The 115,343-nt window shown below is 50.5% G+C and carries 111 protein-coding genes, 3 tRNA genes and 2 pseudogenes (1 of these 116 running past the window's edge); 52 read left to right on the top strand and 64 right to left on the bottom strand.

Going from position 1 to position 115,343, the window contains the following annotated elements:
• A protein-coding gene (gene pepT, locus OGX67_RS20725; RefSeq protein ID WP_003021259.1) for a peptidase T crosses the window boundary here: on the bottom strand, nt 1–246 show its beginning. It extends 1,011 nt beyond the left edge of the window; 246 of the gene's 1,257 nt are visible here — the first part of the coding sequence; its start codon is at nt 244–246; the stop codon falls past the left edge of the window.
• Between the two features lie 1,317 nt (nt 247–1,563).
• Here pepT and OGX67_RS20720 point away from each other — a divergent pair.
• On the top strand, nt 1,564–1,821 hold the full coding sequence (locus OGX67_RS20720) for a YjhX family toxin (protein ID WP_003021255.1): 258 nt from the start codon (nt 1,564–1,566) through the stop codon (nt 1,819–1,821).
• Between the two features lie 10 nt (nt 1,822–1,831).
• Nucleotides 1,832–2,578 (top strand): SAM-dependent methyltransferase, encoded by a 747-nt coding sequence (locus OGX67_RS20715; RefSeq protein WP_257652022.1) that lies wholly within the window; start codon nt 1,832–1,834, stop codon nt 2,576–2,578.
• 56 nt (nt 2,579–2,634) lie between these two features.
• Here OGX67_RS20715 and OGX67_RS20710 read toward each other — a convergent pair whose 3' ends face one another.
• Nucleotides 2,635–3,198 (bottom strand): DJ-1/PfpI family protein, encoded by a 564-nt coding sequence (locus OGX67_RS20710; RefSeq protein WP_257652021.1) that lies wholly within the window; start codon nt 3,196–3,198, stop codon nt 2,635–2,637.
• A 403-nt stretch (nt 3,199–3,601) separates the two neighbouring features.
• On the opposite strand from OGX67_RS20710, the gene OGX67_RS20705 reads away from it, so the two are divergent.
• On the top strand, nt 3,602–4,714 hold the full coding sequence (locus tag OGX67_RS20705) for an agmatine deiminase family protein (protein ID WP_110248956.1): 1,113 nt from the start codon (nt 3,602–3,604) through the stop codon (nt 4,712–4,714).
• Between the two features lie 504 nt (nt 4,715–5,218).
• On the top strand, nt 5,219–7,441 hold the full coding sequence (locus OGX67_RS20700) for an EAL domain-containing protein (protein ID WP_257652020.1): 2,223 nt from the start codon (nt 5,219–5,221) through the stop codon (nt 7,439–7,441).
• Nucleotides 7,442–7,613: 172 nt separating this feature from the next.
• On the opposite strand, the gene OGX67_RS20695 is transcribed toward OGX67_RS20700, so the two are convergent.
• Complete coding sequence (locus tag OGX67_RS20695; protein WP_003838705.1) at nt 7,614–9,002, bottom strand: APC family permease; 1,389 nt, start codon at nt 9,000–9,002, stop codon at nt 7,614–7,616.
• A 343-nt stretch (nt 9,003–9,345) separates the two neighbouring features.
• Nucleotides 9,346–10,764, bottom strand: a complete 1,419-nt coding sequence (locus tag OGX67_RS20690) for a glutamine synthetase family protein (RefSeq protein ID WP_257652019.1) — start codon at nt 10,762–10,764, stop codon at nt 9,346–9,348.
• Nucleotides 10,765–10,976: 212 nt separating this feature from the next.
• On the opposite strand from OGX67_RS20690, the gene puuD reads away from it, so the two are divergent.
• The 13 genes from puuD to cbdX all read left to right on the top strand — a co-directional run bounded on the left by puuD (nt 10,977) and on the right by cbdX (nt 23,840).
• The gene (gene puuD / locus OGX67_RS20685; protein WP_257652018.1) at nt 10,977–11,741 is read left to right on the top strand and encodes a gamma-glutamyl-gamma-aminobutyrate hydrolase; all 765 of its coding nucleotides are present in this window, start codon (nt 10,977–10,979) and stop codon (nt 11,739–11,741) included.
• A 25-nt stretch (nt 11,742–11,766) separates the two neighbouring features.
• Complete coding sequence (gene puuR, locus OGX67_RS20680; RefSeq protein WP_003830877.1) at nt 11,767–12,324, top strand: HTH-type transcriptional regulator PuuR; 558 nt, start codon at nt 11,767–11,769, stop codon at nt 12,322–12,324.
• 138 nt (nt 12,325–12,462) lie between these two features.
• Nucleotides 12,463–13,950 carry an aldehyde dehydrogenase PuuC gene (gene puuC, locus OGX67_RS20675; protein WP_204584031.1) on the top strand — a complete coding sequence of 496 codons (1,488 nt, stop codon included), beginning with the start codon at nt 12,463–12,465 and terminating at the stop codon, nt 13,948–13,950.
• 2 nt (nt 13,951–13,952) lie between these two features.
• Nucleotides 13,953–15,233, top strand: coding sequence for an NAD(P)/FAD-dependent oxidoreductase (locus OGX67_RS20670; protein ID WP_046669776.1), 1,281 nt, complete (start codon nt 13,953–13,955; stop codon nt 15,231–15,233).
• Between the two features lie 210 nt (nt 15,234–15,443).
• Nucleotides 15,444–16,571 carry a hydrogenase 1 small subunit gene (gene hyaA / locus OGX67_RS20665; protein WP_257652017.1) on the top strand — a complete coding sequence of 376 codons (1,128 nt, stop codon included), beginning with the start codon at nt 15,444–15,446 and terminating at the stop codon, nt 16,569–16,571.
• Nucleotides 16,568–18,361, top strand: a complete 1,794-nt coding sequence (gene hyaB, locus OGX67_RS20660) for a Ni/Fe-hydrogenase large subunit (protein ID WP_008321012.1) — start codon at nt 16,568–16,570, stop codon at nt 18,359–18,361. Before hyaA ends, hyaB begins: the two co-directional genes overlap by 4 nt.
• Nucleotides 18,362–18,379: 18 nt before the next feature.
• Nucleotides 18,380–19,114, top strand: coding sequence for a Ni/Fe-hydrogenase b-type cytochrome subunit (gene hyaC / locus OGX67_RS20655; protein WP_003838720.1), 735 nt, complete (start codon nt 18,380–18,382; stop codon nt 19,112–19,114).
• Nucleotides 19,111–19,692 (top strand): hydrogenase 1 maturation protease, encoded by a 582-nt coding sequence (gene hyaD / locus OGX67_RS20650; protein WP_048219577.1) that lies wholly within the window; start codon nt 19,111–19,113, stop codon nt 19,690–19,692. Before hyaC ends, hyaD begins: the two co-directional genes overlap by 4 nt.
• 5 nt (nt 19,693–19,697) lie before the next feature.
• Nucleotides 19,698–20,102 carry a hydrogenase-1 operon protein HyaE gene (hyaE, locus tag OGX67_RS20645; RefSeq protein WP_008321015.1) on the top strand — a complete coding sequence of 135 codons (405 nt, stop codon included), beginning with the start codon at nt 19,698–19,700 and terminating at the stop codon, nt 20,100–20,102.
• Entirely contained in the window at nt 20,099–20,956 is an 858-nt protein-coding gene (locus OGX67_RS20640; protein WP_257652016.1) for a hydrogenase expression/formation protein, read from the top strand. The genes hyaE and OGX67_RS20640 overlap by 4 nt, the downstream gene beginning before the upstream one ends.
• An 88-nt stretch (nt 20,957–21,044) precedes the next feature.
• Complete coding sequence (gene appC, locus OGX67_RS20635; protein ID WP_257652015.1) at nt 21,045–22,589, top strand: cytochrome bd-II oxidase subunit 1; 1,545 nt, start codon at nt 21,045–21,047, stop codon at nt 22,587–22,589.
• Nucleotides 22,590–22,600: 11 nt separating this feature from the next.
• Nucleotides 22,601–23,737 (top strand): cytochrome d ubiquinol oxidase subunit II, encoded by a 1,137-nt coding sequence (gene appB, locus OGX67_RS20630; RefSeq protein ID WP_003838730.1) that lies wholly within the window; start codon nt 22,601–22,603, stop codon nt 23,735–23,737.
• Nucleotides 23,738–23,750: 13 nt separating this feature from the next.
• Complete coding sequence (gene cbdX / locus OGX67_RS20625) at nt 23,751–23,840, top strand: cytochrome bd-II oxidase subunit CbdX (RefSeq protein ID WP_003838732.1); 90 nt, start codon at nt 23,751–23,753, stop codon at nt 23,838–23,840.
• Nucleotides 23,841–23,892: 52 nt separating this feature from the next.
• Here cbdX and OGX67_RS20620 read toward each other — a convergent pair whose 3' ends face one another.
• Together OGX67_RS20620 and pdxR are read right to left on the bottom strand one after the other, a co-directional pair.
• Nucleotides 23,893–24,606: a GNAT family N-acetyltransferase gene (locus OGX67_RS20620; RefSeq protein WP_257652014.1), complete on the bottom strand. Its 714-nt coding sequence runs from the start codon at nt 24,604–24,606 to the stop codon at nt 23,893–23,895.
• Between the two features lie 192 nt (nt 24,607–24,798).
• Entirely contained in the window at nt 24,799–26,268 is a 1,470-nt protein-coding gene (gene pdxR / locus OGX67_RS20615) for a MocR-like pyridoxine biosynthesis transcription factor PdxR (RefSeq protein WP_257652013.1), read from the bottom strand.
• A 123-nt stretch (nt 26,269–26,391) separates the two neighbouring features.
• Here pdxR and OGX67_RS20610 point away from each other — a divergent pair, with 123 nt between their 5' ends.
• The 4 genes from OGX67_RS20610 (at nt 26,392) to OGX67_RS20595 (ending at nt 30,811) form a co-directional block, all read left to right on the top strand.
• Entirely contained in the window at nt 26,392–26,841 is a 450-nt protein-coding gene (locus OGX67_RS20610) for a GNAT family N-acetyltransferase (RefSeq protein ID WP_257652012.1), read from the top strand.
• Nucleotides 26,842–27,007: 166 nt separating this feature from the next.
• Complete coding sequence (locus tag OGX67_RS20605; protein ID WP_003838740.1) at nt 27,008–28,012, top strand: LacI family DNA-binding transcriptional regulator; 1,005 nt, start codon at nt 27,008–27,010, stop codon at nt 28,010–28,012.
• A 153-nt stretch (nt 28,013–28,165) separates the two neighbouring features.
• Nucleotides 28,166–29,617: a Na+/H+ antiporter NhaC gene (nhaC, locus tag OGX67_RS20600; protein WP_204584047.1), complete on the top strand. Its 1,452-nt coding sequence runs from the start codon at nt 28,166–28,168 to the stop codon at nt 29,615–29,617.
• Between the two features lie 12 nt (nt 29,618–29,629).
• Nucleotides 29,630–30,811: a MalY/PatB family protein gene (locus tag OGX67_RS20595; protein WP_032948599.1), complete on the top strand. Its 1,182-nt coding sequence runs from the start codon at nt 29,630–29,632 to the stop codon at nt 30,809–30,811.
• 165 nt (nt 30,812–30,976) lie between these two features.
• On the opposite strand, the gene OGX67_RS20590 is transcribed toward OGX67_RS20595, so the two are convergent.
• From OGX67_RS20590 to proB, 4 genes are all read right to left on the bottom strand, one after another.
• The gene (locus OGX67_RS20590; RefSeq protein ID WP_286527120.1) at nt 30,977–32,455 is read right to left on the bottom strand and encodes a hypothetical protein; all 1,479 of its coding nucleotides are present in this window, start codon (nt 32,453–32,455) and stop codon (nt 30,977–30,979) included.
• Nucleotides 32,456–32,833: 378 nt separating this feature from the next.
• Nucleotides 32,834–32,909 (bottom strand) — tRNA-Thr (locus OGX67_RS20585).
• A 114-nt stretch (nt 32,910–33,023) separates the two neighbouring features.
• On the bottom strand, nt 33,024–34,277 hold the full coding sequence (gene proA, locus OGX67_RS20580) for a glutamate-5-semialdehyde dehydrogenase (protein ID WP_071696411.1): 1,254 nt from the start codon (nt 34,275–34,277) through the stop codon (nt 33,024–33,026).
• An 11-nt stretch (nt 34,278–34,288) separates the two neighbouring features.
• Entirely contained in the window at nt 34,289–35,392 is a 1,104-nt protein-coding gene (proB, locus tag OGX67_RS20575) for a glutamate 5-kinase (RefSeq protein WP_003031373.1), read from the bottom strand.
• 290 nt (nt 35,393–35,682) lie between these two features.
• Here proB and phoE point away from each other — a divergent pair, with 290 nt between their 5' ends.
• Nucleotides 35,683–36,738 (top strand): phosphoporin PhoE, encoded by a 1,056-nt coding sequence (gene phoE, locus OGX67_RS20570; protein WP_003031375.1) that lies wholly within the window; start codon nt 35,683–35,685, stop codon nt 36,736–36,738.
• Between the two features lie 55 nt (nt 36,739–36,793).
• Here phoE and crl read toward each other — a convergent pair whose 3' ends face one another.
• From crl to gpt, 3 genes are all read right to left on the bottom strand, one after another.
• Nucleotides 36,794–37,195: a sigma factor-binding protein Crl gene (gene crl, locus OGX67_RS20565; RefSeq protein WP_003031376.1), complete on the bottom strand. Its 402-nt coding sequence runs from the start codon at nt 37,193–37,195 to the stop codon at nt 36,794–36,796.
• A gap of 57 nt (nt 37,196–37,252) precedes the next feature.
• Nucleotides 37,253–38,497: an esterase FrsA gene (gene frsA, locus OGX67_RS20560; RefSeq protein ID WP_003830828.1), complete on the bottom strand. Its 1,245-nt coding sequence runs from the start codon at nt 38,495–38,497 to the stop codon at nt 37,253–37,255.
• 100 nt (nt 38,498–38,597) lie between these two features.
• On the bottom strand, nt 38,598–39,056 hold the full coding sequence (gene gpt / locus OGX67_RS20555; RefSeq protein ID WP_003031380.1) for a xanthine phosphoribosyltransferase: 459 nt from the start codon (nt 39,054–39,056) through the stop codon (nt 38,598–38,600).
• Nucleotides 39,057–39,317: 261 nt separating this feature from the next.
• On the opposite strand from gpt, the gene pepD reads away from it, so the two are divergent.
• Complete coding sequence (gene pepD / locus OGX67_RS20550; RefSeq protein ID WP_003031381.1) at nt 39,318–40,775, top strand: cytosol nonspecific dipeptidase; 1,458 nt, start codon at nt 39,318–39,320, stop codon at nt 40,773–40,775.
• Nucleotides 40,776–40,875: 100 nt separating this feature from the next.
• Here the strand turns inward: pepD and dinB are convergent, their stop codons facing one another.
• The 11 genes from dinB to lafA all read right to left on the bottom strand — a co-directional run bounded on the left by dinB (nt 40,876) and on the right by lafA (nt 50,138).
• Complete coding sequence (gene dinB, locus OGX67_RS20545; protein WP_257651946.1) at nt 40,876–41,931, bottom strand: DNA polymerase IV; 1,056 nt, start codon at nt 41,929–41,931, stop codon at nt 40,876–40,878.
• A 66-nt stretch (nt 41,932–41,997) separates the two neighbouring features.
• Nucleotides 41,998–42,639, bottom strand: a complete 642-nt coding sequence (locus OGX67_RS20540) for a hypothetical protein (protein ID WP_003838789.1) — start codon at nt 42,637–42,639, stop codon at nt 41,998–42,000.
• Nucleotides 42,640–42,695: 56 nt separating this feature from the next.
• Nucleotides 42,696–43,694 (bottom strand): putative lateral flagellar export/assembly protein LafU, encoded by a 999-nt coding sequence (lafU, locus tag OGX67_RS20535; RefSeq protein ID WP_044714350.1) that lies wholly within the window; start codon nt 43,692–43,694, stop codon nt 42,696–42,698.
• A 2-nt stretch (nt 43,695–43,696) separates the two neighbouring features.
• Nucleotides 43,697–44,560: a flagellar motor stator protein MotA gene (motA, locus tag OGX67_RS20530; RefSeq protein ID WP_257651947.1), complete on the bottom strand. Its 864-nt coding sequence runs from the start codon at nt 44,558–44,560 to the stop codon at nt 43,697–43,699.
• Between the two features lie 29 nt (nt 44,561–44,589).
• Nucleotides 44,590–45,306, bottom strand: a complete 717-nt coding sequence (locus OGX67_RS20525; RefSeq protein ID WP_257651948.1) for a FliA/WhiG family RNA polymerase sigma factor — start codon at nt 45,304–45,306, stop codon at nt 44,590–44,592.
• Nucleotides 45,307–45,326: 20 nt separating this feature from the next.
• Nucleotides 45,327–45,797, bottom strand: a complete 471-nt coding sequence (locus tag OGX67_RS20520; RefSeq protein WP_071696408.1) for a flagellar basal body-associated FliL family protein — start codon at nt 45,795–45,797, stop codon at nt 45,327–45,329.
• Nucleotides 45,798–45,804: 7 nt separating this feature from the next.
• Nucleotides 45,805–46,977 carry a flagellar hook-length control protein FliK gene (locus OGX67_RS20515; RefSeq protein ID WP_257651949.1) on the bottom strand — a complete coding sequence of 391 codons (1,173 nt, stop codon included), beginning with the start codon at nt 46,975–46,977 and terminating at the stop codon, nt 45,805–45,807.
• Nucleotides 46,974–47,291 (bottom strand): flagellar protein FliT, encoded by a 318-nt coding sequence (locus tag OGX67_RS20510; RefSeq protein WP_257651950.1) that lies wholly within the window; start codon nt 47,289–47,291, stop codon nt 46,974–46,976. The genes OGX67_RS20515 and OGX67_RS20510 overlap by 4 nt, the downstream gene beginning before the upstream one ends.
• A gap of 4 nt (nt 47,292–47,295) precedes the next feature.
• The gene (gene fliS, locus OGX67_RS20505; protein ID WP_003843794.1) at nt 47,296–47,688 is read right to left on the bottom strand and encodes a flagellar export chaperone FliS; all 393 of its coding nucleotides are present in this window, start codon (nt 47,686–47,688) and stop codon (nt 47,296–47,298) included.
• Between the two features lie 33 nt (nt 47,689–47,721).
• Nucleotides 47,722–49,023, bottom strand: a complete 1,302-nt coding sequence (gene fliD / locus OGX67_RS20500; protein ID WP_257651951.1) for a flagellar filament capping protein FliD — start codon at nt 49,021–49,023, stop codon at nt 47,722–47,724.
• Between the two features lie 200 nt (nt 49,024–49,223).
• On the bottom strand, nt 49,224–50,138 hold the full coding sequence (gene lafA, locus OGX67_RS20495; protein ID WP_071696404.1) for a lateral flagellin LafA: 915 nt from the start codon (nt 50,136–50,138) through the stop codon (nt 49,224–49,226).
• A gap of 553 nt (nt 50,139–50,691) precedes the next feature.
• Between lafA and OGX67_RS20490 the strand changes: the two genes are divergently transcribed.
• Both OGX67_RS20490 and OGX67_RS20485 read left to right on the top strand, forming a co-directional pair.
• Nucleotides 50,692–51,642, top strand: coding sequence for a transcriptional regulator (locus OGX67_RS20490; protein WP_257651952.1), 951 nt, complete (start codon nt 50,692–50,694; stop codon nt 51,640–51,642).
• Entirely contained in the window at nt 51,620–52,099 is a 480-nt protein-coding gene (locus OGX67_RS20485; RefSeq protein WP_286527114.1) for a hypothetical protein, read from the top strand. Before OGX67_RS20490 ends, OGX67_RS20485 begins: the two co-directional genes overlap by 23 nt.
• Here the strand turns inward: OGX67_RS20485 and OGX67_RS20480 are convergent.
• From OGX67_RS20480 to flgB, 12 genes and pseudogenes are all read right to left on the bottom strand, one after another.
• The gene (locus tag OGX67_RS20480) at nt 52,096–53,097 is read right to left on the bottom strand and encodes a flagellar hook-associated protein (protein ID WP_086503725.1); all 1,002 of its coding nucleotides are present in this window, start codon (nt 53,095–53,097) and stop codon (nt 52,096–52,098) included. The genes OGX67_RS20485 and OGX67_RS20480 overlap by 4 nt on opposite strands.
• A 25-nt stretch (nt 53,098–53,122) precedes the next feature.
• Entirely contained in the window at nt 53,123–54,052 is a 930-nt protein-coding gene (flgL, locus tag OGX67_RS20475) for a flagellar hook-associated protein FlgL (protein WP_061549368.1), read from the bottom strand.
• Between the two features lie 17 nt (nt 54,053–54,069).
• Nucleotides 54,070–55,446: pseudogene (flgK, locus tag OGX67_RS20470) on the bottom strand (flagellar hook-associated protein FlgK).
• Between the two features lie 98 nt (nt 55,447–55,544).
• Nucleotides 55,545–55,847, bottom strand: coding sequence for a rod-binding protein (locus OGX67_RS20465; protein ID WP_029139422.1), 303 nt, complete (start codon nt 55,845–55,847; stop codon nt 55,545–55,547).
• Between the two features lie 8 nt (nt 55,848–55,855).
• The gene (locus tag OGX67_RS20460; RefSeq protein WP_044714336.1) at nt 55,856–56,977 is read right to left on the bottom strand and encodes a flagellar basal body P-ring protein FlgI; all 1,122 of its coding nucleotides are present in this window, start codon (nt 56,975–56,977) and stop codon (nt 55,856–55,858) included.
• Between the two features lie 14 nt (nt 56,978–56,991).
• On the bottom strand, nt 56,992–57,657 hold the full coding sequence (gene flgH, locus OGX67_RS20455) for a flagellar basal body L-ring protein FlgH (protein ID WP_003838808.1): 666 nt from the start codon (nt 57,655–57,657) through the stop codon (nt 56,992–56,994).
• A 56-nt stretch (nt 57,658–57,713) separates the two neighbouring features.
• Nucleotides 57,714–58,499, bottom strand: coding sequence for a flagellar basal-body rod protein FlgG (flgG, locus tag OGX67_RS20450; protein ID WP_003838810.1), 786 nt, complete (start codon nt 58,497–58,499; stop codon nt 57,714–57,716).
• Between the two features lie 30 nt (nt 58,500–58,529).
• Nucleotides 58,530–59,267, bottom strand: a complete 738-nt coding sequence (locus OGX67_RS20445) for a flagellar basal body rod protein FlgF (protein ID WP_003838815.1) — start codon at nt 59,265–59,267, stop codon at nt 58,530–58,532.
• A 9-nt stretch (nt 59,268–59,276) separates the two neighbouring features.
• The gene (flgE, locus tag OGX67_RS20440; protein ID WP_071696398.1) at nt 59,277–60,509 is read right to left on the bottom strand and encodes a flagellar hook protein FlgE; all 1,233 of its coding nucleotides are present in this window, start codon (nt 60,507–60,509) and stop codon (nt 59,277–59,279) included.
• Between the two features lie 26 nt (nt 60,510–60,535).
• Nucleotides 60,536–61,402: a flagellar hook capping FlgD N-terminal domain-containing protein gene (locus tag OGX67_RS20435; protein ID WP_071696397.1), complete on the bottom strand. Its 867-nt coding sequence runs from the start codon at nt 61,400–61,402 to the stop codon at nt 60,536–60,538.
• Nucleotides 61,402–61,833, bottom strand: coding sequence for a flagellar basal body rod protein FlgC (gene flgC, locus OGX67_RS20430; RefSeq protein WP_134216145.1), 432 nt, complete (start codon nt 61,831–61,833; stop codon nt 61,402–61,404). The genes OGX67_RS20435 and flgC overlap by 1 nt, the downstream gene beginning before the upstream one ends.
• 2 nt (nt 61,834–61,835) lie before the next feature.
• Complete coding sequence (flgB, locus tag OGX67_RS20425; protein WP_003838822.1) at nt 61,836–62,183, bottom strand: flagellar basal body rod protein FlgB; 348 nt, start codon at nt 62,181–62,183, stop codon at nt 61,836–61,838.
• A gap of 82 nt (nt 62,184–62,265) precedes the next feature.
• On the opposite strand from flgB, the gene flgA reads away from it, so the two are divergent.
• The 10 genes from flgA to OGX67_RS20375 all read left to right on the top strand — a co-directional run bounded on the left by flgA (nt 62,266) and on the right by OGX67_RS20375 (nt 73,012).
• Nucleotides 62,266–63,033 (top strand): flagellar basal body P-ring formation chaperone FlgA, encoded by a 768-nt coding sequence (gene flgA / locus OGX67_RS20420; RefSeq protein ID WP_081368675.1) that lies wholly within the window; start codon nt 62,266–62,268, stop codon nt 63,031–63,033.
• A 99-nt stretch (nt 63,034–63,132) separates the two neighbouring features.
• Complete coding sequence (gene flgM / locus OGX67_RS20415) at nt 63,133–63,420, top strand: flagellar biosynthesis anti-sigma factor FlgM (RefSeq protein ID WP_213747872.1); 288 nt, start codon at nt 63,133–63,135, stop codon at nt 63,418–63,420.
• Between the two features lie 12 nt (nt 63,421–63,432).
• On the top strand, nt 63,433–63,861 hold the full coding sequence (gene flgN, locus OGX67_RS20410; RefSeq protein WP_071696395.1) for a flagellar protein FlgN: 429 nt from the start codon (nt 63,433–63,435) through the stop codon (nt 63,859–63,861).
• 134 nt (nt 63,862–63,995) lie between these two features.
• A complete protein-coding gene (locus OGX67_RS20405; RefSeq protein ID WP_257651953.1) occupies nt 63,996–64,940 on the top strand; it encodes a lysine-N-methylase in 945 nt (314 codons plus the stop codon).
• Nucleotides 64,941–64,996: 56 nt separating this feature from the next.
• Nucleotides 64,997–67,552, top strand: coding sequence for a glycosyltransferase (locus OGX67_RS20400; RefSeq protein ID WP_257651954.1), 2,556 nt, complete (start codon nt 64,997–64,999; stop codon nt 67,550–67,552).
• Complete coding sequence (locus OGX67_RS20395; protein WP_286527110.1) at nt 67,491–68,660, top strand: glycosyltransferase family 2 protein; 1,170 nt, start codon at nt 67,491–67,493, stop codon at nt 68,658–68,660. Before OGX67_RS20400 ends, OGX67_RS20395 begins: the two co-directional genes overlap by 62 nt.
• A complete protein-coding gene (locus OGX67_RS20390; RefSeq protein WP_257651956.1) occupies nt 68,657–69,772 on the top strand; it encodes a DegT/DnrJ/EryC1/StrS family aminotransferase in 1,116 nt (371 codons plus the stop codon). Before OGX67_RS20395 ends, OGX67_RS20390 begins: the two co-directional genes overlap by 4 nt.
• The gene (locus OGX67_RS20385) at nt 69,769–71,037 is read left to right on the top strand and encodes an ATP-grasp domain-containing protein (RefSeq protein ID WP_257651957.1); all 1,269 of its coding nucleotides are present in this window, start codon (nt 69,769–69,771) and stop codon (nt 71,035–71,037) included. The genes OGX67_RS20390 and OGX67_RS20385 overlap by 4 nt, the downstream gene beginning before the upstream one ends.
• Nucleotide 71,038: 1 nt before the next feature.
• Nucleotides 71,039–72,229, top strand: coding sequence for a sulfatase-like hydrolase/transferase (locus tag OGX67_RS20380; protein WP_257651958.1), 1,191 nt, complete (start codon nt 71,039–71,041; stop codon nt 72,227–72,229).
• A 51-nt stretch (nt 72,230–72,280) separates the two neighbouring features.
• The gene (locus OGX67_RS20375) at nt 72,281–73,012 is read left to right on the top strand and encodes a class I SAM-dependent methyltransferase (RefSeq protein ID WP_257651959.1); all 732 of its coding nucleotides are present in this window, start codon (nt 72,281–72,283) and stop codon (nt 73,010–73,012) included.
• A 57-nt stretch (nt 73,013–73,069) separates the two neighbouring features.
• On the opposite strand, the gene OGX67_RS20370 is transcribed toward OGX67_RS20375, so the two are convergent.
• The 8 genes and pseudogenes from OGX67_RS20370 to OGX67_RS20335 all read right to left on the bottom strand — a co-directional run bounded on the left by OGX67_RS20370 (nt 73,070) and on the right by OGX67_RS20335 (nt 80,028).
• Complete coding sequence (locus tag OGX67_RS20370; RefSeq protein WP_257651960.1) at nt 73,070–73,465, bottom strand: FAD synthase family protein; 396 nt, start codon at nt 73,463–73,465, stop codon at nt 73,070–73,072.
• On the bottom strand, nt 73,462–73,905 hold the full coding sequence (fliJ, locus tag OGX67_RS20365; protein ID WP_257651961.1) for a flagellar export protein FliJ: 444 nt from the start codon (nt 73,903–73,905) through the stop codon (nt 73,462–73,464). The genes OGX67_RS20370 and fliJ overlap by 4 nt, the downstream gene beginning before the upstream one ends.
• A gap of 2 nt (nt 73,906–73,907) precedes the next feature.
• A pseudogene (fliI, locus tag OGX67_RS20360) lies at nt 73,908–75,247 on the bottom strand (flagellar protein export ATPase FliI).
• Nucleotides 75,240–75,950 (bottom strand): flagellar assembly protein FliH, encoded by a 711-nt coding sequence (gene fliH, locus OGX67_RS20355; protein WP_003838845.1) that lies wholly within the window; start codon nt 75,948–75,950, stop codon nt 75,240–75,242. The pseudogene fliI and the gene fliH overlap by 8 nt, the downstream one beginning before the upstream one ends.
• 3 nt (nt 75,951–75,953) lie before the next feature.
• A complete protein-coding gene (locus OGX67_RS20350) occupies nt 75,954–76,970 on the bottom strand; it encodes a flagellar motor switch protein FliG (RefSeq protein WP_006685955.1) in 1,017 nt (338 codons plus the stop codon).
• Complete coding sequence (fliF, locus tag OGX67_RS20345; RefSeq protein ID WP_257651962.1) at nt 76,948–78,627, bottom strand: flagellar basal-body MS-ring/collar protein FliF; 1,680 nt, start codon at nt 78,625–78,627, stop codon at nt 76,948–76,950. Before fliF ends, OGX67_RS20350 begins: the two co-directional genes overlap by 23 nt.
• 4 nt (nt 78,628–78,631) lie before the next feature.
• Entirely contained in the window at nt 78,632–78,994 is a 363-nt protein-coding gene (gene fliE / locus OGX67_RS20340) for a flagellar hook-basal body complex protein FliE (protein WP_016149599.1), read from the bottom strand.
• Nucleotides 78,995–79,041: 47 nt separating this feature from the next.
• Nucleotides 79,042–80,028 (bottom strand): sigma-54 interaction domain-containing protein, encoded by a 987-nt coding sequence (locus OGX67_RS20335; RefSeq protein WP_086503714.1) that lies wholly within the window; start codon nt 80,026–80,028, stop codon nt 79,042–79,044.
• A gap of 594 nt (nt 80,029–80,622) precedes the next feature.
• On the opposite strand from OGX67_RS20335, the gene OGX67_RS20330 reads away from it, so the two are divergent.
• Genes OGX67_RS20330 through flhA form a run of 7 tightly spaced genes read left to right on the top strand, consistent with a single transcriptional unit; the run spans nt 80,623 to nt 86,880 of the window.
• Entirely contained in the window at nt 80,623–81,486 is an 864-nt protein-coding gene (locus OGX67_RS20330; protein WP_086503713.1) for a FliM/FliN family flagellar motor switch protein, read from the top strand.
• On the top strand, nt 81,479–81,850 hold the full coding sequence (locus OGX67_RS20325) for a FliM/FliN family flagellar motor switch protein (RefSeq protein ID WP_038637567.1): 372 nt from the start codon (nt 81,479–81,481) through the stop codon (nt 81,848–81,850). Before OGX67_RS20330 ends, OGX67_RS20325 begins: the two co-directional genes overlap by 8 nt.
• Nucleotides 81,847–82,605: a flagellar type III secretion system pore protein FliP gene (gene fliP / locus OGX67_RS20320; protein ID WP_086529052.1), complete on the top strand. Its 759-nt coding sequence runs from the start codon at nt 81,847–81,849 to the stop codon at nt 82,603–82,605. Before OGX67_RS20325 ends, fliP begins: the two co-directional genes overlap by 4 nt.
• 12 nt (nt 82,606–82,617) lie before the next feature.
• Entirely contained in the window at nt 82,618–82,890 is a 273-nt protein-coding gene (locus tag OGX67_RS20315; RefSeq protein ID WP_003838859.1) for a flagellar biosynthetic protein FliQ, read from the top strand.
• Nucleotide 82,891: 1 nt separating this feature from the next.
• Entirely contained in the window at nt 82,892–83,674 is a 783-nt protein-coding gene (gene fliR / locus OGX67_RS20310; RefSeq protein WP_003838861.1) for a flagellar biosynthetic protein FliR, read from the top strand.
• Entirely contained in the window at nt 83,664–84,803 is a 1,140-nt protein-coding gene (flhB, locus tag OGX67_RS20305) for a flagellar biosynthesis protein FlhB (RefSeq protein WP_071696384.1), read from the top strand. The genes fliR and flhB overlap by 11 nt, the downstream gene beginning before the upstream one ends.
• Complete coding sequence (gene flhA, locus OGX67_RS20300; RefSeq protein ID WP_046669740.1) at nt 84,787–86,880, top strand: flagellar biosynthesis protein FlhA; 2,094 nt, start codon at nt 84,787–84,789, stop codon at nt 86,878–86,880. Before flhB ends, flhA begins: the two co-directional genes overlap by 17 nt.
• A 37-nt stretch (nt 86,881–86,917) precedes the next feature.
• Here the strand turns inward: flhA and OGX67_RS20295 are convergent, their stop codons facing one another.
• Nucleotides 86,918–87,679, bottom strand: coding sequence for a C40 family peptidase (locus tag OGX67_RS20295; protein ID WP_257651963.1), 762 nt, complete (start codon nt 87,677–87,679; stop codon nt 86,918–86,920).
• A gap of 348 nt (nt 87,680–88,027) precedes the next feature.
• Here OGX67_RS20295 and dpaA point away from each other — a divergent pair, with 348 nt between their 5' ends.
• Nucleotides 88,028–88,768 carry a peptidoglycan meso-diaminopimelic acid protein amidase gene (gene dpaA, locus OGX67_RS20290; RefSeq protein WP_003830823.1) on the top strand — a complete coding sequence of 247 codons (741 nt, stop codon included), beginning with the start codon at nt 88,028–88,030 and terminating at the stop codon, nt 88,766–88,768.
• Here dpaA and OGX67_RS20285 read toward each other — a convergent pair.
• Nucleotides 88,739–89,506 carry a class II glutamine amidotransferase gene (locus OGX67_RS20285; RefSeq protein WP_003031388.1) on the bottom strand — a complete coding sequence of 256 codons (768 nt, stop codon included), beginning with the start codon at nt 89,504–89,506 and terminating at the stop codon, nt 88,739–88,741. The genes dpaA and OGX67_RS20285 overlap by 30 nt on opposite strands.
• A 111-nt stretch (nt 89,507–89,617) precedes the next feature.
• Nucleotides 89,618–90,199 carry a D-sedoheptulose 7-phosphate isomerase gene (gene lpcA, locus OGX67_RS20280; RefSeq protein WP_003031390.1) on the bottom strand — a complete coding sequence of 194 codons (582 nt, stop codon included), beginning with the start codon at nt 90,197–90,199 and terminating at the stop codon, nt 89,618–89,620.
• A 239-nt stretch (nt 90,200–90,438) separates the two neighbouring features.
• On the opposite strand from lpcA, the gene fadE reads away from it, so the two are divergent.
• The 3 genes from fadE to OGX67_RS20265 all read left to right on the top strand — a co-directional run bounded on the left by fadE (nt 90,439) and on the right by OGX67_RS20265 (nt 94,351).
• On the top strand, nt 90,439–92,883 hold the full coding sequence (gene fadE / locus OGX67_RS20275; protein ID WP_257651964.1) for an acyl-CoA dehydrogenase FadE: 2,445 nt from the start codon (nt 90,439–90,441) through the stop codon (nt 92,881–92,883).
• A gap of 110 nt (nt 92,884–92,993) precedes the next feature.
• Nucleotides 92,994–93,761, top strand: coding sequence for an amidohydrolase (locus OGX67_RS20270; protein WP_257651965.1), 768 nt, complete (start codon nt 92,994–92,996; stop codon nt 93,759–93,761).
• Between the two features lie 179 nt (nt 93,762–93,940).
• Nucleotides 93,941–94,351 carry a Spy/CpxP family protein refolding chaperone gene (locus tag OGX67_RS20265; protein WP_049016135.1) on the top strand — a complete coding sequence of 137 codons (411 nt, stop codon included), beginning with the start codon at nt 93,941–93,943 and terminating at the stop codon, nt 94,349–94,351.
• A gap of 15 nt (nt 94,352–94,366) precedes the next feature.
• Here the strand turns inward: OGX67_RS20265 and OGX67_RS20260 are convergent, their stop codons facing one another.
• The 9 genes from OGX67_RS20260 to OGX67_RS20220 form a co-directional block, all read right to left on the bottom strand.
• The gene (locus OGX67_RS20260) at nt 94,367–95,086 is read right to left on the bottom strand and encodes an EAL domain-containing protein (RefSeq protein WP_003838873.1); all 720 of its coding nucleotides are present in this window, start codon (nt 95,084–95,086) and stop codon (nt 94,367–94,369) included.
• Nucleotide 95,087: 1 nt separating this feature from the next.
• Nucleotides 95,088–96,755 (bottom strand): O-antigen ligase family protein, encoded by a 1,668-nt coding sequence (locus OGX67_RS20255; RefSeq protein ID WP_110249249.1) that lies wholly within the window; start codon nt 96,753–96,755, stop codon nt 95,088–95,090.
• Nucleotide 96,756: 1 nt separating this feature from the next.
• The gene (locus OGX67_RS20250) at nt 96,757–97,299 is read right to left on the bottom strand and encodes a fimbrial protein (protein WP_032948583.1); all 543 of its coding nucleotides are present in this window, start codon (nt 97,297–97,299) and stop codon (nt 96,757–96,759) included.
• Nucleotides 97,300–97,308: 9 nt separating this feature from the next.
• Nucleotides 97,309–98,373, bottom strand: coding sequence for a fimbrial protein (locus tag OGX67_RS20245; protein ID WP_086503707.1), 1,065 nt, complete (start codon nt 98,371–98,373; stop codon nt 97,309–97,311).
• Nucleotides 98,370–98,975, bottom strand: a complete 606-nt coding sequence (locus tag OGX67_RS20240) for a fimbrial protein (protein WP_032948581.1) — start codon at nt 98,973–98,975, stop codon at nt 98,370–98,372. The genes OGX67_RS20245 and OGX67_RS20240 overlap by 4 nt, the downstream gene beginning before the upstream one ends.
• Nucleotides 98,976–98,987: 12 nt before the next feature.
• Nucleotides 98,988–99,776: a fimbrial biogenesis chaperone gene (locus OGX67_RS20235; protein WP_461782089.1), complete on the bottom strand. Its 789-nt coding sequence runs from the start codon at nt 99,774–99,776 to the stop codon at nt 98,988–98,990.
• A gap of 14 nt (nt 99,777–99,790) precedes the next feature.
• Nucleotides 99,791–102,262: a fimbria/pilus outer membrane usher protein gene (locus OGX67_RS20230; RefSeq protein WP_204584067.1), complete on the bottom strand. Its 2,472-nt coding sequence runs from the start codon at nt 102,260–102,262 to the stop codon at nt 99,791–99,793.
• 41 nt (nt 102,263–102,303) lie between these two features.
• Complete coding sequence (locus tag OGX67_RS20225) at nt 102,304–102,852, bottom strand: fimbrial protein (RefSeq protein WP_003838886.1); 549 nt, start codon at nt 102,850–102,852, stop codon at nt 102,304–102,306.
• 69 nt (nt 102,853–102,921) lie between these two features.
• Complete coding sequence (locus tag OGX67_RS20220) at nt 102,922–103,470, bottom strand: fimbrial protein (protein ID WP_044714304.1); 549 nt, start codon at nt 103,468–103,470, stop codon at nt 102,922–102,924.
• Between the two features lie 749 nt (nt 103,471–104,219).
• Between OGX67_RS20220 and OGX67_RS20215 the strand changes: the two genes are divergently transcribed.
• Together OGX67_RS20215 and OGX67_RS20210 are read left to right on the top strand one after the other, a co-directional pair.
• Complete coding sequence (locus OGX67_RS20215; protein ID WP_226807758.1) at nt 104,220–104,903, top strand: winged helix-turn-helix domain-containing protein; 684 nt, start codon at nt 104,220–104,222, stop codon at nt 104,901–104,903.
• Between the two features lies 1 nt (nt 104,904).
• Nucleotides 104,905–105,423 carry a FidL-like protein gene (locus OGX67_RS20210; RefSeq protein ID WP_003838893.1) on the top strand — a complete coding sequence of 173 codons (519 nt, stop codon included), beginning with the start codon at nt 104,905–104,907 and terminating at the stop codon, nt 105,421–105,423.
• Nucleotides 105,424–105,579: 156 nt separating this feature from the next.
• On the opposite strand, the gene OGX67_RS20205 is transcribed toward OGX67_RS20210, so the two are convergent.
• Both OGX67_RS20205 and dnaQ read right to left on the bottom strand, forming a co-directional pair.
• Nucleotides 105,580–105,656, bottom strand: a tRNA-Asp gene (locus OGX67_RS20205).
• Nucleotides 105,657–105,790: 134 nt separating this feature from the next.
• Nucleotides 105,791–106,519, bottom strand: a complete 729-nt coding sequence (gene dnaQ, locus OGX67_RS20200; RefSeq protein WP_286527095.1) for a DNA polymerase III subunit epsilon — start codon at nt 106,517–106,519, stop codon at nt 105,791–105,793.
• Between the two features lie 64 nt (nt 106,520–106,583).
• On the opposite strand from dnaQ, the gene rnhA reads away from it, so the two are divergent.
• Nucleotides 106,584–107,051 carry a ribonuclease HI gene (rnhA, locus tag OGX67_RS20195; protein ID WP_257651966.1) on the top strand — a complete coding sequence of 156 codons (468 nt, stop codon included), beginning with the start codon at nt 106,584–106,586 and terminating at the stop codon, nt 107,049–107,051.
• Here rnhA and OGX67_RS20190 read toward each other — a convergent pair.
• Nucleotides 107,048–107,770, bottom strand: a complete 723-nt coding sequence (locus OGX67_RS20190) for a class I SAM-dependent methyltransferase (protein WP_003031413.1) — start codon at nt 107,768–107,770, stop codon at nt 107,048–107,050. The genes rnhA and OGX67_RS20190 overlap by 4 nt on opposite strands.
• A 33-nt stretch (nt 107,771–107,803) precedes the next feature.
• Here OGX67_RS20190 and gloB point away from each other — a divergent pair, with 33 nt between their 5' ends.
• Entirely contained in the window at nt 107,804–108,559 is a 756-nt protein-coding gene (gene gloB, locus OGX67_RS20185) for a hydroxyacylglutathione hydrolase (protein WP_003031418.1), read from the top strand.
• Nucleotides 108,560–108,630: 71 nt separating this feature from the next.
• Nucleotides 108,631–109,989, top strand: coding sequence for a murein transglycosylase D (gene mltD / locus OGX67_RS20180; protein WP_003031421.1), 1,359 nt, complete (start codon nt 108,631–108,633; stop codon nt 109,987–109,989).
• Nucleotides 109,990–110,038: 49 nt separating this feature from the next.
• Here the strand turns inward: mltD and OGX67_RS20175 are convergent, their stop codons facing one another.
• The 3 genes from OGX67_RS20175 to OGX67_RS20165 all read right to left on the bottom strand — a co-directional run bounded on the left by OGX67_RS20175 (nt 110,039) and on the right by OGX67_RS20165 (nt 112,993).
• Complete coding sequence (locus OGX67_RS20175) at nt 110,039–110,809, bottom strand: class I SAM-dependent methyltransferase (protein WP_048233096.1); 771 nt, start codon at nt 110,807–110,809, stop codon at nt 110,039–110,041.
• A 76-nt stretch (nt 110,810–110,885) separates the two neighbouring features.
• On the bottom strand, nt 110,886–111,686 hold the full coding sequence (locus OGX67_RS20170; protein ID WP_003031427.1) for an endonuclease/exonuclease/phosphatase family protein: 801 nt from the start codon (nt 111,684–111,686) through the stop codon (nt 110,886–110,888).
• 131 nt (nt 111,687–111,817) lie between these two features.
• Entirely contained in the window at nt 111,818–112,993 is a 1,176-nt protein-coding gene (locus OGX67_RS20165) for an MFS transporter (protein ID WP_003838907.1), read from the bottom strand.
• 104 nt (nt 112,994–113,097) lie between these two features.
• Between OGX67_RS20165 and yafC the strand changes: the two genes are divergently transcribed.
• On the top strand, nt 113,098–114,012 hold the full coding sequence (gene yafC, locus OGX67_RS20160) for a DNA-binding transcriptional regulator YafC (RefSeq protein ID WP_003838909.1): 915 nt from the start codon (nt 113,098–113,100) through the stop codon (nt 114,010–114,012).
• A gap of 21 nt (nt 114,013–114,033) precedes the next feature.
• Here the strand turns inward: yafC and dkgB are convergent, their stop codons facing one another.
• Both dkgB and OGX67_RS20150 read right to left on the bottom strand, forming a co-directional pair.
• The gene (gene dkgB / locus OGX67_RS20155) at nt 114,034–114,837 is read right to left on the bottom strand and encodes a 2,5-didehydrogluconate reductase DkgB (protein WP_032937070.1); all 804 of its coding nucleotides are present in this window, start codon (nt 114,835–114,837) and stop codon (nt 114,034–114,036) included.
• Nucleotides 114,838–115,001: 164 nt separating this feature from the next.
• Nucleotides 115,002–115,078, bottom strand: a tRNA-Asp gene (locus tag OGX67_RS20150).
• Nucleotides 115,079–115,343 lie beyond the last annotated feature (265 nt).

Raw genomic sequence — 115,343 nt, 5'->3', positions numbered from 1 at the left:
ATCGAGATGACCAAAAAAGGAAACGACAGGGATCGCGTCGTCCGTATTTGCAGGCAATGTCGCTGTCACAATAGCGGTATCCCTGACCTCAATGTTTTCCATTCCTAATGCTTCAAGTTCTACTGCCAGCAGTTTTGCCAGTTCCATTTGACCAGGTGAAGAAGGCATTATCCCATTAGCACCATTTTCCCTTGAGGTCGTGGTATTGATTTTCGTGTAGTTAATAAAGCGTTCAACAATATCCATTCCAGGAGATCCTTTAATGTATCATTTACGAGGTACTGCAAGAGAAGACCTGCATACAGCGTGGGTTGAATAATCTGAGAACAAAATAAAATCAGCACTCATCCCAGAATGCTGACTTTATGAGCATTACGACAACGATTTATAAAAAGGAAGATAAAAAGCCAGTAATTATGCCAGTGATTAAAAGCTCCGTTCTGATTGATGAAATCATATTCCCTGTCTGTTTTTACTGCATTTTCCATGGTGTTAAGCTAACAGAAGTCATAAACGGTATTCGTATATCTAAGAGATAATAAAAATCATTTAGATTCTTGCACCCAATACCGACACAAGATATACCATCGCTATATTTTTTAATGAACGAATGCTGTAACAGCAAAATGCAACCGTTTGCACCTCTCTACAAATAGCCACTTAACGCACTAAAATCCGTGAACAAAATCACAATTATTTCAAAAGCGAGAATTAACATAACGCTGAAAAACAGGCAGTTATAAGAAAAATTATATAATACCGCTATAAATAAATATAAAATTACACTATTCACTATAAAATAGATTCATAGCGATACTATTTCAATAGTGACGTATGATTCAGAGAAAAAAATCTGTCGTCATCACTAATGTAATGCAACAAGAACAATAATATTAAATTATCTATTTATGATGACTATCAAAATAATATACAGAAAAAAAACCTCTCCCCTGAGAAGAGATACAGGGCAGAGGTAATACGGGTGTTAAGGACATTTTTATAGTTTTGATGATAACAGAAGAGCTTCTTGCAGGATTGAGTATACACACTTCATGACGTTAAGAAAATTCCTAAATAGAATTAAAAACAAACACCATTAAAAATTCTTTTTATAATAAAGACCTGTTTATCAAATAAAACAAAATTAAGATAAGAAAAGATTAAATATCACTAATCTATAGTGTGACGCAAGTGAGACCAACTACACATCATTACGACCAATACCGCTACTGACGATGTCTGAAAATTCAATAAATTTAATACATTCATACACCACTCAGCTAGCTGAGAGTTAAAAAATCATAAAATAAGCTAAACGCAATTTTTCGTCATAGATCACATTTTCCCGACAGGACGATTCCCCTACTCGTCCAGGCTGGTATGATTCAGCAGGTAAATATCTATCAACTCAACCCGAGGCTTTGATGCTGGAGAATGTAATCATCAGATAATCAGCTTACCGACCTTTTCAGGCCGGACTGGTTATCAATGCGCCGAAATCGAATGCGGACACCACTGTGTGTTTGCACGTTTTGCACATGATGATTAAACAGGTTTTCCAGTATGAATTTATCCCGTCAGGAACAACGTACCTTACACGTACTCGCCAAAGGTGGCCGTATTGCTCACGTCCGTGATGCATCAGGTCGTGTCACTTCCGTCGAATGCTATAGCCGCGAAGGGTTACTGCTCTGCGACTGCACGCTCGATGTATTCAAAAAGCTCAGAACGAAAAAACTGATCAAATCCGTCAATGGTCAGCCCTACCGCATCAATACCACTGGGCTGAACAACGTTCGCGCCCAACTGGATAATCGCTAAGGAGAGAGAGATGGATATCCCGAAGATTTTTACAATCAGCGAAAGCGCACATCGCATTCATAATCCATTCACCGCGCAGAAATATGCAACGTTAGGTCAGGTTTTACGGATGGCCCCAGGAACCCGCATCCTGGATCTCGGCAGCGGCTCTGGCGAGATGTTGTGCACCTGGGCACGCGATCATGGAATTTCCGGCGTTGGTATCGATATGAGCCAGTTATTCAGCGAGCAAGCCACCCTGCGGGCAAGTGAATTGGGTGTCACTGAGCACGTGCGTTTTATTCATGCCGATGCAACAGGTTATATCGCCGAAGAAAAATTCGATATTGCCGCCTGCATTGGTGCAACCTGGATTGCCGGTGGCATTGCCGGAACGGTCAAACAGCTGGAACAAAGTCTCAAATCAGGCGGGATCCTGCTCATCGGCGAACCGTACTGGCACCAGATACCCGCAACGGAGGAGATCGCTAAGTCTTGCGGCGCGACCTCAGTGACTGATTTCCTCTCTCTGCCAGAACGCGTTTCGTCTTTCGACCAGCTCGGTTATGACGTGGTCGAAATGGTACTGGCTGACCAGGAGGGTTGGGACAGATACGAGGCGGCAAAATGGTTGACGATGCGCCGGTGGCTGGAGGCAAATCCGGACGATGAGTTTGCCGTCGAAGTCAGAGAGCAACTGAGCAGTTCACCAGCACGCCACGTTACCTTCACCCGGGAATATATCGGGTGGGGCGTGTTCGCACTCATGCAGAGGTAATATCTCCTGTCGGTATAGCCAGGCTGGTTATACCGACTTTTTCATCTCATCGTCGCTTACTTCATTAATACTTCAACAAATTTAGCTAACCATTGCGGATGCGCGGGCCATGCTGGTGCCGTCACCAGATTGCCATCAACGTGGGCCTGATCAATGCCAATATCGGCATAATGTCCACCGCTCAGACGAACCTCAGGCGCGCAGGCCGGATAAGCGCTACAGGTCCGGTTTTCTAACACTCCCGCCGCCGCTAATAGTTGGGGCCCATGACAAACCGCAGCGATAGGCTTATTGGCAGCGTTGAAATCTTGCACCAGCTTAATGACATCTGGATTCAGTCGAAGATATTCCGGAGCACGACCGCCGGGGATCAACAGTGCGTCGTAATCGGCGGCCCGCGCCTCGGCAAAATTCGCATTCAACGTAAAACGATGTCCTGGCTTTTCACTGTATGTCTGTGCCCCATCAAAATCGTGAATGGCGGTTTGAACGTAGTCACCCTGACTTTTATCCGGACAGACGGCATCCACACGATGCCCAAGCATTTGCAAAGCCTGAAAAGGCACCATCGTTTCATAATCTTCGACATAATCTCCGACCAGCATCAGTATCTTCTTCATTCACATCCCCCACTCATGGTTATTAATGATGAGAAATAACGGCCATCTTTACTATAGTCCACACGGTTCATGGCATTAATAAATACAACAGAACAATCGGCCAGATCACAATCCGCGGCAAGGCCCGTCTGACGAGGCTTCAGAGCCTACGGCGTGACACATGTTCATGCTGATAAATATAAATTATATATAAATATATAGTTGAGAAATTTTAATAGTAGTCAATTTTACTCATAATATAAAACGAAGAGATTGCAACGAATATCTCCTGTGATATATTCCGCATGAAACTTATCCGCAATCAATTCATTTGTTATTCAATATTTAAAATACGCAGAACATTAACTATCTATTATTATTTTATTCATCCAATATCAGATAAATATACGTAAAGGTTAATCCTATGATGACAAGACGTTCGTTCGTCTGGCAAGGTTTGGTGACTTCAACGAGTATGCTACTCGCCGGTATGACAGGCATCAGTTTTAGCCAATTTGCCCGCGCAACAGAGGACCGCCGCTGGCAAATGCCGGATGAAGGCGCACCGCATGCGGCAACCTGGATGGCGTTTGGTGCCAGTGCGGAGATCTGGGAGCCTCATCTGCTACCGGTGGTGCAGGAAAACCTGGCGCTAGTTGCTAAAACCATCGCCGCATTTGAATCCGTAAATATGTTGGTACGCGAAGAAGACAGCGAACTCGCCGCGCGTCTGTGCGGACCGTCGGTCAATCTTCTGGTTCACCCAATAGACGATCTGTGGATCCGCGACACCGGGCCGGTGTTTGTGAAAAGCGCCAGCGGTGCGCTCGGCGGTGTGGGATTTAATTTTAACGGCTGGGGCAATAAGCAAGAGCACGAACGTGATGCCGATGTGGCTGAATTCGTTACTGATTACGTTCATACCGAGTTCATCCGCTCGGCGCTGACTCTGGAAGGTGGCGGTATTGAGGTAGACGGCGAAGGCACGGCGATTATTACCGAGAGCTGCGTGCTTAACTCCAACCGTAATCCCGGCGTCAGCAAAGCCGAATGCGAAGAAGAACTTAAGCGACTGCTAGGTCTGGAGAAAATCATATGGTTGCCGGGTATTGCCGGCAAGGATATTACCGACGGCCATACAGATTTTTATGCCAGGTTCACGCATCCGGGTACGGTGGTGACAGGTCTTGAGCAGGATCCGTCGTCCTTTGATTACGCGATCACCCGACGTCATCTGGACATATTACGAGCCGCCACGGATGCCAAAGGCCGACGGTTGAAGGTAGTCACGCTGGAAGGACCTTCTACCATCCGCCAGACTTATGCGAGTGATGATTTTGCCGCAGGGTATATCAATTTTTATCTGTGTAATGATGCCGTCATTGCACCACAATTTGGCGATAAGCGCACCGATCGTAATACCCATGCTATTTTGCAGGAGCTGTTTATCGATCGTGAAATTATACAACTGAATATTGATGGCATTGCGGCTGGCGGCGGCGGCATTCACTGCGCGACACAGCAGCAACCTCGTTAATGATTAACAATTGAGTGTATTGTGGGAAGGTGGGGAAACTCACTTTCCTGCCAATATCATAATAATTCCTTTAGAAGGATGCCTGCATAGGTTAATTTTTAATAAACAAAGTGCTCAATTAACATTTATGAAATAAACACCATTAAAAAATAACATTTTAATAGCTTTTATCGATCTTTCGTGGTATTTATGATCTGCCAAACCTATCGATAAAATCTATCAAAAGATTTATATTGATCGTTTTTATCGATCATCTATTCTGTCTTAAATAATGGCTACTGACGGAATTTTTATTATCAGCACAGCCATAAAGATTGTTCTTCCCTGCGTTGTGAAACACACGGAAATTATCGAGGGTTACCTTTAAAAAATTTACATAACATATTTTAGAATGGTTTTCAATTAGCGAAAACATCCAAAAATACACATTTCAAACCTCCAGTCTAACCTGTTTTAAGTAGATGACTTAAATCGAGAACGGTGATAACTCACTGAGAATTGCGAATGATGATATTGCTAAGAAAAACTGAAAATATAAATTTTATTAATACATTTAGAGACTATTTTTGTGTAGGCATCGCGTTTTTTGCATTACAGCTGATCGCTGGTCATCTCAGTAAGCAAGAGGATGTTGCGGGTATAACACTGCATTTTTACGATCTCACTTTACCTCTTATTTCTGCACTGCTGGTTTTATACCGGCAAAAGGCGCTGCCAATTTTGGGTGCCTTTTTCTTGTATGCCCTTTACTCTTACTCTTTATCTTCGGTATTCACGCTAACGGCTCAGCTACTGGCTGCTCTCATTAGCCAGACACTCTACTTTTTCTCGACAGGTAAACGAGGCGCGGTTAGCTTTGGTCGTAGCCAGCTTACAACCCTGCGTATTGTCTGGCTCGTGTGTTGCAACGCCTTACTATTCATCTCGATTGATCACTGGCTCCAGTCAAACACTGCCTCAGCACCGATCACAAACCTTTTTACACTACAAACACTAATTAACTTACAGTGGTTGATGAACTCTTGCCTGACTGGCATCCCTTTTTGTTATCTGTTGCTTAGAAGCGTTCAAAACCCTGCATGGTGCATTTTATACATCAGACAAGTGAAGACGCTGATAAAATCCGGCCCTCCTATTCTGTATCAAGTATTATGGCTGGTGCTGTTACTCTGCATTATGTCCGCTTTGATCGTCATCAGAGAAGATATTCTTATATTTACAGACTATTCATTACTGTGGTTACTTCCAGTAATGCTGTGGGGAGTGATCTGCATTGGCCATGCTTTTATATCCCCTGTATGGGTAACAATGCTCATCCTGTTGGGATATTATATAAACAGTTATATTTCACCGGATAACTATAATAATTATTTACATAGTCTCGTGATTTCCTCCACGATAGTGTTTGTCTTTTCTCTTACGATTGTTGTTACCGGTGTACTTGTGGTCCGTAACCGAAAATATCTCCGCCGCCTCAAACAACTTTTTAGATCAGAGCCTAATACCGGACTGCCTAACTTTCAGGCCCTGCAAATGGACATCCGTAAACACGCAACAGAGTGCTTGTGTTACATCCGTTGTACAGAGTTGAATACGCTGGAGCAAACTCATGGAATAGAATTCCGTTTTGAATTTGTAAAAGCGCTAAGCGCATATGTACGTAAATTGATTAAGGATACATGTAACATTTATTACGCACCAGGTCATGGAATAATTCTTCGCCTTGATACTGTCCCTGACATTTCTGCTCTTTACAAAGACCTAAACTCTTTTCGTTTTATCTGGAAGGATTACCAATTGGGACTATCTTGTGGTGTGGCATATACCACCGAGAAAAACCTGATTAAAAATTTATCACAAGCAATTAAACATCTTAATACCCAAAGCTACATCTCGTTAATGCAGGGACAACCGTTGTTACTCAGCCCGCAGGTGCCAGGTGATAAAATTGTCAGTCAGGCTGTCATTCGTCATATGTTGCAAAAAGCAATTGACAGAAAATCGTTTGAGCTTATGGCTCAACCCATCGTATCAACGATGCTGGTTGTTCAGCCTATCGTTTCAACTACGGGACTGACACGTTATCACGAGATACTTATTCGGATAAAAATGGTTGATGGTAAGTTAATCTTTCCAGACACCATCCTACCGGTTGCTCGCGAGGCAGGATTACTTCCTGCACTGGATATCACTGTTATTGAGCAAACATTTCGTTTTATACAGTCACGGCAGAAATCTGACCCGAACAGTCATTTCTCCATTAATCTGACACCTGACTCGCTTAATAAAATTGATTTTCTTGATAATGTTTTCACATTGTTTAGAAAATATTCCATCGCACCTAAACGTATAATTTTTGAAGTCATTGAATCAGATATCATTGACAACGCTAATGTCACTGATGTTCTGAGAGCATTACGTAAAGCCGGTTCTAAAATTGCTATTGATGATTTTGGCACAGGGGCGTCAAGCTATTCACGACTCAGAACATTAGACGCAGATATTCTGAAAATTGATGGCTCCCTCATCCGTAATATACTGACCGATGAATTTAGTCGATGCGCCGTCAGATCCTTCTGCGAAGTAGCAAAACTCAAAAACATGGAAGTAGTAGCTGAGTTTGTTGAAAATGAGGAAATTGAAAAGATGCTAATTACCATGGGTATTGGTTGGTTACAGGGATACCATATAGGGAAACCCGTTCCTATTGAGTTGGCTGAATTATAATAATAATTATATTCCTACATTGTTCCACTTACCGGCTCCCGTGCCGGTTTTTTTATTCCCTAAAGCAAGTGGTACATCATTTAAATCAGGTATGCCGCGACCGTTTGCCGCGACATACCGTATTTCATTTTTAACCCAACTCAACCAAACACGTCGATCGATTCCGTTTCCATCACTCCCAGGCGCGCTCAGATTTCGCGGCGTCAAACTGCGGCGGCGGTTTACGAAAGCGTCCGGTCAGGTACGCGAGATACACCAGCCCGACGCCGGCCCATACCAGTCCCAGCGTCAGCGATGTCACTTCCAGATTCACCCATAGTACGGCTACCGTGGCGGCACCGACCATTGGCAATACCAGATAGTGCAACTTTTCCTGCCAGGTATGCTTACGTCCTTCACGACGCCAGAAGTGGTTAAACACGGACAGATTAACGAAGGTAAAGGCCACCAGCGCGCCAAAGTTAATCAGCGCCGTAGCGGTCACCAGATCAAAAAACAGGGCCGACAGCGCCACAATCCCGACCATGATGACGTTCAACGCGGGAGTACGCCATTTGGGATGGACATAACCAAAGTACTTCTCCGGGAAGACGTTATCGCGGCCCATCACATACAGCAGGCGAGAAACGCTGGCATGCGACGCCAGACCTGACGCCAGCGTATTCACAAAGGTGGTGCACAGAAAAATAGACTGGAACAACTTGCCGCCGACGTACAGCGCAATCTCCGGCAGCGCCGCATCCGGGTCTTTGAATCGGCTAATGTCCGGGAAGAACAGTTGCATAAAGAACGAGGCGGCAATGAAGATCAGTCCACCGTACAGCGCGGTAAGAAAAATGGCTTTTGGAATGGTGCGCGCAGCATCTGGCGTCTCTTCAGAGAGGGTCGTTACCGCGTCAAAGCCGAGAAACGAGAAGCAGACAATGGTCGCCCCGGTGATAATCGGAATCAAATGCGCATTCTGACTAATAAACGGTTGCAACGACCAGACGGTCCCGACCCCTTCGCCTTTGTGCAGCCCCTGCACCACGAGGAAAATAAACACCACGATGATCGCCACCTGCACCAGGACAAACAGGGCATTGAAGTTCGCCACCAGGTTAACGCTTTTCAAATTGGCCGCGGTAAGGATCGCCACGAACAGCACCACCCAAATCCATGGCGCAACCCCCGGGAATAACGCGGAAAGGTAAATTTTCGCCAATAGTACGTTAATCATCGGCAGGAAAAGGTAGTCAAGCAGTGACGACCAGCCGACCATAAACCCCACATGCGGATTAATCGCTTTTTGCGCATAGGTATAGGCCGAACCGGCCTGCGGAAACTGGCGCACCAGCTTTCCGTAACTGATGGCGGTAAACAGTACGCCCGCCAGGGCCAGCAGATAGGAGGCCGGAACATGGCCATTGCTGATACCCGAAACAATGCCAAAGGTGTCAAACACCGTCATCGGCGTGAGATAGGCCAGCCCCATCACCACTACCTGCCACAGCTTGAGAGATTTACGCAGCTGTGCTTTGCCCGGCTGGGCTGCAAGATCCACAGAAGAATTAGTCGACATAGCTTTCCTCCCCGCGACGAGCCCAGATCTGCGTTCGAAATGTGGGAACAGCAGACCTGGGTCGTATCGGGGTAGAAAGCCATAAGAAAGGCGTCAATGTTGCACGGCACAGATGCGGTCCGTACTTACTGCGGGAGCCATGGATGCTCACGCGGGGCTGGTTTTTAAACATTGGCATCATCACATTTCCTCGTCACAAACTCTGTCGGTTATCTGAAGACCCGTTGTCGCCCGCGCTCCATTACGCGACATCCGGGAAATGGCAGGTATTCCTGCAATTTTGACGGGCTGGCTCCGCTCAGCCCGCATGATGCGACTTCTTTTTAAATGACCTGTACGACTGTCAGGCGTTTTTCAACATCCACTCAATTTCAGTGTCGGTGATAAGACGTTCAAACTGGATTAATTCATCGTTTTTACAGGCGTGATACACGTGGCTAAAACGCTCACCCAATAATTCACGCAGACTGTCGTTTTGCATAAACTCCCACAGCGCATCGCTCTGGCGGATAGGAAACGATAGCCCTTCCTGCTCCAGTCCGTTGCCTTCCACTTCTTCCTGCAGCGGCAGATCGTTATCCAGACCGTGAAGGATCCCCGCCAGGATGGTCGACATCACCAGATACGGGTTGGCATCCGCCCCCGCCACGCGATATTCAACCCGATGGTTATCACGATCGCCGCAGGGAATACGCAGCGCCACCGTACGGTTGTTATGCCCCCAGGAAGCCTGAGTCGGCACATACATACCCGGCTGGAAGCGGCGATAAGAGTTCACATTCGGCGCCAGCAGCGCCATTGATGCGGGCATCAGATCAATCATCCCGGCAAGCGCACGCTTAAGTAACATGGAATCATCGCCATTCGCATCGGCCAGCACGTTCTCGCCTTTATTATTCATAATGCTGATGTGGATATGCATCCCGCTACCGGCATGCTCCTCATAAGGCTTTGCCATAAACGTGGCATGCATCTTATGTTTCTCCGCCACCAGCCGTACCAGACGTTTCAACGCCAGCGCGTCATCGCAGGCGTCGAGCACGTTATCGGTATGGTAAAGGTTGATTTCAAACTGCCCAGGTGAGGCTTCAGCCACTGCGCCGTCAGCCGGGATCAGCTGTAAACGGGCCAGTTCATCGATATCGTTTAACACATCAGCAAAATGGTTCAGGTTATCAACCGAGTAAACCTGACTTTGGGTATTGCGATCGTCCGTACCCGGCGCGCACGGCGGCTGCAGATAACCTTCGGGATCGCGCTTACGATCGAGTAAATAGAACTCCAGCTCTACCGCTACGACGGGGAACAGACCGCGCTGGCGAAGTTTCTGCCAGAGTCGGTTCAGTACGTTCCGCGGCTCAACGTCAAAGGGAGCGCCATCTTCATCCAGCATCGTCAGCATCATCTGTGCAATAAATTCAGGATCGGCGGCCGAAGGGGTTAACGTGCCTGCCACCGGTACACAAGTCCGATCCGGTTCGCCAAGCTCCTGGCCTAATCCCGCCTCTTCGACCACATTGCCAAGAATATCCATCGCGAAAACAGATGCCGGGAAATAGCAGCCTTTCTCTAACTTATGCAATCCAGCAACCGGGAGGCGCTTACCGCGAAAACAACCATTAAGGTCGGTTAACAGCACATCCACATACTGCGTATTAGGATAGCGTTCCAGATACTGCTTAACTTCGCGCGCAAACGCGCTACTTCGTCTCTCTTCAGAATGCTGAACAAAATTCTCAACTTCTACGATATTGGTTTCCATGATTCACCGCCGTTGGCCTGGTAAGCTGCTCTGTGATTTGACTGTTAAATATAATGTCCACCATTCGACTCTGGATGCAAACAAATTGTTTGTCAAATGTTAAATTAAGTTTGCTAGAAGGTTATTCCGCTGCTAGATTGAGAAAATAATGAACGGAATTGCACAACAAGGAACCGTTTGGCAATAATTTATTCCAAAACGTGAGGTCGATCATGGGCAATATATTTGACAAGCCAGTTATTGGTGTAGTGATGTGTAGGAACAGGCTTAAGGGTCACCAGACCCAGACTCTGCAAGAAAAGTACCTGAATGCGGTATTAAATGCCGGTGGATTACCGATAGCGCTGCCCCATGCGCTCGCGGAACCCGAATTGCTGAACGCGCTGTTACCGAAACTGGATGGTATCTTCCTGCCAGGAAGCCCAAGCAATGTGCAGCCGCACCTCTATGGTGAAAATGGCGATGAGTCTGACGCCGATCCCGGGCGTGATCTTCTGAGCATGGCGCTAATTACCGCCGGGCTCGAAAGGCGCATTCCCATTTTCGCCATCTGCCGGGGCTTACAGGAATTAGTTGTCGCCACTGGCGGGACTCTGTATCGTCGCCTGTGCGATCACTCACAGTTCCTGGAACATCGTGAAGATGCGGAACTCCCGGTGGAGCAGCAATATGCGCCATCTCATGAAGTCCAGGTTCAACAGGGAGGATTGCTATCTCAGTTAATACCAGGTTGCAGCACGTTTTGGGTTAACTCCTTGCATGGTCAGGGCGCAAAAAACCTTGGCCCGCAGCTGCGCGTGGAAGCACGCTCGCAGGATGGATTAGTGGAAGCTGCCAGCGTCCATGACCATCCTTTCGCGCTCGGCGTGCAGTGGCACCCGGAATGGAACAGTAGCGAATACGCCCTGTCGCGTTTGTTACTTGAAGGTTTTATCACCGCTTGTCAGAACCACCTCGCTGAAAAACAGCGACTCTGACCACTACAGTTAAGGAAATGCAATTATGAGCGATGACGGCCTGGCGCCGGGTAAACGTTTGTCAGAGATCCGCCAGCAATTGGGTCTTTCGCAGCGTCGTGCCGCCGAACTGTCTGGGTTAACGCATAGCGCCATCAGCACCATAGAGCAGGATAAAGTCAGTCCTGCCATCAGTACGCTGCAAAAGCTATTGAAAGTATATGGGCTGTCGCTCTCCGAGTTCTTCGCGGAACCGGAAAAGCCTGACGAACCGCAGGTGGTTATCAATCAGGATGATTTGATTGAGATCGGGAGTCAGGGAGTATCCATGAAGCTGGTACACAACGGAAATCCGAATCGCACGCTGGCAATGATGTTTGAAACCTATCAGCCAGGCACGACAACCGGGGAGAGAATTAAACATCAGGGTGAAGAGATTGGCACAATACTGGAAGGTGAAGTGATACTGACCATCAACGGTCAAACGTATCCTCTTGTTGCAGGGCAAAGCTATGCCATTAACACCGGCATACCACACAGCTTCAGCAACACTTCGGCGGGGATCTGCCGCATCATCAGTGCCCACACTCCCACCACGTTCTAATAAGTAGCGGCCTGAGTTTCTCAGGCCTTCTTAAATAACGCGCATTAACAGGGTACATCCCTGGGGTATCGTGCAGCCTGATTTTGCCTGAAAAAGATCAGCAACGAACTTTATCTTATTGATATAAAAGGAGTAGCTATGAACTTTCAGAATCTTAAATATTGGCGTGAGAAAGCCAGCCATTATTCACCGGAAACCCGTTTATTTATTAACGGCGAATATTGTGCCGCCGCCGATAACGAAACCTTTATTACCCAGGATCCGGCAGGACAACGCCCGCTCGCCAAAGTCGCCCGCGGCAAAAAAGCGGATGTTGACCGCGCGGTCAACGCAGCCCGCACCGTGTTTGAACGCGGGGACTGGTCGCAGGCATCACCCGCAGAGCGCAAAGCGGTGCTGCACAAACTCGCCGATTTAATGGAGCAGCATCACGAGGAGCTGGCGCTACTGGAAACGCTCGACACCGGTAAACCGATTCGCCATAGCCTGCGTGATGATATTCCCGGCGCGGCACGCGCCATCCGTTGGTACGCCGAGGCGATAGATAAAGTCTATGGTGAAGTTGCCACTACCTCGGTGAACGATTTAGCGCTGATTGTCCGCGAACCGGTGGGCGTGATTGCGGCCATCGTGCCGTGGAATTTTCCCCTGCTGCTGGCCTGCTGGAAGCTCGGCCCGGCTCTGGCTGCGGGTAACAGCGTGATCCTCAAGCCTTCCGAAAAATCACCGCTGACCGCGATTCGCCTGGCCGCACTGGCTAAAAAAGCAGGTTTGCCCGATGGCGTGCTCAGCGTTGTGAGCGGGTACGGTCACGAGGCGGGCCAGGCACTGTCGCTGCATCCGGATGTTGATGTGATCACGTTTACCGGCTCGACCCGCACCGGCAAGCAACTGCTCAAAGATGCTGGCGACAGCAACATGAAACGCGTCTGGCTGGAGGCCGGCGGTAAAAGTGCCAACATCGTATTTGCCGACTGCCCGGATCTGCCGAAAGCCGCCGCTAATGCAGCGGCAGGTATTTTCTATAACCAGGGCCAGGTTTGTATCGCCGGTACGCGTCTGCTGCTGGAAGAAAGTATTGCCGACGAGTTTATCGCGCTTTTAAAAGAGCAGGCGAAAAACTGGCAGCCGGGCAACCCGCTGGATCCGGAAACCACGATGGGCACGCTTATCGACAACACGCATGCCGACACCGTTCACAGTTTTATTCGCGACGGTGAAGCGCAAGGCACGCTGGCGCTGGATGGCCGCAGCCACGTACACCCGGCGGCCATCGGCCCGACTATTTTTGTCGACACCGCGCCGCAAGCCCACGTCAGCCGCGATGAAATCTTCGGGCCGGTACTGGTCATCACCCGTTTTAGCAGTGAAGCCGAAGCTCTGGCGCTGGCCAACGACAGCGACTACGGTCTGGGCGCCGCGGTCTGGACCCGTGATTTGTCGCGCGCACACCGCATGAGTCGCCGCCTGAAGGCCGGTTCGGTCTTCGTGAATAACTACAACGACGGTGATATGACCGTGCCATTCGGCGGCTATAAGCAAAGCGGTAACGGACGCGATAAATCCCTGCATGCGCTGGAAAAATTTAGCGAATTAAAAACCATCTGGATCTCCCTGGAGTCTTAATCATGACTGAACATACCAGCAGTTATTACGCCGCAAGTGCCAATCAATACGAACCGTTCCCGACCCTTAGCGAATCGGTAAGCTGTGATGTTTGCGTCGTGGGCGGTGGTTATACCGGACTCTCCTCCGCCCTGCATTTATCAGAGATGGGTTACGACGTGGTGCTACTGGAATCCGCACGAATTGGCTTCGGAGCCAGCGGGCGCAACGGTGGTCAGTTGGTGAACTCCTACAGTCGCGATATCGACGTCATTGAACGCACCTACGGCCCGGACGCCGCTAAAATGCTTGGCAGTATGATGTTTGAAGGCGGCAATATCATTCGCGAACGTATCAAACGTTATCAGATCGACTGCGACTATCGTCCTGGCGGGCTGTTTGTGGCCCTGAACCACAAACAGATGGAAACGCTGGAGGAGCAGAAATCGAACTGGGAACGCTACGGCAATACGCAGCTTGAACTGTTGGATAGCAGCGAAATTCGCCGCGAAGTCAGCAGCGATCGTTATGTCGGCGCGCTACTCGACCACAGCGGTGGTCATATTCATCCGCTAAACCTGGCGATTGGCGAGGCTAACGCCATTCGTCTGAACGGCGGGCGCGTGTTCGAACAGTCGCCAGTCACCCGTATTCAGCACACCAGCCCGGCAGTGGTCAGCACCGAAAAAGGTCAGGTTACGGCACGTTTTGTGATTGTCGCGGGCAACGCCTACCTCGGCGACAAACTGGAACCTGCGCTGGCAAAAAGCAGCATGCCGTGCGGCACGCAGGTGTTAACCACCGAACCGCTGTCGGCGGAGATGGCGCGCTCGCTGATCCCGAAAAACTACTGCGTTGAAGATTGTAACTACCTGCTGGATTACTACCGTCTGACCGGCGATAACCGCCTGCTGTACGGCGGCGGTGTAGTCTACGGCGCTCGCGATCCGGACGATATTGAGCGTCTGGTGATGCCGAAACTGCTGAAGACCTTCCCGCAATTGCAGGGGGTAAAAATTGATTACCGCTGGACCGGTAATTTCCTGTTAACGCTGTCGCGCATGCCGCAGTTCGGCCGTCTTGATACCAACATTTACTATATGCAGGGTTACAGCGGCCACGGCGTGACTTGTACCCACCTGGCAGGACGGCTGATTTCGGAACTGCTGCGCGGGGATGCCGAGCGTTTTGACGCTTTCGCCAAACTGCCGCATTACCCGTTCCCGGGAGGCCGCAGCCTGCGCATTCCGTTTACCGCCATGGGCGCGGCCTATTACAGCTTACGCGATCGCCTTGGGGTTTAAGTTCTTCCGCGATAAACCCGACGCACAGGGCGGTCCCCCCTGTGCGTTTTTTTATTGCCGAATAAGCGAAAAACAGATAACAGGCACGAAAATATCGCAATAGGACATAACCACACACTTTGCATTGTTTCTCCCCGCTAATCGGATAGGCTTTTTTAGATTATCGCTGGCGGCGTGCGCCAGAACTCAACGGGGGAAGAAACGCGTGTTATGAATACGAATAACGAGGAGACCTTTTATCAGGCGATGCGCCGCAAGGGCGTGAGCAGGCGCAGTTTTCTTAAATATTGTAGCCTCGCGGCAACATCGCTAGGGTTGGGAGCCGGAATGACGCCCAGAATCGCCTGGGCGCTGGAAAACAAACCCCGGATCCCGGTCGTCTGGATCCACGGTCTGGAATGCACCTGCTGTACCGAATCATTTATCCGCTCCTCTCACCCACTCGCCAAAGACGTCATCCTCTCTCTGATTTCCCTTGATTACGACGACACACTGATGGCCGCCGCCGGAACACAGGCCGAAGAGGTCTTTGAAGACATTCTAAGCCGCTACCACGGCCAATACATTCTGGCCGTCGAAGGTAATCCTCCGCTGGGAGAGCAAGGGATGTTCTGCATTAGTGGCGGGCGACCGTTTATTGAAAAGCTTAAAAGAGCCGCCGCCGGTGCCAGCGCGATTATCGCCTGGGGCACCTGCGCCTCCTGGGGCTGCGTGCAGGCTGCCCGGCCTAACCCAACTCAGGCAACACCGATCGATAAAGTGATTACCGATAAGCCTATCGTGAAAGTGCCCGGTTGCCCGCCGATTCCAGACGTCATGAGCGCCATCATTACCTACATGGTGACCTTTGGAAGGCTGCCGGAACTCGATCGTCTGGGGCGTCCGCTGATGTTTTATGGTCAGCGTATTCATGACAAATGCTACCGCCGCGCCCACTTTGACGCCGGGGAGTTCGTTGAAAGTTGGGACGATGACGCTGCCCGCAAAGGCTATTGCCTGTACAAAATGGGCTGCAAGGGGCCAACCACCTATAACGCCTGTTCCACCACCCGCTGGAATGGCGGAGTTTCCTTCCCCATCCAGTCCGGCCACGGTTGTCTGGGATGTTCGGAGAACGGCTTCTGGGATCGCGGTTCGTTCTACAGCCGCGTGGTCGATATTCCACAGATGGGAACGCATTCTACCGCTGACACCGTGGGCCTCACCGCGCTTGGCGTAGTGGCGGCTGGTGTCGGCGTCCACGCAGTCGCCAGCGCCGTCAATCAACATAACCGCCACAAACAGCAGTTAACTAAAGCCGAACAACCGCAGCCGGACAAAGAGGATAACCAGGCATGAGCAACTCGTATCAAACCCAGGGATATACGTTAAACAATGCGGGTCGCCGCCTGGTTGTGGACCCCATAACCCGCATTGAAGGCCATATGCGTTGTGAAGTGAACATTGATGAGCAGAATATCATCACCAACGCGGTTTCCTGCGGCACCATGTTCCGCGGACTGGAGATCATTCTGCAGGGGCGCGACCCTCGCGATGCCTGGGCATTTGTCGAACGTATTTGCGGAGTATGCACCGGTGTACATGCCCTGGCATCGGTGTATGCCATTGAAGATGCCATTGGCATCAAGGTGCCCGACAACGCCAACATCATTCGCAATATTATGCTGGCGACGCTGTGGTGCCACGACCATCTGGTGCACTTTTACCAGTTAGCCGGAATGGATTGGATTGACGTGCTGAATGCCCTGAAAGCAGACCCGCGCGCCACATCACAGCTGGCGCAAAGCCTTTCTGCCTGGCCGAAGTCCTCCCCTGGCTACTTTTTTGACGTCCAAAATCGCCTGAAAAAATTTGTCGACGGCGGTCAACTGGGGATTTTCCGCAACGGTTATTGGGGTCATCCGCAGTACAAACTGTCGCCTGAGGCTAACCTGATGGGCTTTGCCCATTATCTGGAAGCACTCGATTTTCAGCGCGAGATCATCAAAATCCATACGGTGTTTGGCGGTAAGAACCCGCACCCTAACTGGATTGTCGGCGGTATGCCGTGCGCGATTAATATCGATCAGCGCGGCGCGGTTGGCGCAGTCGATATGGAACGCCTGAACCTGGTGCAGTCGATCATCACCCGCACCGCTGATTTCATCAACAACGTCATGGTGCCTGACGCGCTGGCTATCGGCCAGTTCAACAAGTCCTGGAGCCAGATTGGCACCGGGCTTTCTGATAAGTGCGTCTTGAGCTACGGCGCGTTCCCGGATATCGCCAATGACTTCAGCGCGAAGAGCCTGTTGATGCCAGGCGGCGCGGTGATTAACGGTGATTTTAAAAACGTGCTGCCAGTGGATCTGGCCGATCAGCAGCAAATTCAGGAGTTTGTCGATCATGCCTGGTACCGTTATCCGGACGATCAATTAGGTCGTCACCCGTTCGAAGGGATTACTGAACCCTGGTATAACCCGGGCGATGTCAAAGGCAGCGATATTGATATCAAACAGCTCAACGAACAGGAACGCTATTCGTGGATTAAAGCCCCGCGCTGGCGCGGACACGCCATGGAAGTTGGACCACTGGCGCGCACGCTGATTGCCTATCACAAAGGGGATGCCGCCACGATTGAATCCGTCGATCGCATGATGTCTGCCCTCAAGCTGCCGCTTTCGGGTATGCAGTCGACGCTGGGGCGTATTCTGTGCCGCGCGCACGAAGCCCAGTGGGCCGTGAGCAAACTGCAATATTTCTTCGACAAGCTAATGACCAACCTGAAAAACGGCAATCTGGCGACCGCAAACACCGAAAAATGGGAGCCTGAAAGCTGGCCGCAGCAGTGCCGCGGGATCGGTTTTACCGAAGCACCGCGCGGCGCGTTAGGTCACTGGGCATCGATTCGCGACGGGAAAATCGATCTCTATCAGTGTGTGGTGCCGACCACCTGGAATGCCAGCCCGCGCGATCCGAAGGGACAAATTGGCGCTTACGAGGCGGCGCTGATGGGCACCCAAATGGCGATACCGGATCAACCACTGGAGATCCTGCGCACCTTGCACAGCTTCGACCCCTGCCTGGCATGTTCAACCCACGTACTCGGCGACGACGGCAGCGAACTTATCGCCGTCCAGGTTCGCTAAGCGTTAAGGAACGGAACGATGACTGGAAAAACATCCCCACGCGTCGGGGAGGCGCGTGATACCGCTATCAGCCACTATGTGTTTGAAGCGCCTGTACGCTTGTGGCACTGGCTGACGGTGGGCTGCATGTTGGTGTTGATGGTGACCGGATACTTCATTGGTCGACCGCTGCCGTCGGTCAGCGGTGAGGCCACTTATCTGTTCTATATGGGCGACATCCGGCTGATACATTTCTCCGCCGCCATGGTATTCACGGTGATCCTGCTGATGCGCATTTACTGGGCCTTTGTCGGTAACCGCTATTCACGCGAGTTGTTTATCGTGCCGGTCTGGCGGCGCAGCTGGTGGCGAGGCGCGTTTTCGGTCGTGCGCTGGTATCTGTTTCTGGAAAAAAAACCGGGAGATGATATCGGTCATAACCCCATCGCGCAGGCGGCAATGTGCGGTTATTTCCTGCTCTCCGTTTTTATGATCCTCACCGGTTTTGCCTTATACAGCGAACATAGCCAGTACGCCATTTTTACCCCTTTCCGCTATGTGACGGAGTTTTTCTACTGGACCGGTGGGAACTCTCTCGATATCCACAGCTGGCATCGGTTGGGGATGTGGTTCATCGCCGCCTTCATCGTAGGCCATGTGTATATGGCGATTCGTGAGGACATCATGTCTGACGATACCGTCATCTCCACCATGGTCAATGGCTACCGTAGCCACAAATTTCCCAAAGGTCAGCACGACAAGGAGGCGTCATGAGCGAACCACACGTCATCGTGATGGGTCTAGGCAACCTGCTGTGGGCAGACGAAGGCTTTGGCATTCGCGTCGCCGAACGCCTGTACGCCCATTATCACTGGCCGGAATACGTTGAGATCGTCGACGGCGGCACGCAGGGGCTGAATCTGCTGGGCTACGTTGAGCAGGCCAGTCATCTGCTGTTGCTGGACGCCATCGACTACGGTCTCGCGCCGGGCACCCTGCAAACCTACGCCGGTGAAAAAGTCCCCAGTTACCTCAGCGCCAAAAAAATGAGTCTGCATCAGAACAGCTTCTCCGAAGTGCTGGCGCTGGCGGACATTCGCGGCCATCTGCCCTCGCACATCGCCCTTGTAGGACTTCAACCGGTACAGCTGGACGACTATGGCGGCAGCCTGACCGACATCGCGCGTGCTCAGCTTCCGGCGGCGGAGCAGGCCGCACTTACGCAACTGGCTGCGTGGGGGATTGTGCCACAGACCAACGATGAAACGCGTTGCCTGAACTATGAATGCCTGTCGATGGAAAACTATGAAGGCGTGCATATTCGCCAGTATCGCGTAACGCTGGAGAGATAAGCAACATGTTGAATGACAACCCTTTTCCTGCTCTATGGCAACGTATGCTGGCACGAGGCTGGCAGCCGCTAACCGCGCCCGAACTGGATGACTGGATAACCCACGTTCGCGACGGTGTGGTGTTACTCAGTAGCGATCCCCGCCGTACACCGGAAGTCAGCGATAATCCGGTGATGATTGCCGAGTTGCTCCGCGAGTTTCCCCAGTTTGACTGGCACATCGCCATGGCGGATCTCGAGCATAGCGAGGCGATTGGCGATCGTTATGGCGTATTCCGCTTCCCGGCCACACTGGTGTTTATCCACGGCGAACTGAGCGGCATTCTCAGCGGCATCCACCCGTGGGCCGATCTGCTCAACCTGATGCGCCCCTTAGTTGAACCACGCACGCCGCCGGAGTCTGAACGATGAGCGACACTTTTTTTCATCTGCTGGGGCCGGGAACGCAGCCGGACGATGACAGCTTCAGCATGAATCCCTTACCCCTCACCTGCCAGGTCAACAGCGACCCCAGCATGGCATCACTGGAAAACTGTCCGCACAGCCCGGCGGTGATGGCATTGTTAGCCGATGTGCGCCAGCAGCTCAGGAGGCGCATTCCCGCCAAACAGGACGTGCAGGGATGGGATTTATCCTCGCTCAACGCAGACGATCTCACGTTTTTGAATACACTGCTCGGCGAAGGCGAAGTTTCAGTGCGCATCCAGCATGCTGACGGCAGAGCATGCGAGATCCAGGAGTCGATTTTCTGCGGTATCTGGCGGGTGCGTTGTCAGAATGACAACGGGCAGTGGGAGGAGCATCTGGAAGCAGGCAGCGCGCCGCGGGCACTGTGGCTGGCGGCAACGTTCAATACACTGCCGGACGACAGCCTGTTGCCCCCGCCGGTGGACGGGCTAATGAATGGCCTGACACTGGCTCAGGAACTGCTGGCGCACGTGCGCGATCCGGCCTTGCAACCCCATAGCATTAACCTCACACAACTTCCAATTAGCGATGCGGATCGCCTGTTTCTTGCTCGGTTATGTGGCGAAGGACACATCCAGATCCGCACTATCGGCTACGGCGAGAGCCAAATCGACGCCACGGCGCTGCGCCATGTCTGGCATGTGCGCTGTCTGGATACCCTGAAAGGGCTTCTGCTCGAAAGTTATGAGATCTGTCCATTACCGGAACTGGTGCAGGCTGCGCCGGAAGATCTTCGCGACTCGCTCCAGCGCCTGGATGAAGTCTGCGGCTGGCTGGCCTCCGGTCCACCGGCCTGACCCCCTCTCCCGGCCCGCATGCTTTTATGCTGCGGGTCTGGCGTTTTCTTCCTTATCTATTCACTCTCTAATGCCTGATGGAGTTCGCATGTGGGACGTCATTGACTTATCGCGTTGGCAGTTTGCGCTGACCGCGCTGTACCATTTTCTGTTTGTTCCCCTGACGCTGGGGCTAATTTTTATGCTGGCCATCATGGAAACCATTTATGTGGTGACCGGCAAAACAGTCTACCGCGACATGACACGTTTCTGGGGCAAGTTATTCGGGATTAACTTTGCGCTCGGCGTGGCAACCGGCCTGACCATGGAGTTTCAGTTCGGTACTAACTGGTCGCTCTATTCTAACTATGTGGGCGATATTTTTGGCGCGCCTCTGGCAATGGAAGCCCTGCTGGCCTTCTTCCTCGAATCCACGTTCGTTGGTCTGTTCTTCTTCGGCTGGCAACGCTTAACCAAATACCAACACCTGATGGTCACCTGGCTGGTCGCGTTTGGTTCCAATATCTCGGCCCTGTGGATCCTCAACGCCAACGGCTGGATGCAATATCCAACCGGCGCTCACTTTAATATTGATACCCTACGTATGGAGATGAGCAGCTTTAGCGAGCTGGTCTTTAACCCCATCAGCCAGGTGAAATTTGTGCATACCGTGATGTCCGGTTATGTCACCGGCGCCATGTTTGTGATGTCCATCAGCGCCTGGTATTTGCTGCGCGGTCGCAATCGCGAGTTCGCCCGGCGTTCCTTCGCGGTGGGTTCCGTTTTTGGCACGCTGGCTATCCTCGGCACTCTACAACTGGGTGATAGCTCAGCCTATGAGGTTGCCCAACGCCAACCGGTAAAACTGGCGGCAATGGAAGGCGAATGGCAAACCGAACCGGCACCCGCGCCCTTTCATGTCATCGCCTGGCCGCAGCAGGAACAAGAACGTAACGCCTTTGCTTTGAAGATACCGGCTCTGCTGGGCATCCTGGCCACGCACTCTTTAGACACGCCGGTTCCGGGGCTGAAAAATCTGATGGAGGATGCTCTCCCCCGCCTGCAACGAGGTCGGGAAGCGTGGCTGCTGATGCAGGAAATCGCCAAAGGTAACCGCACACCTCAGGTACTGAACGCTTTTCACGCTGTGGAGAAAGATCTGGGTTACGGCATCCTGCTGGCGAACTACGCGCCTGATATGAACCATGTCACTCCGGAGCAATATCAGGCCGCACAACGCGGTGCGATCCCGCAAGTAGCACCGGTATTCTGGAGTTTTCGCATCATGATTGCATGCGGTTCACTTCTGCTGCTGGTGATGGCAATTGCCCTGATACAGACCTTACGCTGGCGTATCGACCAGCATCGCTGGGTACTGCACATGACGCTGTGGAGCCTGCCGCTACCGTGGATTGCCATTGAAGCCGGCTGGTTTATGACGGAGTTTGGCCGCCAGCCGTGGGCGATTCAGGATATTTTGCCGACCTGGTACGCCCACTCCGCGTTAAGCGCAGGCCAACTGGCCTTCTCCATGGGGCTAATTCTCACGCTTTACACCTTGTTTTTAATTGCCGAAGTCTACCTGATGCAGAAATACGCGCGCCTTGGCCCGGATGCAATGCATAACCAACAACCAGCGCAACAACAGGGATAAAGGAGATAATCATGTTGGATTATGAAACGTTGCGGCTCATCTGGTGGCTGCTGATTGGCATCATCCTGGTGGCATTTATGGTCACCGACGGGTTTGATATGGGGGTTGGCTGCCTGTTGCCGCTGATCGCGCGTAACGATGATGAGCGTCGGGTACTAATCAATAGCGTCGGAGCGCACTGGGAAGGTAACCAGGTGTGGCTCATTCTGGCGGGCGGTGCATTATTCGCGGCCTGGCCGCGGGTCTATGCCGCGGCATTTTCAGGGTTTTATGTGGCGATGATTCTGGTGTTGTGCGCCCTTTTCTTTCGCCCGTTGGCCTTTGATTATCGTGGAAAAATAGCCAATGCACGCTGGCGCGCCATGTGGGATACCGGGTTGGTGATTGGCAGTCTGGTCCCTCCAGTTATCTTCGGCGTTGCATTCGGTAACTTGTTTTTGGGCGTGCCTTTTATCTTCACACCACAGCTTCATGTGCAATACCTGGGCACCTTCTGGCAGTTACTCTCACCCTTTGCCCTGCTGTGCGGCGCATTAAGCCTGATGCTGGTTATTCTGCAAGGAGGCGTGTGGCTCCAGTTGAAGACCGACGGCATTCTTCACCAACGTGCGCTGTCTGCTACCCGCCGCAGCGCGATGCTGGTCGTGCTCTGCTTTCTGTTAGCCGGTTACTGGCTATGGACGGGGATCGATGGCTATGTGTTGCTAAGCCAGGATCCTAATGGTCCTTCCAATCCGCTATTAAAAGCAGTAACTACCTCGCCGGGCGCGTGGATGGCGCACTTTTATCAGTCACCACTGCTGTTAATTATTCCGCTGCTTGGCATGATTTTCCCGATGCTCGCGATCTATGCCTGCGGACAGCGTCGGGCCGTATGGGGATTTTTGTTTGCTTCACTGGGCCAGGCCTGCGTGATCTTCACCGCTGGAATCACCCTGTTTCCGTTTGTGATGCCTTCAAGCGCGTATCCGCTCTCCAGCCTGACGGTGTGGGACAGCACCTCCAGCCAGATGACTCTCAGTATCATGCTGGTTATTGTGCTGATTTTTCTACCGATCGTTCTGCTTTATACCGTGTGGAGTTATTACAAAATGCTCGGGCGCATCAATGTAGAAACGATCCGCCGCCACAACCACGAACTTTATTAAGGAGGACTGTACGATGTGGTATCTGTTTTGGTTTGTCGGCATTCTGCTGATGTGCGGACTCTCCACGCTGGCGCTGGTCTGGCTTGAGTCGCGGCAGAGATAATTCTACACGGGCGCTACGCTTTCTGGCTCCCCGGTTTATTCGGGGAGCTTTTTTATCCCCTTTCCATCAGCTCGCCAAGACGCCTAATCTGCCGTCCCTGGTTATCGAAATTACGCTCATCGAGCCACATATCGTAGGCTGGTCGAAGTGACGGATACTCACCGTCAATGATTGAGTACCATGCGGTATCTCGATTACGCCCCCGCGTGACGACAGCCTGACGAAATATACCTTCAAAACTGAAGCCAAAGCGCTCCGCCGCCCCACGGGAAGGAGCATTGAGAGCATCGCATTTCCATTCAAAACGGCGATAGCCCAGATCCTCAAAAACATACTTTAAAAGCAATGAGATGACTTCTGTTGAGATTCGCGAACGTTTCATGCGTACGGAGTAGGAAATATGGCCAACCTCGATCACGCCATTTGAGGGATCAATCCGCATCAGTGCAAACGTACCAACATGTTTCATACTGGTTAAATCGATCACCGCAAAATGCATCGGATCGGTCTGTTCTTCCATCTTTTTTACATAATCCTGGAAGGTATCGAAGGTCTCAAAAGGCCCGACCGCCAGATATGTCCAGTCACGACAATCGCTTGCTTCGCTGTACGCTTCATACAACTCTTTTGCATGGCGTTCGGCGTTAATACGTTCAAGCTTACAATAGCGACCTGTAATTTGCTGAGCCTGTGGAAAGGGTGCGCCTTTCCAGTCAGACAAAGTCATACCAACGGGTTGATGAAATTGATTAAAGATGCCCGACATATCCATACCTCTTACAAAACAGGGCTAAACCAGCGCAGAGTATGATCAAACTGGGCAGTCCAAAAGAACCACAATGCGTGTTTTTAACAGATCCACACTATTTAATTGTACAAAAAACAGGCACAATATTTTTACACGTAGCAAAAGAAACGTATTTACTGCATTAATGCTAAGAGCTGAATAAATTATAAGTTAAATAACCTGAGCCAGACGGCGAATCCCATCAACAATTGCCTCTACCGGATGATTTGCAAAACCAATCAAAATCCCCTGTCGTGAGACATCGCTCTGGTAATAACGACTTAGTGATAGTATTCCCATCCCTAGTAATCTGGCTTTCTCTTCAACTTCACTCCCAGCCATCCCATTTTGCAACCAACATACGATATGAACGCCAGAGTCTGAAGGTTGAATAATCATTTTATCTGCAAGATAGTATTGAATAGCATTGACCAACGCAGTTCTTCTTTCATAGCATGCTTTGCGAATTCGACGCACATGACTGGCATAGTGCCCCTCCTCAATAAAATTTGCCATTACTGCTTGTTCAAGATAGCTGGTACCGAGATCGGAATAATATTTGGTCACCATAATCTGTTCTTGTAAACCCGGCGGAACAACTAAAAAACCTAAACGGAATTCCGGGTACATCATTTTAGAAAATGTTCCGGCATAGATTACGCGTTGATTCTGATCTAATCCTTGCAGAGCTTGTAAAGAACGGTCGGCATAACGGAACTCACTATTATAATCATCTTCAAATATCCATGCCTGATTCGACTTCGCCCATTCCAGCAACTCAAAACGCCGGGATAAACTCAACGTTCCACTTAATGGATATTGATCCGACGGGACGACATAGGCCAGCCTGGCGTCAGGAAAATGATCAATACCATAGCGGACGTTCATTCCTTCGCTATCTACCGGTACCGGCCTCACCATAGCACCAACAGACATGAAGGTTCCGCGGGCGCCTTTGTAACCCGGGTCGTCCAGCCAAACGTCATTTCCTGCCGACAGCAATGCTCGTGCAGTAATGTTCAATGCCTGCTGAATACCATTTACGATGATTATTTGATCTTCGTTACAGTTCACTCCACGCGTTGTTTTAATGTAGCGGCAAACCGCTTTTCTCAAAGGAAGGTACCCGCAAGGATGAGTGTGAGCTCCCAGTTGATGCCGGGATTGTCTCCAGACTCGTTGCAGTAGCTTTCCCCATAACCCATGCGGGAAGAGATCCGTACACCCGACACCAACCGCAAATAGACGGTTCATGCAGCGCCCTTCATACTCATTTGACCATAAATCGCGAGCAGGATTATTTCGGCTGTGAACCTGCTCATCAGGCGGTACGACGTCCCCCAACGCCATCTCTGGATAGCTATTGCTGATACTCCGATCCGGAATATGATGTGAGACATATGTTCCAGACCCTTTACGAGTCAGGATATACCCTTCATCTGATAGCCGGTCATAACCGGCGATCGCTGAGTTTCGTGAAATTGACATCATTTCGGACAACGCCCTGGTTGACGGCATTTTTGTTCCTGGCGGCAATCGCCCTTCGAGGATGTGATCGCGGAGGATGTGGTAAACCTGCTCCTTAACCGCACCTTTTCCTAAAACAAATCCTTGAAATAAAGGTGCATTGTTTTTCTTCATTGTATTAACCTTTATACTAAAGTGGATCCTATCAATATATCGAAAGTGTCTCTTTACGAGAGTTTATAAAATTCTTAGTATCATCATACTAACACATTACTCGTATAAAATATCAGGATATATATGATTAACATGAATGCCGTTACTATTGAAAGTGCAGAACAAAAAGACTACGCCAGCTGGCTTCCTTTATGGATAAACTATCAAACATTTTACCGCACTATAATTTCAGATGAAGTAACAAAATTAACGTGGGAGCGTTTCTTTATCCCGAGCGAACCTGTTTATTGTGCTGTTGCAAAATATGATGGGAAAATAGTGGGATTGGTTCATTATCTCTTTCACCGCTCAACCTGGGCAGAATCAAACTATTGCTATCTCGAAGATTTATTTGTTAGCGAAGTTGTACGCGGCCAACACATCGGTAAACAACTTATCGAATATGTCCAACAGCAAGCCAAAAAAAATCACGCGTCAAGATTATACTGGCATACGCATGAAACCAATCTCCGTGGGCAACGTCTGTATGACTGGGTGGCCAAAAAGAGCGGGATGATCGAATATCGCATGTAAGTGTAATAATACTCAGGATAGTATTGAATAATTAAACACAAAAATAAGCCTCTGAGTATATCTACTCAGAGGATGTATCGGTGACAAATCCCCCCAACCTGAATAAGATAAGGAAAAAAACCAGCGATAAGCAAATTCTTAAGAATTAAAAAGGTAAAGAGCCAGCATGGCAACGATAAAGGATGTTGCAGAGTTAGCGGGAGTGTCCACCGCAACAGTTTCACGTGTTATTAATCAAACCGCATGGGTTGAACCCGTGACGCGTGAACGTGTTGAAAAAGCCATGCGCGAACTGAACTATCATCGCAATGCCGCCGCTATTGCATTAGCGAAACGCAGCGGTGACATGCTCGGGTTATTGACCGGCAATCTTGCCGATCCCTTTTTTGCCAGGCTTGCACGAGGCGTGGAAGAAGTATCACGCCAGCAGCAATTTCGGCTGATGGTATGCAGCGGTGGCCACGATGAAGGAATGGAAAAATCAGGACTCGATTTCCTGATAAACCAGGGCTGTGAAGCTATTGTAGTCCATGCCAGTAGACTGTCTGAAAAGGAACTGTTGCGATATGCCGCTCATTTTCCTGCCATGGTGGTCGTAAATCGCTATATTGCAGGGATGGCCAATCGCTGCGTGTGGCTGGAAAATAGTCAAGCAGCTAAAACAGCCACGCTACACCTCCTGGAGCAAGGACACCGTTGTATTGCCTGCGTGACAAGTGACTTACCGATTATCGATCGCCGTGAGCGGCTGGAAGGTTATCGCCAGGCGCTGGCTGAATATGGTATTACGCCAGATAAAAATTGGGTGATTAGCGTGCCCTTTAATGAAGAAGGTGGCGAACGCGCTGCACATCAGCTGCTTAATTGCGGCATTCCTTTCACCGCAGCGGTGACGTTTAATGATGTGATGGCCGCCGGGATTATGCGTATCCTCCATCAGCAGGGAATTACACTTCCGCAACAGCTTTCGATCGTTGGATTTGATGATGTGGTGATGGCCCGCTATCTCTACCCTGCACTCACAACAATGCATTATCCCGTTGAGCGCATGGCTCGCTGCGCTTCGCAGCTGGCGATACAGCTTTTTAAGGGCGCAACTCAGCGTCCCAGCGTGAATAGTTTCACTGCAGAGCTGGTGATCCGCGATTCTGTTCTTCCCCCCTCTCTCTGAAATCAATGCGTAAATCGTCAAGACCCTGAGTTGTGATCGACTTCAAATTTAGCGCCCTCATGTAATCGCTTACATGAGGGCCAATGAACGATCACAGTCAGACAAAAGAGTGTTCTCTACTCTTGAGCGACCTTACAGACTGGAGATTCATGAATGAATGCCTCTCAAAATCAGAAAAAAGCACTCTCATTTGGACTGGCAGTGATCCCTATTTTAGCCATGCTACTGCTGTTAATTATTGGCTACGGCATCATGGGGCTACGTATTGAGCCTTTATTGCTTTGTTCTGCTGCAGTCGCCGCGGGCATGGCCTGGTGGCAAGGGTATTGCTGGGAAGACATCATTAATTCGGTGGTGGATAAACTCGCCAAAGCAATGCCGGTTATCATGATTCTTATCTGTGTTGGCGGCCTGATTGGTACATGGATGTTCAGCGGCACCATCCCTTACATGGTGTACTGGGGACTTAAACTCATCAGCCCCGAATACATTCTCATCGCCGCGTTCTTTTTGACCAGCGTCGTATCGGTGTGTACCGGAACCTCCTGGGGTTCCGCCGGAACGGTTGGCGTAGCGCTGATGGGGGTTGCCGCAGGACTGGATGTCTCATTGGCAGCAGCGGCAGGTGCCGTTGTTTCTGGCGCTTACTTCGGTGACAAGATATCGCCGCTGTCAGACTCCACCAACTTTGCGGCCATTGTCGCAGATACCACCCTTTTCGAGCATATCCAGCACTTATTGTGGACCACTATTCCCAGCTTTCTGCTTGCCGCCGTGGTTTATCTTATTGCGGGCCACAGCAATATGCTCGGCGAGGTCGCCACGCCGCAACGGGTTACCGATATTGTCAACGCTCTGGAGTCGCTATACCACTTCAATATCATTCTGATTTTGCCACCGGTTATTGTGTTGTGGGGCGCGATTCGTAAAAAGCCGGTCATTCCTTTAATGCTGAGCGCATGCGTATTAGCCCTGATTCTGGGCGTTGTCATGCAAGAACTCAGCATCAAGCAGGGGCTGGATGCCTTTATAGATGGGTTCAACATTACTATGTTCCCGCAAGGGAGTGAGGGCATTATTGCTGATGTTCCGCGCCTGCTGAACCGTGGCGGAATGTTCTCAATGATGAGCACTATTCTTCTGGTATTTTGCGCATTTTCTTTTGCCGGTGCCTTAACGTTAACGGGCGCACTCAACATTATCATTAACCGCTTACTGACGGTCATTCACAGCGTCGGTCAGTTAATTGCGGCAACCATTGGTACCACCCTTCTTGTTACCGGAGCGACAAGCGACGGCAAGCTGGCTCTTCTGGTTCCAGCTGAATTATTTAAAGACGCATACCGCCGCATGGGACTGGATACCAAAAATCTGTCCCGCACAATTGAAGACGCTGGCACCGTCATTGAGCCGTTGTTGCCATGGACCGCCGCCGGAGTTTATATGGCCACAACATTAGGAGTGAGCACACTGGATTTATTGCCATGGGCGATTCAGTGCTATGCCGCAATCTTCTTCGCCTTGATTTACGGCTTCACGGGAATCGGTATTGCGAAGGCGCCATCAGTGACAGAAACAGAAAAAAATATTACGGCAACAGAATAGGGAGAGCATGTAATGGATTTTAATAAGATTATCGATCGCCACGATACCGCCTCGCTGAAATGGGACTTTATGGCGCGATATTTCGGCGAGGATACACATCAACTGTTGCCAATGTGGGTGTCTGATTTTGACTTTACTTGCCCACCCGCTGTTCAGGAGGCTTTAACTCACCGCGTCGGGCACGGTATTTTTGGTTACAGCGAACGGCCACAAAGCTACTTTGATTCATTAATCTCATGGCTCTCAACCCGGCATCAGCTGGAAATCAAGCAAGAATGGATCTGCAGTATTGAAGGTGTTGTTCCGGGATTATCGCTACTCGTACAAATGCTGAGCCAACCCGGTGAAGGCGTAGTCGTTCAGGGGCCTTATTATGGCTCATTCGCTAAAATTATCTCTTTGAACGGCAGACAGTTGCTGGAAAATCCGTTGTATGAGGACCCGGCTACCGGTTATCAAATGGATTTTGCTCACCTGGAAATGTTATTCCGGACTGAACGTCCACCGTTGATGATTTTATGTAATCCGCATAACCCAACCGGCCGTTGTTGGTCTGCACAGGAGCTGGAACAGCTACTTACGCTGTGCGAAACCTATGATGTGACGTTGCTGTCTGATGAAATATGGGCAGATTTATTGCTTCCTGGAGAACAATTTACTTCAGTTCTTCATCTGGGAGAACGCTGGCATTCGCGTGTAATTTCAGCCACTTCAGCCAGTAAAACGTTTGGTTTGTCGACATTGCGTATTGCTAATTTTCTGATACCGGCACCGGCATTGCGTGAACACTTTTTACGCCGTCTGGATGCACATGGGCTGGATGTATTCAATGCGCTATCCGTCGAAGCGAGTACGGCAGCATGGCAACATGGTGCACCATGGTTAGACGAGTTACTTGGCTATCTGGCTGAAAATCGACGCTGGTTTATTCAACAAATTGATGAACATCTCCCGTGGGCTCGGGTTGTTCCTTCCCAGGCAACTTATCTACTGTGGATAGATTGCAAAGCGCTTGGACTGGATGATGAGCAGCTCAAATGGGTAATGCTTGATGTTGCCGGTATTGCGCCTTCAATGGGAAATAGCTTTGGTCCTGCTGGAAAAGGTTTTATCCGCCTGAACATGGGATGTCCACGCGCCTACCTCGAAAAAGCGGTAGAGGGGTTGAAGCGTATTGCATTTACATCTTGCTAAATCTGCTCAGTAAACGAATCGGCCCTGGCGCAGGGCCGCTCGATATTATCAGCCATTTTAATGAAAAACCAAGTGATATAGTACCTGTTAGCCACCAACATACAGGGGAGTCTAAGCGCGTTTTTGCTATTACAAGCTAAAACGAGGATTCAGGCACTATTATTTTCATTCACTATCCTCTTGTTTCATTTTCATTAAAAAATGCAACACATTAGGATTATTATCCACGATATTTGTGAATTTCCCAAATAACCTTGAAGCATCTTTTTTTCGATTATGATTAACATACCAGGTATGGCATACACCGTATAACAATGCGCTTTTTAACTCAATGAATTCATCATCCATGCCTGGATGTTGGTAAAGAAAACTATCCGTATAATCTTCTATTTCTTTAATTTCATGAATTTGTTTAACTGGTATATCAAGCAGTGAATTACTGGTTTTGATCATTTCTAACATTGAATAAAAAATCGTAGGCGATTGGTTTTGAAGAAAAACCTGATTTTTAAATTCATCAATGATCTTTTCTTTTTCCTTAGTATCTTCGATAAAATATGTCAACTGCGCAAGGTGGCTCAATACAGTCACATCATTTTCAGCATCATTAGTTAGTTTCCATTTATCATAACTATTTTTGACATAAGCGCGTTGAAAACTCTCCTTATCTGGATAAGGATAATACGGATGAAAGCTGAGTGCCTGCACTAAAAACCCAGCAGCGACGTCATCAGATAGTTCTGCACTATAAACATCTACGAAAGAAGCTGTCAGACCAGCCATCAAAAAGTTGAGCTCATCGTCTATAAAAGGATATCTCCCTTTTAAATCAATGACCTCACTTCTTATCTTAACGACCAGGTTAGCCATACCAATAGCGTCCATTTCATCTTTTCGGGCACTTAGTGTACGGGCATTTATATCAATGAAGAGGATCTTAGCTATTATCTCTCGCTTTTGAGCATCAGTTAACTGTGATTGCGAAATAATTTTATCAAAAATCTGATTAAACCATCTACTCTCTAAATTAATGCTATGCGCATTGGGTGATAACAACTTCCCGTTCAAACTATAGTGGATTTTCTCTATTTTATTATCACGTGTAAACCCTACCAACGTTACAACTGAGCGAGAATTAGCTTCAGCCAAATTAATTATTTGCTGTTTAGAACGATGAGTCAAAAACAATGTCGGAAATTGCCAGTTCTCAACCGCAAACGGGGGCACAAATTGGAATGAAGGATTCTCTTTAGATGTGGCCCTTTTCCATGTCTCCTCCATCTGGTGAGTGATGTCATAAGCATTTTCATCTGTATTACTACTGTTCCACCCCCCATCTTTTTCATTATAGAAGCCAGAAATGCTTATCTGTGCAAATTCAGGATATGGTTGGTAGAAAATCGCACAACCCATTGCAAAAAACAACACAAGCAATGAGAAACAACTCGACTTGTTGGGATAACGTCTTTTTTTTCGATGATAAATTAATGTAGTTATTAGAATGACAACAGAACCACATATGAAAGGAATCTTCCATTCATTCAGAAAAAACAAAAAAGAGGAAAATTTAAAAAAAATCAGTGCTGGCAATCCCAAAAAGGTGAGAATATTTCCGGAAAAAGTAGCAACGTCCTGGAATTTCATGAGGGGCCTATCTTCTGGTAGATATTGAAGATAGATTAAAAAATACAGCGCAAGATGACAAGGATTTCTGCCAATAAGTTTATGTTAGTCGCTTGTTTTTTCTAGGTAAATGTTCTTATTCATGTAAAATCACCCCATCCCTAAGTAAAATTGTGGTTTTCATGTAATTCGGAGCTAAAATCTCCGCTCACAGAATGGCGAGGACCTGCGATTGCACGTCTTACAAAACTCCCACTTTGCATTGTTCAACTCATTGAAACAAATATATTGATCATCAGTTGCTACAATTTCGTCACATCCACAACGCGCAAAATTGCACATTAGTGTTGAACAAAGCAAAACACTGCAATAGTAACTTAATGATTTTACGAAAAAAGATGGTGCCGATAATAGGAGTCGAACCTACGACCTTCGCATTACGAATGCGCTGCTCTACCAACTGAGCTATATCGGCCCTGAAAAGGATATGTCCACGAATGTGAACACGGGGTAGAAGGTTAAAACTAACCGGGCGACGCGTCAATGGCCTTGTGAATCAAACGCCTATTTTTGCATCACCCGGTTTCAATTACGCACGAATCGTGTCGTCACCGAAGCCAACCCATTTGTATGTAGTCAGTGCTTCCAGCCCCATTGGGCCACGCGCGTGCAGTTTTTGCGTACTTACCGCCACTTCCGCACCCAGTCCAAACTGGCCGCCATCGGTAAAACGCGTAGAAGCGTTAACGTACACAGCGGAAGAATCGACTTCATTCACAAAACGATCGGCGTTGCGTAGCGTACGCGTCAGGATCGCATCGGAATGCTGGGTACCATGCTCGCGGATGTGGGCGATGGCATCATCCAAACTGGTGACGATTTTCACGTTCAAATCCAGCGACAGAAACTCGTCGTCATACTCTTCAGCTTTCACCGCAACCACATTAGCAGGTCCTGCCTTCAATGTAGCCAGCGCCATTTCGTCTCCGTGCAGAGTGACGCCGCTTTGTGCCATCTGCTGGCTCAATGCTGGCAGAAAACGCGCGGCGATATCCTGATGCACCAGCAGAGTTTCTACGGTGTTGCAGGTGCTCGGACGCTGGGTTTTGGCGTTGACGATAATCTTCAGGGCCGGGGCGATCTCCGCGCTATCATCAACATAGATATGACATACGCCAATGCCGCCGGTGATGACCGGGATAGTCGACTGCTCACGACACAGCTTGTGCAGGCCCGCGCCACCGCGAGGGATCAGCATATCGATGTACTTATCCATCCGTAGCATCTCAGCGACCAGTGCGCGGTCCGGGTTATCAATCGACTGTACGGCAGCCGCGGGTAAACCGCAGGCTTCCAGCGCCTTTTGGATAACCGCTACGGTGGCGGCGTTCGTCCGGTAGGTCTCTTTCCCACCACGCAGGATCGCGGCATTGCCGGTTTTCAGGCACAGGGAGGCAACGTCAACGGTGACGTTTGGGCGCGCTTCATAAATTACGCCAATCACGCCCAGCGGGACGCGACGACGCTCCAGACGCAGACCGCTGTCCAGCAGCCCACCGTCAATCACCTGCCCGACCGGGTCGGCGAGATTACACACCTGGCGTACATCGTCAGCAATCGCTTTCAGACGCGCTGGCGTCAGAGCGAGGCGGTCGAGCATCGCATCGCTCAGGCCGTTGGCTCGCGCCTGCTCAACATCTTGTACGTTCGCGCTGAGGATGCTTTCGGTTTGCGCTTCCAACTCATCAGCAATGGTTTCCAGTACGCGATTTTTTTCGCGACTGGAGAGCAGCGCCAGCTTATATGACGCGGCTTTGGCAGCAATGCCCATTTTTTCCAGCATATGCCTGTTCCTTAACGGGTGATCATGTCGTCACGATGGACAGCAACCGGGCCGTATTCGTAGCCCAGGATGGTGTCGATCTGTTGTGAGTGATGTCCGGCAATACGGCGCAGCGCATCGCTGTTATAGCGGGTGACGCCGTGGGCAATATCGCGCCCTTCGAGATTGCAGATGCGGATCACTTCACCACGAGAGAAGTTGCCTGTCACGCTTTTAATGCCTTTTGGCAGTAATGAGCTGCCGCGTTCCAGAATCGCTGCGGTAGCGCCCTCATCAACAGTAATTTCTCCGGCAGGCGGCGCGCCGAAGATCCAGCGTTTACGGTTCTCCAGTGGAGATGCCTGTGCATGAAAACGCGTCCCAACGGAAACGCCTTCCATCACGTCGCCAATCACGCCCGGTTTGCTGCCTGCGGCAATTATGGTGTCGATCCCGGCGCGGCACGCGACATCGGCGGCCTGCAGTTTAGTCCCCATGCCGCCGGTTCCCAGACCCGAGACGCTGTCTCCGGCAATGGCGCGCAGCGCATCATCAATACCGTGCACGTCTTTGATCAGCTCCGCCTGCGGATTAGTGCGCGGATCGGCGGTGAACAGCCCCTGCTGATCGGTCAACAGCAGCAGCTTATCGGCTCCAGCCAGAATTGCCGCCAGCGCTGAGAGGTTGTCGTTATCACCCACTTTAATTTCAGCGGTCGCCACCGCATCGTTCTCATTAATGACCGGAACGATGTTGTTATCCAGCAGCGCACGCAACGTATCGCGGGCATTGAGGAAGCGCTCTCTGTCTTCCATATCCGCACGCGTCAGCAGCATCTGCCCGATATGAATACCGTAAATCGAGAAAAGCTGTTCCCATAGTTGAATCAGTCGGCTCTGCCCTACCGCTGCCAACAGCTGTTTCGAGGCTATCGTTGCCGGGAGTTCAGGGTAACCAAGATGCTCACGTCCAGCGGCAATCGCGCCTGAGGTAACAATAACAATACGATGCCCTGCGGCATGGAGCTGCGCGCACTGGCGAACCAGTTCTACGATGTGGGCGCGGTTCAGGCGGCGGGATCCGCCCGTTAACACACTGGTGCCAAGTTTTACCACCAGCGTCTGGCTGTCACTCATGATTCTCTGCCATTCAAAATTGGGGAAAATGATATCAAACGAACGTTTTAGCAGGACTGGCCCCGGTTGCCAACAACCAGCGCACAAAGCATGAAATTTTATTGCGCAGGATCAGCAAGCGTAGCGGCAGATTTTGACGCATTTATTACAGAAACAAAAAAACATCCTTTTTTAAAAATATTCTTACTTTGTCATAAAACGTTCATTGCCAGACGTTAAAAACCCTCCTGTCTTTTAACGGGGGATCACACCCAGTGAATATTAGCGCGTACTTTTAATCAGGAATGAAAATGAAAAAGAGCACTCTGGCATTAGTGGTGATGGGAATTGTTGCGTCGGCATCCGTACAGGCAGCGGAAGTGTATAACAAGAACGGTAATAAGCTGGACTTATACGGCAAAGTAAAAGCCATGCATTACATGACGGATTATGACAGCAAAGATGGTGACCAAAGCTATATCCGTTTAGGTTTTAAAGGCGAAACGCAAATTAACGATCAACTGACCGGTTATGGTCGTTGGGAGGCTGAATTCGCCGGCAATAAAGCTGAAAGCGATTCTAACCAACAAAAAACACGTCTGGCCTTCGCTGGTGTGAAATTAAAAGATTTTGGCTCATTTGATTATGGTCGTAACCTGGGTGCGCTGTATGACGTGGAAGCATGGACCGATATGTTCCCGGAATTCGGCGGCGACTCCTCCGCACAGACCGATAACTTTATGACCAAACGTGCCAGCGGCCTGGCAACTTACCGTAACACCGACTTCTTCGGCGTCGTGGATGGCCTGGATCTGACCCTGCAATATCAGGGTAAAAACCAGGACCGCGATGTGAAAAAACAGAACGGCGACGGTTTTGGTACTTCCGTTACCTATGACTTTGGCGGCAGCGATTTTGCGGTGAGCGGCGCTTATACCAACTCCGATCGTACTAACCAGCAGAATCTGCAAACTCGCGGTACAGGCGATAAAGCAGAAGCCTGGGCAACTGGCTTAAAATATGATGCTAACGATATTTATATTGCAACGTTCTATTCTGAAACGCGCAATATGACGCCAATTTCCGGTGGCTTTGCTAATAAAACACAGAACTTCGAAGCGGTCGTTCAGTACCAGTTTGACTTTGGTCTGCGTCCGTCACTGGGTTATGTGCTGTCTAAAGGGAAAGATATTGAAGGCGTCGGCAATGAAGATCTGGTGAATTATATTGATCTCGGCGCAACGTACTATTTCAACAAAAATATGTCCGCGTTTGTCGATTATAAAATCAACCAGCTCGATAGCGATAATAAGCTGGGTATCAACGATGATAATATCGTTGCCGTCGGTATGGTCTACCAGTTTTGATATAGCATAAAAAAGCCGGATGGGGTTGCGCCGCCATCCGGCTTTTCACTGTTCATTATGCCGTTAACTTAACCGGTTCATCCTTAAAGTCGTCAGCAGGTTCCAGCGCCAGATTCAGCGTCGTTAACAAGCCAAGTAATTTTTCATGGAATTCACGTAAGGTGTATTCCAGTCGCTCTACCACTTCAGTCTCTTTCACCGGCACCGCAGTCCAGTTACCGTCTTTATCAAACAAACCAAACTGATAACTATACGTGAAGCGTTTTTCCTGCGCCTCCAGTTCCATCCACCAGCCCCAGAACTCGCGTTTCTCAGGGGCGGGTTTCACGTTGACGCAAACAGCCAGACAATCGAAAAAAAATCGATTATCTTCGCACTGCCCTTCCCGGATGTACGGGCCAAGCGCGGTGAATTTCTTGATCAATCTACTTTTCGGATGCCCACTCGGTAACGTCATTACGATCTCCTTAGGTGAAGCACCTGTTTTACCAAATCGATAAAATTTAGCAAACTTTTAACACAATCTCTGATTGATCCAACCGGTTATTTCCTGCAACCCTTTGTCAAAATTGCGATACACCGGATTGAAGGGGATCTCCAGTAGCTTACCGTCTGAAGATGAAGATGTGATTAAACGTGACTCTTCTTCCGGGCTAAACGGGTCGTTCTTCCAGAACCCCGAAAGCATTGGCGTCGGGCAGCGTCGCCCCAGCAGGCCCTGCACTTTTAATGAATAGCGATTAAGCTCAACGCGCAGCGCTTCATCGGAGGCGTCATGCATCCCCAGGCGGCTAGCCAGTACATCAAGATACATTTCCGGGACGCTCGCCTGACGCTGCGGGTCACTGAGCAGCGCATGAACCACTGGTCCCAGACAGGCCACCGCCTTCAGACGTGATGATTCCAGATATGCCAGACGTACCGCTACGTTAGCGCCAAAGCGGAAACCGAAGGCCGCCACGCGAGTGTGATCCACCCAGGGAACATTAGGCAGCGCTTTTAATACGTGCTGATGCAGCAGGCTGGAATCCTGAGTCAGTTTCCATTTTGATGAGAACCCAACTGACGGCATATCCAGCGTCAGCATGGCAATGCCACGCGGAGCAAAGTAGCGCTCATACAGACTGTAATAATCCGTTTGCATGGAATCGAGGCCACCGCACATCAGCACCGTCGGGAACGGACCGTCGCCTTTTGGCATATGCAGAAATCCAGTGATTGGCGCGCCGCCGGTAACGGCAAATTCCATCTCGCGCAACGTCCCCGGCAGTCGCTGCGCGGCCTCTTCATAGGCGCGATTGGCCAAAGCCTGTGCCTGTTCTGCCAGCTCATCGCCTTTCAGGTGCGGGTAAGCGGCAATATTGTACAACGTAGACGCATGCAGCCAGTGGCGTCCGCTCACCTGCGGATCCTCTTCCATAGACGCTTTCTGTTGCCAGTCCATCGCCTGCTTCGCCCACTCATAGATCCAGTTCCCACCGCGATAGCCGATAACCGTATCGTAGAGTTCTTTATCCGTACGTTCGGCTTCGCTCATCACGATACGTGCCTGCACCTCAAGGATTTCACGCGGGTCGACGCCACGCCAGATCCACATCAGACGATTCACCATGCGATACCAGTGGGGAATGGTTTTACCATCCAGGGCAGATTGTACGGACGGCTGCGCGCCGTGATTAAAACGACGAACCAGCGTTGACGTTTCAGGGTGTTTGAAGCGGGGTTTAAACAGGACTTCGCTGAGGTTAGCCTGTGACATGATTGCAGCCTCCATGAGTACTCACTAAGGCATAGTGTAACCTGACACTGCACAAAAAGAACAACGCCCGGCAGTTGCCAGGCGTTGAAAACTTTTTAGATTAGCGACCAGAGATCGGCGGGACGAACACCACGCCCATATCCCACGGCTGCTCAATCCAGGTATCCTGAGGGATATCAACAACATAATCATTCACCAGCGGGCGACCTGCCGGCTTAGCGAAGATAGTAACGAAATGCGCTTTAGGATACATTTCGCGGATCGCAACGGCGGTACCACCGGTGTCAACCAGGTCATCGATTACGATGAAACCTTCACCGTCGCCTTCGGCACGTTTCAGCACTTTCAGTTCGCGCTGGTTGTCGTGATCGTAGCTGGAGATGCATACGGTATCGACATGACGAATACCCAATTCACGCGCCAGCAATGCGCCCGGTACCAGACCACCACGGCTAACGGCAATAATGCCTTTCCATTGTTCAGAAGGCATCAGGCGGCTTGCCAGTTTACGTGCATGGATCTGCAACATGTCCCAGGTGACGACGTATTTTTCGCTCATGTGAAGTGTCCCAGCCTGTTTATCTACGGCTTAAAAAGTGTTCGAGGGGGAAATAGGTTGCGCGAGATTATAGAGATCTGACGCACTAAAAACCAGTGTTTCGCGGAATCCGCGCCTCTTTTTGCATGCTTTATGCTAGCCGTCAGCGGAGAAAGTGGTATTCTCAATCGCATCGCGCAAGCCTGACTTGTGATGTTTTTAATTCTGCTAACCCCGTGGCCTGCAAGCAAGTTTTGTAGGACATCGCCAAGGAGACTCAACGTGTCTGAACTGTCTCAATTATCCCCGCAACCGCTATGGGATATTTTTGCCAAAATCTGTTCTATTCCTCATCCGTCCTATCATGAAGAGCAGCTCGCTGAACACATTCTGAGCTGGGCCCAGGAAAAAGGTTTCCACGTCGAGCGCGATCAAGTCGGTAATATCCTGATTCGCAAACCCGCTACCGCAGGCATGGAAAACCGTAAACCGGTCGTTCTGCAGGCGCACCTGGATATGGTCCCGCAGAAAAACAACGACACCGTGCACGACTTCACCAAAGATCCTATCCAACCTTATATTGATGGCGAATGGGTAAAAGCCCGTGGCACCACGCTGGGTGCGGATAACGGTATCGGTATGGCGTCCGCGCTGGCCGTTCTGGCTGATGACAGCGTGGTACATGGTCCTCTGGAAGTGCTGCTGACCATGACCGAAGAAGCAGGTATGGATGGCGCGTTTGGTCTGCAGGCTAACTGGTTGCAGGCAGATATCCTAATCAACACCGACTCAGAAGAAGAAGGTGAGATCTACATGGGTTGCGCAGGCGGTATCGACTTTACCTCTAACCTGCCGCTGTCCCGTGAAGCAATCCCTGCTGGCTTCCAGAGCTTTAAGCTGACGTTAAAAGGCCTGAAAGGCGGCCACTCCGGCGGCGAAATCCACGTTGGTCTCGGTAACGCGAACAAGCTGCTGGTACGCTTCCTGGCGGGCCACGCTGAAGAGCTGGATCTGCGTCTGGTTGATTTCAACGGCGGTACGCTGCGTAACGCAATTCCGCGTGAAGCCTTTGCCACCCTGGCCGTGGCTGCAGATAAAGTTGATGCGTTAAAAGCGCTGGTCAACACCTATCAGGAAATCCTGAAAAACGAACTGGAAGCCAAAGAGAAGAACCTGGCTCTGCTGCTGGATGCCGTTACTCAAGACAAAGCCGCGCTGACCGCTGAGTCTCGCGACAGCTTTGTGCGTCTGCTGAACGCCACCCCGAACGGTGTTATCCGCAACTCCGACGTCGCCAAAGGCGTGGTAGAAACTTCCCTGAACGTCGGCGTTGTAACCATGACTGACGACAACGTTGAAATTCACTGCCTCATCCGTTCTCTGATCGACAGCGGTAAAGACTACGTGGTGAGCATGCTGGATTCACTGGGTAAACTGGCTGGCGCGAAAACCCAGGCAAAAGGCGGATACCCTGGCTGGCAGCCGGATGCCAACTCTCCGGTTATGCACCTGGTTCGTGAAACCTATCAGCGTCTGTTCAACAAAACGCCTAACATCCAAATCATCCACGCCGGTCTGGAATGTGGTCTGTTCAAGAAACCGTATCCAGATATGGACATGGTTTCCATCGGGCCAACCATCACCGGTCCGCACTCCCCGGATGAACAGGTTCATATCGAAAGCGTCGGCCATTACTGGACGCTGCTGACTGAACTGCTGAAGTCTATTCCGGCGAAGTAAGTCTGCGCTAAACGCCGGATGGCGCTGTGCTTATCCGGCCTACATGCTGATTTGTAGGCCGGACATAGTTTTTACGCAGCCATCCGGCAATACATCAACATCACAGCCCCAACAGTAGTTGTTTTTCCAGCTGTGGATCCAGCAGCGTGACGTGTAATCCCACCAGCCTTACGCCCCGCCCTCCCCGACGTTCATTCCAGGTTTTGCGCGCCGTCGCAATTAAGTCATCTTTACTTAAGCGCGGCCAGACGTGCTCCTGCGTGGTTTGCTGAAAATCATTAAACTTGAGTTTTACTCCCTGCCGGGCGATCAACAGATCCGGTTTTACCTTGGCCAGACGTCGTTCCAGTTCGGGATATAGCCGCTCAATAATCTCCTCACATTCAGCCCACTCATGAATATCTTCTGCCAAAGTACGCTCGACGCCGACTGATTTGCGCAGTCTGTCATTGTTGACGTCGCGCTCATCAATGCCCTGGCTGCGTTCCCACAACACGCGACCAAACTTACCAAAACGTTTGAGCAACATGGCCAGATCGTATTTCTGAACATCCTCGCAGGTTCGCAACCCCATCGCTTCCAACTTAGCAGCAGAGACTTTGCCAACGCCGGGAATTTTGCCTAACGGTAATGTTCTGAGAAATTCAGGAACATCGGCAGGGGTAATCACATATTGCCCATTGGGTTTGTTGAGATCGGAGGCTATTTTTGCCAGAAATTTGACCGGCGCAATTCCGGCAGAGGCGGTTAACTGTAGCTCGGCAAAAATTGTCTGGCGGATCTCCTGAGCCATCAGCGTAGCTGAGCCATGGCAGTGAGTGCTGTCAGTCACATCCAGATAGGCTTCATCCAGCGAAAGCGGTTCTATCAGCGAGGTATAGCGGGAGAAAATAGCCTGAATCTGGCGGGAAGCTTCTTTATAGGCCTCGTAACGACCAGGTAATAACGTGAGATGCGGGCACAGTTTTAACGCCATTCCGGTCGGCATTGCGCTACGCACACCAAATTTGCGCGCCGGGTAATTGGCCGTGCTGATGACTCCCCGACGTTCACGACTGCCGCCAATAGCAATGGGAATATCACGCAAGGCGGGGTTGTCGCGCATTTCCACCGCCGCGAAAAAGCAGTCCATATCGACATGTATGATTTTGCGCATCGCTCGCCTCCCACAACACTGTTTAAGTATACAGTATTTTTATGTTGTGAGAAGTCTGTTTATGCCTTAGGCCGGACCATTCATGACGAAGCGTGCATCGCACAGGTAACGCACGATGTCCGTGATCTTATGTTCTGCGGGATTACCCGCCGTACTGACAAAAAGTTTATTCACTTTGCGAATCTTTGCCCGCAGCAATTTTTCGATCGTCATCAGGCGAAATGCATCATTTTCCACGCAGAAAAGCTCATAGTCGCCCAGACGTTCTCCACAAATTTCACAATGATTCATCCAGTAACGTAGCCCGGTAGTTTTACTTTTATCCAGATAGTAATTGCTGGCTTTGATGTTCTTTTGTATCTCTTCAGGCAGAGAATTAATGTGGAACAGAAAGGTATTCCGTCGAATAGATTGCCAGCCTTTGCCATCCTGATCTTTTCTGATAAAGCGGGTAAACATCACCCCGTGAATATGGGTGAGCTGGTGGCAGCTCCAGCAGTGCATCTTCGAGGTAATCACCAGATAGTACGGCGCAACGATGTTAAAACTGTCGGTGTTGTAGACATAGTCACGAAGCCCCTCATTTAACACATGAGGCTCGGTGTACCAGATACCTGAAACCGGGTCGAAATGCGCGCCCTGACAAGCCCCATCAGTGACATTATCAGTATGAATATCCAATGGAATAATATGGGTTACATCTATCACATTACCTTCCTGAGGGATAATTTGCCCCCACGTTGCGTGGGGGGCGGAAAACAGAATTAATGAGTGACGGGAACAGAGGGCTGACGTAAAGAAGTCACCTGCTTTTGTTTGTCCAGCTTATCAACCAGTGGCTGAACCACTTTCTCGCCGTGCTGACCAAAATATTGATACAGCGTATCGGAAGCACTTTGCGTTAACACCATGATCTCAATACGGCGGTTGCCTGCGCTTTCCGGGTTTTTCGCATCCAGCAGCATTTGGTCCGCCATGGCGCTAACCTGCATGACTTTATCCTGCGGCATGCCGGCATCTTCCAGCACGCGTCGTGCTGACAAAGCACGGTCGCCGGAGAGGTTCCAGTTGTTGTAAATGTTGCTCTTATAGCTCATCGCATCCGTATGTCCGGTAATGATGAGCTTGTTGTCCAGCGAGTCAAACACGGGGGTCAGCTCAACCAGCAGCGATTTAAAGAACGGCATAATTTTGGCGCTGCCGCGTTCAAACATATTCCGGTTCTGGTCATCTTTAATCAGTACGCGCAACCCCTGAGGAACAATCTCCATCTCGAGGTTGGTTTCCATATGTGCGTTGCGGGCAATGACGTTAATATCGGTCGCCAGCTCGCCCAATTCACGCGCTGATTTTTGCTTCAGCAACACCGCTTTTTCATTTACATCCAGCGCTTTTTTGGCGTTATCTTCTGTGATCTTCGCCGTCTCTTGCGGGGTAACCGTTTTATCCAGCTTGTTGCGCGTGACGTTTTTCTTCTGCGCACCCGGCGCTATCGGCTGCTTGCCCAGCTTGTTTAAAGGTGCCATACCGCCACCATTAAAGATTGACTGGCCGTGCAGCGCCGCCACAATATTTTCTCGGTCAGCCTTGCTGACGCTGTTCACAATCCACAGCGTCATAAACAGCGCCATCATCGCCAGCGTAAAGTCAGCAAAGGCGACCTTCCACGCCCCGCCATGATGGCCTGCATGATGCTTTTTAATTTGTCGGCGGATAATGGTGGTTTTCGCGCCGCGATCGCGACGATTTGGCCCCTTCCTCATGCTTATTCCTGCTCCAGCATCGCATTAACCCATGCATCCAGATTGGCGAAAGTGGGTTTAGAGGCCAGATGGAGAAGCTTACGGCCAGCATCGACCGCCAGTAGCGTCGGTTTACCGCCCGCTTGCGCCACCAGCACGGTACGTACGTATTCGAGCAGCGAATGCTCTGCCCGCGCCTGCTGTTCCATGGCGTTTGCCAGCGGGTCCATCAGACAATAACAGATGAATACCCCTAAGAATGTCCCCACCAACGCTGCCGCCACTTTCAAACCGATAAGCGCAATGGAGCCATCGATGGACTGCATGGTGATGATAATGCCCAATACCGCAGCACAAATGCCAAATCCAGGCATCGCCTCTGCGGTACGCTGCAAGGAGCGCGAAGGGGTTAACAAAGATTCTTCCGCGGTATCCAGTTCCTGATCGAGGATCCCTTCCAGTTCATGGGCATCGATTTTACCCATCGCCATTAGACGGAAGTTATCGGCGATAAATGTCACCAGTCGCTTCTGAGTCAGCACCAGCGGGTATTTCTGGAAAATGGTGCTTTCTTCCGGCTGCTCGATATGCTGATCCAGCATACGCAGACCGCCGTTTTGCACCATTTCCAGCAACTCATACAGGCACATCAGTAGCTGACGCTGAAACTCCGGCCCCATTTTCTTTTTACTGATTACCCCTTTGATCTGGTGGACGATCTCTTTCAGTACATGTACCGGGTTACCAATAATCATCGCCCCCAGACCAGCACCGACGATAATAATAATTTCTGCTGGCTGCCAAATAGCAATTAACTGCCCACCAGCCTCAAAGTAGCCGCCAAATACGCAGCCCAAAACCACTAATAAACCAAAAATCTTTTGCATTACGTCCTCCGCATGTTGATTCGGAATTGTTAATCTGGATATAAACAATCACGAATCTTGTGCGTGATTTTTTTATTCATTTGACAAATTCGGGCTTCGGTCAGCCCTAATACCAGCGCGATCTCTTTTAAATTCATATCGTGTTGGTAATACATTGAGAGCACGAGGCTCTCTTTTTCGCTGAGCTGGCTCAGGGCGTAACTCAACATTTCCTGGGTGACGAATTGCTCCTCAAGCCCCCGCCCTTCGAGCGGTGCAATCGGCATATCGCCATTCAGCAATTCATCCAGACTGGCCAGCGTTTCGGCGCCTTCCAACTGTTGATATTCCTGATAATCCTCAGACGATAATCCCAGCCGGGACAGCTCCTCCCATGAGGGTTCATGCCCAAGCTGTGTGCGCGCATCACGAATCAAATCTTTAATCTGATGGTATTTTTGCCGTAACTGGCGAGGCCGCCAGTCGAGACTGCGCAGCTCATCCAGAATTGCGCCACGTATGCGGTGAACAGCATAACCGGCAAAACCTTCGTCTGGCTGACCGTAGCGGCGAATCGCGTTCAGCAATCCCATCAGCGCCGTTTGTTCCATATCCTGCCTGTCCATAACGCAGGTACATTGCGGCGCAAGTTGACGCACCACTTTGCGCACCAAAGGTAGATAAGCCTGTAAATAATGGCTCTCTTGCTTTGGCGTGAGCACGGGCGTCGCATTAAATTCTTCTGACTCGTAAGCATCCTGTATCATGTTATTTCCTGGCTTGTCGCTTATTGGAACACGACTTTTTTCACCAATATGTCCTTATAAGGTGTCGCCATTTTACGTTTCGCTAATTCGACTTTCAGATTCTCAAATACTTTCTTTCTGATATCGGAGATCTTCAGCGCCCGAATATCTTCATATTTCATATTCGAAAGCTCATCTACGGTAATACTTTGATAGAGCGGTTCGTCCTTCTTAATTTTTTCAGCATCTTTCTCTGAATCAACGACCATTACCAGCTCAGCGACCATATAGCGATCGCTCCCTTCATCATCATGCAGCGTAACTACCGTTTCCGGCAGGGAGACAAAAATACTGCTGGATTCATCCTGGCTGTCTTCCGCTTCATGGGTAGGGACCCCTGCTGCAGCCGTAGTTCGCTTATTCATAGAATGATAAATGCCCCATCCTGCGCCCCCCGCAATACCCAGAGCCACAACGGAGCTGATCACACACGCGATAACAATTTTCTTCATTTTACTTTTACACTTTGATCAGAACGGATTCATTCCGTTGAAATTGAGGTTCATCATTGAGCACTAATGCCGATGTCACCTCATCCTGTTGATGACCTGACTGCTGTTTTTGCTGCTGCGATTGCCCCTCGGAAGAGACCTGAACATTGACTTCCATGAAGTTCTGCGCCGTCAGGTGCTGGCGTAGGTTCTCGCTAAATTGTTGCAATGAGCGGCAGACATCGCTCTGATTAGCGCCGATATGAACCATCAGCTTGCCTGCATCCAGTTGCACGGCAATTTCAAGTTTGCCCAGCGAAGGGGGATCAAGACGAATGGTCGACACCTGCTGCTGCTGACCAATCTGGAACTGAATTCTGTCTTTAAGCAGCGCGGTGAGTTTCTCCCCGAGCTCCTCCGTTGACATCGTCACTGGCGAGGACGCTTGCGTCGACAGGATGTTATGGTCAATCAGCGGATTCACCGGCTGATTTCCCTGCGCCGCGGTATTGAGCAAACTTTGCGTAGAGAGCGCCGGGTTAACCGTCACGCCAGCGTTTTTTCTCTCCACCATCGGGCGAGGAACGCTATGATCCGCTGACTTCACGCGAGCAGAAATTTGTTGGGTGGTCGAGAGTGACGCAGGCTCCGGCGCAATCGCACGCAGATCCTGGGCGGAAAACGTCGCCAGCTTAGCCTGTTGATCCGGAGTTGCTGGCGGCAAATCCTCGCTGAGTGACGCCAATAACGTTTGCAGCTTAGGCGGCAGTGACGATAAGTCAGTTGTATGCTGCTCAGCAGATGGCGTGGACGTTTTTTCCGGCTGGGCCATGGCGCTCGCCAGTTGGCGCAACAGTGATGACCCAGAATGGGTGGTTTGCACCTGCGCCAGCATTCTCAACATGTCGCCATCAGGCTGCTTTTGTAAATCGGCCGGGGCTGCCTGAGTCGGTTGCGCCAATAGCATCGCCAACAATGCCTGCATGGCTGCCGGATTCGCGTCATCTGGTTTATGTGCAGCCGCCGATGTCTGCTGATGGCTCAGTTTTGCGCCAATCAGCCGCTCAGCCGCGGCGTTAAGCCCCGACTGGGGTAAAGAAAATGTGCAGCTGCTTGCAGGGGCCGCCGACGCCGAAACAGTCGCCTTTTCCGGTGTGGCCTCTGCCGACGCACTGACCGAGGCCAGTAATACAGGATTCATGCCTTCTCCGAAATTAAATTAACCATTGAATACGCCAACATTCCTTCCTGGTTTTGCTGATGTTTATCCATTCGCGCTTTAAGTTCTTCCGCACGCTGAGTTCGCCTCGCAATCAGCGCCTCAAATGCCGAAAGCATGTTGTCTTTAACCTTACGCAACGCGCTGGCATCCGTTTCCCAGGCTTCATATTCATGAAAAACGCGCATTACCTGCTGATGCAGGCTGGGTAGCCGCCGCCAACGCTTTTGATCAAGGGCGTCGTTCATCTCTTTTACCAGGGCATAAAGCTGTTGTTGCTGGCGCTCTCTTTCCATCGCCTTACCCCAGTTTTGCCGACAGACCTTCCCAACCTGTGCGCAGATTCGTCAGGATCAGGATCACTTCATCAATTTTTTCTAAAGACAATTCGCCGCTGGCTTCATACAGGCGATAAACGCAGTGGTCATAAAGCCGGGACAGATTCACCACCAGCTCGCCGCCCGTTTCAAATTCCAGCGAGCTGGTTAAGGCGTTGAGAATATCGATGCATTTATTAATGCTCTGCGCTTTACGCTCATAGCGTTTGTTCTCAATGTGGCTTTTGGCGCGTTCCAGTTCATCCATCAAACCGGAAAACAGCACCAGTACCAGCTCAAGAGGTGATGCTGCTGCCGTACGAGCAGCAAGATCCATCTCTTTGTATTGCGAATAACCATCCTGCGTGTCGTACATATTGACTCTCTATTCTTTTACTAAACCGGTTGCTTACATAAACGCGGCCATACTCACTTTCATGGTGTACGTTTCAATCAGCGTATTGGTGTACTCTTCCAGGTAGCGTTCGTAATTGGTGTTATAGGTTTCAGTAAGCTGATCGCTTTCGTCCTGGATTTTGCTCTGCTGATCCTCAATGTTGTCTTCACGCATAGTGATGATGCCGGTACTGGAGTCCAGATAGCTGTCCATCAGGTCATCCATCTGCGCGACCATGCTGTCATCACCGACAAAAATCGACGTTAGACCATCCGGGTTCGCTTCCATCGCTTCGTTAAACTTATCGGAGTCAATTTCTAAATGACCGTCGGAATCGAGCGAGATGCCATAATCCACAATCGATACGCCGTCGTAGTAAGAGTGGGCGATATCATCAAGTTGGTTGGTTAATGAATTGAGCCCGGCGTCACCTGCGAAAACACCTGGATTAGAACCATCACCGCCATTACTGGTTAATGAATCTACGGTGTCGACAAGGGTGTTATAGGCATCAACAAAGGTCTGTACTTTTGCCTGTGAGGCGCTGGAATCTTCTGCCACGGTAATCGTCGTGACATCGCTGGCATTGTCTGGATCGCTGACCTCCGTAAAGGTCATGGTCACACCGGGAATCACATCATCGAAGGTATTGCTGCTGCTGGTGATGGTCGGCCCATCCTTACCTCCCAGATTAATTACAGCATCTTGTGGAGTCGTCATCGCAGTTTCCGGACTGGCAATGACCGTGCCATTAACTGTCGCCGTGAAACCACTTTGTGCGCCGGTAGTGTCAGACGTCAGCATAATGGTTGTCTGGCCATCTGTTTTCACCAGCGCAGCCGAAACCCCCGGGTTGTCGTCACTACTATTGATAGCATCTACCAGCCCGGTGGCATCGATATAGCCATCACCATCGCTATCGGCCGTAGAAAGATCGATCTCCATGCTGCTGCCATCTTCCATGGTCAGATCAAACGTACCGGTCGCCTCATAAATATTGTCTGTCATCTGGAACGTAGACTGCTGACCCTGTGCCAACTTGCTGACATAAAATGAGTACGTTCCCGCCTGCGCTTCCGAGTTGGCAGAAACCGTCGTAGAGTCGTTATTCGATGTCGCCGAAAAGGTCAGTGGACCGTCTGTATCACTGTTCAAGGCATCAATAGCCGACTGGAAATCGGTTAATGCCGTGCTCAACGAATCCAGCCCGCTGCTTTCAGCATCTAACTCTGCCTGCTGTTGTTGCAGGTTGGCGCTCTGCGTGGCGATATCGGCATAAGCTGCGGCTTTCGCCATAGTTCTTGGGTTGATCATGAATAACTCCGTGCGACGTTATCGTTGCTAAAGCAAAATGTATGCCAGTTTTTAATTTATTTAAAATCAATTAGTTACCAAGCGCATGGAAATCGAATTTCCGTTGGACAGGAAACTTCCTGACTCCCCTTCTGCCGCTGAAAGCACAACACCGCCAGTCGGCGGTGTTGTGAATGGCGCAATTTCACCACAGAACAGAATTACTGCAGCAGGCTGGACACCATGCTGGACATGCTGTTGGACTGCTTCAGCATGGTGATGCCAGTTTGCATCAGCACCTGCTGTTGCGTCATGTTGGAGGCTTCCGTCGCGTAGTCGGTATCCATAATGTTACCGATCGCTACGTTGGTGTTGTCCTGCATGCTGGTCAGGTTAGCAGCGGTGTCGTTCAGACGGTTGATAGACGCGCCCAGTTTGGACTGGATCTTGGACACATCGTCCATTGCGGTCTGGATGGTGGTGATCATCTGGTTTGCAGAGCCGGAGGTGGTCAGCTCAGAACCACCAGAGACACCCGCAGTACCGGTAGTATCCGCCTGGTCAGCTTTGAAAGAGGCGCTAACACTGCTCAAAGCAGTGGTCAGGTCGCCCAGTTGGCTGGAGATATTCACGGTCATGGTGTCGGAAGATTCAGCGCCAACCTGGAAGGTGACTGAGCTCTGGAACAGGCCATCTTTACCGGTGTTGCTGGTACCGGAAACACCGAACAGGTTGGTGCCGCCGTAAGTGGTGTTCTGCAGCATGTCGGACATCTGCTGACCCAGTTCGTCGTATTCGTCCTGCATTGCCTGCATATCTTCGTCGCTGTAGGTTCCGTTCGCTGCCTGCGTGGACAGGTCTTTCATACGGCCCAGTACGTCAGTCATTTCGTCAAACATGCTGTCTGCAGTCTGCAGCATCGCCGTTGCGTCCTGAATGTTGCTCAGCGCAACGCCCATACCGCTGGACTGCGCAGTCAAACGGCTGGCAATCTGTTTGCCCGCAGCATCGTCTGCAGAAGAGTTAATACGGTTACCTGTCGCCAGACGTTCCATAGAAGTAGACAGAGATGCGCTGCTTTTGTTAATGGCGTTTACTGCTGCCATTGAGGCGGTATTAGTATTAATCGATAACATGGTACTGCTCCTTGTGAATAATCGTTTTCGTTTCGATACTCAGTAAAAACGACCACCCGTTCGGAAAACTTAAAGCGCTGCAAAAAAATTTTTATGAGCCCACAACTTCATTAGCTAAAGAGACAAACATCCCGCCCATCTATTTTAGCTTTCCGTGCCTTAGTACCAAAACAGTCACTATACAAGGAAGGACTCAATCAAGATTTAATTAAAAGATTATTAGAAATATCTAATAATGGGTTGATTACTTACGCACCTGCGGGGATAACATCATGATAGCAATAAGATTATACTTAAGCAAAGTAACTTTAAAACGCTCTGTTGATGCCTTATTTTACATTTCGTTGCAAATACCCTGTATTTTTATATTGTGAGTCTCGGGCACTTTCGCTACATTTCCAGTCCTTTTTAGGATAGAGCAAAAAACACCCAATACCAATCAGGCTGCTGTTTCTCAGCCAGAAAGACATCTCAATTTCTCCAGAAATTTAATGCACTGATTTTTAACGGTGTAATACCACGGATATAAAATCTTGCACGGGTAGACAAAACCATGAGTATTGTAGTCAACAACTGGCGGATGGACTCTTCGCTTAATGCGTTAATCCATTGTGAAACAGGTGAAATTCGTCGCCTGGGCGAATATCATTTTATTCTATTAGAGACATTAGCTAAAAATGCCGATGTCGTCTTATCTCGTTCGTTTTTAATGACAGCCGTCTGGAAGAATCGCATCGTTGGCGGAAATAGCTTACCTACAGCCGTTCATGCCCTGCGCGTTGCTATCGATGATGACGGTAAACAGCAAGAAATTATAAAAACCATCCCTAAAAAAGGGTATTTGTTTAATAAAAACTACCTGACGGAAACCATTAACCATAATGAATTTGTGGTTGATAGCAGCACCAGTGAGAAAGCCGAAGAGAGTACCGGGGATGTTGAATTTCTTGTTTCTAATGAAACGTCATCACCGACACCGAATGAAAAAACACCTTTATTTAACATTACGTTATCACCAGAAGACAAGAAAAAATCGACAACCAGACATCCCCCTTACCGGGCCATGCTGATCACCTTGCCCGTTATCGTTATTGCCCTGTCGCTTTTCGCACTGATCTCTTACTTTAAAGCGCCATCAGTCGAGAAACCAACTGAAACACCGCTGCTGGTTAAAGAAAACGTTGAAAATTCCAGCCGTATTGCTGTTTATCAGCTTTACGATCCCGGGGAAAAAACGAAAGAATTACCCGTTGTTTCGCAACATATTCTCCCAGGAATGCAACAAATCGATCAACTTTTGGTTAGGCATAATGCCTCAATGACCATGTATTACCGAGTCGCATTAAACAAACTTACGCTTGATATTGTACTCAGTAATCAATGCAATGATAGCTGGCAGTTAGCGCTGAACTTTGATAACTGGTTAAATAAAGATAATGAAATGAATGGTATTTTAATTAAAGAAGTGGAGGAAATGTTAAATGAAATACCAAAATGCAAATAATTACTTTTTTTGCTCTACGGGCATTTTTTCTTTATTCTTTACCTGCACGGCTCATGCCCATATTGAGAATACGGTTGTTGCCAGTTACGATCTGAACAGCGGGAAGAACGCTCATTACGAACTCATTATGAGTTCGCAGAACAAAAGCACTGCTCTAACGTTCATCCCGTTGGCAAAAAATAACGAAGCGCCGTCGACATTCGAAATCTCAGCATGCATTAATCGTTTTGCAGGAACAACTAAACAAGGCGAATTTCATTTTAGCGATGCTAAAGCGGATAAAAATGACCCCCGCTTATCAAATTTCAGCACCTTTGTTAACGAGCATAACCTGCATACGTGGTGGATTCATTTAAACCCACAGCAAAATTTGCTCTTTACTCAGGATATTGGAGGTCTGTTAGTTACAGACCCCGCTACATTTACTTTTTCAACAAAAGCATGCCATATAAATTAGCTTAATAAGCTCCGGACAGTCTGGCTGGAAAGTCGGGCTTGTCCATTTACCGCCTGCGCTAATACCTGATAATTGTGATTAGCATGATCCAATACTCCCCCCAAAGATTCAGAGGCTTTCACCGCACTTTCTGCCTGTGGAAAACGCGCCATCCCGTCAATCAGCTGTCGGGCCTTCTCCTGCTGGGCAGCCATTTGCGCACGCTGATCGCCAATCGCATCCAGCGCCTGCTGTAAACTATCCTGAGGGCGGTTACTCCCCTGAGATAGCTGTTGCAGCAGCTCTTCTGAACGAGAGGGATCGACGAATATCTTGAGCGGGGTAAACGTTGATGACTTAGCGTCGACATCGCGTACGCTCAGGGTTTGTTGGATCTGCGGCCACTGCTTTTCCAAGGTGGAAAAACTCAGCGTGCCCTGTTGATCGTGCACCTGTACGCCGACACGACGCAGCGCGTTGCTCATCATCATTTTGTACTGACCAGGATCCAGATCCTCACCAACCACCACCGCAGAGTGCTGGGTTTGCCGTCCGTCAGAGACACTAAACATGCGCGAGCTTATGGCATTTTTTTGCAGCATCTGCGCCAGCTCGGGTGAGTGAAAGGTCACTCGCGCTTCACCTTGCAGAACCGGACGCAACTGCCGGTCAACCGCGCCGCCGGATAATGCCGTGCGTTTATCCAGCCACTGGGTAAGCTCAGCACCCTTTTGCTGCTGCGTCTGCCCACCACGGCGCGAGGCATGGCGATAATCCAGCAAATGCTGTTCCAGTTGCCCCAGATAGTGGTCGGCCTGCTGCAGCGTGGTGAGCTGATCGTTGAGCTGCACACTGTAGCGCTGAGGCCGGGTGGTAATAAGCGGCGAGGCCGGGTAATCACTCGCCGTTGCGGGTAACTTTTGACGGACAGGGGCATTCTGCGCAACGCTATGTTGTTGCACAGAAGGATTGAGCGCTCCGCTTCCGGAGAGTGATGTTGTATTTAAACCGACCTGCATACTATTCCTGGGCTACTGCTCGCTGTTAAATCACACTGAAAAGGTTCAACTCACTCACTTTGGAGTAGGTTTTTAAAGTGGCTTCCATCGCCATTTCCAGACCGGTAAAGGTAATAGAGGCCGGGCCGTAATCCAGATCGCTCAGTTGACCAATCAGCTGATCGTTAGAGGTGGCGATATCCGTTTGCGCACCGCTCAGCATACTCATCGTATTTTGCGTTTCACCGATGGTGGCAATAGAAGCATTGAGCGAGTCGGAAGCGTCATCCACCGTATTGATGGCATTTTCAATATCGCTTTGCACCTGCGGATCGGCAGGGTCAACCGACGGATCCTGTAGCTCTTTCGACAGCGACGTCAGGGTGTTCAGCACGTCCAGGCTATCGCCGAAGAAATCACTGACCGCCACGTTAGTATCCACTTCCACACCATTGGATACCGTGGTTTGACGATGGTCGTCATTCCCCTGGTAGGTATAGCTGTCGGTGACGCCATCACCGTCGTCGTCCACGGCGACAATCGGCGGCTGATCGTTGACCGTCCCGCCAAACACATAGTGCCCGTCTTCATCCTGGTAATTTAATGCCGAGACCATCGCTTCGGTCATCGACTGGATATCTTGCCCCAGGCTGGCTAACGAATCGGCGGTATTGGTGCCGTTCGCCGCTTCCAGCAGATCGTCGCGAATCGCCAACAGATCGTTATTCACGCCATCAAGGATCGACTCCTGCTGACTCATGCCCGCCGTCGCGGAGTCAATATTGCTCTGATACTGGTCGAGGGCCGATTGCTGGCGGTTAAGTTGCGTAATACGGGTCGCCGCGATCGGATCGTCAGACGGCAGCAGAATACTTTTCCCGGTCGCCATTTGCTCAACGACATGGGACAGATCGCTGGAGAGATCGTTAAAACTCTGCGTCATGGACACATAAGATTGCTGAGTAGATACACGCATATTCATTCCTCTCCAGGTTAGCTACACATTTCCAGCACAGAATCGAAAATATCTGCGCCCGTTGAGATAACTTTGAGGTTGGCCTCATAAATCTGCTGATAGGTAATGAGGTTCACCGCTTCTTCGTCCATGCTGACCCCGCTGACGCTGCTCTGCTGGGTCTGCGCTTCGGAGTAGACGTTAGCCGCCGCTTCCGCTTCCGTCTGGTTCTGCTGGCTGTAGATACCAATGTTGCTGATGATCGACGATCAGGCTTCGCCCACGGTCACGCTGCCCAGCCCCTCAATATCCAGCGGCTCGGTGGAGATGTTAATCAGCGCCTGCAGGTTATCGCTGTTACCGCTTTCGTCCGGCGAACTGGAAAACGCCAGCTCATCGGCGGTGATATCGGGATTCACTTCCAGCGGGCCATCAGATGAATTTTCATCATAAATAAACAGCGGTTCACCGGGGTTACCGTTCAGATCGTAGCCCTGCGCCAGTTGAGTGTTCACCGCATCGGCAAATTGCTCCGCCATGCTGTTAATCGTTCCCGTCAGCGGCGTCAGCACCTGATTCTGATAATCAAACAGCGCCCCCAGCGAGCCGCCGGTATCGGTGTTCATCGATGACGTAGTTCCGGCAAATGTCAGCGACATGCTCTGTGTGCCGTCGGCGTTGGTATCCAGTTCGATGGTGGAACTCTCCTGCCCGCTGACCAACGGCTGACCGTTTTGCAGCGTAACGTTGTAGTTACCTTCATCATCAATATTGACCTGCACGTCCATGATGCCGCTCAGTTGTTCGACCATCTGATCGCGGGCATCGTACAGCGCCGAGGCGTTATCGCCGTTGGCTTCAGCTTCCGCAATTTGCTGGTTATAACTGGCAATACCGGTAGTCAGGGTGTTCACCTGCGCCACCATCGCCTGCTCCTGGCTGACGATCTCACTGCTTTGCGAGTCGATATAGTCCAGCGTGTTATCCACGCGCAGCGCCAGCGCGCCGGACTCGCTGATCACCTGTTCACGCAGGGCGGAATCATCCGGGCTGGTGGTGGCTTCGTTTAGCGCGGCAAAAAAGTTGTCAAAACCGCCGCTCAGGCTACTGTTATCGTCGCTGAGCACGGTTTCCAGTTGCGTTAAATACTCCTGCTGGGTGTTGTAATAGCCGTAATCACTGGCGGCATACCACACCTGGTTCACCTGATACTGGTTAGAAACGCGGCGAATACTGTCCACCTGCACACCGTTACCCGCACTGTTGGCTGAACCGGAGCTGGCGCCAATGGTACTGGTGATGGCAACTTGCCGGGTATAACCGTCGGTCATGGCGTTAGCCGTGTTTTGCGCGGTTACATTAAGCTCCACCTGCGCCGTCGATGCGCCGCTGTAGCCAATATTAATCATGTCCATCAAAGAGTCCTCGCCGGTCAGTCACCCGGTCTGTCGTTAACAACCTTGCCGATTAAGAGCGGCGAAAAAACCACAGTTCTTAAGCCGCCGCGCAACCTTTATCCTTTGTGATGAGGGGAGAGTTGTTTGACGATCATCGCGGCAATGCCAATGCCGTGCTGTTGGGCAAGACTGTTGCACAGCTGATCGTCATAAAATCCCTGCATCATTCGTACCGAGTCGCTGTTAAACGGGTTGTCTTTTGAGTCGAAGATCTCATTGGTTTTACGCATCTCTTTCAGCATGTTGCGTAAGAAAATGGCTTCAAACTGCTGAGCGGCTTTCTGTAAATCGTTATCTTTAATTTTCGGGCCCATTAACGCATCGCTGCCGTCAATGCCCCCGCTATGATTCACTTTGATGTCGGCCATTAAATCACCTCCAGATCGGCGTCCAGCGCTCCGGCTTCATGCAGAGCCTGCAAAATCGACATAATGTCGTCCGGCGTGGCGCCCAGGCTGTTAAGGGCGTTAACCAACGTTTTCAGACTGCTGGACTCTGGCAGACTGATCATTCCCGGGCGGGCATGATTCACCGAAATATTGCTCTGCGGCGTCACCGCCGTACGGCCACCGGCAAAGGCATTCGGCTGGCTGACGTTGCTGCTTTCATTGATGGACACCGTCAGGCTGCCATGCGACACTGCCGCCGCGTGCAGGGCAATGCCATCCCCCATCACCACTGTGCCGGTACGCGAGTTAAACACCACGCGGGCACGCACTTTTTCCGCCTGAACCTGAACGTCATCCAACTGAGACATAAAGGCGACGCGCGCACCGGGGCTGGTTGGCGCGCGGACGCTGACGTTGGTCGAGCTTTGCGCCGTCGCAATGCCGCCAAACGACGCGTTGATCGCCGCCGCAATATTGTTGGCATCTTTGAAAGAAGGACGTTTCAGATTAAGCGTGATGGTATCGCCCATCTGGAAATCACTGGGAATTTCCCGCTCCACGGATGCCCCATTCGGTATCAGCCCGGCGGTGGGGGTATTCACAGTGACGCTGGAACCGCTGGCCCCGGTGGCGTTCATCCCGCCAACCACCACGCTCCCTTGCGCAAGGGCGTAAACTTCTCCGTCAGCACCGTGTAATTGGGTGAGCAATAATGTACCGCCGCGCAGGCTTTTGGCATCGCCGATTGACGAGACTGTGACGTCAATGGTTTGCCCACGCGAGTACATGGGCGGCAACGTCGCGCTGACCGCCACCGCCGCAACGTTCTTCACCTTCGGATCGATTTTACTCGGCAGCTGTACGCCGAACTGGCGCAGCATGTTAGTAATTGTCTGGTTGGTGAATTTGACCTGGTTTTTATCCCCGGTTCCATCCAGACCGACCACCAGACTGTAGCCGACAAGTTGGTTTTCCCTGACGCCCTGGACGTTGACCAGCGACTCCAGAGATCGCGCCTGCGCCGCGCCAGGCAGCGCCAGACTCAGGGCGATAACGATGCCGTTTAACGCTTTCATCCAGCGCCCGCTTAAGTGTTGCATAGTAAAATCCTGCATTAGATCGGGAAGAGAGGATGGTTAAACAGACGCGTCAGCCAGCCCGCCGCATTGGCATCGCTCAATGCGCCGCGACCCGCATAGGAGATACGCGCATCGGCAATACGCTGCGATGAGACGGAGTTGTCGTTTTGAATATCATCAGCACGCACCAGGCCGCTCAGGCGGATGTACTCATCGCCCTGGTTGAGGGTGAGCCATTTTTCACCGCGAATTTCCAGGATACCGTTCGACTGTACCGAGTGTACCGACACCGTAATTTCGCCGCGCAGACTGTTTTGCTGCTGCGAGGTCGCCGTGCCGTTGAAATCGCGATTGGCGTCCACGGACGCGGAAAGGTTATCTTTGGTATGCCCAAAGAGGGTCGGCGCGCCAATATCCACGGTATTGTTCTTACCGAAATTGGTTTTCGCCTGTTTGCTCGACTGGGTAGATTCCTCCAGCATCACGGTCAGGATATCCCCCACCCGATAGGCGCGGCGATCCGCTGTCAGCGACCACTTGTAACCCGTTTCGAACACCCCTCCCGCGCGGCCATCCGCCGTTGGCGGTGCCTCGGTTTTGGGCGGAGCAAAGAATTCGTCATTTTTTTTGACCAGGAGAGCCTGCGATTCGCACCCGCTTAACAGGGGAAGCAGTACCATCAGCCAGAGATAATTTTTCACGTTCTGCCTATTTCTGCCGGATGGAACTGTACCATCCGGCATTTCACATTCTTGAGTTACAGTGTCTGACTAATAAACTGCAGCATATCGTCTGCCGCAGAGACCATTTTGGCGTTCATCTCATAGGCACGCTGCACGTTGATCATCGCCACCATTTCGTTGACGATATCCACGTTTGAGCCTTCCAGAGCGCTGTCCTGCAAAGTCCCCAGACCATCTTCCCCGGGAATACCTTCCGTCGGTTGACCACTGGCTGCGGTTTCCAGATACAGGTTGTCGCCTTCGGCTGACAGCCCTGCCGGGTTGGCGAAGTTCACCAGCGTCAGTTGCCCCAGTTCGGTAGGGTCACTGTCGCCGGGCAGGATCGCCGTCACGGTGCCATCTTCACCAAATGCCACGTTGGTAGCGCCGGACGGAACGTCGATTTCCGGTTGCAGAGGTAAACCTTCGGAGTTAGTCAGCACGCCGTCGGCGTTAACCTGCATATTGCCGTCACGGGTATACGCAATATCCCCGTTCGCCTTTTGCACCTGCCAAAATCCCTGCCCCATGATGGCCACGTTCATTGTATTGTCGGTGGTTTCTACATTCCCTTCGGTAAAGGTTTTTTGCGTTCCCACAATACGAACACCGCTACCGAACTGCATTCCGGTCGGCATGATGTTGTTTTGATCGAGCATGGCGCCCGGCGCTTCCTGAGTCTGATAAAACAGATCCTGGAACATCACGCGGTCGCGCTTAAAGCCCGTGGTATTGACGTTGGCGATGTTGTTGGCAATCGCACTCATCTCAGCATCCTGCGCCGACAGGCCGGTTTTACTGATCCATAACGCTGCGTTCATAAAACTTTATCCCTGATTAAAGACTACGGCTCAGGAGCCGCGTAGCAGCCTGTTGCCTGAGTCGCTGAGATCTTCAGCCGTTTTCATCATCTTGATTTGCGCTTCGAACTGACGGTTCATCGCAATGGACGACATCATTTCGCTCACCGCAGACACGTTACTGCCTTCCAGAAAGCCGCCGCTCACTTTGATGTTCTCATCGCGTTGTGCCGGTACGCCGTCCGCCGTCACCAGCATCCCCTCGCTATTTTTCGCCAGATTGGCGACCGGAATATCCACCAGCTTCAGGCGATCGATATCCATCGTGGCAGTGACATCGCCATCGTCAGGTGTGACGGAGAGCGTGCCGTCGCTACCGAAAGAGGCAATCGCATTCGGCGGTAAAATAATCGGGCCGTTATCCCCGAGCACAATATTGCCGTCGATGGTCAACTGCCCCTGATCGTCCTGCTGAATATTGCCGTTGCGGGTATAAACTTCGTTTCCGGCTTTATCCTGCACGGCGATATAGCCGGTTCCCTGAATGGCGACATCGAGCGGACGCTCGGTTTTTTCCGCCACGCCGGTGCTGTCATTGACGCCGCTGGGACTCTCTTTCGCCATAAAACGCGTGTCGAAGCCACCGCCTTTGACTTTGTCATTACTCGCCATCGCCATATCCGCACGAAAACCATTGGTGTTGACGTTGGCGAGGTTGTTGGCGCTAATTTGCTGCTCCAGCAGCGTCTGGGTGGCGCCGCTTAGTGCGGTATAAATCAACCGATCCATTTCTTAGCCTTACATCGCCTGGAAGAGTGCCTGGTCCAACTGCGTACTGGTCGAAATCACTTTCGTGTTCGCCTGGTAGTTGCGCTGGGCGGTCATCAGGTTGACCAGTTCGTTGGTGATATCCACGTTGGAGCTTTCGAGCATGCCGGAAGAGAGCGTGCCGCAGGAACCAGAGCCAGGCACGCCAATCAGCGGCGTACCGGATTCGCCGGTCTGTACCCACGCGGTACCGCTCACCGCTTCCAGCCCGTTCTCATCCGGGAAGGTGGCGAGTACAACCTGGCCCTGCAGCATGCGCTCGCCGTTGCTGTAAGTGGCGTAAACTTTACCGTCGTCATCCACCTGCACGCCGTTTTGCGTTGCGGAGGCATAGCCGGTCGCGGAGTTGGTGGTGACCGAGAAGTCGGAGCCGTACTGGGTACAGTCGGAGTAATCGACCGTCATTGAGATCGGCGCAGCTTCGTCGGTAGTGAAGGTGATAGTTTGCGGCGTGGTCGGAGAGGTCAGCTTGCCGGTATTCGGATCGAAGGTCAGCGTAGTTGCAGGTACGCCTGTCTGCGGTTCGCCATCAAAGGTGTATTGCACTTCCCAGGTGTTATCCGCCGTTTTGGTAAAGTACTGGCTAACGGAGTGCTCGTTACCCAACGAGTCATACACGGTGGTGGTGTAGCTGTCGGTGTAGGTGTCGCTATTATTCGGGTCAAATGGCACAGCTGGAACCGCAGGATCAGCCGTAGGGTCACCTGTACGGCTAATAATGTCATCACTGGCATCAAAGTTGGCCGTGAAGGTCATGCTGTCGGTAGCCTGCGCCGGGATGTTGCCGGTTTTAATCTGGATATCGGTCACGGTACCGGTTTGCAGCGTGCCGCTGTCATCCACCGGATAGCCTTGCAGATAATCACCGGAGGCATTAACGATATAGCCGTTTTTGTCAGTCACAAAGGAGCCGGCCCGGGTATAGGAGATGTTCCCTGCGCTGTCGCACATAACGAAAAAGCCATCATCGTTAATGGCTAAATCCAGCGCATTGCCGGTGGAAACCATTGAGCCGCCGGTGGCGATGCTTTGCGCGGAACCCGCCACGCTCACGCCCATCGCCTGCGTCCCGGCGTACATCGCGGAAAACTGAGTGGTCATTGATTTATAACCGACCGTCCCGGAGTTCGCGATGTTGTTACTGATTCCGTCCAGTTGTTCGTTGACGGCGTTTAGCCCCGTCGCTGCAATTTCATAACTCATTGTTTCTTCCTGTAATGTAAACTAAATCAGAGCACTGTATTGCTGTCGGCGTTATCGCTGCCGTCGTCAGTGTCAGGCGGCGTGGTGTCATCGGTGCTGTCCGGTACGCCAAACTGGGTGATCATGGTGAATGGCACTTCGCCAACGCCGTCAACGTTGAGCACCGGCGTGCTGCCATCGAGCGGAATACGCACATCTTCCACCTTGCCCGTCACCTCAATCGGCACTTCTTCTTCCCCGGTATTGGTCACCACAGATACGCTGTAATCGCCCGGCGGGATGCCGTAATCCGCGGGGTTAATATCAAAATCAACCTGGCCTGGCCCAACAGAGGTTTCACCTTCCGGAATAAGCGACACGGTGTAGTCATCACCCGCTTCATCGGTGAAATGCAGATCCACATCGGTACAGCTGTCATCCAGCGTGACGCGTCCCTGAATGTCCTTGCTGTTATCTTCGATATCCAGCGAGGTGGTTTGCACCATGATGTCGTCGCCGACCATATTGCCCAGCGCCATCACCTGAATGTTGCTCATCAGCACGGCGTTGGTATTGGCCTGCACGCTCATCTCTTCCATCATCGCTACCTGCGCCATTGAGGAGAGCTGATCGATATAGGCCGTAGGATCGGTCGGATCGGTGGGGTCCTGGTTTTCAATTTCGGCTACGAACAGCGTCAGAAACGTGTCGACCGCGGACGTTTCCGTGGACGTTGTCGTCGTCGGTGTGCCGCTGGTTCCACTGGTATCGGTGGTTGACGAGGTAGAGGAAGAGCTGCTATCCCCCAGGTTGTTGCTTTGCGCCGTGGCGCTCACAGTATTTTCAGCCACCGCCGTCTTCTCCTGAGAAGAAGCCAGCGCCTGAGATTGGGCATACAGAGCCAGGGTATTCATTACACTTCTCCCAGTTTGAGTAAGCTTTGCTGCATACTTTTGACGTTATTCAGCACATCAACGTCGGTTTCGAAATCACGAGAGGCAGACATCATGTCGGCCATTTGCTCGACCACGTTGACGTCCGGGTACCAGACAAAACCGTTCTGATCCGCCATTGGGTGATGCGGCTCATAACGTTTCACCACCCCGCCGCTTTGCATCACGTCCTGCACTTGCACGCTGGCGCCATCAATGCCGTGACGGTTGTTTGCGCCAATCAGGCTATTGTTGTAAACCGCAGCAAAAACCGGGCTGCGCGCTTTATAGGCCTGCGCCTCGCTGCTGGCAGGAGATTCCGCATTCGCCATGTTGCTGGCGACGGTATTCAGACGGATGGTTTGCGCCGTCATCGCCGAGCCGGAAATCTGGTAAATATCAGTAAACGACATGGTTATTTTCCTTCGATGGCTTCTTTGATTCCGCTAAGTTGCAGATTCAAAAAAGTCAGACTGCTTTGATAATCCATACTATTTTGTGAAAACCGGGCCTGCTCGGTATTCAGTTCTACGGTATTGCCATCCTCTGAGGGCTGCATCGGCACCCGGTATTTCACGTCAGCCTCAGGCAAAACATTTGTGTGACTTGCCCGTTGCATCTCAGCGGCAAAATCAATATCTTTGGCTTTGAAATTTGGTGTATCGACGTTTGCCAGATTCGCAGTCAGTAGCTCGGTCCTCTCAAGACGTAACTTCACTGCCTGCGGATGTACACCCAATGCCTGCTGAAAACTGATTCCCATTTCTTGCATCACTCCTGCGTAGATATCGCTATTACTAGCAATAACCATGCCAACTTTTAAGTGATTGATGAGAAATGACTTTATGAAACTACCCTCCTACGTAAGGAAGCCTTCTTTCCCCTTTGCCGCGGAGATAATGCTGGCTTTATGCTGCGTCTTACCCGTACATGCCGCCGTCCATCCCATTCAGCACAGCGCCCGGGAACAGATCAACGCACTGGTTCTGACTGCCGCCGGTCATGAAATCGACGCACTGGCGCACAAACAGCAGTGGCAGGACTATCGCTACACGTTCAATATCTATATCCCCTCAGCCGTGAGTACCAGCGCGCTATGCGCGTCGGCGCCACAGATCACCTCCAGTACCTCCCCAGAGATGGCCTTGTCACGAATGAACTTTGTGGTGACCTGCCCAGGCAATGCGGGCTGGAAATATAACGTTGCAGTGCGCCCCGACGTGTCGGTGCCGGTAGTGATGCCAAAGTCGTTGATTGCCCGAGATACGGTGATTACCGCCGACGACCTGCAGCTTAAAAAATTCAATATCAGCAACCAGCGGGAAGGGTTGATAACAAATATGGATGAAGCGATTGGTCTCACCAGCAAACGCGCCCTGCAACCGGGTAAACCGATTACGCGTAGCGAACTGGTTCAGCCGATGCTGGTCAAACGCGACCAGCCAGTGATGATCGTCTCCCATATGGCTGGCATTACCGCTTCAATGCCGGGCGTGGCGTTGAAGAATGGTCGTAAAGGGGATGTGATAAAAATTCGCAACAGCAGCAGCCAGCGGATCATTAGCGGTATGGTGGACGATACCGGCGTGGTCACCACGCTGATGGCGGAATAGTGCGGGGATTTTTTGTGATGGGATTAAAGTTTTCCGCTATTGCCGCCGCTTTTAGCCAATAACAGATAACCAACCCAACGGAATATGTACGAGGTTGCTATGAAAATTACCCCAACCCTGCCAGGCAATCGCCCTGCATCGACAACCGAACAGGCTCGAGCAGACAAGAGCAGCGTGCAGACGAGCACGTCCAGTTCCGCATCGCTTTCCGCCGATGATATTACTCAGGCGGGATTGCAAACGGCGCAGCAAACGCTGAACAGTGATACGCAAAGTGACGTTGATTACGACAAAGTGGCGCAAATGCAGGCCATGCTGGCCTCAGGCGATTTGCAGGTTGATACCGATCAACTGGCTGGGGACATGCTCAGCTTTTTCCAGAAATAAGAGGCTACAACAGTGAACACCAGGCTACAGCAGGTGAAAACTCTGCTTCAGGGCATTCGTGAAGACGGAACGCGGTATGACGCGCTCAGACACCAGTTGGAACAACAACGTCTGTGTATGATCCGTCGCGACAGCGACGAGCTGCTGGCCATCAATGAACTTATTCAACAGCATTATGAGCAGTTGCAAAACAGCAGCCAACAGCGCCGTTCGATCCTGCAACTGCTGGGCGTAAGCGTCAATCGTACAGGGATAGAGCAGGTCTTTAGCTGGTTGCCGGGCGTACAGAAAAGTGCCGCAGAGGGCTGGTGGCAAAGCCTTGAGCAAAAAGCGAAACGCTGTAAGGCGTATAACGAAAAAAACGGCGATCTGCTGATCCGCCAGTATGAATTTATTCAGGCCTTTTTAGGCACTGAGCCGGATTTTATTTATCAGCGCTAAACTTCCTTCCCTGACGCGGAAACCCGCTTTCCGCGCCTCGCTTAACCATTTGATATAAATGAAATAAAAATTCAGGCATGGATATTGCAATGTCATAAACAGATTTTGAATATTGGGATTGCTGAGAACAGATTATGAGTATGATTGATTGTTATGAACCTGACTTTGTCCGGTTGTTTTTATCCCGCCATCCGGATTCCGCTTTACGGGTTAACGTGTGCTGGAAAACAGAAGTGCGTCAGAGTCTGGCCTTAACCGACCCGGCCAGCTGTCAGGCTGCATTAGGCGATCCCAATGCCTTTGTCTTGCATCATTCAAAATGTGCGGCCAACCCGGACAGCCCGGCGCTATCCCCACGCGATCAGGTATTGAATCAATCCGCTCTGCATACCATCACGCTTCCAGGTTTATCGCCGGAGCTGCGCCTGTATGCGCTGGGCATCATGCTCTCTTTCAGTGAGAAATGCCCAGGCGATAGTGAAGCGGTGCTGGAGAAGCTGGCCTCGCTGCCGCAGGTTCTGGCTGACCATGCGCAAAGCGGAAAACTGCAGGATCAGTTCGCGCAACTGCCCAGCCTGCCCCAGCTGCAGCGCGAGCTGATCACCCAAATGGGCAGCTGTGAGTTCAACTGGGACCTGTTGCCAGAAAGCACACGTAAGTTGACCTTACCCCTGCAGGTCAGCCTGTTGATGCTGCAAGATGCGAACAGTGAAGCCATGCTTCAGCAGCAGCTGCAGACTCAATGGCTAAACACGTATGAGCGCTACTTTGCTCAAGAGGCATGGATATTCAGCAACTATCTGATTTATCACCTGTACCACGACACTTTCCCGCAGCATGAGAGCGAAAGCACACTGCTGCGTTTCTTCTGGCTGGCGGCTGACGTCTTTATGATTCGCACTCTGTTTTGCCTGTGGACGATGGATGATTCTGCGCTAAACCATGACGAAATTTACGCCCTCTTCGCGCTGTTTGAAGCGTGGCGCAACAGCGAGAGCGCCCACTCGTTGCGCCAGCATATTCTGGACATGCTGCCGGGAGATCCACTGCTCTCGGCGTTCTCCCTGATAACACGTTAGTGCCTGTTGGCCGGGCTGATGCCCGGTCCTTTTTCGAATCGCGAATACACATCACCATGTCTGAATCCCCTAAAGCACGACCCGCCTTGCCCGGTATTGTTAAAACACTCGACACTGGCCGCAAAAAACCGTTTGTCAGCGTTATCACGCCAACGTGGAACCGCGGCGCTTTCTTACCCTATTTGCTGTATATGTTCCGTTATCAGGACTATCCTGCCGACCGGCGGGAGCTGGTGATCCTCGATGATTCCCCGCAAAGTAATCAGTCGATCATTGACCGGTTGACGCAGAACCATCCGGAGAAATTTAATATTCGCTATATCTATCACCCGGAAAAACTCGATCTGGGGAAAAAGCGCAATATGCTCAATGCGCTGGCGGTAGGTGAATATATTCTCTGTATGGATGATGATGACTATTATCCGGCGGATAAGATCTCTTACACCATCGACATGATGCAGCGCCACCGGGCGTTGATTTCGGGTTCCGATCAGATCCCTATCTGGTATAGCCATATCAACCGCCTGTTTAAAAGCCGCAGCTTTGGCCCACAAAACATTCTCAACGGCACCTTTTGCTACCATCGCAATTATTTGAAAAAGCACCGTTACGATGATGAATGTAACTTAGGCGAAGAAAAGGGATTCACTAACCAGTTCACCGCAAACCCGCTGCAATTGCCGGGTGAACGCACCATTATTTGTATCTCACACAGCCAAAATACGTTCGACAAAGACTTTGTGTTGGGCAGCAGCGAGCCACTGGAAACCCCGCTGGCGCAGGCGATTACCGACCCTATGCTGAAAAACTGGTATCAGAGCCTGCATAACGCCACCCATCATCAGCCGATCCAGTGGGATTACATCGATCAGGTGGTGATCGTGAATCTGGACTCACGTCCGGATCGTTTAACGCATATCCAGCAAGAGCTGGCATTTCTCCAGTTCCCAGCCGAAAAAGTCACCCGCCTTGCCGCATCAGTAGCCACTAACGGCCAGATTGGGCGCCGTCAGTCCCATAGCCAGGCGCTGCAACTGGCACAGCTTAAGGGATGGAAAAATTACCTGTTACTCGAAGATGATAGCGTGATCCTGAAGCAGGAAAAGCATATTCGGATACTTAATTCGCTCCTGAGCACGCTGCCTAATTTCCCGTGGGAAGTGATTATTCTCGGCGGAGAAATTAAACAAGGCAGCGAACTTAAAAGCCTCCTGGGCATGATCCACGCCCGCGACTGTAATAAGGTTTGCGCCTATCTGGTCAACAGCAGCTATTACCCGACGCTGGCTCAGCAAATGGAGCATGACCTCTCCGATACCCTCGAAGGACAATGGCAGCCGCTGCTACGTGACGGAAAATGGCTTTCCTGCTATCCGAGCATCTGCTATCAGCGTGCGGGTTATAGCGATATAGAGAAAAAAGAAACCGATAACATCGGCTACTACTTCAATAAAATCAATAAGAAACCCGATACCGTCAACGCGCTGACTGATGCCCCGCTTCCTTCAACTGCCACCCGAACAGATGCTATTGGTTTCTATATGGAAACGTCACTGCACTACGCGGTCTATCGCCCGATCATAACGGCGCTACAGGCGATGGGGCACACCTGCTCTCTATTGGTCAGTGACAAAATACACGCGTCGTTTCTGGACGAAATGACCGAAACAATTAAAACCATTAACGATCCCCTATTGGGCGGAACGCGTCTTTCTGTGGTGATTGAGAAACGTCAGCGTTTCAAATGTCTTGTCAGCCCTTATTACACCCCGTTGCTAAACGGGCTGGCAGATACTCATGTGCGCACGATGTATGGACTGGCGAAAGAAGAGTGGAACCATGCCTGGTGGAACGCCTTTTATCATCGCATTCTCTGCTACAGCCACTATAGTCAGCACGCGCTTGATATCGGCGGCAGCGCAAAAGTGGTGGGCAATCCCCGTTTCGATGAGTGGCACAACCACAGCTACGATAAAACGCTGCCACAAAACCTGAAGCTGAACGCGAAAAAGCAGACCATCCTGTATGCCCCAACCTACGGCACGCTAAATTCGCTCCCTCATTGGGCACAACAGCTCAGTCGATTAAGCCATGAATACAATATCGTTACCAAACTGCATCATGGCACTTTGCACAGGCCGGAAGAAGCTGCCTCGCTGGCACTGGCACAGCGCTATTTAAAGAACAGAATCGACGATCCACAGCATCTGCTGGCGCTTATGGCCCAGGCGGATTACATCCTGACGGACAGCAGCGGCTTTATTTTTGACGCCATTCATATGAATAAACGCGTCATTTTACTGAGCTGGCCAGAGATGACCTCGCTGCTGGATGGCCAACAAAGTTTCTCGACCCCAGACAGCGCCGATCAACGTATCCGCGACGTTCTCCCGGTAGCCCAGGATATACAGGCGTTGCGCAGTGCGCTGTCTGATGCATTTGACTGGACTGCGCTTGAAGCACCGTTAGCCGAAATTCGCCACCATTATTGTGATGCGTTTATGGATGGCCAGGCGGGGAAACGGGCGGCGCAGGAGATTGCGAACCTCATTGAGGTACCGCAGCAAAACAATAGATTGCTACTTAGTCTGCAAGAGAAGTTATTTAGTTGATAACACAATAATTTTAGCCAGAGATTATTCTATGCCAACGCCTTTAGTGAGTATTATCGTTACCAGTTATAACCACGATGCTTTCCTTGCAGAGGCGCTGGAAAGCGTCTTTAGCCAGACGTGGAAAAATATCGAAGTCATTATCGTCGATGATGCTTCTACCGACCGGTCCGTCGATATCATTAAAAAATACCAGCAGAAATATAATTGCAAAACAATACTGCGGGATACCAACTATTATTCTCAGAAGAACAAAACTGGCGACAAACCGATCATTGAAGCCATGAACATGGCCACAGGAAAATATATTGCCGTGGTCGACTCTGATGATCTTATCGCCCCTACCAAAATCTCTCATCAGGTTAATATATTAGAGAAAAATACACACTGCGTAATGTGCTATAGCGCCATTCAGGTCATCATGCCTGACGGTTCGCGTTTTCCCTACAGTGATATATTTCTTGATGGCGATGTTTTCCATCATTTACTTGTCTCAGGGAATCTTAGCCTGTATATCGGATCGTTAATCCGCCGTGAGGCTTACCTGAAGATAGAACGTTCCGATCCAGATCTGGTGCAGGAAGACTGGGATATGTTCCTGAAGCTTTCCCGCCAGGGCCATTTCATTTCATCCCAGCGTTTAGTGGCTTACTACCGTCGACATGACAATAACACCTGGTACAGAAAAGATAACAGCAAATTAATGTATCGAAACAGAATGATGATCCTTAACCAGTGGAAACATGAAGATGCCTGGGTAGAGGCGATGAACAGTCGCTGGAAACAGTATGCCCATCCCGATCATACGCTGATTAAAGAAGATATTGATGAACTGTTATGTGAACGCCCAACCGACCCTTTGTTGCATTTCCAGGGTTTTATCGTTGCCGTTCACAATAAAGATGTCATCAAAGCACAATATCATATTGTGCAAGCCATCATTTATTGTGACATTCGTCTGGAGGTATTACCTCAATTATATTCTGCGGCCTTAAAAAGTATTACTGATAATAAAATAAAAAACACGATACTCACCAGCCTGAAAGCCAGACTGCCCGCTCAATACCAACAAATTTGCGCAAAATTTTATCAGGATCTTCAGCAATGAAACAAGCCGGACAAAACCTTATCACGGTCACCAAACCCTTCCTGCCGCCGCTTGAGGAGTTTATGCCATATCTGCAAGAAATTTGGTCAAGTAAGCAACTAACAAATAATGGCGTCATGCATCAACTGCTAGAGGAAAGTCTGGCCTCTTATTTAAATGTACCGTACATCTCGCTGTTCTGTAACGCCACCATCGCATTAATCGCCGCTATGCAAACGTTGCGAATTAAAGGCGAGGTTATTACCACTCCCTACTCGTTTGTTGCCACCACGCACAGTATTCTCTGGAACCAGTTAACGCCGGTATTTGTTGATATTGATCCACACAGCTTTAACCTCAATCCACATCTGATTGAATCTGCGATTACCCCTAAAACAGGATTGATCATGCCGGTGCATGTCTACGGACAAACCTGCGACACCGCTGAAATTGAGAGAATATCAAACAATTATGGCATTCCGGTTATTTACGATGCAGCACATGCATTTGCAGTAGAAGATTATGGCGGAAGCATTCTGCGCCATGGCGATCTTTCCGTACTGAGCTTCCATGCCACAAAAGTGTTCAACACCTTTGAAGGTGGCGCCATCGTTAGTTACGATAAAAATACCAAACAACGCATCGATTACCTGAAGAACTTCGGTATTGCTGATGAGTTAACCGTTGTCGCGCCTGGCATCAATGGAAAAATGAATGAAGTTCAATCTGCTTTTGGCCTCTTGCAATTAAAGTACGTGGATGAGGCAATAGAAAAACGCCAAAAAATCGATAAGTGTTATCGTGAGCGGTTAGCCGATACGCAAGGAATTTTCATCCCTGCAGGCAATGCAAATCATAAGAGTAACTACAGCTATTTCCCGATCCTCGTGCGTCCTGATTATAAAATGTCACGAGATGCGTTATATGATCATTTAAAAAGTCATAACATCTTAGCGCGTCGTTATTTTTACCCTCTACTGTCTAATCTCAACATGTACAAAAACATGTCTGGCGCCAGTAAAAAGACGCTGCCTGTAGCAAACCAAATCGCCGAACAGGTGCTGTGCCTGCCGATTTATCCAGATATGACTTCCGCTGAACTCAGTACTATTATCGAGCTGATTACCGCATGATCAATGTCCTTATCTTCCCTGCGGGGACCGAGATTGGCCGAGAAATTTACCTGTCTCTGCGTTACGAAAAAAATATTAACCTGGTGTTAGCCGGTGCCGACTACGACAGCTATGCCCGCCATTATGCATGCGGATATCATATCGTGCCTGATGTTACGCATCAGGATGGGCTACCCGCATTGCAGGCATTACTTGTACGAGAAAGTATTGATTATATTTTTCCGGCTCATGATGACGCTCTTCTTTTTCTGTCTGAAAACCGGGAGACATTTTCCGCCACGGTACTCTGCCCGTCGCAGGAAACATGCCGAATCACGCGGTTTAAAAGTAAAACCTACCAGGCGCTTAAGGGTACGGTCCCCCTTCCAGTCGTATTCAATGTCCCAACGGAAATCGCGCACTGGCCCGTATTTGTTAAACCTGACCGCGGACAAGGCGCGCAGGGAGCTTTACGTGTTGATACCCCAGAGAGACTGACATCAATCCAGGCTGAAAGGGATGACCTGATCATATGTGAATATTTAAACGGTGAAGAGTTCACCGTGGACTGTTTTTCCGATCGCGTGCAGGGGTTATTGTTTTGTCAACCACGCGTACGCTCGCGGATACGTGCCGGAATTGCGATGACCTCAACGTTAGTCAGTCTGCCGGAAGTTGAAACTTACGCACGCGCTATTTCACAGCGATTACAGTTATACGGCGCATGGTTTTTTCAGTTGAAGCGTTCCAGTGCGGGTATTTTGACGTTACTGGAAGTCGCTCCACGTATCGCCGGAACGATGGCGCTCAATCGCGTCAATGGTATTAACTTCGCCATGTTGACATTGTACGAAAGTATGCGCGTTAACGTCACATTGCGCCCGTTTGCTGAAAACCTGCAAATTACCCGCAGCTTAACCAATCACTATACGTATGATTTTACCTACCGGCATGTGTACATCGACTACGACGATACGGTGGTGCTAAAAGATAAACTTTGCGTACCCGTTTTTACTTTTCTCTGTCAGTGCCTGAATCGCGGGATAAAGATTCATCTCATCACGCGTCATGCCGGTGATATTTATGCTGAACTGGCGAAACGGCGGATTAACAATTTCTTTGACACCATCACCCACTTAGGTAAACACGATAAGAAAAGTGATTATATTCACGAGGCTGATGCCATATTTATCGATGACAGTTTTCACGAAAGACAGGATATTTACTCTACCACCGCTATCCCTACATTCGACATCAGTATGCTCGAACTATTAATATGTGAATAATATGAAGAAAAATATAATATTTTTACACCTTGAAAGTCTGAATCACACGATTTTCAATCATCGACAGTGGTTTCCTTTTACTAATAAAATCTATAACCAGTCGCTGCGATTCAATAACTTTATATCGAGTGCAACCTCCTCACTGATGGCGCTAAGCGACCTTTTACATGGGGATGACAATACGTTAGAACATAATACCCATCTTGAGGAAAACATCTCCATCCATCGCCAATGCCCCGCACTTTTCGATGTTTTGAAGCAGCACGGGTACACCACAGCCGGAATGGGGTACCCAAAAAATTGGGCAAATGTCGATGCTATCTGGAGTGAAAAGGATACCTTTAACTGGTATGACACCTCGAAAATAATGCTGGCAGAAATGCAGCAAGTCGTTTCCCGGCCAGAACCCTTTGCGCTCTATCTGTGGAATCTCAGTAGCCATCTTTGTTACTACGATGATATCAAAAAAGGAGGCGCTAGCAGCCTCGAACGCTGGCAGCGTGGCTATCAAAGCATGGATTTGATGGTCGGCCAGACAATTAAAATGCTAATGGAGGCAAAAAAACTCGATAATACAATCATCGTTGCTTTTGGCGATCATGGTGATGATTTCTGGGGGCATGGCTTTAACGGTGGCTATGCTCATGGCATAGAGCCTTATACTGCATTAGTTCATACTCCAGCATTTATCTTTTGCCCGGGAATGAAATCTTCAGATATCAACCATATGGTTAGCATGGTTGATATTTATAACACAGTTTTGACATTAGCAAATATACCTTCAATGCGTTGTGATAATAAATTTTTTGCCCTAACCCCGCAACGTAAAGTCTGCTTTAGCCGTAATCTATTTGCACAACAAAAAAGCCAACACCAGGGAAGTCCCTTAAAAAAAGGGTATGCTATTACCAATGAATATTTTCATTTGATGAAAGTAGATAGCAAATTCAAGATGTTTCTGTGGAAAACCGATCCGGCAAACCAGTTAGATATTTTAACGTTATTAAAAGATAGTAAGTCAGGTACTCCATACATCGATCTCAAAAAAGTGGACCGACAACGTATGGGGGGAGCCCACCCTCATATCACGCATTTTTTCTCAGCGGATATGGCACAGATATTAGCGGATAACTTTCATCATCTACAGCAACAGCTAGATTCATGGATCGAGAATAAAAATAGCCGTAAGTGAAGAAAAATCACTTCTTGCCCAAAAGATACATTGAGACTATTAAGAAAATTCATGAAATTACATTCAACATCATCCCCACAATGCAAAATTTGCGATTCATCACCAGAACTCTATGGAGTGACTGACTTTAATACATCTTGCTATGGCAGCAATGTGCATAGATACAACTACCCACTGAGCGGTCATGCTATCTATTATTATAAATGCAACAACTGTGGTTTAATATATACCCACGCTTTTGATAGGTGGTCCGATGATGATTACTCCCAGCATATATACAATGCAGAGTATACTAAACATGATCCCAACTTTATCTCTAAAAGGTCTACTCATAACTTCAATTTGCTGCGCAATGCCTTCAAAAATCTCAAGAGTTTTCGCATGATTGATTTTGGCTGCGGCGACGGACAACTGGTGAAGTTGCTAAAAGAATATGGTGCTGACGCTGTTGGCTGGGATCCATTTAATAATTCAGCACCGATGCCAGAGGAAAGATTCGAGTTTATGACTTCATTTGAAGTAATGGAGCATACGCCTACACCAGTCAAAACAATGGAGATTATAGACTCTCTTCTGGACCAAGAGAATGGAAAATACTTCTTTTCAACTCTTACTAATGACTTACACCAGGCTGAGCTAATGAACTTTTGGTATATAGCCCCACGAAATGGTCATATTACCATTCATTCAAACAAATCTCTTGATATCCTTTTCGCTAAATTTGGAATGAAAATAAAACACATTTCAGAGCTTTATCACCTGGCTTATAAACACAGTGATTAACTGTATCCCCCTTACTTAATAAAAATACAGTCAGGAAAGACTATCGCTTATAATTTTTTATTTAAACTTCTTCACCACCTCGATAATAGAGGTGGTGGATATCGATGGCGTTCTGGGGAAATAGACCACCTCGCACAGGTACGACAAACTATCAAAGCGCCCTGCCCAGTCATCGCCCATCACCAGCGTATCGGCGTTAACCTGGCGAATATAATCCGCTTTCTTCTCCAGCGACTCTTCGAGAAACACGCTGTCCACACATTTAAGTCCGGCAACAATCCCCATACGATCGCTTTGGCTGTAAACCGGCATCCGGCCTTTTTTCTGCATATTTAGCGCATCTGAAGAGATACCGACAATCAGTCGCTCCCCCAACTGCGCGGCGCGTTGCAGAATACGCAGATGCCCGATATGAAAAACGTCAAACGTACCAAACGTAATTATCGTTTTCATACCAGCCCCAATGTCTTCTGTCTTAACCAGCACTGCGCGGCTATCTCATCCACGGCTTTTTGCTCTTTTACCAGCGCCTCGTTGTTCAGTTCATCGCGTTTATCATCGAGCGTCATGGCGACAATTTTCTCTTCGCAGGCCGCCGCGACGAGGTTTTTCTGAATACGCTGCTCTTTAATTTTTGCCAGCGTTTTCTCCTGCTCTTGCCAGGCAATAACCGTGCGTAGCGTACCTTTGTATCCGGTCACGTTTTTGAGCGATTCAACGGAAGGGGCCTCAACGCCGGTGCCGGTTTTTTGAATCAGGTAGCCCAGTGCTTTGATGTTATTATCAAAGCCGGTACAGACCTGCTGCTGTTTTGCCAGTTGGACCGTCATGTCTTTGACTGTTTTATCCCGCAGGCGCTGCAACTGCGCCAGGGTATCGATAATTTGTCGCATGATTATTTACCTTCGGTTTTCTTTGCCTGGGGGAAAAGGGCCTGTAAGCGACTTTGCACCAGCTCAAGTGAGGCGGGTTCACTCACCTCCTGACGCAGGAAACGCTCGATAGCGGGGAACGCTTTGACAGCTTTATCAACGCCGGGATCGGCTCCGACAACATAGCCTCCCAACGGGATCAACGGCTTAATTTCCATGTAGGCGGCGTAGTTTTGTTTCATTAACCGTGCTGACTGCTGATGTTCGTTGGATGTAACCTGCGTCATACATCGACTGATCGACTGCCCAATATCTATCGCCGGATAGTGACCTGCTTCGGCAAGTTTGCGCGTCAGCACAATATGTCCGTCCAATACCGCACGTGCGCAGTCGACGATCGGATCCTGCTGATCGTCCCCCTCCGCCAGCACCGTGTAAATGGCGGTCATTGACCCTTCGCTTACGCTGTTGCCCGCGCTTTCCACAAGCTTGGGGATCATGCCAAACGCCGACGGTGGATAGCCTTTCGTTGCCGGAGGTTCCCCCAATGACAACGCAATCTCGCGCTGCGCCATGGCATAACGGGTTAACGAATCCACCAGCAGTAAAACGTGATGTCCGCGATCGCGAAACCAGGCGGCGATAGAGTGACAAAGTTCGGTGGCTTTCAAACGCATCAACGGCGACTCATCCGCCGGAGCCGCGACGACGATAGATTTTGCCAACCCTTCCGCGCCTAGTGAATGATCGATAAACTCTTTCACCTCGCGGCCACGCTCACCAATTAACCCCACCACCACGATGTCGGCCTTGGTCTGGCGGGTGATCATCCCCAACAGCACACTTTTTCCCACGCCGCTGCCGGCCATCAATCCTACGCGCTGGCCTTTGCCGATTGTTAACAACCCGTTGATTGCTTTTACACCCACATCCAGCGGTTGATTCACCGACCGACGCGTGAGGGGGTTGATAGACGGTGCCTGCGGCGGCAGCACATCATTGCCGGTCAGACGGCCTTTGGCATCCAGCGGTTCGCCCAGGCCATTGACCACCCGCCCCAACCAGCTTTCGCTAATCAGGATCTCCTGAGCTTTTTCTTCGGGGAATACGCGCGCGCCCGCCATCAGTCCGACGGGGTGTTTGAAGGGCATCAGGTAGGTGATATCACGATTAAATCCCACCGCCTGCGCGTCGATCAGCGTATGGTTGGCGCTTTCAACGCGGCACAACTGGCCGGTCACCAGCGGACAGCCCACGCTCTCCAGCAAAATGCCGTTCACGCGCACCAGTCGCCCGGCAACCCGGCTAAAGGGATCGACTCAATGGAACGCAGCGCATGGTCAAAGCTGGAAAAATCACTCACCCGTCGGCTCCGGCAGCAGCGACTCTTTGAGTGCCGACATACATTGCTCGAGTCGATGCTCGCAGCCAATATCCAGCTCGGATTTATCGGTAATCACCCGGCATTCGCCCGCCTGCAGATCGGGAGATGGCGTCAGTCCCCATGCAGCGACCTTCTCAGGAGCGGCATCTTTAATGCGGTTAAATTCTTCGTTACTCAGCAGCACCTGTAGCGACTCAGGCATCGCCGGAAAGGCCGAAATAGCCTCTTCGACCAGCGATAATAGCTGCGTCGGTTGCAGCGCCAGCTCACAACGAATCACCTGGCGGGTAACCTTTTCAACCAGCTGCAACAGGTCTTCCCGCTGTTTGCGCTGAACGTGCGCCAGATAGTCATTCACTTTGCCGGAGATAGCCTCCAGCGGCTGGGCGGCTCGTTCAAACTGCTTGCGCCCTTCCTGCTGCCCGGCCAGGCTGCCTTCAGTGTATCCCTGACGACGGCCTTCATCGTGTCCCTTCTGATGACCTTCCTGAAAGCCCTGCTCCTGGCCTTCTGTCATCCCTTGTTCAAAACCTTTTTGCAGCCCTTCCTGGAAGCCGTCCATCAGTTGGCGCTGATAATCCGCCGGTGTGATCCCCGGCGTAAGCTGTTCAGCCTGGAGATGGCGCTGGCGAGGGGGAAAACGATGCAGCCGGTAACGACCACGAATGGTTTCAATCGCCATGTGTTACTCCGCCGTCTGTTCAGCAAACAGCTGTAGCTGAATTTCACCCGCTTCCTCAAGCTCGCGGGCAATTCCCATGATTTCACGGCGTATCTGTTCAATACGGCTTACCGGAACCGGACCAAGACGTGAGGTTATCGCCTCCAGTTGTTGTACCTGACGCTTAGGCATCACGGCATAAATCGAACGGCGTAACAGCGCTTCGGTACCTTTCAGCGCCACTGCCCAATCTTCCATCGGTACTTCGTCCAGCAGTCGACGACGCACTTCGTCGGTTTGGCGGCTCAGAATAAAGAAGTCGTACATTTCGTCCTGCAACTGTTCGAGTACATCTTCATCGCGTTCGCGCAGCTGATCGAGGATCACCTGTTGGTTCCCCTGGAAGCGGTTAACGATATCCGCGGCCTGCTTGATCCCTTTCACTTTCGAACCATGTTCGGAAAGCACCGACAGCCCACGTTCGATCAAACGATCCAGCTCATCCACCACGTCGCGGTTTACATCGTTGAGTTTGGCAACCCGATAAAGGATCTCGTTTTGCACCGACTCATTCATGTAAGACAGTACCGTGGCCGAGATCTCTGGCGTCAGGAAGGCAAGGAATACGGCCTGTAACTGCAAATGCTCTTCTGAGATCAGTATCGCCAGTTGGCGCGGTTCCACCCACTGTAAACGCGCCATCCGCGAACGGATCTCATCGCCATAAATGCCGTTGATCACGCTACTGGCGATTTCTGTGCCCAGCGCTTTATTGAGGATCCCTTGCAGCATGGAACGCGATGCGCCGTTGATACCACTCTGCTCACGGAATTCATCAAAAAAGTTATTGATCACTTTTTTGGCCATGCTGGTTTTTACCCCAGACAGACGCGCCATATTTTCACTCAGGCGAACCACCTCTTCGCGGCTGAGCTTTTGCATCACCGTGGCTGCCGCCTCCTCGCCCAGACACAGCAATAAAATTGCGGCCTGTTCCAGGTAGCTGTTGTTGCTGCCGTTATTTATTGTCAATTCGCTCATTGCTGGTAATCCATTGTCTGAGAACTTCAGCTACGCGATCGGTGTCGCTCATCGCCAGTTTTTGCAGGAACTCCAGCTTCACTTCCAGACCGGAGCTCTGCGAAGGCAGGCTGTCGTCACCAGGGAAAGAAGGCAGTTCGATATTTTTGCGTTCGTCTTCAGCGGCCGCAAAATGGGGCTTATCCGCAGGAATCGCCATCGGTGCAGCGTCCAGCGCCAGCTCTGGTGCTATGGTGCGGCGACGTTCGGCGGTCAAACGCTTCATAACCGGACGTACAACAAACAGCAGCAACAGCAACGCCAGCACGCCGTAGCCAATTAAACGTACCCAGGCCAGAACGCTGCCATCCTTCCATAAGGGGACCACCGGCTCGACGGGAATCGACTGCGGCACAAAATTAAGCAGCGATAAGGACAGATTGTCGCCACGCCTGGCATCAATCCCGGCAGCGTTATTCAACAGCGCCGTCAATTGCGTGGTTTGTTCCGGTTTCCAGTTCTTCAACGCAGGCGCGTTCTGGTTAAGTACCACGGCCACATTTAAACGTTTAATGTCGAAACCGGGATGCTGGATATGTTCAATGCTGCGGTCCCAGGAGTAGTCGCGTTTGTTCTCACTATGCTTTGACAACGCAGCGGGCTGGCGAGACTCCTCTGGCGCGGTTCCATTGGCGCCATTCGTCACCTGATTTGCCGCCAATGGAGGACGGTTACTCAGCGAGCCGGGGATCCCCATAGCGATCTGGTTGGTATCGCTATCCAGCACCGTTTCTTCACGATTCACCTTTGGTGTGTCGCCGTAATGCTCTTGGGTTTCGTCGATATTGCTCAGATCGAGATCCGGCATCACGCTTACCCGGTAGTTACCACTTCCTACCAGCGAGTCGAGAACATTTGCGAGACTGGCGCGGGTCTTATCCTGGATATCTTTGAGGATCTGGTCGCGCTTACGCGTCGCCGCAGAAACCGCTTCACCCGCGCCAATACCATCGGACAGCAAATTCCCCGCCTGGTCGACAACGCTGACCTGCGCAGCTTTCAAATCAGGCACGCTGCCGGATACCAGGTGCACGATGGCATTCACCTGGTCGAGATCCAGCTTGCTGCCATAATGCAGACGCACCACCACCGAGGCGCTGTTTTGCGGCTCGTCGCTGACGACAAAGGAACTCTCTTCATTGAGCGCCAGATGCACTCGGGCGCTCTCTACAGCATCCAGCGTCATGATGCTTTGCGCCAGTTCGCCTTCCAGGCTCCGCTTATAGCGAATGTTCTGCACAAACTGGCTGGCGCCCAGCACTTCGTCTTTGTCCATCAGCTCATAGCCGCTGGGCAGCATGGCCTGAACGCCTTTCGCCGCCAGCGTCATTCGCGTTTTAGACAAAGTCTCTTCCGGAACCAGAATTTGTCCGCTTTGCGGATCGATGCGGTATTCCAGTTTTTCACCGTCCAGCACGGTGACTATCTGCGAAACCGGGATATTCTCCTGGCTACCGTACAGCGAAACATAACCGTGGTTGCCATTCCACAACACGCTGACAATAATGGCGGTGGCCGCAATAGCCGCTGCCGCCAGTAATGCCAGGCGTTTATTACCATCCAGCCTGAAAGAGAACGAGGGTAAAAACTGAGTTGCTTTTTTTATTAGTTCATTCATAGCGTTAGACTGACATGCTCATCAGGTCGTTGAATCCGGAAGCGACTTTATTACGTACCTGCACCAGCGCGGAAAACGATAACGATGCCTGCTGACTGGCGATCATCGCCCCCGCCAGGTCATCGCTTTTCCCCATCTCGATGGCCGTTTGTTTTTGCTCTGCGACCTGCTGAAATTGATCAACATGGTTGAGCGCGCCCTGCATAACACGGTCAAACGAAACCGGAGATGATGCAGACTGCGCACCCACGGCGTTAATCTGCATCGGCGAAAGGACAGGGGCTTGTGCGACCGCTTTCATCTGCTGCATGTCCTGCATCATTTGCGTCTGCATCGTACTGGCTGGGGCTATCGTATTTATGCTCATGACCTACTCTTAAAATTAGAAAAGCGTTCTCGGTACCACAGACTGATTCAGGAAAAGATTTCTATTCCCTGTTTTCGCATTGATGCCAGACGATAACGAAGCGCACGTGGAGTAATTCCTAATAAATCAGCGATTTTGGTTTTATTACCCTGATATTTGCGCATCAGGTCAGCGATATATTGATATTGCGCGCTGCGACCATGCTGGCCCAGATTGTCGCTGGTGGTGATTTGCGCACTGGGTTTTGGCTGCCATTGCGGCTCGCTCCAGGAATCGGACTCAATGGACGGCAGACCTAAGGTATCGGGATAAATAACGCCATCACGATTAAGGATCATTCCTCGCTGAATGGCGTTCTCAAGCTGGCGAACATTACCCGGCCACGCATAGCTCAGTAATGCCCGGCGTGACGATTCAGAAAGCTTGATATTTTTTACCAACACCGTGGAATATTTTTTAATAAAGGATTCAGCCAGCGGGATAATGTCTTCCATACGCTCGCGCAACGGTGGCATGGTCAACGGAATCACTGACATGCGATAATAGAGATCTTCTCTGAAGCGTCCTGCAGCAACCTCTTCTTCAAGATTCTTATTGGTGCAGGCGATTAAACGAAAATTTAATTTGATTAGACGGTTACTGCCTAAACGCTCAACCTGTTGTTCCTGTAATACACGCAGTATTTTGGCCTGTAGCGCCAAAGGCATGTCACCGATCTCATCCAGCAGTAATGTACCATTATTGGCTAATTCCATCTTTCCCGGTACGGTGGCCACCGCCCCGGTAAACGCCCCTTTATCATAACCAAAGAGCGTTGCTTCAAGCATATTTTCAGGAATAGCTGCGCAGTTCACACCGATATAAGGCGCTGAAGCCTCCTGCGCAAATGCAATCGAGTGGATAAATTTGGCGATACATTCTTTACCCGTACCGGTTTCGCCATGGACAAGTACAGGAACATTAAAAGCAGCAATACGCCTTGCCATTGAAAAAACATTAATGCTTGAGGCTGCTTCGGCAATAAGTTCAAACATGATTATTTACACTTAGAAGTAAAGTTAACATCCGTTACGAGAAATATACAAATCATTCCAAAGCACAATCATCGAATAATAGATATCGCCCGTGCCATGTCTTAATCCCATCCTTGCTCATGTTTTACCACCCCATCAAAGGGCAGCCCTATTGAAGACTATTTTCAAATAGGGTTTTTCCTAAAAAAATACTAACACCAGTACCATTAACAATCTCAAATTAAAAGATAATAAAAACATTATTCCTTTAAAAACAATACATTACGTTAGTGGTAGCGTAAAAAATAGACATAAGGGGGAAGCCTAATCTGCGACAAGCAGTAAGCGAGAAACATCACGTATATGTAATTAATTATTTTTTAATTACAACCTAACGCCATTAATAACTTGCAGAGGAGAGGGGTAAAATATCTAATATCCAGCCCTACTCCATAGACGTGAGTGGGTACGGTATTTCGTATCTAATGGACTTCAACACTATGAGAATAGCGTCAAGGATGAACAATAAATTAAGCGAATTTGAATTTCTTTTGATAACCGCGGGATTTGATATCAATTCAACCGCCCCAGAAATTACAGCTGAGAAAGCGTACCATGCTGAAATATAGTCAAACGCCCGGAATCTTTAAACTTGAAGGAAACCGGCTTGGACGTCCATATCATCGTCTGCCGACTATGTTTACGGGAAGTTTTGATACAATTGAATCACATCTTGGAAACTACTTCCTGAAAAAACATCGCACAAATATAACACTTAAAAAAATACACTGTGAGATGGATGTTATCAATAAAAGTGCGGAATTATTAGTTTCTCAGGTTGGGCATCTGGCCTTTGATATCGACCGCGCATTATTGTTAATGTTATTAGGTAACTTTTATGGTTTGGCATCATCTCTCGCCGACGAGAAGCCACAGGATGATTTACCAACCAAAACAGAAATCCGGTTGCGAAGCAGACTGGCGCTGGATATTTGTAATACCATTTTTAATAAAAATATATCCGGTATTCCACTGACACTCAAACCCGACAGCAGCACCATACAAACCCACTGGGCTTATCAGCTTACATTTGTATTAGGTGATGATGAGAATTGCAGTTTCCGCATCTTACTGGACGATTCGCATACCGATTACATTCTGAATTTAATCCGCCATAGCGAGCACGGCGAGAAAAAAAAGCAGATTGATAAAGCCAGCGCTGAGACGCGTAAAAAAACGCTGATCAAAGAAATTATCCATACGCTGCCGCTGACCATGAACGTGAAGATTGCAGAAATTCCGCTGAATGTTGCCGACCTGACGACGATTAAACCCGGCGATATTTTACCGATTGCGATGCCTGATACTTTCCCTGTGTATATCGGGAAATCCGAATTATTTAATGCCCTGATCGTAGAGGATAAAGACAAACTGTTTTTATCCGAATTAACGAGCAAGACGGAGAAATCCTATGAGTAAGCCAGAAGATATTTTAGAGCAAGGTTTCGAGTTAGCCCCCGAAGCTACTACGCCATCCGCGCCGTCTGTTACAGAAAAGCTGGTGGCGCGTTTAGAAGACCGTTTTTCCGAGTCGATGTCATTACTCAAACGTATTCCGGTCACGCTAACGCTGGAGGTTTCGTCCGTGGAGGTGATGCTGGCCGACCTACTGAACATTGATGACGACACCGTCATTGAGATGGATAAACTCGCCGGTGAACCGCTGGATATTAAGGTCAATAATATCCTGCTAGGTAAGGCTGAAGTGGTTGTGGTTAACGAAAAATATGGCCTGCGCGTCCTTGAATTCAACACGCATGAAATCAACGACCTTGCACCATGAAACGCGCGCCAACACTCACGCTCTTACTGGGTATCTCGTTACTCATCCTTTCTCCCTTTGCCTGCGCGCAAGGGGGAGATATCCCGTTGCTGAATGTGATTTCACACGGAAATAGCCAGGAGTACAGCGTAAAAATCCAGGTCTTGATCCTGATGACCCTGGTGGGCATTCTGCCTACCCTGGTGCTGATGATGACCTGTTTTACCCGTTTTATTATTGTTCTTTCTCTGCTGCGTCAGGCGTTAGGGCTGCAACAAACGCCGCCGAACCGCATATTGATTGGCATTGCGCTGTCGTTAACCATGCTGGTAATGCGTCCAGTCTGGCTCAATATTTACGATCATGCCGTTGTCCCTTTTGAAAACGATCAAATCACGCTCCCCGACGCACTAAGCACTGCCGCCTCGCCATTGAAGCGCTTTATGCTGGCGCAGACTAACAAAAAGGCGATAGCGCAGATCATGGAGATCGCCAACGCGAAAGGGAATGCAGTCGATCAGGATCTTTCCATTATTGTCCCGGCGTATGTGCTAAGCGAACTCAAAACCGCCTTCCAGATAGGTTTCATGATTTACATTCCGTTCCTGGTGATCGACCTGATCGTCGCCAGCGTACTGATGGCTATGGGGATGATGATGCTGTCACCGCTGATCGTTTCGCTGCCCTTTAAGCTGATGCTGTTTGTGCTTATTGATGGCTGGGCGCTGACCGTTGGGACGCTGACCTCCAGCATTCGCGGTCTGGGACTGGGCTAACGGAGATCAGACATGCTAACCATTGATGTAGCCGCAGACATCGTTGCCAGCGGTATAAAAGTTGTGATCATTTTAGTCTGTGTGTTGGTCGTTCCCAGCCTGCTGGTCGGTATGTTGGTCAGCATTTTTCAGGCTGTGACGCAGATTAACGAACAAACACTTAGTTTTTTACCCAGACTAATCGTCACCCTCGCGGTATTGGGTATTTGCGGAAAATGGATGATCGTCCAGTTGAGCGATCTCTGCGTGCATCTGTTCACTCAGGCCGCCATTCTGGTGCACTGACATGCGCGAAACCGATATTACACAGTTAAGTAATCTGATACTGGGAATGTGGTTTCCCTTCGTACGCATTATGGCGTTTATTCACTACGCACCAGTACTGGATAATGCCGCGCTGACCATACGTATACGCATTATTTTGTCACTGGCGTTGGCCTTTATCATTACGCCGCTTATCCCCCACCCGGTGCCCACCAGCCTGCTGTCGATGAACAGTATTATTTTGACCACGGAGCAGTTTCTGTGGGGAATACTTTTCGGCCTGATGCTGCAGTTTTTATTTTTAGCGCTACAACTGGCGGGCCAAATCCTCTCTTTTAATATGGGGATGAGCATGGCGGTGATGAACGACCCCAGCAGCGGCGCGTCAACGACGGTACTGGCGGAAATGATCAACATCTACGCGGTGATACTGTTTTTTGCCATGGATGGGCATCTGCTGCTGGTGAGCATTTTATTCAAAGGCTTTACTTACTGGCCGATTGGCAATGCGTTGCATCCGCAATCTCTGCGCACGATTTCTCTGGCGCTGGGCTGGGTATTCGCTGCCGCCACTCTGCTGGCGCTGCCGACAACCTTTATCATGCTGATTGTTCAGGGCTGCTTTGGTCTGCTAAACCGTATTGCGCCGCCGCTCAACCTGTACTCATTAGGTTTTCCCATTAACATGCTGGCGGGCCTGATCTGCTTTGCGACTCTGCTTTACAACCTGCCCGACCACTATTTGCACCTGGCGAATTTCGTCTTACAGCAGCTTGACGCGCTGAAGGGGCACTATGGCGGATAACAGTAGCGAAGAAAAAACAGAAAAACCCTCGGCGCAAAAACTTCGCAAGGCCAGACAAGAGGGACAAATACCGCGTTCAAAAGATATGGGGCTTGCCGCCAGTCTGTTTGCCGCGTTTATGGTGATCTCCAGCAGCTTTCCCTGGTACGAAGATTTCGTGCGTGAAAGCTTTATCAGCGTGCATCAGTACGCGCAGAACATTAATGACCCGGACATCATCGGTCAGTTCCTTGAACACCATCTGCTGATTCTGGGGAAATTCATCCTGACGCTGTTACCCATGCCGGTTGCCGCGCTGTTTGCCTCACTTGTTCCGGGAGGCTGGCTATTCCTGCCGAAGAAAATTTTGCCGGACTTTAGCAAATTAAGCCCGCTCAAAGGGATTGGTCGCCTGTTTTCTACCGATCACCTGGTGGATACCGGCAAGATGACGCTCAAAGCGATAGTGCTGCTGGTGATGCTATGGATCAGCGTACGCAATAACGTTGCCGCGTTTCTCGGCTTACAAGAGCTTCATTTCAAACAGGCCATCAGTGATGGTCTGGCGCTGTACAGCAGCATCATGCGCAACTTTGTCATCCTGTTTGTTTTCTTCGCGTTGATCGATGTCCCTCTGGCGAAAAAAATGTTCACCAAAGGGCTGAAGATGACGAAACAGGAAGTGAAAGAAGAGTATAAAAATCAAGAAGGTAAACCCGAGGTTAAGGCCAGGATCCGTCGCCTGCAACGGCAAATGGCGATGGGGCAAATTCGCAAAGTTGTGCCAAAAGCCGATGTGGTGATCACCAACCCAACCCACTATGCCGTGGCGCTACAGTACGACCAGTCACGCGCCGCAGCGCCTTTCGTGGTTGCCAAAGGCACCGATGAAATCGCGCTGTATATCAGGCAGGTAGCGGTAGAAAGCAATATTGAAATCGTTGAGTTTCCTAAGCTGGCACGCTCCGTTTATTACACCACCCAGGTGAATCAACAGATCCCATTTCAACTGTATCGGGCGATTGCACACGTCCTGACCTATGTACTGCAAATGAAACACTGGCGTGATGGTTCCCAGGCCCGCCCTTCTCTGAACAGACATATTTCCATTCCAAAAGAGGTTCTTAAACTGGATGCCGAAAACAACTAAACAATTCCTCGCGCTGCTGCGTAACGGTAACATCGGCATTCCGCTGGTCATACTGTGTATCCTGGCGATGGTGATCCTGCCGTTACCACCGGCCCTGCTGGATATTCTGTTCACCTTTAACATCGTGCTGGCGGTGATGGTGCTGCTGGTGGCCGTTTCCGCAAAACGCCCACTCGAATTCAGTCTGTTCCCGACCATTTTGCTGATCACCACCTTAATGCGCTTGACCCTGAACGTGGCGTCAACACGCGTGGTGTTACTGCATGGGCATATGGGCGCAGGCGCTGCCGGTAAGGTGATTGAGTCTTTCGGTCAGGTGGTGATCGGCGGTAACTTTGTCGTCGGTTTTGTGGTGTTCATCATTCTGATGATCATTAACTTTATCGTGGTGACCAAAGGTGCGGAGCGTATCTCCGAAGTTTCTGCCCGTTTTACGCTGGACGCCATGCCCGGTAAGCAGATGGCGATCGACGCCGATCTGAACGCAGGACTGATTAATCAGGCGCAGGCGCAAGCGCGACGTAAAGACGTAGCGGGCGAAGCGGATTTCTATGGCGCGATGGATGGTGCGTCAAAGTTCGTGCGCGGCGATGCCATCGCCGGGATGATGATCCTGGCTATCAACCTGATCGGCGGCGTCTGTATCGGGATCTTTAAATACGATTTAAGCGCCGAAGCCGCCTTCCAGCAATACGTACTGATGACCATCGGTGACGGCCTGGTCGCCCAGATCCCTTCTCTGCTGTTGTCGACAGCAGCAGCGATCATCGTCACCCGCGTAAGCGACAGCGGCGATATTGCCACGGACGTACGTAGCCAACTGCTGGCCAGCCCCTCCGTGCTGTATACCGCCACCAGCATTATGTTTGTGCTGGCAGTGGTGCCGGGGATGCCGCATTTCCCCTTCCTGATTTTCAGCGCCCTGCTGGGATTCACCGCCTGGCGCATGAGCAAGCGACCGAAGGTGGCTGAGACCGAAGAGAAAAATCTCGAAACGCTGACCAAAACCATCGCTGAAACCACCGAGCAACAGGTCAGTTGGGAAACTATCCCCTTAATAGAACCTATCAGCCTGAGCCTGGGATATAAGCTGGTGTCGTTGGTCGATAAATCCAAAGGGAATCCGCTCACTCAACGCATTCGCGGTGTGCGACAGGTGATCTCAGACACGAACGGCGTACTGCTGCCGGAAATTCGCATCCGCGAAAACTTCCGCCTTAAACCGACCCAGTACGCCATTTTTATCAATGGGATCAAGGCCGATGAAGCCGATATTCCCGCAGATAAGCTGATGGCGCTGCCCTCCAGTGAAACCTATGGCGAGATCGACGGTGTTTTAGGCCACGATCCGGCCTATGGTATGCCGGTCACCTGGATTGTTCCGGCGCAAAAAGCTAAAGCGTTAAATATGGGGTACCAGGTTATTGATAGTGCCAGCGTCATTGCGACGCATGTGAATAAGATCATTCGTAACTATATTCCAGAGCTGTTTAATTACGATGACATTACGCAGTTGCATAACCGCCTTTCTTCTATGGCGCCACGTCTGGCGGAAGATTTGAGCGCAGCGCTGAATTACAGCCAGCTCTTGAAAGTGTACCGGGCGCTGCTTATCGAAGGTGTGTCATTGCGCGATATCGTCACCATAGCCACCGTACTTGTCGCCAGTAGCACCGTGACCAAAGATCATATTTTGTTAACGGCGGATGTGCGTCTGGCGCTCCGTCGCAGCATTACCCACCCGTTTGTGCGCAAAGATGAGCTGGCCGTATATACGCTGAACAGTGAACTGGAGAATCTGCTGGCGAATGTGGTGAATCAGGCTCAGCAAAGTGGAAAAGTGGTGCTGGATAGCGTGCCGGTCGATCCCAATATGCTGAATCAGTTTCAGACCAATATGCCGCAGATAAAAGAACAGATGAAAGCGGCGGGGAAAGAGCCTGTGCTGCTGGTCGCGCCGCAGTTACGTCCTTTGCTCGCGCGCTATGCGCGCCTGTTTGCCCCGGGCCTACAGGTGTTGTCTTATAACGAAGTTCCGGATGAACTGGAATTAAAGATCATGGGGGCGTTAAGTTAACGCCTGCCGAGGCGGTGTCATTACACCGCCTTTTTGATTACAGAATCGTATTTTCCGTAAGAATACGACGAGCGCCTAGATAATGATCCTGCCAGAAGTCATCGGATAAATTGCTCACCCGAATTGTTTCTCCTGTCCGCGGTGATTCAATAAATTGTCCCTGCCCCAAATAGACGCCCATATGATCGGCAATATCCCGGCTGTGAATATGAAAGAACACTAAATCACCACGGCGAAGATCGCGGTTAGCGACAATCGTTGCCCGTCGATAGTGATACATTTCATTCGCTGTCCGGGGCAATTTTGCCGCCAGGATTTTGTTGTAGGCATAAAAAATCAGCCCGCTACAGTCAAACCCTTCATCCGGATCGGTACCGCCCCACAAATAGGGTTTACCTAGCTGTTGCTCAAGTCGGTGGATGGCCACTTCAGTGATATTGTGTAGATGATTGCTACTGAGAAAATGGTCATTCTCAGCCAGTTCCTGCCAGCGATGGTCGCTGGCTTTTAGTGGGCCAGGGAACCACTCCGGATGCTGTTTAATCAGTGCCCGGTTCTGCTGGCGCAGCGCGCTTTTACTTTCTGCGTTGCCTTCCACCACGTAGCTTGCCTGCTTTTTTACCTGTGCGTGATACTGCTTCAGCAGCCGGGCACGATTACGCATGCGCATTTGCGCCGCATAGCTTACATGGGCGTCAGATAAGAAAGGCTGAACTTTGGCGACAGACGGTGAGGACAACACAACACACAAAGACAGCAGACCCGGCAAAAAGCGTCGGGGTGCAGAGACAAAAAACATGAAAACAAAAATACCTGATCAAACACGTTCCGAGCAGTCTACCGCTATTACCAAGTATTCCATTTTAATATTTGATTATTAAAGTATTAATTTTTTAAATTCAATACATTAGGAATTTTGCACTAATAGGGCTCAATGACGGTCGCTCACCCGCAAAATACGCCAGTGTCTGACAGACTTTAAGCACAATTATCCGTATAAAGAAAATCTAAAGTGTAAACGCAGCACGAGAGACTTGCGAAAAACTCTCTGGGTGATAATGTGAGCGCTCCAGATCCAGATTTATCCGATTTGGGGACTCTTTTGCCGTCCTGGCGTGTGTGATCGTTTTATCAAGGAATAAGCAGTATGCGTAAAATCGCATTTTTTCTTGCGATGCTTTTATTGCCGTGCGTTTCGTTTGCCGGTTTGCTGAGCAGCAGCAGCCCGACTACGCCTGTCAGCAAAGAATATAAGCAGCAATTAATGGGCTCCCCCGTTTATATCCAGATCTTCAAAGAAGAGCGAACGTTGGATCTGTACGTCAAGATGGGCGAACAGTATCAATTGCTCGACAGTTATAAGATCTGTAATTATTCCGGTGGCTTAGGGCCGAAACAGCGTCAGGGTGATTTCAAAAGTCCGGAAGGGTTTTACAGCGTTCAGCGTGGACAGCTGAAACCGGATAGCCGCTTCTATAAAGCGATTAACATTGGTTTCCCTAATGCCTACGATCGCGCCCACGGTTATGAAGGTAAATACCTGATGATCCACGGCGCCTGTGTTTCCGTCGGCTGCTACGCAATGACCGACAACGGCATTGATGAGATTTTCCAGTTTGTGACCGGAGCTCTGGTGTTCGGGCAGTCCAGCGTACAGGTTAGCATTTACCCGTTCCGCATGACCGATGCCAACATGCAGCGCCATAAGTTCTCGTATTACAAAGATTTCTGGGCCCAGTTAAAGCCGGGATACGATTACTTTGAACAAACACGTAAACCACCGACCGTTTCCGTCGTCGATGGTCGTTACGTCGTCAGCAAGCCGTTGAGCCACGAAGTCGTTCAGCCGCAACTGGCATCAAACTACACGCTCCCCGAGACAAAATAATGCCCACTCGCCTGGCATAATCTTTTGCCAGGTTTCATTGCCGGTTAACGGTTGAGTGGCAATCACGGTGACCACATCATTGGGTGTGGTCTCTGAGCTAAAATCAATCTCCACATCCTGATCCAACAATGTCGCCACGCCAAACGGCGCACGACGCGTGATCCAAAACAAATTGGTCGAGCAGAAGGCCATCACATAACGTCCGTCAGACAACAGCATGTTGAAGACGCCCTTCTCCCGCAGTTCTCCTGCCAGCATCGCGATATATTTAAACACCGCCGTCATATTGCCAGGCGTGCGCGGATAACGCTCCGTCAGCTTGTGGAGCAGCCAGCAGAAGGCTTTTTCGCTGTCGGTTTCACCGACCGGGCGGAAATTACCGGTCTCCAGTGATTTATAACCGCTGAGTTGCCCGTTATGGGCATACGTCCAGTTACGTCCCCATAGTTCACGGGTAAATGGATGGGTATTTTCCAGCGCTACTTCTCCACGATTCGCCTGACGAATATGGGCAATCACGGAACAGGATTTGATGGGATAGTCTTGTACCAGTTTGGCGATAGGCGAATTAAAGCTGGGTTGCGGATCTTTAAACGTACGGCAGCCCTTACCTTCATAAAACGTAATACCCCAGCCGTCTTTGTGCGGCCCGGTACCTCCGCCGCGCTGGACCAGCCCGGTGAAGCTAAAGCAGATATCGGTTGGCACATTGGCGCTCATCCCGAGCAGTTCGCACATACATCACCTACCTTAAAACCGTGAACTGCCTGATGGCGCTGCGCTTATCAGGCCTACGTGGCGCTCATGTAGGCCGGATACGGCTTCAGCCACCATCCGGCAATCGTCTTCTTATGGTTTAACCATCTCTTTTTCGATCAACTGGATCAGGATATGAATCACTTTGATATGAATTTCCTGAATACGATCAGCGTAGCCAAAGTGCGGCACGCGAATTTCGATATCCGCGCTGCCCGCCATTTTGCCGCCATCTTTACCGGTCAGGGTGATAACTTTCATCCCTTTCTCACGCGCTGCGGCAATCGCTTTAATTACGTTACCGGAATTACCCGAAGTCGAGATGCCTAACAGGACATCTCCCTCACGACCCACGGCTTCTACGTAGCGAGAGAACACATAATCGTAACCGAAATCGTTGCTGACGCAGGAGATATGGCTGACGTCAGAGATAGCGATAGCAGGGTAACCAGGACGGTTTTCACGATAGCGTCCGGTCAGCTCTTCGGCAAAGTGCATCGCGTCGCAATGGGAACCGCCGTTACCGCAAGAAAGTACCTTACCGCCGGCTTTAAAGCTGTCTGCCAACAGGACCGCCGCGCGCTGAATGGCGTGAATATTGGCGTCATCTTTAAGAAAATTAGCCAGCGTTTCCGCCGCTTCGCTCAGTTCGTTACGAATAAGATCCTGGTACATGAGGATATCCTTCAGCATGAATGTAAATGACAAGGTGCAGTGTACCGGATAGTGCTACCAGCGAGAAGTACAAGCCACAGGAATGGCTACGGCTTTTGATTTTTTGTGCCGGTTAAAACAGCAACAATGTGAGCTTTGTTGTAATTATTTTGTAAACACATTGCTAAAAGAATTTACATCCACTACAACCATATCATCACAAGTGGTCAGACCTCCTACAAGCAAGGGAGCTTTTCGTTATGATGATTTTGAGTATTATCGCTACGGTTGTTCTGCTCAGCGTTCTGTTTTATCACCGCGTGAGCTTATTCCTCAGCAGCTTAATTTTGCTCGCCTGGACGGCCGCGCTTGGCGTGGCTGGCCTGTGGTCAGTCTGGCTGCTGGTTCCTCTGGCCATTATTCTCGTACCGTTTAACTTTACGCCGATGCGCAAATCTATGATCTCTGCACCGGTGTTCCGCGGTTTCCGTAAAGTCATGCCGCCGATGTCGCGTACTGAGAAAGAAGCGATTGATGCCGGTACGACCTGGTGGGAAGGTGACCTGTTCCAGGGCAAGCCTGACTGGAAAAAACTGCATAACTATCCTCAGCCGCATCTGACTGCTGAAGAGCAAGCGTTTATTGATGGTCCAGTGGAAGAAGCGTGCCGCATGGCGAACGACTTTCAGATCACTCACGAACTCGCGGATCTGCCTCCGGAACTGTGGGCATATCTGAAAGAACACCGCTTCTTCGCGATGATCATTAAGAAAGAGTACGGCGGGCTGGAATTCTCAGCATATGCTCAGGCTCGCGTTCTACAGAAACTCTCCGGCGTTTCCGGGATCCTGGCGATCACCGTTGGCGTGCCTAACTCATTAGGCCCAGGCGAACTGCTGCAACATTACGGCACCGAAGAGCAGAAAAATCATTATCTGCCACGTCTGGCTCGCGGTCAGGAGATCCCATGCTTTGCTCTGACCAGCCCGGAAGCCGGCTCCGACGCAGGCGCGATCCCTGATACCGGCGTGGTTTGTATGGGCGACTGGCAGGGCCAGCAGGTGCTGGGTATGCGCCTGACCTGGAACAAACGCTATATCACGCTGGCGCCTATCGCCACCGTGCTGGGTCTGGCATTTAAACTCTCCGACCCGGAAAAACTGCTGGGTGGCGAAGAAGATCTTGGCATTACCTGTGCGCTGATCCCAACCTCAACGCCAGGTGTACAAATTGGGCGTCGTCACTTCCCGCTGAACGTGCCGTTCCAGAACGGTCCGACACTGGGCAAAGATGTGTTTGTACCAATTGATTACATCATCGGTGGTCCGAAAATGGCCGGTCAGGGCTGGCGCATGCTGGTGGAATGCCTGTCTGTGGGACGTGGTATTACCCTGCCATCTAACTCGACGGGCGGCGTGAAATCGGTCGCGATGGCCACCGGCGCGTATGCGCACATTCGTCGCCAGTTCAAAATCTCTATCGGCAAGATGGAAGGTATTGAAGAGCCGTTGGCACGTATTGCCGGTAACGCCTACGTGATGGACGCTGCAGCATCACTGATTACCTACGGCATTATGCTGGGTGAAAAACCGGCGGTGTTGTCGGCCATCGTGAAATATCACTGCACCCACCGCGGACAGCAGTCAATCATCGATGCGATGGATATCACTGGCGGTAAAGGCATTATGCTTGGCGAAAGCAACTTCCTCGCCCGTGCTTATCAAGGTGCGCCAATCGCTATTACCGTTGAAGGTGCCAACATTCTGACCCGTAGCATGATGATCTTCGGTCAGGGTGCGATTCGCTGCCATCCGTATGTTCTGGAAGAGATGGCTGCGGCACAGAGTAACGATGTGAATGCGTTCGACAAGCTGCTGTTCAAACACATCGGTCACGTCGGCAGCAACAAAGTGCGTAGCTTCTGGCTTGGCCTGACGCGTGGTTTAACCAGCAGCACGCCAACTGGCGATGCGACCAAACGTTACTACCAGCACCTGAACCGTCTAAGCGCCAACCTGGCCCTGCTTTCAGATGTGTCGATGGCTGTACTGGGCGGTAGTCTGAAGCGTCGTGAACGTATCTCCGCACGTCTGGGCGATGTGTTAAGTCAGCTGTATCTGGCCTCCGCGGTGCTGAAGCGTTATGACGACGAAGGCCGTCATGAAGCGGACCTGCCGTTGGTTCACTGGGGCGTTCAGGATGCGTTGTACAAAGCGGAACAGGCGATGGACGATCTGCTGAAGAACTTCCCGAACCGTCTGGTCGCGGGCTTGCTGAATGTGGTTATCTTCCCTACCGGTCGCCACTACCATGCACCGTCTGACAAATTGGATCATAAAGTCGCGAAGATTTTGCAGGTTCCGAGCGCTACTCGTTCTCGTATTGGTCGCGGTCAATATCTGACGCCAAGCGAGCATAACCCAGTTGGTTTGCTGGAAGAGGCGCTGCTGGACTTGATTGCAGCCGACCCAATCCACCAGCGGATCTGTAAAGAGTTGGGTAAAAACCTGCCATTTACCCGTCTCGACGAACTGGCGCACAATGCGCTGGCGAAAGGGCTGATTGATAAAGATGAAGCCGCGATTCTGGTGAAAGCCGAAGCGAGCCGCCTGCGCAGTATCAACGTGGATGACTTTGAACCCGAGGAGCTGGCGACTCAGCCGGTAAAGCTGCCAGAAAAAGTGCGTAAAGTCGAAGCCGCATAACGACACTCGCACGACGTTTAGCCCCGCTTAATGCGGGGCTTTTTATTGCCACATTTTCATTAATGCTCATGCTACAGTGTCAAAATGTTGTTCAACGAGGAGCCTCGATCGTGCCTGGTCTGAAAATTACTCTGCTGCAACAACCATTGATCTGGATGGATGGCCCGGCCAACCTGCGCCATTTTGACCGACAACTGGAAACCGTCGCCGGACGTGATGTCATTGTATTGCCTGAGATGTTTACCAGCGGATTTGCCATGGAAGCGGCAAATAAATCGTTGCCGCAAGAAGAAGTTGTAAGCTGGATGCGTAGCAAAGCGCAGCAGACAAATGCCCTGATAGCAGGTAGCGCAGCGATACAGTCTGAACGGGGGCCGGTGAATCGTTTTTTGCTGGTTGAACCCGAAGGTAATGTGCATTTCTACGACAAGCGCCATCTGTTCCGCATGGCGGATGAGCACCAGCATTACCAGGCGGGTGACGCGCGCGTTATTGTTGAATGGCGCGGCTGGCGCATTCTGCCGTTGGTCTGTTATGACCTGCGTTTTCCGGTATGGTCGCGCAATCGCAACGATTACGACCTTGCGTTGTATGTTGCCAATTGGCCTGCGCCGCGTTCTCTGCACTGGCAGGTTCTGCTTGCCGCACGGGCGATTGAGAATCAGGCTTATGTAGCAGGATGTAACCGCGTGGGCACTGACGGTAACGGGCATCATTATCGCGGTGACAGCCGGGTGATTAATCCGCAGGGTGAGATTATTGCCACCGCCGAGCCGCATCAGGCCACACGCATTGACGCAGAACTGTCTCTCTCAGCGCTGCGTGAATATCGCGAGAAATTTCCCGCCTGGCAGGATGCCAACCCGTTCACGCTATAACTATCGCCTTCACTCCCGCTGCATAACGTTTTTCCGTGGCGGGATTGTTTCACTCCGTAACCAACCGCAAAACAAATTCGCGTGGCGACATGCGGTGGGCATCGTATCCTGCAAAAGATAATCACTCGTAACCAGCGAGTGACTGACAATGTTAATAATTCCCTTATCAGGATCTCGACATGAAGAACTTCTTACGCATGACTTTGCTGGCAGTTACCGTGGCTGGCGCTTCTTTTAGCACGCTTGCAGCAACCACATCTAATGTTCCGGCTCCAGCCCAGGATCCGATAGTACAACATCTTAAGTTGAGCACTGACCAGATTGCGCAGATTAAAAAACTGCACCAGCAGCTTGAAACCAACGTAAGCCAGATTTCGGTGAAGGATGTTAAAGACGGCGCGTTGATTGACGTCATCAAGTCCGGGAAGTGGGATGAAGCAGCCGTCAAAAAACAGCTTTCGGCATTCAGCAACATCGAACAGCAGGCGCGTTATTATCGCGTGAAATACTATTTTGACCTGAACAAAGTGCTGACTCCAGAACAGCGCCAGCAGGTGCAAAAAGACATCGCACAGACGCTAAGCGAATAATTGCCAGAGCCTGAATCAGCAATGATTCAGGCTTTTCGGTAAAATCGCCTGTTCAAACAAAAAACCCTGTACAGCATCTGCGCCGCTCATACGGCAAATGGCATAATCCTGTGGCGTTTCTACCCCCTCAATGACAACCCGTTCACCCAGCCCACGAAACTGATTGACCAGAACCCTCAACTGCCACTCCGATGTTCTGAACTGATGAAACATTCCACTTTCAATTTTGATGGCATCGAAACGGATGCCCGACAGCCGCCAGACAAAAAATAGCTCAGGTGAAACATCATCCAGCCACACGCGAAACCCGTGACGCACCAGCGTTTTTACGGCGATGCATACGGCCTGCTGCTCTGCCTTCTCCAGCCGCATCATGGAGCCCGGATCCTGAATCTCAATAACAATCCGCCCCTGATGCACCTGCTTTGTGAGACGCGTGACCCATGACAGACAGGTCAGCATCCTGACGGATAAATTCAACGAATAGCTTCCAGAAAGAGCCAGCACCCGTTGCATTTGCCATAGAAAAAGCTGCTGTTTTGCCGCAATTGAAAGGTGCTTGAAAAACAAATCCAGTGGAAGCGGAGTGCGTACCTGACTTAACACTTCACAGACATCCAGCGATACGTCATCAAAAAAATGAATGCGCTGCAAACGGATCCCAGTGATCTGCAGCAGTTCGGCGTTGCGGGGAAGTTCTGGTACATAACGGGCCTGTTCGCTGAATCTGTTCATATCATTCCAGTATTTTATTAAAAGGACGTCGTGCATCCTGCAGCCACGGGATACGGCGATCGTTCGGGTATATCAGGCAAAAGCGCGTCGCCAGACGATGCGCCTCGACAAGGTCGCGCTGTTGCAACGCCAGCAAGATTTGCGTGAAGGAGACATTAGGGTCTGGGTGAACGCGCACATAGTCAGGCGCCCAGCGGCGAACCGCCTCCAGCCAACGAGCGTCCCGAGTACGCTGATACCGTTGCAGATACCCCATCTGGACATCAAACCGATAGCGACTGGTAAGAAGCCAGCCTCCTACAGGGAGCGATTCGGCAAGATGCCACTGCGATGACTGCCTCTCCGCCAGCGTCAGTTGCTGTTGCGTATGCAGCGTGAGAAGCAGCAATGGCGCGACTGTCAGTAGCGAGATAACCCCTGGCGCGCGAATCAGCCACGTCGAGGTAAGCGCCAGGCGTATTCCAGCTCGGTCGCTGTCTGCACATCGAAGCAACAGGATCAGCAGTAGCCAATGCGGCGTTGACTGCCTGACGGGGTATTCCGTCAGCATATGAATCACCACCGGCAGCGCCGCCACCAGACAGGCGCGACGCCAACGATTTCCATGCCTCCAGAGCCAGAAACCACTCGCAATAAAACACAGCGCTCCCACCAGCCCAACCAGACCGCCCTCCACCAGCCATAACACCAGTTCATTGTGCGGATGCGAGATGCTGCTCAACCCCAACGGTCCCGCACGTTCGAGAAACACGGCGGCAAAACTGCCCACACCCCACCCCGTCCACGGGCGTTCGGCAAATAATGCCAACGACGTTTTGAGTACCGTCCAGCGCACCTGGGAAGTGGTGAAATGATCGACCGTTGCTACGGACAAAAAATGGCGAGCGAGCGACCCCGTCGCCATGCCTGACGCCAACGGTAACAGGAGTAGTAACAACGTACGCCGTTGCGCCGGGAAAACCGCCAGCAGCAGCACTTCACCGACTACCAGAGACAGGTAACCGGTTTGCGACTGGGATTCATGCAGCACAAATCCCATCATCACCAGGCCAACCCCGATGACAATTCGATACCCGTCGCGCAGCCGTAAAAAGAGCGTAGCTGACAGCAACACGCCACAGGCCGTAAAGCTGGCCAGCAGGTTGACCTGCTGAAAAATGCCGTAAGGCCGTGTACCACGTCGCCAGGCAAACTCCCAGTAATCAACACCCGGCAAATGCCAGTACTGATAGACAAACACCAGACATTCAATCACGCACGCCCCCCATAGCAGGGCCAGCAGTGCCGTCAGGGTGTTTGCCGTGAGAGGAATTTGCAATGTGACCAGATAGACGCTCACACCTCCCAGTAACGCCCCCGCCACCAGTAGTGCCTCGGCCTGCCTGACGTCAGGTGTTAGCAGGCAAAGCAACATCAGGATGAACGCCCCGATCGTAAAACCCGCAGCTGGCACAGTGATGCGCCAGCGTTGACGAGGCGCCAGCATCAATGCGCTTGCAGCCAGTACAACAGCGTAGATCCAGCTCGTAATATTAAGCGGCAACGACAGACCGCTGCCGCCGTTGTTCGGCCAGTAGAAATGCATGGCCCCACACCAGAAAAACAGACTAATACCGAGCAATAATTTCTGCGCAGGCAGCGGCGCAATGCGATTCAGTACGTTCATCATGCTACTGGTAGTTCAACGTCCAGGTCCCGCTGGCGCTGAACGGACCGTATTCGAGAGACTGATTTTTTATCGCCGATGGCTCCGCGGCGACCCACGCCAAAAAATTCAGCGTCATCGAACCTTCTGTTATCTCTTTGACTGATGTGCTCTCATCAAGGCGGATTGCCGTGCCGTCCTCTTCGCTCATCCCAATCCCGATCCCTGACGCGCCGCCTTGTTCACTGCTATCCAGCGCCAGATGATCGGCCAGCTCCGCATCCTCACGACCGCTGAAGGTAACCGAGATCCCACGGAAAACCTCAGGATTGCAGTCGCGTAACTGGATGCTGAATTTTTCCGGCTTACTGCGCCCCGAGAGATAGAGATCCTGCGTCGCGATTTGCTTGAAATCGACCTCGATTTTGTCGCCACCCGGTGCAAGGCTGCAGGCCAGCGCTCTGATGGTGCCGTGAAAATACATATCGCCGCCGACCAGTTTGGTGTCGGCCTGTGCCATGCTGCCAAGCAGCAACATAACGGTCGCGAATAACGCCGAGAATCTCATGACATCCCCCTACTGAAACTGCGCGACAACGGTGGCAGAGGCTTCAAATTCACCTTCCTTCACACTTCCCACGCCCGGCTTTGCCACCGGCGCGGCGGTGAGATTCCAGTCGCCCTGATTCTGGTAAAACCCCTTCACGTTGTAAAATTGATTGGGCACGACGGTGCCACCACTCTCGTCTTTAAGCATAATGCCGAGATCATCGCGTTTTTGTCCGCCGCTTAACGTGCCGAGGAGATTACCGTTAAATCCCGCCGTGCCTGACGCCGTGGTCGTTTGCACGCCAAGATTGATATTCAGCGCGCCCTGATCGAAGCTGCCGCCCTCACACACCACATGTATAGGGATTGGCTTACTATAGTTAGTGCCGTTGAGCCGGGCAGCGGATCCTGGCAAATCGCCAAACTCAATGCTGATTTTGTCTCCCCGGTTGAAGGTGCATTTGTCCGGTACGGTAATCAGCCCGGATTTAATCACCACGCGGGAAATTGGCGTTGTCGGCGTAGGACCAGCATCCCCTAAGCGCCCAGCAACCTCCACCAGCGACTGGGAGGTAATATTGATGCCATTAATAATGGGTTTTGTGACAATAAACGTCACTTTGCCTTTTGAACCACTTTCTATGTTGGTAGCCCGCTCGTAACCTTTGCGCTTTTTGCAGCTATGATCGTTATAACGATTTGAAAAATTGGTAAAAGGTGCCTGAACGTAGTTGTTATAACGCCCGGCGACCCACACCTGTACTTCCACATCCAGATACTCGTTTAGGCGAAAACGGTTCGCTCCCTGATTGGAAGGCGGCATCGTGGTCGTGGTGGTGTAGTAAATCGGTTGTCGGGAGATGTCAGCCTGTTCGCAGTGAAAATCCACTACATACCAACTGCCAAGATTCCAGGGAAACGGCTCCGTTCTGCCGCCCACGTGGTTTTTGCTGACATCCAGCGAGTTCAGTTCAATATCGTACTGATGCGGCGCCCCACCTTCCGGCTCACCTTCTCCCTGTGTAAATGCCTGCCCGGTCAGAGGACAGCCTGCCAGCACCCCCCACAGCAGCATTTTGCGCAATACGCTCATAGATACTCCAGCTTAAGTCTGACCAGACCGTTAAATTCTCCGGCAGTCACCTCTCGCCCAAAAGATTCCAGCGCGGCAAGAAAATGAATGGCGTTATCGCCCGGTTTGAGGATCCACATGCGTTGCGGTTGATTCAGGTGGATCAACTGCTTACGTTCAGTCAGTAGCCGGATGCCCGCGCCGCGAACATCGCCACGAATGCGCCCCAAATCGCTGTTTTCCGGTGCGCCTTCAGCCATCATCGTCATTGAAACACCACGCTCCACCGTGCTGTAAGCAAGCTCAGGCATCTCACTGGTCTGCCCGGGAAAATCCCTTAAGGTATGACCGGAGCCCTTTAAACAGCCGTTCAGATACAGCGTAACCAATACCGGATCGCTGCGATCGCCGCCCTGGCGAAATCGGCTGGCGGAAATATCACCAAGATCGATAGTCTGATCGCGGGAGGCCATATCCAGCACGCACGGCGAAACGAATACCCGACCATGAAAGCGGACATTGCCATACTCACCGGACACGTTGCTCATATCCTGGCGACCGCTTGTGGCCTGAACCGAGCAGGCCATGCCCGCCATCAGCAGAGCGCAAAGCATCTTTTTCATTTACGAATCCTGTTACCGGGGCTGTTGCTCCATTGGCAATGCTTTACACACATTGCCTGTGCAGCTGAATTTCAATTCGGGATGACCGCCAAAATCGTTCACATACATCATGCTGCACTGGCTAACGCTGCCGTCGGTCACACTGAAATCGCGAGAGGACTTTGGTGAAACCATAACCCCAGGGAAGTCAGTCAGCCTGTCGCCGCCCTGAGCTTCAGGTTTGCGGCTTAAGCCGATCAAGGTGACGAAGTACGGCGTTGGGTTATCCACACTCCAGCGCAGGCCCTGCTTATGAAAGACCAGTTGGTTTTGCCACACGGCGCCCGGTGTTTCCGGCACGATGGCGGTCGGACGGTAGAACAGTTTGATACGCGACTGCATCGCCAGCTGCAGAACGTTCGGCTTATCCGGCTTGGGCGGAATTTCGCGCACGTTCAGGTAGAACAGACTTTCTCGATCCTGTGGCAGAGCGTTAATACCGCTGGTTTTCGTCACACGTGCAATGCCCTTTTGCCCGCCGTTAATCCGTTGTAGCGGCGGTAAAACCATCAGCGGCGAAGTAATTTTTGTTCCATTGGCGTCTTCCACCCACGACTGAGCCAGAAACGGAATGCTCGGACTGGTGTTGGTTAAGTTCGCGCTGACAGAGCGCGCATCACCGGTGATGATCAGGCGCGTACGGTCAAGTGCGATACCCGCCCATGAGGCGTTGATCTCTGCAATAAAAAGCAGACCGCAGGCCACGGGTTTCAGCCAACGCTGCACGGAGTAAAAAGCTTTATTTTTCATGACAAAATTCATTCAGGTTATTGAAATTATTCACAAGGCAACAGCACGTTACCCTCCAGGTTGATTTGTTGCGGCACCTGTAAGTGACACTGAGCACGACCGCCCCAGGCAACAGAAAGACGCTCAGCTGGATTCACACCCGCAATCCAGGCCATGCCGTTTTCCATCACCATGGCGACGCTGACACCGTTGGCGTTAAACACTTCGGCTCCAAACGGCGGTACAGAGCCATCCTTCAGGCGCAGCAGCGCCATCATTTTTTGCCCCTGCGCCACGGCGAAGCGCTGATAACCAATCGCGCCTTCCGTCAGGGTGTTGGTGACGATGGCTTTGGTCGCGGAAATATCCTCGTCCATTGCGTCTACATCGATACGGGTATCAAAGCTGTGATAGCTGACGACGTCCGGTACGACGGCAATACCGAAGCGGTTTGAGTGCGCCTGTTCACCGTTCAGCGGTACATTCGCCACACCGTCGGTATCAACCATCACCCTGGCGGTATTCATTGACGCCTGGCTGTTATGCAGCGCCGCGCCGTGACGCGTTGCGGTAAAGCCGCCGCGCATCGTGCCGCCAACGGAGAAATAACGTGATTGCTGCCAGCTGACGTTAGACTCAAGCTCAGCCATCATGCTGCGATGCTTGTAGTAACCATCAAACGCGGTGTGCCCTTCACCGGAAACCCCTGCGCGCAGTCGCCATGGATTGTTACGGTCGCGGTTATCGGAATACGAAACCATCTGACTGGTCTGGTTGCCGCTGTTTTGCACTTCATAATCCATGGAGCGGCCATCGCTCCATGGCACCGAAATGGACAGCGAAAGGCTGTCGTCCCGTTTGCCCTGATACTCAGAGCGGTAAGCGGCAAGGTTGGCGCTGATCCCCTGAATGCCTGCGAACGAAAAGCTGTGTCCCATCGACAACCCGTAACGATCCTGAGAGCCACGATCCCAGTAATTCTGGTGGGTATAAGTCAGGTACAGCGTGGTCGCTAATTGCGGGTCGTCAGCAAAAAAGGTCTTGTTACCGGTGATGGTGTACATCTCTTTTTCGTTGCCGGCGCTGTTGTTATTTTCATACTGCTCGTCAAGGAACTGCGAGAAGGTGCGGAAGTTACGCTGTGAAAAGCGGTAACCAGCAAAGGTGATGGCACTGTTGTACTCATCAAAGGTTTTGGCATAGCTGAGCTTAAAGGACATCCCTTTTTGTTCAGCCTGATGCTTCACCCGACTCACGGATTGCGTCGCGTCAGCCGACAGCGCACCCAGCCAGCTCAAATCCCGCCCAATCCCCATCGACCAGGCGTTATAACGATCGCCAGTGAGCAACGCGCCGCCATACAGCGACCACGCATTGCTGACCCCCCAGGAAAAATCACCGCTATAAAACGCAGGCCCCTGGACGTCGTGGTTATAACGCGATGGCTTACCGACCGCGGCGTTGTAGCGAACATAGCCCGGGCGCGTCAGGTAAGGAATATCGGCCGTATTGACCTGAAAGGTTTGTACACTGCCATCCTGCTCTTCGACGCGAACATCCAGCGTGCCGCGTACCGAGCCGTGCAGATCCTGAATATTAAATGGCCCCGCAGGAACGGTGGTTTGATAGATAACACGCCCCTGCTGACTGACAGTGACCTTCGCATTGCTGCGCGCGATGCCATGTACTTCGGGCGCGTAGCCCTGCAAATTCGGCGGCAGCATGCGTTCGTCGCTGGCGAGGTTCGCCCCGGTGAAACGTACCGAATCAAAAACCTGAGAATTCAGGTAGATTTCGCCGAGCGTCAGTTTTGCCGCCTGCATCGGTAACGGGCGATAGGCATAGATCTGATCCCAATCGATTCGCCCTCGGTTCTCATCCGAAGCGTAATTGGCTTGATACTGGCCACGAAAACGCCACGCGCCGAGGTTAAAGCCAGTCTGTCCATAGCCAGACAGAGAGCGATAACGATCGCCGCCCTGCTCGTAATGTGTGGCCTGACCTGAAACGCTGTAGTCAAAAATCAGCCCTGCGACACCGTTATCCCAACGCTCCGGCGGCGTCCAGTCTGGATCGGTATATTTCATCCATGCCTGAGGCACGGTAATGTCCAGTACGCCGGCGCTATTATTCAGCACCACACCCGGCAGGCGGGAAATGTCATAGCAGGCCGCGCTGATCGGGTGAATATAGGTCAGCGCCTCTTCTTTGAGCGCCAGTAATTCAAGTTGTTGTGGCGTCAGACAGGCCATGGATTTATGCGGGTTGGCAGGGTCGACGATATAACGAATCGACTGCTGAGGGATCTCCTGGCTGTTAATACGAACATCCAGCAGATATTCTCCGGGAGTCACAAAGTTGCCTTCGGAAAAACGCTGCAAATCGACATTGTGCCTGTCGCTGGCATCCAGTACGTCGGTATTAAATTCAATGGCCTCATCCGCTTCAACACATGAAGAGGCACAGACCAGAGCAATAAAAAGCGCCAGACGTTTTTTATCTGTTTTCAGCGTGATCATTTTCGTTCGCAAACCTTCAGATACCCGAATTGCAGTGCAGCTCAGAGATAATTCACAACAAAATGCGTGACCGCAGTAAATTCGCCGGATGTCATTCTTCCGTCGCGGGAGATCAAATAAGCCGTAAAATTGAGCGTGTTTTTCCCTGGGTTAAGCGCATAGTCCGGTGATGGCTCACCCAGATGAATTTGCTGTCCTTTGCCGTCATATATTTCTATCGCTAAATTTTCAGTTTCCGATTGCACGCTCAGATAATCAGGATTGTCACTATCGGGTGCGCCGGAAAAGGTAATATTAGCGCGTTGAAACAGACTCCCCGGATGTTGAGAATCCCCAAGGGAACATCCCAGCAAATGAATGCTGAAATCATGCGCAGATACTTTTTCAGGTTTACCGGAAATATCTCTGGCTGAGAGGTCATCAAATTCAACCAGTAGCGACCGGTCGCGCGGATCGACATAACAGGCAGCTTCAATAATATTTCCCCGCATGCGCATTTTGCCGGGCGTACTGACAAGACGATGAGTGTCAGCCAAAACCCATGCAGGCGATATAAAGATAAAAAGCAGTAAAATACGCCATCCAGGCATCACCGCATTTCCTTTCAGTTATTCGCAGGAAGGGTTAGGCAGGCGCATAATTGCGCCTGCTGCAGATCGTTACTGGTAGTCGATCTGGAAATTAACGGTAGATTCGAAATCACCCGGAGTTACCGCTGCAGATGCGTTGTTTGCCTGCAGGTAAGCGACGAAATCAATGTCGGTTTCGCCATCGGTAATGTTGACCTGAGAGGCCGCTTTGCCCCATTCCACGTCCTGGTTGCCGCTGTCAACCATACCGATGCCCGCACCCTTTGCAGTACCCGAGGTGAACGCGGCCAGCGCGTTGTTATCTGAATCAATTGTTGCCGGGGTATAGGTCACAGTAGCCGTTTTCGCGACGGTCGTATCACAGCCCTGCAGCACGATTTTGGCATGCTTAACGCCAGCACGTTGGTTGTCTTTTAACTGAGAAGTTGGGATTTCACCAAAATTTACCTGCACCGGGCTGGATTCTGGGGCCAGACCGCATGCGGAATTAACCAGAGAACCAGTGAAGTGAATTTTACCGTTAGTCGGTTCAACATTTTTTGCAGCATAAGCAGAAGATGCAGTAAAAGTCATTCCCGCCATCAGCGCACAGGCCACAGCCACGTTTTTCATTTTCATATTACTACTTAACCTTATATCTGTTTTTGGTTATTCCGACGATCTATTTCCGCAGACAATTAATGCAAGGGAAATCCTGATCTGTAGGTGGCGGTAGCGCATATCCTTGCAAACAATCCATCTCAAGCCACCCCGTATTTTGAACTTCATTGGTATTCCATCAGAAATACCGTCCACAGGTGTTTACGCTGTTTCGGGGCTTATATTAAGTCGACGAAAAAATGACACAATGCAAAAATCCGGTATTAATCAAACTCAGGGAATCGTGTTGTAACACTGTCTGTCGAGCGATCGTTTACCTAAAAAACAGCCAAAAAACACACCACACCCAGTGTTAATTGCTATTATTTATAGTTTTTATAGAGTTTTTATCTATCAAATATTTTTTTATTTAGCCAGAAGAACAGGCAAAATGTATTTATGAAAGTTTTGTAAAAATGAAATTAGGTATCAAAAGCGAGTAATGACAATAAGATAGTGAAAGAGAGGAAGGACATAGGAGGATTCTATTAGATATATTAAAAGATTGTTATATAAATATTAATAAAGAGTTCTATAGTACAATCATTTTTTATAAATGAATTATGTTATGCTATTGCTTCCCCCACTCGAATGCGAGATATCCTGCTTTAAAGGAGACATCAGTGATTTCTCATATACCAATAAACAAAATCAAATCCGTAATTATTGGTGATGGCTTAGTTTTCAGACCACATAAAAATACCCTAAAAGACCTGGCGTCTGGTGAAATGGCCACATTGAATAATGTGGCAACACAATTACTGCTCTATCTGTTGCAAAATGGTAAAGAGATATCCTCGCGCGATGAAATTCTGCAGAATGTTTTCCAGCATAATGGCGCCAGAGCGACGGATGCTAATCTCAATCAGCACATTTCATTTCTGCGCAAAGCAATAACGTCTACGGGCCATCCTGCAGAACTGATCGTCACCATTCCGCGAATAGGATTTCGGATGGGCGACGCCAGTATCAATATTCAGCAACTGGAGGAAGCACAAGCACCCACCAGAATAGCCAATGTTGCATTGATGCCCAGGAAAAAGAAACGAAACCTGTGGCCTGTCATGATAACAACGTTAATTACCGGCATCGCCGTGCTGGCGACAGCGTGGTTAACATGGATACCCAATAAAATCGCTATGACGGACGCAGCGATCCTGCGGACTATCGACTACGAGCAATGCCGAGTGCATATATTAGGAAACGCCCTCACCGACACCATTACCGAAAAAAAAGCGCTGGATATTTTCAAGTCCGTGGGTATTAACCCTAACTGCTCGTATCCAAAAGATCTGTATCTCAATACCTGGGCGAGCAACCATAATCTGGTTGAGTGGTCGTTTGCCGCTGAATGTGGGCTAAACCTCGGCTATTACCATTGCATCAGCCAGTATCGCCATCATGAGGAATGATATGAAGCAGGAAAGCGATCACTCTCCTTTACTATGGTCAGTCGTGATTGCCATTTTTGGGCTGGCGACTATCGCTTTTTTTATTATCGCCGGGAATGCGAAAAAACAAGAAATCAGTTTTTCCTGTTCCTCGGAATTCACGTCGATACTCGACATCCAGAACACCAAAAAGGAACTCCACGGAATAATGCTGATCACCAGCTACAACTCTGGACACCTCTCATTGTCAGTACAAGGGAAACTCAAAAGTGATGATGGCGAGTTTGCTGTTAACCGAAAACTGTTCTTTCGCTATGCCCGACCACTCGGCCATACCGCCGGCGTTTTTATGCTCACCCCCGACGGACGCGAAAAATCCCCGGATGATGAAGCAACGGATGCTATAGATTATCTTTTCTTTGACGCTTACGAACGTGCCGACAAGCTGTATATGCTAAAGCACCTGAATGAGGAAACGGTTCTTATTGGCGATAACTTTTCACCCCGCTTCGCCTGCGTGATGAATCACTTCGCGAGTTAATCGCCTTCTGGATATGCGTCGGGTTAAGGATGACCTGATGTGTTGCCCACCCGAAAGCACGGGCGCGGTCGATAGAACGTGAGAATGAGATTATTATTTTTGGTGGGTTAAAACGACGAAAGCCTGAATCATTTCTGATTCAGGCTTTCTGAATAGTGGCGGAATGGACGGGACTCGAACCCGCGACCCCCTGCGTGACAGGCAGGTATTCTAACCAACTGAACTACCACTCCGCGTTGTGTTCCGCTTGGGAACGAAGCGAATATTACGGATTGCCTCGCACCTCGTCAACGCTTTTTCTCACGTTTTTTAATCGTTTGCTGCAAAAATCACCCGAATAGCCATTTTCATACCGTAAATGTACAAACTATGCCCGCCAGAGGCAACTTCCGCCTTTTTTCTGCACCAGGTCAAGGCGTGACTCATGGGCCGCTAACTCTTCATCAGTGGCGAAAACAACACGTAGTTTGCTGGATTGTCGCACAATACGCTGGATCCCCGTGTCATTCCTCTGCTGGCTGTCGCCTTCCATTGAGAACGCCATCGTGGTCTGCCCGCCGGTCATCATCAGATAAACGTCGGCCAGAATCTGGGCATCAAGCAATGCGCCGTGCAGGGTTCGTTTACTGTTATCTATCTCATAGCGCGAGCACAACGCATCAAGGCTGTTTCGCTTGCCAGGAAACATTTTCCTCGCCAGCGCCAGGCTATCGGTTATTTTGCAGAATTCGTTCGTCTTCGGAATATCCCGCTTGAGCTTCGCGAATTCGTAATCCATAAAACCGATATCGAACGATGCGTTATGGATGACCAGCTCCGCGCCGCGAATGTAGTCGAGAAATTCGTCGGCTACATCAGCAAACGTGGGTTTATCAAGCAGGAATTCGTCTGTGATTCCGTGTACGCCGAACGCTTCCGGGTCCACCAGCCGATCCGGCTTCAGATAAACATGGAAGTTATTGCCGGTCAGGCGGCGGTTCACCACTTCAACCGCACCGATCTCAATGATCTTGTGGCCTTCATAGTGGGCGCCAATCTGGTTCATACCGGTGGTTTCGGTATCGAGGACGATCTGTCGTGTAATTCCAGTGCTCATAACGGTCATTTATGTCAGACTTATCGTTTGATTTCGATTTGCTAAAACAGGAAGTCTACCAGAGATGCTTAAACAGGTAGAAATTTTCACCGATGGTTCTTGCCTGGGAAATCCAGGACCGGGTGGTTATGGGGCGATTTTACGCTATCGCGGGCGCGAAAAAACCTTTAGCGAAGGCTACAACCTTACAACTAATAATCGCATGGAGCTGATGGCAGCAATCGTTGCGCTGGAAGCCCTGAAAGAACAGTGTGAAGTGATACTCAGCACGGACAGCCAGTATGTGCGCCAGGGCATTACGCAGTGGATCCACAACTGGAAGAAGCGTGGCTGGAAAACAGCAGATAAAAAACCAGTGAAGAACGTCGATCTGTGGAAGCGTCTCGATGCCGCTTTAGGCCCTCATCAAATCAAATGGGAATGGGTTAAAGGCCATGCGGGCCATCCGGAAAACGAACGCTGCGATGAGCTTGCGCGCACCGCGGCCATGAGCCCGACTCAGGATGATAATGGGTATCAGACTGAGGCTTAAGCGTCCGGTTTACGGTATTGCCGGGTCGCGCCAACGGCATGACGGATAGGCGTTTTGCTTTTATTTTGTTTCATCGGGTTGAGTGTAAGCGGAATGGTTCGCTTGCGCGCAACCACCAGCTGTAAACAGCCCAGCGCGGGGATATGGGTGCTTAACATTTTCCCGCCCTTCTTATTCCAGGGCAGAACATGAAAACGACTATAGTGCAGCACTTCAAAATTCAGTAATGATAGCCAGTCCAATTGACGCATGAGGGTAAACATCCGACTGTTATAGGGCGATGTCTTACGCAATACGGGCACCAGTTTACGCAACCCCATCAGGCTTACCGGGTTAAAGCCGCTCAAAATCAACCAACCGTCATCAATCAACACGCGATCGGCTTCACGCAGTAGGCGATGCGGATCGGAACACCACGGTAACGTATGGGCCAATAAACAGACATCCACGGACTTATCGGCAAAGGGAAGATGCAAAGGATCGGCCGTCACCTGCATGGGAGAACCCTGCAAAGAAACATTTACCTGATGAGAAACCGCGCACGCTTCGGAATCGATTTCTGCGCTTAAATTACCAACCTTAAGCAGATGAAAACCGTACATTTTTGCGAACCACGGGTTAAGCTGATACTCCAGCGCCTCACGATAGTGTTCGCCCCAGGGCAGATCATCCCAGCTAACGGGCGCTACGACAGTTTGAGGGATCCTTGCCGGTTTCATCACAACCTTCCGTTACGCATTGAGAGGTAATATATGAATCTTAACAGTATTCCTGCATTTCAGGACAATTACATCTGGGTCTTGTCAAATAATGACCAGCATTGTCTGATTGTGGACCCGGGTGAAGCGGCTCCTGTTCTGAAAGCCATTGCAGAGCATAACTGGGTGCCTGAAGCCATTCTGCTAACCCATCATCATCAGGATCACGTGGGCGGAGTGAAAGAACTTCTGCAGCATTTCCCACAAATAGTGGTATACGGACCGGCTGAAACGCAAGATAAGGGAACGACACACATAGTCGAAGATGGCGATATTGCACTCGTTTTGGGGCATGAATTTAGGGTAATTGCTACTCCGGGTCACACTTTAGGACATATCTGTTACTTTAGCCATCCTTACTTATTTTGTGGTGACACACTCTTTTCTGGCGGTTGCGGTCGACTTTTCGAAGGCACGGCGACCCAAATGTATCAATCACTTAAAAAAATAAACGCCCTTCCTGACGATACATTAATTTGTTGCGCACATGAGTACACATTAGCAAACATGAAGTTTGCCTTAAGCATTCTCCCGCACGATTCGTTCATAAATGAATATTATCGTAAAGTTAATGAGTTACGCGTAAAAAAACAAATGACACTACCCGTAATTCTGAAAAATGAGCGGCGAAATAATCTTTTTTTAAGAACAGAAGACATTGATTTAATTAATGAAATTAACAAAGAAACAATATTGCAACAACCTGAGGAGCGTTTTGCCTGGTTAAGGTCAAAGAAAGATACGTTCTGACAATTCCGGGTTGCCTTTTGAAAACTTCGCCGTTATGATCGGTCGTCTTTTAAGCAACTATTGACACACACATGAAGGCAAAAGCGATATTACTCGCCTCTGTCCTGCTTGTTGGGTGCCAGAATACTGGTAACGTCCAACAACACGCACAGAGCCTTTCTGCAGCTGGTCAAGGGGAAGCAGGAAAGTTTACAAGTCAGGCGCGATGGATGGACGACGGAACATCTATCGCTGCTGATCAAGATTTGTGGGCTTTCATTGGTGACGAGCTAAAGATGGGAATTCCGGAAAACAGCCGGATTCGCGAACAGAAACAGAAGTATTTACGCAATAAGAGCTATCTCCACGATGTAACTTTACGGGCAGAGCCGTATATGTACTGGATAGCCGGGCAGGTTAAGAAACGTAACATGCCTATGGAACTGGTACTACTACCCATAGTGGAGAGCGCTTTTGATCCTCACGCAACGTCTGGCGCCAATGCCGCAGGTATTTGGCAGATCATTCCGAGCACGGGGCGCAATTATGGTTTAAAACAGACCCGCAGTTATGATGCACGTCGCGACGTTGTGGCTTCCACCACCGCCGCGCTGGACATGATGCAGCGTCTGAACAAGATGTTTGATGGCGACTGGCTGCTGACCGTTGCTGCTTATAATAGCGGTGAAGGTCGTGTCATGAAGGCAATCAAAACGAACAAAGCTCGTGGTAAACCCACTGACTTCTGGTCGTTGCCATTGCCTCAGGAAACGAAGCTATACGTGCCCAAAATGCTGGCATTGAGCGATATACTCAAAAACAGCAAACGCTATGGCGTACGTCTGCCAACAACAGACGAAAGCCGCGCGTTGGCACGTGTTCGCCTGAGTAGCCCGGTTGAGATGGCTCAGGTTGCCGATATGGCGGGTATTTCCGTCAGCAAGCTGAAGACCTTCAATGCAGGCGTGAAAGGTTCCACGTTGGGTGCCAGCGGCCCGCAATATGTGATGGTGCCAAAGAAGCATGCAGAGAAGCTGCGTGAGTCTCTGGCTTCAGGCGAAATTGCAGCCGTGCAGTCAACGCTGGTCGCGGATAACACGCCGCTGAACAGCCGTAGCTACAAAGTTCGCTCTGGCGATACGCTTTCTGGCGTTGCTTCACGTCTTGGCGTGAGCATCAATGACCTTAAGCAGTGGAATAATCTGCGCGGGTCGTCGCTGAAAGTAGGCCAGAATCTGACGGTGGGCGCTGGCAGCAGCGCACAGCGACTGGCGAACAACAGCGATAGCATCACCTATCGTGTGCGTAAAGGCGACTCGCTCTCGAGTATTGCCAAACGCCACGGGGTTAACATCAAGGATGTGATGCGCTGGAACAGCGATACGAATAATCTACAGCCAGGCGATCAGCTAACGTTGTTTGTGAAAAACAACGACATGCCGGACTCCTGATAGCATTGTAGAAATGAAGGCACTGGTTTCCCCCCAGTGCCTTTTTTATTTATCCCGCTTTATGTGCCTCAACCATTATCGTGTCGCTAGTAAACGAGCCATCTTCCTGTAACGCAAAGTAGTCTTTCACTTGTGCAGAAGCACTTTGTTGGTAGGCACGAATCGCGTCGCTCAACGCTGCAGGCGTACGCATCCGCGCCACCCACGAACTGAATTCCAGCGCCAGACGATCGGTTAACAAGGTATCGGCAATAAGATTGGCGTCATTGATTAACGACAACCACTCTCCGCTGGAATAGTTGCGTACGTGTGAGGTATCGCGTAACGCCTCCACGGTTTGCAACCAGATATCACGTACTGGGTGGCCAGGCGACATCACATCCATCACAATCAGTACACCACCGGGCTTCAGAACGCGGTTCACTTCCCGCAGCGCGCGCCCGACATCATGCCAGTGATGCGCGGAATAGCGGCTAATCACCACATCAAATACGTTATCTTCAAATGGCAGGCTTTCAGCATACCCCTGCCGTGTGGCGATATTTTCCAGACCTCGGTCTTTTGCCGCCTTAGCAACCACTTCAAGCATCTGCGACGATAAATCATAAGCCACGACCTGCTTTACCTGTTGCGCGGCCACAAAGCTGGCGTGCCCTGCTCCGCATCCCATATCCAATACGCGAGCCTGCGGAAATGCCGACAACCTTTCCCCCAGACGTTGCAAGTCACGGCCAGAGGCGTGCACCGTACTAGTTAAATAGGCATTAGCCTGAGAGCCAAACTGTTTTTCGACGTTGTCATGGTGAGAGCGTGTTGTCATTGTGTTGTCCTTCGGTTGTTATGAAATATGAAGGGCAACCATCACAGGCCTGCCCTATGGCAGACCTGACACACCGTTATTGTTCAGGTTTGCCGGGACTGAATTCAACGAGTAGCGGGTTGTGATCGGATGCACGGGTGACCAGCACAGAGGCTTCACTCACGTTCAGACCGCGATAGAACACAAAATCGAGAGGGCGACCAAACGCACGGCGGCGCTGATCGTCAGTAAAGCGAACCTGGCGCAGCGACATTTCACGCGCAAAGCGGTACAGCGCATTCATCCGTCGACGGCTCCAGGCATTAAAATCGCCAGCCATGATCACCGGACCGCTGTGATGAGCAATCTGATCGCCAATGGGAAGTAACTGCTTACTATAGACATCAACGCCAAGGCTAAAGTTAACCGCGTGGATATTCACCACCATTAACAGCCGAGTGTCAGGCAACGGGTACACCGTCACCAGCGCCGATTTCGCCAGCCGTAAAATAGGCTCACGCTCGCGCAATGGACAGCAGTAAACAGGATGAGCAGCAGAGAGCGTCATGACGCCAGAGGGATGCTGAGGCAGCACAAAGGCCGGAACCTGATCGGCAGCAAGATAGTTAGCGGTCGCAAACTGCACCAGTTCTGGCGTGGTTTGTGCTTCCTGCAATAACACCAGATGCGCATCTTTGCCAAAATTCTTCAGCACCGACTGCCATTCTGCGCGCTGCTGTTTAAAAATATTCCATACCAGCACACGAATGCGATCTTCACTGCTTAACGGAACGCCTGCGGGTAATGCCTGGCCAATATGCGCAAACGACCCCGGCGGTAAAATCCGCTCGGCGGGTTGTCCGGCAACATAACGCATGGCATAGGTGTTTTTTCGCACTTTAGACTTTCAAACCTCTGTAACGTCAACCAGTCCGCAGCCGGACTGGTTCTTCTGTTATAGGGATTTTAGCACTCACTTTCAACGAACAATTGCAGTTTGTTTTGTAAGTGGGCGCTTACATCAATGATTTACCCCAAAGCAACGCGTGCGGGCTTATCAAGACGACCGCTGAGTCCCATCAGCAGGAACGCAACCAGGACAATAAGTGCGCCAATCCACGGCGTCTGCGCCAGACCATAATGCTCGACCGTTTGTCCACCAATCACTGAACCCAGTGCAATGCCAATGTTAAACGCCGCAATATTCAACCCTGACGCCACATCTACAGCATTAGGCGTAAATTGTTCCGCTTTCTGTACCACGTAGACCTGCAACCCCGGTACGTTACCAAAGGCAAAGATCCCCATTACCAGGATGGTAGCCAGCGCGGCATACTGCGTAGAAGCCGTCAGTTGGAAAACCATCAACAGAACAAACAACGCGGCGAAAATAAATTTCAGCGCAGGAACAGCACCATGCTTATCCGCCAGCTTACCACCCCAGATATTACCGATAGCCACTGAAACACCATAACCCAGTAAGATCCAGCTTACTGCTGCCGGAGAGAATCCCGCCAGATCCTGCATCATCGGTGCCAGGAAGGTGAATGCCGTGAATACACCGCCGTAGCCCAGTGCCGTAACGGCATAAATCAGCAACAGACGGGGATGAGTCAGCACCTTCACCTGGTCGCGAATACTGGCGGCTGCACGACCGGGAATATTGGCGGGGATCAACAACTGGCTACTGATCAGTGCAATCACGCCTAACATTGATACCGCAAGGAAAGTCTCGCGCCAGCCAAAGTGTTGACCAATAAACGTTCCCAGCGGCACGCCGGTTACCAGCGCCACCGTTAAGCCACCAAACATAATGGCGATGGCGGAGGCCGCTTTCTCTTTCGGCACCAGACTTGTCGCGATGGTAGAACCAATCGAGAAGAATACACCGTGTGCCAGCCCAGTCAGCAGACGAGCGACAATGAGTGTCATATACCCGGGAGCCTGCCATGCCAGCAAATTCCCCGCCGTAAACAGAACCATCAGCGCAACCAGTAACTGCTTACGTGGCAGGCGTCCGGTCAAAGCGGTCAGTACCGGTGCGCCAATCGCCACACCCAGCGCATAGATGGAAACCAGCATCCCGGCGGAAGGTAACGAGATCGCCAGTTGTTGAGCGATGGTCGGCACCAGACCAACAATCACAAACTCAGTAGTGCCTATAGCGAAGGCACTAATTGTTAGTGCAAATAAAGCGAGAGGCATAAATAACTCCGTAACATCAGTAATCAGATGACACGCAGTATGCCTGGATGTTTTAATGACAAAAATATTCAAAATCTCAATATAATTTTGCGTCAGGTGCAAAAATGAAAGCAACCTCTGAAGAACTTGCGATTTTTGTAGCGGTAGTGGAAAGCGGCAGCTTTAGCCGGGCGGCAGAACAGCTTGGACAAGCCAATTCCGCGGTCAGTCGGGCAGTAAAAAAGCTGGAGATGAAACTGGGCGTCAGTTTGCTTAATCGAACGACCCGACAGCTAAGTCTCACTGAGGAAGGAGAGCGCTATTTCAGGCGGGTGCAGCAGATACTGCAAGAGATGGCTGCAGCAGAAACGGAAATCATGGAGTCGCGTAATACTCCGCGCGGCCTGCTGCGCATCGACGCAGCAACACCGGTGATGTTGCATTTCCTGATGCCGCTAATCAAACCGTTCCGGGAGCGGTATCCCGAGATGACGTTGTCTCTCGTCTCCTCGGAAACATTCATCAATCTTATTGAACGAAAAGTGGATGTTGCTATACGAGCGGGTACACTGACTGACTCGAGTCTACGTGCGCGTCCGTTATTTACCAGCTATCGCAAGATTATTGCCTCACCGGAGTACATTGCCCGTTTTGGTAGACCAGAGACCGTCGAAGAGTTAAAACAGCATCTGTGTCTGGGGTTTTCCGAACCGGTTTCGCTCAATACCTGGCCGATTGCCTGTAGCGACGGACAGCTGCATGAGGTCGAGTGTGGAATTTCTTCCAACAGTGGGGAAACGCTAAAACAGCTTTGCCTGAACGGCAACGGCATCGCCTGTCTTTCAGATTATATGATAGATAAAGAGATCGCGCGGGGAGAGCTAGTGGAACTGCTGGCCGATAAACGTCTGCCGGTAAAAATGCCTTTCAGCGCCGTTTACTACAGCGATCGTGCGGTCAGTACACGTATTCGTGCATTTATAGACTTTTTAAGTGAATATATAAGAACAGCTCCCGAAGGAGCTGTAAAAGAGGGGTAAGGGATACACAGGATCGGGCAATTAATCCCAGGCAGGAGCCAGACCTTCCGGGCTGACCAGACGATCGTTGCAGTCCAGTGCCGCGATCATTTTTTTATCTTCGGCATCCAGATGCAGTTCCAGCGCCAGCAGGTTGCTTGCCAGGTTTTCACGTTTGGTAGAAGAAGGAATTACGGAGTAACCTTCCCCCATTGCCCATGCCAGAATAACCTGCGCCGGGGTCGCGTTATGTTTAGCGGCAATGTGCGCAATCACTTCATCTTTCAGCGCGTTACCGTAAGCCAGCGTCATGTAAGAGGTGATGTGGATACCGTGTGCTTTCGCCCAGTCAACCACCTTACGGCTCTGAAGATACGGAGAAAGCTCAATCTGGTTGGTCGCAATATTGTCTGCGCCTACTGCGGCAATGGCTTTTTCCATCAGCGCAATAGTGAAGTTTGAGATACCAATTTCACGAGTCAGTCCCTGCTGTTTTGCTTCGAGCAGCGCCAGCATGAATTCCTCAACAGATACAGCATCTCCTGGAGATGGCCAGTGGATCAGCGCCAAATCAACATAATCTGTACGCAGTTTCTTCAGGCTTTCTTTCAGACTTGGGAGCAGTTTTTCTTTGCTGAGATTTTCAATCCAGATCTTGGTGGTGATGTACAGTTCGTTACGCGGTACGCCGCTTTCGGCAATCGCCTGACCAACAGCCGCTTCATTATCATAGATTTGCGCAGTGTCGACAGCACGGTAGCCCAGCTCAAGCGCCGTTTTAACAGAAGCGATAACCACGTCATCTTTCAGGCGGAAAGTACCCAAACCGAATGCAGGGATAGCCATAGAATTCCTCTTTTTAATCACTATGTTCATCAACTAAGAGGATTATGACTTCCAGCTCTTTATAGAAAAAGAGTGATAAATGCAGAGGATTTTTGCGGATGTAGCAATAATTAAATTGCAGGCAAAGAAAAAGCCCTGAGCTAATGCTCAGGGCTCTTAATAAGTGGCGGAACGGACGGGACTCGAACCCGCGACCCCCTGCGTGACAGGCAGGTATTCTAACCAACTGAACTACCGCTCCACCGAATTTCTTTGTCACTACCCGGATTCTTCATCCCGGTTTACTGCAATTTGATGCCTGGCAGTTTATGAATCCCTACGTGATTCACCCTTCGGGCCGTTGCTTTGCAACGTTCAAAAGCGTTCGCTTTTGTCCTACTCTCTTATCGAGTAGTGAACTGCCTCGAAAGTCAGTGCCATACTTCTAATTTGATGCCTGGCAGTTCCCTACTCTCGCATGGGGAGACCCCACACTACCATCGGCGCTACGGCGTTTCACTTCTGAG

This window comes from Citrobacter sp. Cf118, assembly GCF_030334095.1.
Classification (GTDB): domain Bacteria; phylum Pseudomonadota; class Gammaproteobacteria; order Enterobacterales; family Enterobacteriaceae; genus Citrobacter; species Citrobacter freundii.
Note: the sequence above shows the minus strand (reverse complement) of the source record. Positions and strands in the feature narration are given on the sequence as shown.

Bases quoted from the DNA above. Each gene is read 5' to 3' on its own strand.
- OGX67_RS20720 (WP_003021255.1), top strand. From the start codon at position 1,564: ATGAATTTATCCCGTCAGGAACAACGTACCTTACACGTACTCGCCAAA.
- OGX67_RS20715 (WP_257652022.1), top strand. From the start codon at position 1,832: ATGGATATCCCGAAGATTTTTACAATCAGCGAAAGCGCACATCGCATT.
- OGX67_RS20710 (WP_257652021.1), bottom strand. From the start codon at position 3,198: ATGAAGAAGATACTGATGCTGGTCGGAGATTATGTCGAAGATTATGAA.
- OGX67_RS20705 (WP_110248956.1), top strand. From the start codon at position 3,602: ATGATGACAAGACGTTCGTTCGTCTGGCAAGGTTTGGTGACTTCAACG.
- OGX67_RS20700 (WP_257652020.1), top strand. From the start codon at position 5,219: ATGATGATATTGCTAAGAAAAACTGAAAATATAAATTTTATTAATACA.
- OGX67_RS20695 (WP_003838705.1), bottom strand. From the start codon at position 9,002: ATGTCGACTAATTCTTCTGTGGATCTTGCAGCCCAGCCGGGCAAAGCA.
- OGX67_RS20690 (WP_257652019.1), bottom strand. From the start codon at position 10,764: ATGGAAACCAATATCGTAGAAGTTGAGAATTTTGTTCAGCATTCTGAA.
- puuD (WP_257652018.1), top strand. From the start codon at position 10,977: ATGGGCAATATATTTGACAAGCCAGTTATTGGTGTAGTGATGTGTAGG.
- puuR (WP_003830877.1), top strand. From the start codon at position 11,767: ATGAGCGATGACGGCCTGGCGCCGGGTAAACGTTTGTCAGAGATCCGC.
- puuC (WP_204584031.1), top strand. From the start codon at position 12,463: ATGAACTTTCAGAATCTTAAATATTGGCGTGAGAAAGCCAGCCATTAT.
- OGX67_RS20670 (WP_046669776.1), top strand. From the start codon at position 13,953: ATGACTGAACATACCAGCAGTTATTACGCCGCAAGTGCCAATCAATAC.
- hyaA (WP_257652017.1), top strand. From the start codon at position 15,444: ATGAATACGAATAACGAGGAGACCTTTTATCAGGCGATGCGCCGCAAG.
- hyaB (WP_008321012.1), top strand. From the start codon at position 16,568: ATGAGCAACTCGTATCAAACCCAGGGATATACGTTAAACAATGCGGGT.
- hyaC (WP_003838720.1), top strand. From the start codon at position 18,380: ATGACTGGAAAAACATCCCCACGCGTCGGGGAGGCGCGTGATACCGCT.
- hyaD (WP_048219577.1), top strand. From the start codon at position 19,111: ATGAGCGAACCACACGTCATCGTGATGGGTCTAGGCAACCTGCTGTGG.
- hyaE (WP_008321015.1), top strand. From the start codon at position 19,698: ATGTTGAATGACAACCCTTTTCCTGCTCTATGGCAACGTATGCTGGCA.
- OGX67_RS20640 (WP_257652016.1), top strand. From the start codon at position 20,099: ATGAGCGACACTTTTTTTCATCTGCTGGGGCCGGGAACGCAGCCGGAC.
- appC (WP_257652015.1), top strand. From the start codon at position 21,045: ATGTGGGACGTCATTGACTTATCGCGTTGGCAGTTTGCGCTGACCGCG.
- appB (WP_003838730.1), top strand. From the start codon at position 22,601: ATGTTGGATTATGAAACGTTGCGGCTCATCTGGTGGCTGCTGATTGGC.
- cbdX (WP_003838732.1), top strand. From the start codon at position 23,751: ATGTGGTATCTGTTTTGGTTTGTCGGCATTCTGCTGATGTGCGGACTC.
- OGX67_RS20620 (WP_257652014.1), bottom strand. From the start codon at position 24,606: ATGTCGGGCATCTTTAATCAATTTCATCAACCCGTTGGTATGACTTTG.
- pdxR (WP_257652013.1), bottom strand. From the start codon at position 26,268: ATGAAGAAAAACAATGCACCTTTATTTCAAGGATTTGTTTTAGGAAAA.
- OGX67_RS20610 (WP_257652012.1), top strand. From the start codon at position 26,392: ATGATTAACATGAATGCCGTTACTATTGAAAGTGCAGAACAAAAAGAC.
- OGX67_RS20605 (WP_003838740.1), top strand. From the start codon at position 27,008: ATGGCAACGATAAAGGATGTTGCAGAGTTAGCGGGAGTGTCCACCGCA.
- nhaC (WP_204584047.1), top strand. From the start codon at position 28,166: ATGAATGCCTCTCAAAATCAGAAAAAAGCACTCTCATTTGGACTGGCA.
- OGX67_RS20595 (WP_032948599.1), top strand. From the start codon at position 29,630: ATGGATTTTAATAAGATTATCGATCGCCACGATACCGCCTCGCTGAAA.
- OGX67_RS20590 (WP_286527120.1), bottom strand. From the start codon at position 32,455: ATGAAATTCCAGGACGTTGCTACTTTTTCCGGAAATATTCTCACCTTT.
- proA (WP_071696411.1), bottom strand. From the start codon at position 34,277: ATGCTGGAAAAAATGGGCATTGCTGCCAAAGCCGCGTCATATAAGCTG.
- proB (WP_003031373.1), bottom strand. From the start codon at position 35,392: ATGAGTGACAGCCAGACGCTGGTGGTAAAACTTGGCACCAGTGTGTTA.
- phoE (WP_003031375.1), top strand. From the start codon at position 35,683: ATGAAAAAGAGCACTCTGGCATTAGTGGTGATGGGAATTGTTGCGTCG.
- crl (WP_003031376.1), bottom strand. From the start codon at position 37,195: ATGACGTTACCGAGTGGGCATCCGAAAAGTAGATTGATCAAGAAATTC.
- frsA (WP_003830828.1), bottom strand. From the start codon at position 38,497: ATGTCACAGGCTAACCTCAGCGAAGTCCTGTTTAAACCCCGCTTCAAA.
- gpt (WP_003031380.1), bottom strand. From the start codon at position 39,056: ATGAGCGAAAAATACGTCGTCACCTGGGACATGTTGCAGATCCATGCA.
- dinB (WP_257651946.1), bottom strand. From the start codon at position 41,931: ATGCGCAAAATCATACATGTCGATATGGACTGCTTTTTCGCGGCGGTG.
- lafU (WP_044714350.1), bottom strand. From the start codon at position 43,694: ATGAGGAAGGGGCCAAATCGTCGCGATCGCGGCGCGAAAACCACCATT.
- motA (WP_257651947.1), bottom strand. From the start codon at position 44,560: ATGCAAAAGATTTTTGGTTTATTAGTGGTTTTGGGCTGCGTATTTGGC.
- OGX67_RS20525 (WP_257651948.1), bottom strand. From the start codon at position 45,306: ATGATACAGGATGCTTACGAGTCAGAAGAATTTAATGCGACGCCCGTG.
- OGX67_RS20520 (WP_071696408.1), bottom strand. From the start codon at position 45,797: ATGAAGAAAATTGTTATCGCGTGTGTGATCAGCTCCGTTGTGGCTCTG.
- OGX67_RS20515 (WP_257651949.1), bottom strand. From the start codon at position 46,977: ATGAATCCTGTATTACTGGCCTCGGTCAGTGCGTCGGCAGAGGCCACA.
- OGX67_RS20510 (WP_257651950.1), bottom strand. From the start codon at position 47,291: ATGGAAAGAGAGCGCCAGCAACAACAGCTTTATGCCCTGGTAAAAGAG.
- fliS (WP_003843794.1), bottom strand. From the start codon at position 47,688: ATGTACGACACGCAGGATGGTTATTCGCAATACAAAGAGATGGATCTT.
- fliD (WP_257651951.1), bottom strand. From the start codon at position 49,023: ATGATCAACCCAAGAACTATGGCGAAAGCCGCAGCTTATGCCGATATC.
- lafA (WP_071696404.1), bottom strand. From the start codon at position 50,138: ATGTTATCGATTAATACTAATACCGCCTCAATGGCAGCAGTAAACGCC.
- OGX67_RS20490 (WP_257651952.1), top strand. From the start codon at position 50,692: ATGAGTATTGTAGTCAACAACTGGCGGATGGACTCTTCGCTTAATGCG.
- OGX67_RS20485 (WP_286527114.1), top strand. From the start codon at position 51,620: ATGAAATACCAAAATGCAAATAATTACTTTTTTTGCTCTACGGGCATT.
- OGX67_RS20480 (WP_086503725.1), bottom strand. From the start codon at position 53,097: ATGCAGGTCGGTTTAAATACAACATCACTCTCCGGAAGCGGAGCGCTC.
- flgL (WP_061549368.1), bottom strand. From the start codon at position 54,052: ATGCGTGTATCTACTCAGCAATCTTATGTGTCCATGACGCAGAGTTTT.
- OGX67_RS20460 (WP_044714336.1), bottom strand. From the start codon at position 56,977: ATGCAACACTTAAGCGGGCGCTGGATGAAAGCGTTAAACGGCATCGTT.
- flgG (WP_003838810.1), bottom strand. From the start codon at position 58,499: ATGAACGCAGCGTTATGGATCAGTAAAACCGGCCTGTCGGCGCAGGAT.
- OGX67_RS20445 (WP_003838815.1), bottom strand. From the start codon at position 59,267: ATGGATCGGTTGATTTATACCGCACTAAGCGGCGCCACCCAGACGCTG.
- flgE (WP_071696398.1), bottom strand. From the start codon at position 60,509: ATGAGTTATGAAATTGCAGCGACGGGGCTAAACGCCGTCAACGAACAA.
- OGX67_RS20435 (WP_071696397.1), bottom strand. From the start codon at position 61,402: ATGAATACCCTGGCTCTGTATGCCCAATCTCAGGCGCTGGCTTCTTCT.
- flgC (WP_134216145.1), bottom strand. From the start codon at position 61,833: ATGTCGTTTACTGATATTTACCAGATTTCCGGCTCGGCGATGACGGCG.
- flgB (WP_003838822.1), bottom strand. From the start codon at position 62,183: ATGGGAATCAGTTTTCAGCAGGCATTGGGTGTACATCCGCAGGCAGTG.
- flgA (WP_081368675.1), top strand. From the start codon at position 62,266: ATGAAACTACCCTCCTACGTAAGGAAGCCTTCTTTCCCCTTTGCCGCG.
- flgM (WP_213747872.1), top strand. From the start codon at position 63,133: ATGAAAATTACCCCAACCCTGCCAGGCAATCGCCCTGCATCGACAACC.
- OGX67_RS20405 (WP_257651953.1), top strand. From the start codon at position 63,996: ATGAGTATGATTGATTGTTATGAACCTGACTTTGTCCGGTTGTTTTTA.
- OGX67_RS20400 (WP_257651954.1), top strand. From the start codon at position 64,997: ATGTCTGAATCCCCTAAAGCACGACCCGCCTTGCCCGGTATTGTTAAA.
- OGX67_RS20390 (WP_257651956.1), top strand. From the start codon at position 68,657: ATGAAACAAGCCGGACAAAACCTTATCACGGTCACCAAACCCTTCCTG.
- OGX67_RS20385 (WP_257651957.1), top strand. From the start codon at position 69,769: ATGATCAATGTCCTTATCTTCCCTGCGGGGACCGAGATTGGCCGAGAA.
- OGX67_RS20380 (WP_257651958.1), top strand. From the start codon at position 71,039: ATGAAGAAAAATATAATATTTTTACACCTTGAAAGTCTGAATCACACG.
- OGX67_RS20375 (WP_257651959.1), top strand. From the start codon at position 72,281: ATGAAATTACATTCAACATCATCCCCACAATGCAAAATTTGCGATTCA.
- OGX67_RS20370 (WP_257651960.1), bottom strand. From the start codon at position 73,465: ATGAAAACGATAATTACGTTTGGTACGTTTGACGTTTTTCATATCGGG.
- fliJ (WP_257651961.1), bottom strand. From the start codon at position 73,905: ATGCGACAAATTATCGATACCCTGGCGCAGTTGCAGCGCCTGCGGGAT.
- fliH (WP_003838845.1), bottom strand. From the start codon at position 75,950: ATGGCGATTGAAACCATTCGTGGTCGTTACCGGCTGCATCGTTTTCCC.
- OGX67_RS20350 (WP_006685955.1), bottom strand. From the start codon at position 76,970: ATGAGCGAATTGACAATAAATAACGGCAGCAACAACAGCTACCTGGAA.
- fliF (WP_257651962.1), bottom strand. From the start codon at position 78,627: ATGAATGAACTAATAAAAAAAGCAACTCAGTTTTTACCCTCGTTCTCT.
- fliE (WP_016149599.1), bottom strand. From the start codon at position 78,994: ATGAGCATAAATACGATAGCCCCAGCCAGTACGATGCAGACGCAAATG.
- OGX67_RS20335 (WP_086503714.1), bottom strand. From the start codon at position 80,028: ATGTTTGAACTTATTGCCGAAGCAGCCTCAAGCATTAATGTTTTTTCA.
- OGX67_RS20330 (WP_086503713.1), top strand. From the start codon at position 80,623: ATGCTGAAATATAGTCAAACGCCCGGAATCTTTAAACTTGAAGGAAAC.
- OGX67_RS20325 (WP_038637567.1), top strand. From the start codon at position 81,479: ATGAGTAAGCCAGAAGATATTTTAGAGCAAGGTTTCGAGTTAGCCCCC.
- fliP (WP_086529052.1), top strand. From the start codon at position 81,847: ATGAAACGCGCGCCAACACTCACGCTCTTACTGGGTATCTCGTTACTC.
- OGX67_RS20315 (WP_003838859.1), top strand. From the start codon at position 82,618: ATGCTAACCATTGATGTAGCCGCAGACATCGTTGCCAGCGGTATAAAA.
- fliR (WP_003838861.1), top strand. From the start codon at position 82,892: ATGCGCGAAACCGATATTACACAGTTAAGTAATCTGATACTGGGAATG.
- flhB (WP_071696384.1), top strand. From the start codon at position 83,664: ATGGCGGATAACAGTAGCGAAGAAAAAACAGAAAAACCCTCGGCGCAA.
- flhA (WP_046669740.1), top strand. From the start codon at position 84,787: ATGCCGAAAACAACTAAACAATTCCTCGCGCTGCTGCGTAACGGTAAC.
- OGX67_RS20295 (WP_257651963.1), bottom strand. From the start codon at position 87,679: ATGTTTTTTGTCTCTGCACCCCGACGCTTTTTGCCGGGTCTGCTGTCT.
- dpaA (WP_003830823.1), top strand. From the start codon at position 88,028: ATGCGTAAAATCGCATTTTTTCTTGCGATGCTTTTATTGCCGTGCGTT.
- OGX67_RS20285 (WP_003031388.1), bottom strand. From the start codon at position 89,506: ATGTGCGAACTGCTCGGGATGAGCGCCAATGTGCCAACCGATATCTGC.
- lpcA (WP_003031390.1), bottom strand. From the start codon at position 90,199: ATGTACCAGGATCTTATTCGTAACGAACTGAGCGAAGCGGCGGAAACG.
- fadE (WP_257651964.1), top strand. From the start codon at position 90,439: ATGATGATTTTGAGTATTATCGCTACGGTTGTTCTGCTCAGCGTTCTG.
- OGX67_RS20265 (WP_049016135.1), top strand. From the start codon at position 93,941: ATGAAGAACTTCTTACGCATGACTTTGCTGGCAGTTACCGTGGCTGGC.
- OGX67_RS20260 (WP_003838873.1), bottom strand. From the start codon at position 95,086: ATGAACAGATTCAGCGAACAGGCCCGTTATGTACCAGAACTTCCCCGC.
- OGX67_RS20255 (WP_110249249.1), bottom strand. From the start codon at position 96,755: ATGATGAACGTACTGAATCGCATTGCGCCGCTGCCTGCGCAGAAATTA.
- OGX67_RS20250 (WP_032948583.1), bottom strand. From the start codon at position 97,299: ATGAGATTCTCGGCGTTATTCGCGACCGTTATGTTGCTGCTTGGCAGC.
- OGX67_RS20245 (WP_086503707.1), bottom strand. From the start codon at position 98,373: ATGAGCGTATTGCGCAAAATGCTGCTGTGGGGGGTGCTGGCAGGCTGT.
- OGX67_RS20240 (WP_032948581.1), bottom strand. From the start codon at position 98,975: ATGAAAAAGATGCTTTGCGCTCTGCTGATGGCGGGCATGGCCTGCTCG.
- OGX67_RS20235 (WP_461782089.1), bottom strand. From the start codon at position 99,776: ATGAATTTTGTCATGAAAAATAAAGCTTTTTACTCCGTGCAGCGTTGG.
- OGX67_RS20230 (WP_204584067.1), bottom strand. From the start codon at position 102,262: ATGATCACGCTGAAAACAGATAAAAAACGTCTGGCGCTTTTTATTGCT.
- OGX67_RS20225 (WP_003838886.1), bottom strand. From the start codon at position 102,852: ATGCCTGGATGGCGTATTTTACTGCTTTTTATCTTTATATCGCCTGCA.
- OGX67_RS20220 (WP_044714304.1), bottom strand. From the start codon at position 103,470: ATGAAAATGAAAAACGTGGCTGTGGCCTGTGCGCTGATGGCGGGAATG.
- OGX67_RS20215 (WP_226807758.1), top strand. From the start codon at position 104,220: ATGGCCACATTGAATAATGTGGCAACACAATTACTGCTCTATCTGTTG.
- OGX67_RS20210 (WP_003838893.1), top strand. From the start codon at position 104,905: ATGAAGCAGGAAAGCGATCACTCTCCTTTACTATGGTCAGTCGTGATT.
- dnaQ (WP_286527095.1), bottom strand. From the start codon at position 106,519: ATGAGCACTGGAATTACACGACAGATCGTCCTCGATACCGAAACCACC.
- rnhA (WP_257651966.1), top strand. From the start codon at position 106,584: ATGCTTAAACAGGTAGAAATTTTCACCGATGGTTCTTGCCTGGGAAAT.
- OGX67_RS20190 (WP_003031413.1), bottom strand. From the start codon at position 107,770: ATGAAACCGGCAAGGATCCCTCAAACTGTCGTAGCGCCCGTTAGCTGG.
- gloB (WP_003031418.1), top strand. From the start codon at position 107,804: ATGAATCTTAACAGTATTCCTGCATTTCAGGACAATTACATCTGGGTC.
- mltD (WP_003031421.1), top strand. From the start codon at position 108,631: ATGAAGGCAAAAGCGATATTACTCGCCTCTGTCCTGCTTGTTGGGTGC.
- OGX67_RS20175 (WP_048233096.1), bottom strand. From the start codon at position 110,809: ATGACAACACGCTCTCACCATGACAACGTCGAAAAACAGTTTGGCTCT.
- OGX67_RS20165 (WP_003838907.1), bottom strand. From the start codon at position 112,993: ATGCCTCTCGCTTTATTTGCACTAACAATTAGTGCCTTCGCTATAGGC.
- yafC (WP_003838909.1), top strand. From the start codon at position 113,098: ATGAAAGCAACCTCTGAAGAACTTGCGATTTTTGTAGCGGTAGTGGAA.
- dkgB (WP_032937070.1), bottom strand. From the start codon at position 114,837: ATGGCTATCCCTGCATTCGGTTTGGGTACTTTCCGCCTGAAAGATGAC.